This is a genomic window from Puniceicoccus vermicola, from assembly GCF_014230055.1.
GTDB lineage: Bacteria > Verrucomicrobiota > Verrucomicrobiia > Opitutales > Puniceicoccaceae > Puniceicoccus > Puniceicoccus vermicola.
Genome location: NZ_JACHVA010000143.1, coordinates 1 through 115,343, shown reverse-complemented (window position 1 = coordinate 115,343; position 115,343 = coordinate 1). Strand labels below are relative to the sequence as shown.

Annotated in this window: 86 protein-coding genes (1 of these 86 running past the window's edge); 42 read left to right on the top strand and 44 right to left on the bottom strand. The window is 54.2% G+C overall.

The window, feature by feature from the left end; genetic code table 11:
- From H5P30_RS21655 to H5P30_RS21640, 4 genes are all read left to right on the top strand, one after another.
- Positions 1 to 263 carry the 3' portion of a DEAD/DEAH box helicase gene (locus tag H5P30_RS21655; RefSeq protein WP_425504941.1) on the top strand. The gene continues 2,068 nt to the left of window position 1, outside the view, so only the last 263 of its 2,331 coding nucleotides appear in the window; the start codon falls outside the window, past its left edge; the stop codon is at positions 261 to 263.
- Positions 264 to 291: 28 nt separating this feature from the next.
- Positions 292 to 1,278 (top strand): hypothetical protein, encoded by a 987-nt coding sequence (locus H5P30_RS21650; RefSeq protein ID WP_185695007.1) that lies wholly within the window; start codon positions 292 to 294, stop codon positions 1,276 to 1,278.
- 229 nt (positions 1,279 to 1,507) lie between these two features.
- A complete protein-coding gene (locus H5P30_RS21645) occupies positions 1,508 to 2,254 on the top strand; it encodes a class I SAM-dependent methyltransferase (RefSeq protein WP_185695006.1) in 747 nt (248 codons plus the stop codon).
- A gap of 82 nt (positions 2,255 to 2,336) precedes the next feature.
- Positions 2,337 to 3,803 (top strand): ATP-binding protein, encoded by a 1,467-nt coding sequence (locus H5P30_RS21640; RefSeq protein WP_185695005.1) that lies wholly within the window; start codon positions 2,337 to 2,339, stop codon positions 3,801 to 3,803.
- A 24-nt stretch (positions 3,804 to 3,827) separates the two neighbouring features.
- Here H5P30_RS21640 and H5P30_RS21635 read toward each other — a convergent pair whose 3' ends face one another.
- A complete protein-coding gene (locus H5P30_RS21635; protein ID WP_185695004.1) occupies positions 3,828 to 4,223 on the bottom strand; it encodes an Hpt domain-containing protein in 396 nt (131 codons plus the stop codon).
- On the opposite strand from H5P30_RS21635, the gene H5P30_RS21630 reads away from it, so the two are divergent.
- The gene (locus tag H5P30_RS21630) at positions 4,206 to 4,421 is read left to right on the top strand and encodes a hypothetical protein (protein ID WP_185695003.1); all 216 of its coding nucleotides are present in this window, start codon (positions 4,206 to 4,208) and stop codon (positions 4,419 to 4,421) included. The two genes, H5P30_RS21635 and H5P30_RS21630, sit on opposite strands and share 18 nt — an antisense overlap.
- Positions 4,422 to 4,703: 282 nt before the next feature.
- Here H5P30_RS21630 and H5P30_RS21625 read toward each other — a convergent pair whose 3' ends face one another.
- The 9 genes from H5P30_RS21625 to H5P30_RS21585 form a co-directional block, all read right to left on the bottom strand.
- The gene (locus H5P30_RS21625) at positions 4,704 to 5,021 is read right to left on the bottom strand and encodes a hypothetical protein (protein ID WP_185695002.1); all 318 of its coding nucleotides are present in this window, start codon (positions 5,019 to 5,021) and stop codon (positions 4,704 to 4,706) included.
- A gap of 183 nt (positions 5,022 to 5,204) precedes the next feature.
- Positions 5,205 to 5,609 (bottom strand): hypothetical protein, encoded by a 405-nt coding sequence (locus tag H5P30_RS21620; RefSeq protein WP_185695001.1) that lies wholly within the window; start codon positions 5,607 to 5,609, stop codon positions 5,205 to 5,207.
- Between the two features lie 24 nt (positions 5,610 to 5,633).
- Positions 5,634 to 6,518, bottom strand: coding sequence for a succinate--CoA ligase subunit alpha (sucD, locus tag H5P30_RS21615; RefSeq protein WP_185695000.1), 885 nt, complete (start codon positions 6,516 to 6,518; stop codon positions 5,634 to 5,636).
- A 42-nt stretch (positions 6,519 to 6,560) separates the two neighbouring features.
- Positions 6,561 to 7,757: an ADP-forming succinate--CoA ligase subunit beta gene (gene sucC / locus H5P30_RS21610; RefSeq protein ID WP_185694999.1), complete on the bottom strand. Its 1,197-nt coding sequence runs from the start codon at positions 7,755 to 7,757 to the stop codon at positions 6,561 to 6,563.
- 17 nt (positions 7,758 to 7,774) lie between these two features.
- Entirely contained in the window at positions 7,775 to 8,503 is a 729-nt protein-coding gene (gene rph, locus H5P30_RS21605; protein ID WP_185694998.1) for a ribonuclease PH, read from the bottom strand.
- Between the two features lie 186 nt (positions 8,504 to 8,689).
- Positions 8,690 to 8,977, bottom strand: coding sequence for a type II toxin-antitoxin system RelE/ParE family toxin (locus H5P30_RS21600; RefSeq protein WP_221774437.1), 288 nt, complete (start codon positions 8,975 to 8,977; stop codon positions 8,690 to 8,692).
- Complete coding sequence (locus H5P30_RS21595) at positions 8,970 to 9,188, bottom strand: ParD-like family protein (protein WP_185694997.1); 219 nt, start codon at positions 9,186 to 9,188, stop codon at positions 8,970 to 8,972. Before H5P30_RS21595 ends, H5P30_RS21600 begins: the two co-directional genes overlap by 8 nt.
- A gap of 453 nt (positions 9,189 to 9,641) precedes the next feature.
- Positions 9,642 to 10,574, bottom strand: coding sequence for a hypothetical protein (locus H5P30_RS21590; protein WP_185694996.1), 933 nt, complete (start codon positions 10,572 to 10,574; stop codon positions 9,642 to 9,644).
- A gap of 295 nt (positions 10,575 to 10,869) precedes the next feature.
- Positions 10,870 to 11,712, bottom strand: coding sequence for a helix-turn-helix domain-containing protein (locus tag H5P30_RS21585; protein ID WP_185694995.1), 843 nt, complete (start codon positions 11,710 to 11,712; stop codon positions 10,870 to 10,872).
- Positions 11,713 to 11,787: 75 nt separating this feature from the next.
- Here H5P30_RS21585 and H5P30_RS21580 point away from each other — a divergent pair, with 75 nt between their 5' ends.
- Positions 11,788 to 14,811: an alpha-mannosidase gene (locus tag H5P30_RS21580; protein ID WP_185694994.1), complete on the top strand. Its 3,024-nt coding sequence runs from the start codon at positions 11,788 to 11,790 to the stop codon at positions 14,809 to 14,811.
- Between the two features lie 21 nt (positions 14,812 to 14,832).
- Here H5P30_RS21580 and H5P30_RS21575 read toward each other — a convergent pair whose 3' ends face one another.
- On the bottom strand, positions 14,833 to 15,390 hold the full coding sequence (locus tag H5P30_RS21575) for a lipocalin family protein (protein ID WP_185694993.1): 558 nt from the start codon (positions 15,388 to 15,390) through the stop codon (positions 14,833 to 14,835).
- An 878-nt stretch (positions 15,391 to 16,268) separates the two neighbouring features.
- Between H5P30_RS21575 and H5P30_RS21570 the strand changes: the two genes are divergently transcribed.
- The gene (locus H5P30_RS21570; RefSeq protein WP_185694992.1) at positions 16,269 to 17,186 is read left to right on the top strand and encodes a right-handed parallel beta-helix repeat-containing protein; all 918 of its coding nucleotides are present in this window, start codon (positions 16,269 to 16,271) and stop codon (positions 17,184 to 17,186) included.
- Positions 17,183 to 17,992 carry a sialate O-acetylesterase gene (locus H5P30_RS21565; protein WP_185694991.1) on the top strand — a complete coding sequence of 270 codons (810 nt, stop codon included), beginning with the start codon at positions 17,183 to 17,185 and terminating at the stop codon, positions 17,990 to 17,992. The genes H5P30_RS21570 and H5P30_RS21565 overlap by 4 nt, the downstream gene beginning before the upstream one ends.
- 308 nt (positions 17,993 to 18,300) lie before the next feature.
- On the opposite strand, the gene H5P30_RS21560 is transcribed toward H5P30_RS21565, so the two are convergent.
- Complete coding sequence (locus tag H5P30_RS21560) at positions 18,301 to 19,821, bottom strand: sulfatase family protein (RefSeq protein ID WP_185694990.1); 1,521 nt, start codon at positions 19,819 to 19,821, stop codon at positions 18,301 to 18,303.
- 6 nt (positions 19,822 to 19,827) lie between these two features.
- Positions 19,828 to 20,583, bottom strand: a complete 756-nt coding sequence (locus tag H5P30_RS21555) for a helix-turn-helix domain-containing protein (protein ID WP_185694989.1) — start codon at positions 20,581 to 20,583, stop codon at positions 19,828 to 19,830.
- A 557-nt stretch (positions 20,584 to 21,140) separates the two neighbouring features.
- On the opposite strand from H5P30_RS21555, the gene H5P30_RS21550 reads away from it, so the two are divergent.
- Together H5P30_RS21550 and H5P30_RS21545 are read left to right on the top strand one after the other, a co-directional pair.
- Complete coding sequence (locus tag H5P30_RS21550; RefSeq protein WP_185694988.1) at positions 21,141 to 21,320, top strand: hypothetical protein; 180 nt, start codon at positions 21,141 to 21,143, stop codon at positions 21,318 to 21,320.
- 53 nt (positions 21,321 to 21,373) lie between these two features.
- Positions 21,374 to 21,802: a DUF1318 domain-containing protein gene (locus H5P30_RS21545; RefSeq protein WP_185694987.1), complete on the top strand. Its 429-nt coding sequence runs from the start codon at positions 21,374 to 21,376 to the stop codon at positions 21,800 to 21,802.
- 51 nt (positions 21,803 to 21,853) lie between these two features.
- On the opposite strand, the gene H5P30_RS21540 is transcribed toward H5P30_RS21545, so the two are convergent.
- Complete coding sequence (locus H5P30_RS21540) at positions 21,854 to 22,675, bottom strand: GNAT family N-acetyltransferase (protein WP_221774436.1); 822 nt, start codon at positions 22,673 to 22,675, stop codon at positions 21,854 to 21,856.
- Between H5P30_RS21540 and H5P30_RS21535 the strand changes: the two genes are divergently transcribed.
- From H5P30_RS21535 to H5P30_RS21525, 3 genes are all read left to right on the top strand, one after another.
- The gene (locus H5P30_RS21535) at positions 22,647 to 24,656 is read left to right on the top strand and encodes an intermembrane phospholipid transport protein YdbH family protein (protein ID WP_221774435.1); all 2,010 of its coding nucleotides are present in this window, start codon (positions 22,647 to 22,649) and stop codon (positions 24,654 to 24,656) included. The genes H5P30_RS21540 and H5P30_RS21535 overlap by 29 nt on opposite strands.
- A gap of 89 nt (positions 24,657 to 24,745) precedes the next feature.
- The gene (locus H5P30_RS21530; protein WP_185694984.1) at positions 24,746 to 24,952 is read left to right on the top strand and encodes a hypothetical protein; all 207 of its coding nucleotides are present in this window, start codon (positions 24,746 to 24,748) and stop codon (positions 24,950 to 24,952) included.
- Positions 24,953 to 24,965: 13 nt separating this feature from the next.
- A complete protein-coding gene (locus tag H5P30_RS21525; RefSeq protein ID WP_185694983.1) occupies positions 24,966 to 25,352 on the top strand; it encodes a YdbL family probable chaperone protein in 387 nt (128 codons plus the stop codon).
- 635 nt (positions 25,353 to 25,987) lie between these two features.
- Here the strand turns inward: H5P30_RS21525 and eno are convergent.
- The 3 genes from eno to H5P30_RS21510 form a co-directional block, all read right to left on the bottom strand.
- On the bottom strand, positions 25,988 to 27,298 hold the full coding sequence (gene eno / locus H5P30_RS21520) for a phosphopyruvate hydratase (protein ID WP_185694982.1): 1,311 nt from the start codon (positions 27,296 to 27,298) through the stop codon (positions 25,988 to 25,990).
- A 112-nt stretch (positions 27,299 to 27,410) separates the two neighbouring features.
- Positions 27,411 to 28,493, bottom strand: a complete 1,083-nt coding sequence (locus tag H5P30_RS21515) for a rhomboid family intramembrane serine protease (RefSeq protein ID WP_185694981.1) — start codon at positions 28,491 to 28,493, stop codon at positions 27,411 to 27,413.
- A gap of 224 nt (positions 28,494 to 28,717) precedes the next feature.
- Positions 28,718 to 29,638 (bottom strand): LysR family transcriptional regulator, encoded by a 921-nt coding sequence (locus tag H5P30_RS21510; RefSeq protein ID WP_185694980.1) that lies wholly within the window; start codon positions 29,636 to 29,638, stop codon positions 28,718 to 28,720.
- Between the two features lie 209 nt (positions 29,639 to 29,847).
- On the opposite strand from H5P30_RS21510, the gene H5P30_RS21505 reads away from it, so the two are divergent.
- The 8 genes from H5P30_RS21505 (at position 29,848) to H5P30_RS21470 (ending at position 37,618) form a co-directional block, all read left to right on the top strand.
- Positions 29,848 to 30,930, top strand: a complete 1,083-nt coding sequence (locus tag H5P30_RS21505) for a CmpA/NrtA family ABC transporter substrate-binding protein (protein ID WP_185694979.1) — start codon at positions 29,848 to 29,850, stop codon at positions 30,928 to 30,930.
- 18 nt (positions 30,931 to 30,948) lie between these two features.
- Positions 30,949 to 32,211: an urea ABC transporter substrate-binding protein gene (urtA, locus tag H5P30_RS21500; RefSeq protein ID WP_185694978.1), complete on the top strand. Its 1,263-nt coding sequence runs from the start codon at positions 30,949 to 30,951 to the stop codon at positions 32,209 to 32,211.
- A gap of 103 nt (positions 32,212 to 32,314) precedes the next feature.
- A complete protein-coding gene (gene urtB, locus H5P30_RS21495) occupies positions 32,315 to 33,238 on the top strand; it encodes an urea ABC transporter permease subunit UrtB (RefSeq protein ID WP_185694977.1) in 924 nt (307 codons plus the stop codon).
- A 27-nt stretch (positions 33,239 to 33,265) separates the two neighbouring features.
- On the top strand, positions 33,266 to 34,453 hold the full coding sequence (gene urtC / locus H5P30_RS21490; protein WP_185694976.1) for an urea ABC transporter permease subunit UrtC: 1,188 nt from the start codon (positions 33,266 to 33,268) through the stop codon (positions 34,451 to 34,453).
- Complete coding sequence (gene urtD, locus H5P30_RS21485) at positions 34,443 to 35,189, top strand: urea ABC transporter ATP-binding protein UrtD (RefSeq protein WP_185694975.1); 747 nt, start codon at positions 34,443 to 34,445, stop codon at positions 35,187 to 35,189. Before urtC ends, urtD begins: the two co-directional genes overlap by 11 nt.
- Before the next feature lie 27 nt (positions 35,190 to 35,216).
- Positions 35,217 to 35,906, top strand: a complete 690-nt coding sequence (gene urtE, locus H5P30_RS21480) for an urea ABC transporter ATP-binding subunit UrtE (protein WP_185694974.1) — start codon at positions 35,217 to 35,219, stop codon at positions 35,904 to 35,906.
- A 52-nt stretch (positions 35,907 to 35,958) separates the two neighbouring features.
- Positions 35,959 to 37,185, top strand: a complete 1,227-nt coding sequence (gene fmdA / locus H5P30_RS21475) for a formamidase (protein WP_185694973.1) — start codon at positions 35,959 to 35,961, stop codon at positions 37,183 to 37,185.
- A gap of 220 nt (positions 37,186 to 37,405) precedes the next feature.
- Complete coding sequence (locus H5P30_RS21470; RefSeq protein WP_185694972.1) at positions 37,406 to 37,618, top strand: hypothetical protein; 213 nt, start codon at positions 37,406 to 37,408, stop codon at positions 37,616 to 37,618.
- A gap of 201 nt (positions 37,619 to 37,819) precedes the next feature.
- On the opposite strand, the gene H5P30_RS21465 is transcribed toward H5P30_RS21470, so the two are convergent.
- Together H5P30_RS21465 and H5P30_RS21460 are read right to left on the bottom strand one after the other, a co-directional pair.
- On the bottom strand, positions 37,820 to 38,059 hold the full coding sequence (locus H5P30_RS21465) for a hypothetical protein (protein WP_185694971.1): 240 nt from the start codon (positions 38,057 to 38,059) through the stop codon (positions 37,820 to 37,822).
- A 161-nt stretch (positions 38,060 to 38,220) separates the two neighbouring features.
- Positions 38,221 to 39,228, bottom strand: coding sequence for a M28 family peptidase (locus tag H5P30_RS21460; RefSeq protein ID WP_185694970.1), 1,008 nt, complete (start codon positions 39,226 to 39,228; stop codon positions 38,221 to 38,223).
- Positions 39,229 to 39,603: 375 nt separating this feature from the next.
- Here H5P30_RS21460 and H5P30_RS21455 point away from each other — a divergent pair, with 375 nt between their 5' ends.
- The 8 genes from H5P30_RS21455 (at position 39,604) to H5P30_RS21420 (ending at position 50,702) form a co-directional block, all read left to right on the top strand.
- Positions 39,604 to 41,100 carry a hybrid sensor histidine kinase/response regulator gene (locus H5P30_RS21455; RefSeq protein ID WP_185694969.1) on the top strand — a complete coding sequence of 499 codons (1,497 nt, stop codon included), beginning with the start codon at positions 39,604 to 39,606 and terminating at the stop codon, positions 41,098 to 41,100.
- Positions 41,101 to 41,312: 212 nt separating this feature from the next.
- Positions 41,313 to 42,902, top strand: coding sequence for a phosphoglycerate dehydrogenase (serA, locus tag H5P30_RS21450; protein ID WP_185694968.1), 1,590 nt, complete (start codon positions 41,313 to 41,315; stop codon positions 42,900 to 42,902).
- A gap of 13 nt (positions 42,903 to 42,915) precedes the next feature.
- Positions 42,916 to 43,527: a glycerol-3-phosphate 1-O-acyltransferase PlsY gene (gene plsY / locus H5P30_RS21445; protein WP_185694967.1), complete on the top strand. Its 612-nt coding sequence runs from the start codon at positions 42,916 to 42,918 to the stop codon at positions 43,525 to 43,527.
- A gap of 21 nt (positions 43,528 to 43,548) precedes the next feature.
- Positions 43,549 to 44,862, top strand: a complete 1,314-nt coding sequence (locus H5P30_RS21440) for a homoserine dehydrogenase (protein WP_185694966.1) — start codon at positions 43,549 to 43,551, stop codon at positions 44,860 to 44,862.
- A 24-nt stretch (positions 44,863 to 44,886) separates the two neighbouring features.
- A complete protein-coding gene (locus tag H5P30_RS21435) occupies positions 44,887 to 46,116 on the top strand; it encodes an aspartate kinase (protein ID WP_185694965.1) in 1,230 nt (409 codons plus the stop codon).
- A gap of 1,296 nt (positions 46,117 to 47,412) precedes the next feature.
- Positions 47,413 to 48,777 (top strand): threonine synthase, encoded by a 1,365-nt coding sequence (thrC, locus tag H5P30_RS21430; RefSeq protein WP_185694964.1) that lies wholly within the window; start codon positions 47,413 to 47,415, stop codon positions 48,775 to 48,777.
- Complete coding sequence (locus H5P30_RS21425; protein ID WP_185694963.1) at positions 48,774 to 49,535, top strand: glycosyltransferase; 762 nt, start codon at positions 48,774 to 48,776, stop codon at positions 49,533 to 49,535. The genes thrC and H5P30_RS21425 overlap by 4 nt, the downstream gene beginning before the upstream one ends.
- 57 nt (positions 49,536 to 49,592) lie before the next feature.
- Positions 49,593 to 50,702, top strand: a complete 1,110-nt coding sequence (locus tag H5P30_RS21420; RefSeq protein ID WP_185694962.1) for an LptF/LptG family permease — start codon at positions 49,593 to 49,595, stop codon at positions 50,700 to 50,702.
- Positions 50,703 to 51,106: 404 nt separating this feature from the next.
- On the opposite strand, the gene H5P30_RS21415 is transcribed toward H5P30_RS21420, so the two are convergent.
- The 14 genes from H5P30_RS21415 to H5P30_RS21350 all read right to left on the bottom strand — a co-directional run bounded on the left by H5P30_RS21415 (position 51,107) and on the right by H5P30_RS21350 (position 72,419).
- Entirely contained in the window at positions 51,107 to 51,898 is a 792-nt protein-coding gene (locus H5P30_RS21415; RefSeq protein WP_185694961.1) for an SDR family NAD(P)-dependent oxidoreductase, read from the bottom strand.
- 258 nt (positions 51,899 to 52,156) lie between these two features.
- Positions 52,157 to 54,433 carry a ribonuclease R family protein gene (locus tag H5P30_RS21410; protein WP_185694960.1) on the bottom strand — a complete coding sequence of 759 codons (2,277 nt, stop codon included), beginning with the start codon at positions 54,431 to 54,433 and terminating at the stop codon, positions 52,157 to 52,159.
- Between the two features lie 504 nt (positions 54,434 to 54,937).
- The gene (locus H5P30_RS21405) at positions 54,938 to 57,193 is read right to left on the bottom strand and encodes a vWA domain-containing protein (protein WP_185694959.1); all 2,256 of its coding nucleotides are present in this window, start codon (positions 57,191 to 57,193) and stop codon (positions 54,938 to 54,940) included.
- A gap of 15 nt (positions 57,194 to 57,208) precedes the next feature.
- Positions 57,209 to 57,871, bottom strand: coding sequence for a DUF4159 domain-containing protein (locus H5P30_RS21400; RefSeq protein WP_185694958.1), 663 nt, complete (start codon positions 57,869 to 57,871; stop codon positions 57,209 to 57,211).
- A gap of 47 nt (positions 57,872 to 57,918) precedes the next feature.
- Positions 57,919 to 60,420, bottom strand: coding sequence for a hypothetical protein (locus H5P30_RS21395; protein ID WP_185694957.1), 2,502 nt, complete (start codon positions 60,418 to 60,420; stop codon positions 57,919 to 57,921).
- On the bottom strand, positions 60,417 to 62,351 hold the full coding sequence (locus H5P30_RS21390) for a BatA domain-containing protein (protein ID WP_185694956.1): 1,935 nt from the start codon (positions 62,349 to 62,351) through the stop codon (positions 60,417 to 60,419). The genes H5P30_RS21395 and H5P30_RS21390 overlap by 4 nt, the downstream gene beginning before the upstream one ends.
- 2 nt (positions 62,352 to 62,353) lie before the next feature.
- Complete coding sequence (locus tag H5P30_RS21385; RefSeq protein ID WP_185694955.1) at positions 62,354 to 63,199, bottom strand: DUF58 domain-containing protein; 846 nt, start codon at positions 63,197 to 63,199, stop codon at positions 62,354 to 62,356.
- Positions 63,200 to 63,345: 146 nt separating this feature from the next.
- A complete protein-coding gene (locus tag H5P30_RS21380) occupies positions 63,346 to 64,377 on the bottom strand; it encodes an AAA family ATPase (RefSeq protein WP_185694954.1) in 1,032 nt (343 codons plus the stop codon).
- Between the two features lie 72 nt (positions 64,378 to 64,449).
- Entirely contained in the window at positions 64,450 to 67,026 is a 2,577-nt protein-coding gene (locus H5P30_RS21375; RefSeq protein WP_185694953.1) for a DUF3857 domain-containing protein, read from the bottom strand.
- A gap of 305 nt (positions 67,027 to 67,331) precedes the next feature.
- The gene (locus tag H5P30_RS21370) at positions 67,332 to 67,982 is read right to left on the bottom strand and encodes a SanA/YdcF family protein (RefSeq protein ID WP_221774434.1); all 651 of its coding nucleotides are present in this window, start codon (positions 67,980 to 67,982) and stop codon (positions 67,332 to 67,334) included.
- Positions 67,983 to 68,547: 565 nt separating this feature from the next.
- Entirely contained in the window at positions 68,548 to 69,003 is a 456-nt protein-coding gene (locus tag H5P30_RS21365) for a GNAT family N-acetyltransferase (protein WP_185694951.1), read from the bottom strand.
- Positions 69,004 to 69,375: 372 nt separating this feature from the next.
- On the bottom strand, positions 69,376 to 69,612 hold the full coding sequence (locus H5P30_RS21360; protein ID WP_185694950.1) for a hypothetical protein: 237 nt from the start codon (positions 69,610 to 69,612) through the stop codon (positions 69,376 to 69,378).
- Between the two features lie 375 nt (positions 69,613 to 69,987).
- Positions 69,988 to 71,520: an MFS transporter gene (locus H5P30_RS21355; protein ID WP_185694949.1), complete on the bottom strand. Its 1,533-nt coding sequence runs from the start codon at positions 71,518 to 71,520 to the stop codon at positions 69,988 to 69,990.
- A complete protein-coding gene (locus H5P30_RS21350; protein ID WP_185694948.1) occupies positions 71,517 to 72,419 on the bottom strand; it encodes an ATP-binding cassette domain-containing protein in 903 nt (300 codons plus the stop codon). Before H5P30_RS21350 ends, H5P30_RS21355 begins: the two co-directional genes overlap by 4 nt.
- A 191-nt stretch (positions 72,420 to 72,610) precedes the next feature.
- Between H5P30_RS21350 and H5P30_RS21345 the strand changes: the two genes are divergently transcribed.
- Both H5P30_RS21345 and H5P30_RS21340 read left to right on the top strand, forming a co-directional pair.
- Entirely contained in the window at positions 72,611 to 74,839 is a 2,229-nt protein-coding gene (locus tag H5P30_RS21345; RefSeq protein ID WP_185694947.1) for an NADP-dependent isocitrate dehydrogenase, read from the top strand.
- A gap of 796 nt (positions 74,840 to 75,635) precedes the next feature.
- Positions 75,636 to 76,223: an exopolysaccharide biosynthesis protein gene (locus tag H5P30_RS21340; protein ID WP_185694946.1), complete on the top strand. Its 588-nt coding sequence runs from the start codon at positions 75,636 to 75,638 to the stop codon at positions 76,221 to 76,223.
- 392 nt (positions 76,224 to 76,615) lie between these two features.
- Here H5P30_RS21340 and H5P30_RS21335 read toward each other — a convergent pair whose 3' ends face one another.
- The 3 genes from H5P30_RS21335 to H5P30_RS21325 all read right to left on the bottom strand — a co-directional run bounded on the left by H5P30_RS21335 (position 76,616) and on the right by H5P30_RS21325 (position 80,048).
- Positions 76,616 to 77,737, bottom strand: coding sequence for a Gfo/Idh/MocA family protein (locus tag H5P30_RS21335; RefSeq protein ID WP_185694945.1), 1,122 nt, complete (start codon positions 77,735 to 77,737; stop codon positions 76,616 to 76,618).
- Between the two features lie 4 nt (positions 77,738 to 77,741).
- On the bottom strand, positions 77,742 to 78,905 hold the full coding sequence (locus H5P30_RS21330; RefSeq protein WP_221774433.1) for a Gfo/Idh/MocA family protein: 1,164 nt from the start codon (positions 78,903 to 78,905) through the stop codon (positions 77,742 to 77,744).
- 108 nt (positions 78,906 to 79,013) lie between these two features.
- Positions 79,014 to 80,048 (bottom strand): sugar phosphate isomerase/epimerase family protein, encoded by a 1,035-nt coding sequence (locus H5P30_RS21325; protein ID WP_185694944.1) that lies wholly within the window; start codon positions 80,046 to 80,048, stop codon positions 79,014 to 79,016.
- A gap of 83 nt (positions 80,049 to 80,131) precedes the next feature.
- Here H5P30_RS21325 and H5P30_RS21320 point away from each other — a divergent pair, with 83 nt between their 5' ends.
- Positions 80,132 to 80,857, top strand: a complete 726-nt coding sequence (locus tag H5P30_RS21320) for a helix-turn-helix domain-containing protein (protein ID WP_185694943.1) — start codon at positions 80,132 to 80,134, stop codon at positions 80,855 to 80,857.
- 18 nt (positions 80,858 to 80,875) lie between these two features.
- Here the strand turns inward: H5P30_RS21320 and H5P30_RS21315 are convergent, their stop codons facing one another.
- The 6 genes from H5P30_RS21315 to H5P30_RS21290 all read right to left on the bottom strand — a co-directional run bounded on the left by H5P30_RS21315 (position 80,876) and on the right by H5P30_RS21290 (position 89,936).
- Positions 80,876 to 81,931 carry a ChaN family lipoprotein gene (locus tag H5P30_RS21315; RefSeq protein ID WP_185694942.1) on the bottom strand — a complete coding sequence of 352 codons (1,056 nt, stop codon included), beginning with the start codon at positions 81,929 to 81,931 and terminating at the stop codon, positions 80,876 to 80,878.
- Positions 81,932 to 82,057: 126 nt separating this feature from the next.
- The gene (locus H5P30_RS21310; RefSeq protein ID WP_185694941.1) at positions 82,058 to 83,743 is read right to left on the bottom strand and encodes an NAD-dependent malic enzyme; all 1,686 of its coding nucleotides are present in this window, start codon (positions 83,741 to 83,743) and stop codon (positions 82,058 to 82,060) included.
- A gap of 215 nt (positions 83,744 to 83,958) precedes the next feature.
- Positions 83,959 to 84,825 (bottom strand): MYG1 family protein, encoded by an 867-nt coding sequence (locus tag H5P30_RS21305; RefSeq protein WP_185694940.1) that lies wholly within the window; start codon positions 84,823 to 84,825, stop codon positions 83,959 to 83,961.
- 39 nt (positions 84,826 to 84,864) lie between these two features.
- Positions 84,865 to 85,611, bottom strand: a complete 747-nt coding sequence (locus H5P30_RS21300) for a helix-turn-helix transcriptional regulator (RefSeq protein WP_185694939.1) — start codon at positions 85,609 to 85,611, stop codon at positions 84,865 to 84,867.
- A 373-nt stretch (positions 85,612 to 85,984) separates the two neighbouring features.
- Positions 85,985 to 88,330, bottom strand: coding sequence for a glycoside hydrolase family 31 protein (locus tag H5P30_RS21295; protein WP_185694938.1), 2,346 nt, complete (start codon positions 88,328 to 88,330; stop codon positions 85,985 to 85,987).
- 778 nt (positions 88,331 to 89,108) lie between these two features.
- On the bottom strand, positions 89,109 to 89,936 hold the full coding sequence (locus H5P30_RS21290; protein WP_185694937.1) for a helix-turn-helix domain-containing protein: 828 nt from the start codon (positions 89,934 to 89,936) through the stop codon (positions 89,109 to 89,111).
- 85 nt (positions 89,937 to 90,021) lie between these two features.
- On the opposite strand from H5P30_RS21290, the gene H5P30_RS21285 reads away from it, so the two are divergent.
- The 5 genes from H5P30_RS21285 (at position 90,022) to H5P30_RS21265 (ending at position 100,578) form a co-directional block, all read left to right on the top strand.
- On the top strand, positions 90,022 to 92,892 hold the full coding sequence (locus H5P30_RS21285) for an FAD-dependent oxidoreductase (protein ID WP_185694936.1): 2,871 nt from the start codon (positions 90,022 to 90,024) through the stop codon (positions 92,890 to 92,892).
- A 102-nt stretch (positions 92,893 to 92,994) separates the two neighbouring features.
- The gene (locus H5P30_RS21280) at positions 92,995 to 94,302 is read left to right on the top strand and encodes a Gfo/Idh/MocA family protein (RefSeq protein WP_185694935.1); all 1,308 of its coding nucleotides are present in this window, start codon (positions 92,995 to 92,997) and stop codon (positions 94,300 to 94,302) included.
- Between the two features lie 9 nt (positions 94,303 to 94,311).
- On the top strand, positions 94,312 to 95,559 hold the full coding sequence (locus H5P30_RS21275; protein WP_185694934.1) for a tagaturonate epimerase family protein: 1,248 nt from the start codon (positions 94,312 to 94,314) through the stop codon (positions 95,557 to 95,559).
- Positions 95,560 to 96,022: 463 nt separating this feature from the next.
- Positions 96,023 to 99,871: a hypothetical protein gene (locus tag H5P30_RS21270; protein ID WP_185694933.1), complete on the top strand. Its 3,849-nt coding sequence runs from the start codon at positions 96,023 to 96,025 to the stop codon at positions 99,869 to 99,871.
- Positions 99,868 to 100,578 (top strand): hypothetical protein, encoded by a 711-nt coding sequence (locus H5P30_RS21265; protein WP_185694932.1) that lies wholly within the window; start codon positions 99,868 to 99,870, stop codon positions 100,576 to 100,578. Before H5P30_RS21270 ends, H5P30_RS21265 begins: the two co-directional genes overlap by 4 nt.
- An 11-nt stretch (positions 100,579 to 100,589) precedes the next feature.
- Here H5P30_RS21265 and H5P30_RS21260 read toward each other — a convergent pair whose 3' ends face one another.
- A complete protein-coding gene (locus H5P30_RS21260) occupies positions 100,590 to 102,629 on the bottom strand; it encodes a hypothetical protein (protein ID WP_185694931.1) in 2,040 nt (679 codons plus the stop codon).
- Between the two features lie 186 nt (positions 102,630 to 102,815).
- Between H5P30_RS21260 and H5P30_RS21255 the strand changes: the two genes are divergently transcribed.
- From H5P30_RS21255 to H5P30_RS21240, 4 genes are all read left to right on the top strand, one after another.
- Positions 102,816 to 106,919 (top strand): hypothetical protein, encoded by a 4,104-nt coding sequence (locus H5P30_RS21255; RefSeq protein WP_185694930.1) that lies wholly within the window; start codon positions 102,816 to 102,818, stop codon positions 106,917 to 106,919.
- Between the two features lie 196 nt (positions 106,920 to 107,115).
- Entirely contained in the window at positions 107,116 to 107,931 is an 816-nt protein-coding gene (locus H5P30_RS21250; protein ID WP_185694929.1) for a hypothetical protein, read from the top strand.
- Between the two features lie 93 nt (positions 107,932 to 108,024).
- Complete coding sequence (locus H5P30_RS21245; protein WP_185694928.1) at positions 108,025 to 111,708, top strand: FlgD immunoglobulin-like domain containing protein; 3,684 nt, start codon at positions 108,025 to 108,027, stop codon at positions 111,706 to 111,708.
- A 19-nt stretch (positions 111,709 to 111,727) separates the two neighbouring features.
- Positions 111,728 to 113,485 (top strand): NHL repeat-containing protein, encoded by a 1,758-nt coding sequence (locus tag H5P30_RS21240; protein ID WP_185694927.1) that lies wholly within the window; start codon positions 111,728 to 111,730, stop codon positions 113,483 to 113,485.
- 72 nt (positions 113,486 to 113,557) lie between these two features.
- Here the strand turns inward: H5P30_RS21240 and H5P30_RS21235 are convergent, their stop codons facing one another.
- Positions 113,558 to 114,709 carry a GntR family transcriptional regulator gene (locus H5P30_RS21235; protein ID WP_185694926.1) on the bottom strand — a complete coding sequence of 384 codons (1,152 nt, stop codon included), beginning with the start codon at positions 114,707 to 114,709 and terminating at the stop codon, positions 113,558 to 113,560.
- 232 nt (positions 114,710 to 114,941) lie between these two features.
- On the opposite strand from H5P30_RS21235, the gene H5P30_RS21230 reads away from it, so the two are divergent.
- On the top strand, positions 114,942 to 115,343 hold a 402-nt coding region (locus tag H5P30_RS21230; protein WP_185692431.1), incomplete at its 3' end, for a DUF4372 domain-containing protein.

The window sequence follows — 115,343 nt, the reverse complement described above, 5'->3', positions numbered from 1 at the left end:
TCCATTTTGACCGCTGGTGGAATCCTGCGATTGAAAATCAGGCCACCGACCGGGCTTTCCGAATTGGCCAAAAGCGCAACGTGCTGGTCCATAAGTTTATCACGCGGGGAACCCTTGAGGAAAAAATCGACCGGATGATCGAGGCGAAGCAGCAGACGGCCGACCAGATCCTCACCGGGGGGGCGGAAACGGCATTGACCGAGATGAGCGACTCCGAGCTTTTGGATTTCGTGAGCTTGTCGATTCCGGGAGCGACCGATTGAGATGGACTGGGACGACTACAGACCAAGGATGTCGATGGGAACCCTGCGGGATCGCGCTGCGGAAAAAGTGCGTGAGCTGAAAGAGGAGGGTCTCGATCCTCAACCGGTGACCGGGGTGAGTGCCCGGGGGAAGATTGCTAACAGCTTTTGGGGACACAGTTGGTGCCGCCATTTGGAGTTGCATTGCGACTACGAAAACCGTTTGCCGCGAGGACGGAGTTATGTGAGGAATGGGGCGGTTGTGCATCTCGATATCGATCCAGGCGAGGTGAATGCTCTGGTGATGGGATCGGAACTGTACGAATTGTCGATCCGTTTCGACCCTTTGAGTTCGCAGGTTTGGCAATCGATTTTGGAGAGCTGTCGTGGGCAAATTGGGTCGATGGTCGAGTTGTTACAGGGGAAGCTTTCGGACAAAGTGATGGAGCGGGTGACCGACCCGGGAAAGGGGCTATTCCCCCAGCCCGGGGAGATGCACTTCAATTGCAACTGCCTCGACTGGGCGGATATGTGCAAGCATGTGGCGGCAGTTCTCTATGGGATTGGAGCGCGTTTGGACGAGGAGCCCGAACTCCTGTTTCGTCTCCGCGGGGTCAATCATCAGGAGCTTCTGGAAAGTGGATGCGCGACGGAAAATCTCCTTGCCGGTTTGGGGAATCGTTCGCGGAGGACGCTGGACGTTGCGAAAATACGGGATGTTTTTGGGATCGAACCGGAAGGTTTTGAATCGCTGCAAGAGCTGCTGGCTGAGGGGAATCCCGGGAAATTGGACGATGGGTCGGCGGAGACCGAGGTCGAAATCGAGAAGGAACCGGAAGATCCGGATTCCTTCGATGGCGAGGCCATTCGTTCGTTGCGGGTATGGATTGGGCTCAACGAGAAGTCCTTTGCCGCTCAGTTGGGAATCTCGGCAAAGCAGTTGGCTGAATGGGAAGCGGCAGAAGGGGTGCTTCCTCTGAATGAAGAGCAGAAAGAGTTTCTGAAGGAGATCCAGAAAGAGAAAAGCGGCGAATGAGGACTGGTCCGCTCTGGTGCGGGTTCTCTCACGGAGAGCACTGAGAACACGAAGGTGATTCTCTGTGAGCTTTGTGCTCTTTGTGAGAGGAAAATGGATCGGTGAGTTTTTTCGTGGGTCTTCTTTCCTGAGTCAGTGAGGGACCTTGCAGAGGTTGCGAGGGATGGATCCCGTTCCCTCTGTAGCTTCCGTCTTGATCTTCTCGGTGGGGACGATTCCTTATCCTTCAATGAATAAGGGCGATGTTCGCAAGTTTTACAATCAGGAGGATGTGATCGATCACTATGCGCAAGCCGCATCGGATGTGGGGTTGTGGATTTCGGAAGAGAAGATCTTTCAACGGGTTTTCTCGACCGAAGACAGCATTCTCGAGCTCGGCTGTGGTGCCGGGAGGATCGCGATCGGGCTTTACGAGTTGGGATATACGAAGATTTTTGCCACCGATTACGCGCGAAAGATGGTGGGGCGGGCGAGGAGTGCCGCCGAGATTCTGGAGTATCCGATCCCTTTCGGGGTTCAGGATGCGACAGATTTGGATTTTGCCGACGAGATGTTCGACGGAGCAATTTTCGGCTTTAATGGGCTGATGCAGATTCCGGGCCGGGACGGTCGAAAGAAGGCGATGTCAGAGATCTTCCGGGTTCTCCGTCCGGGCTCTTGGTTTGTCTTCACCAGCCATGACCGCAATGCGTCAGAGCATCCCAGTTTCTGGAAGGCGGAAACCAAACGTTGGCGGGCCGGGACTCAGGATCCCGATTTGATCGATTTCGGTGACCGTATCGGAGCGACTCCTTGGGGAGACCTTTATATCCACGTGCCCGAGGCCAATATGATTCGGGCCGATTTAAAGGAGGTCGGATTTCGGATCGAGATCGATGTGCTCCGCTCGAAGTTGGCGGATGAGCCGCCGGGGGTGAAGGAGTTTTCGGACGAGTGCCGTTTCTGGGTTGCCCAGAAGCCAGAGGCGAAGGAATAGATTTACCCACTTTTCATCGACTGCTGAGTTCGATGACGTTTCCTCTCGTCTTCGCACCTTCCCCTCCCGTAGTACACCTCGAATGGAATGGTTCCGAAGTCCCCTGCTTCTCATCGCTTTCGTTTTATACGCTCTCTTGATGGTTTCCCTCTTGGCGATCTATTTTCGAGGGTCGTCCGATAAGAGTGAGGAGGGCTCCTCAACTGCGAATGCGGCGAAGAAGGGACCGCATCGAGCCTCCCGGTCTTCGGTGACGGAATCCTCGGAATCGGTCATCCTCGAGTCGGACTTCGAGGAGGGAGATCAGTCGTCGCGTTCCCGGGATTCTGGTCTGGATGAGTTGGTCCGGGAAGCGGAGAAATTGTTCTCCTCGGAGAAAGAGCCAATATTCGTGGCGGATGCCGGTTTGAACATATTTTACCGGAACCGGGCCGCTCGGAAGGTATTTGGAGATCATCGGGATTCGGGGGAGGAGCCCTTTGCCTCGGTTCTCGGCGCAAACGAAAAGGCCGTTTGGAAGCAGTTTGGCGATCAGGATTCTCCCACCATGGGGACGATTTCCTGTCTGCTCCCAAACGGGAAAAACGGTTCGGCCCAAGTCCGCTTGGCGGTGATGAACCGGATGCCCCGCGTCTACGCACTTCGCGTGACTGGATTGGAGGAGGAAAAACCGTCTTGGCTCAGTCGCAGCGCGAAAGGAACCGAATCGACTTCGCTGACCCGCGGAGCGCATCTCGATTTCCGTGAGGTGGATCCGGCTTCGGTCGAACTTTCCGCTGACCAGATGCTCGCGCCACTGAGGGAAATCGATGGCCTGCTGAAGAAGGTCAACGACAGTCAGCTGGCCGGAGATTCGGAAGGCAGCAAGCGGTCACTGCAACCTGCCCGGAATAAGTTGCGTCGATTGATCCGGCACATCGAAGAGATCGATTGGATGCTCCAAGTGACTGACGGACACCTGCATCAGCGTCCGGAGAATTTTCAAGCCTATGCCGTCCTCGCGGAGATGGCGGAGGCCGCCAACCGCCTGACGACTGGAGACGGTCCCCGTTTGAAGCTCGACCCGGAAGAGGCCCCCGCCGTGGAGCCCATCCTCTCCGGAGACCGTCGGATTTTCGAGAAAGTGCTGACGCAGCTCCTCACCTCTGCTTTTCGCGCGACGGGTTCGGGAGAGATCATTGCTTCCTTCCGCTCCGAGGCCTTGGAGAATCCAACGCAATCGGACGATTGGTATCTATTCGCCGGCGAGGGCGAATCGGGGAGCCAAGCGACTGCGGTCACGATTCGCATCGAGTTTCAGCGTCCGGAGGAGCCCTCCAGTGGCTCTGATCTGCCAGCGGTGGTGGAAACGCTCGGGGCTCAGATCCTTGATCCTCGGATGACCAAACGGCTCGATTTTGTGAAAAAGGGGAGAGATTCCGATCTCTTCGGGCTAACACTGGCGCGGGAACTGGTGGGCAAGCTGGACGGCGATTTGGCCTTCCAATCCGATGCCAGTGGTCGCAGTGAGTTTGTTTTGCGTCTACAATTTGAAAACGCGGGGGCCTAGGAACCGCCCAAGTCTCGGCGAACCTCAGGTAAGGAAGGGAGACGGATTCAGGGCAATCTCGGCAAGCATCTTCTCGAATCGCTTGGAGGCTTCCTGCAGTTCGCGTGTCTTTTCGTCGAGCTCGGGGAGCTTCTCTTCTGCGACTCCGCCCTCGGATTGTTGCTCTAACTGAAAAGAGAGTTCCTTCACTAAAGGGCTCCCAAAAGTGCGGGCGGCGGACTTCATGGAGTGGGCGGCGCGATTGAAGTCGCGCCAATTTTGGGCCTCCCTTGCCACTTCGAGGTTGGTAAATTGGTCCCTTAGGTCAGTCTGGCAATCGCCTAAAAGCTCGACGAAGATTTCTTCATCGCCAGAGCAAATCTCTAAAGCGAAGGTGCGTAAGTCGCTTTGAGAGAAAATGGGATGGCTGGAATTTTCCATTATTTTGACAATTTAGGTATTGCGACCCATTCGCTCAAGCGGGAATTTAATTTTATGGACGTACTTTTTCATCTTAATAACTGGTTTGGTCCAATCATGGCCGCAGGTCCTTTGTTCATCGGGGCGACAATCCTGATTGGCGAGAATCTCTACATCAAGAAGGTTCGCGAAATGCGCGCCGCCCGCCGCAGCCGTTAGAGCTGTCGGAGAATTCTGAGAGGAACGGCGAAAGCCGTTCCTACGCGGCAAGCTCGCCCTCAAAGTAGCGAGAGCTTTCCAGCTCTCGATCGCCGGACTGGTTCTCCGCGAGTCCGTAGGCCAACGAAACCGCTACCGCGCTTCCGCTACAGGAAACGGAGGTATTCGGAGAGGAACGGCGAGAGCCGTTTCTACGCGGCACGCCCGCACCCAAAGTAGCGAGAGCTTCCAGCTCTCGATCGCCGGACTGGTTCCCAGCAAGGCCGTAGGGCAACGAAATCGCTATCGCGCTTCCGCTACAGGAAACGGAGGATTCGGAGAGGAACGGCGAAAGCCGTTTCTACTCGGCACGCCCGCTCCCCAAAGTAGCGAGAGCTTCCAGCTCTCGATCGTCGGGCTGGTTCCCAGCAAGGCCGTAGCCGACGAAATCGCTATCGCGCTTCCGCTCCACAGAACGGAGGATTGGAGAGGAACGGCGAAAGCCGTTTCTACCCGGCAAGCTCGCACCCCCAAAGTAGCGAGAGCTTCCAGCTCTCGATCGTCGGGCTGGTTCCCAGCAAGGCCGTAGCCGACGAAATCGCTATCGCGCTTCCGCTCCACAGAACGGAGGATTGGAGAGGAACGGCGAGCCGTTTCTACGCGGCAATCTCGCCCTCAAAGTAGCGAGAGCTTCCAGCTCTCGATCGCCGGACAGGTTCCCCGCAAGGCCGTAGGCCAACGAAATCGCGATCGCGCTTCCGCTCCACGAAACGGAGGATTGGAGAAGAACGGCGAGAGCCGTTTCTACCCCGCTTTGGATCCGCTATGACGGTACCTCTCCGGCAGGAAGAGGACGAAACTCTGCGAGCAGAGAAGGGCGGTCAGGTAGAAGAAGATCCATTCCTCGAGAGGCACGCCGAGTGGCTGGAGAAGAAAGTGGGCGATCGGGGAGGAACTGGCGTCCACGGTTCCACTCAAAATGAGGGTGGGATCGAAATGCCAGATTCCGAAGTGGACGGCGATGACGTCGGTGAAGATCAGGTAGGTGCCGACCCAAAAGGGGGGCCAGAGGATCGCCCGTAAATTGGGCAAAAAAATCTTCCATCCGATCGCCAATTGGAGGCCCACTACGGGGGCCATCCAGGCGATCAGGTGGAAGATGTAGTAAAAAGGGTCCGGTAGCCAGCCCGCGTAGAGATCCGATTCCATCGGAAAAAGCGGGCGCGGTCCGAATCAGGAAGGTGTGTAGACCTTGAGGAGAGCGTCAGCCATGTCGGACGGAGTCGGAGCGACTTCGATTCCGGCATCCTTGAGGGCGGCAATCTTGCTCTCTGCGGTACCTTCGCCTCCGGAGACAATCGCTCCGGCATGGCCCATGCGACGCCCCGGAGGAGCGGTGGTGCCTGCGATGAAGGCGGCGACCGGCTTATTCATGTGTTCCTTCACGTAAGCGGCGGCTTCTTCTTCGGCGGTTCCCCCGATCTCGCCGATCATGATGACGGCTTCGGTGTCCGGATCTTCGTTGAAGAGCTTGAGTGCGTCGGTGTGGCTGGTGCCGTTGATCGGGTCACCCCCGATGCCGATGCAGGTGGATTGTCCTACGCCGCGCTGAGTCAATTGCCAGACCGCTTCGTAAGTCAGAGTCCCGGAGCGGGAGACGACGCCGACCTTGCCCGGTTTGTGGATGTAGCCGGGCATGATGCCGATCTTGCACTCTCCGGGAGTGATGATTCCCGGGCAGTTCGGGCCGATGAGGCGGGTCTTGGTGTTGTGGAAGTAGAGGCGGCGGCGCACTTCAGCCATGTCGCGGACCGGAATTCCTTCGGTGATGCAGATGACGAGATCGATCTCAGCGTCGATGGCTTCGAGGATCGAGTCGGCTGCGAAGGGAGGTGGCACGAAGATGACGGAGCAGTTCGCGCCGGTCTTGTCGACGGCGTCTGCCAAAGTGTCGAAAATCGGCACTTGGTCTTCAAACTTTTGGCCGCCCTTACCGGGAGTGACTCCGGCGACGATGTTGGTGCCGTAGGCTAGGCATTGTTGGGCGTGAAAGCCGCCGGCTTTACCGGTGATTCCCTGGACCACCACACGGGTGTCTTTGTTTACGAGGATACTCATGACGGGTTCTTTCTAAAATTTAGTTAGCAGTGGTGGTGGTTCTCAGGCTTCGCTCTTTTCCACGAGGCCGACGATCTTTTCGGCCGCTTCGGAGAGGGAGTCGGCGGTTTCGAGGGGGAGGTTGCTCTCGGCGAGCAGCTTCTTGCCCTCTTCGACGTTGGTTCCTTCGAGGCGGACGACGAGCGGCACCTTGAGTTCGATGTTCTTGGCCGCGCCAATGATCCCCCGGGCGATCACGTCACATTGCATGATTCCGCCGAAGATGTTGACGAGGATGCCCTTGACGTTCGGGTCGCTGGTGATGATGCGGAAGGCATTGGTCACCTGCTCCTCGGATGCACCCCCACCGACGTCGAGGAAGTTGGCCGGAGAGCCGCCGAAGTATTTGATGATGTCCATGGTCGCCATCGCGAGTCCGGCACCATTCACCATGCAGGCGATGTTTCCGTCGAGGGCGATGTAGTTCAAATTGAACTGGGAGGCTTCGGTTTCCTTCGGATCCTCTTCGTTGAGGTCGCGGAGCTGCTGAATTTCCGGGTGTTGGAAAACGGCGTTCTCATCGAAGGAGACTTTGGCGTCGAGGGCCTGGAGGTGATTGTCCTCGGTGACGATAAGGGGATTGATTTCCACCATCATCGCGTTCTTTTCCCAGTAGAGCTTGTAGAGCTGGGCGAGGAGTCGAGCCATTTCCTTGACGAGTCCACCCGTGAACCCGAGGGCAAACGCCACGCGGCGGGCTTGGTGGTGACGAAGGCCGAGTGTCGGCGGAACAAAAATGCGAACGATCTTCTCGGGAGTCTTCTCGGCGACTTCCTCAATATCCATGCCCCCTTCGGTCGAGGCCATGATCACGGTTTGGGCCGTTTTACGATCGAGGAGGATCGCGAGGTAGTATTCCTTTTTGATCTCGGAGGCCTCGGAGAAGTACACGGTCTGCACCTTGCGGCCAGCTTCCCCGGTCTGCTTGGTGATGAGGGTGTTGCCGAGCATGTGGCCGGCGAACTCGCGCGCTTCCTTCTGGTCTTTCGCGATCTTCACTCCCCCTTGGTAGCCGTCGGTGAAGTGACCTTTTCCGCGACCCCCCGCATGAATCTGGGCTTTGACGACGATTTTCTCACCACTGTCGAAGTGGTTGATCGCGGTCTCACACTCCCTCGTGTTTTGGGCGGCGTAGCCGCGCGGTGCTGGGATCTTGTATTCGGCGAAGAGGCGCTTGGCCTGGTATTCGTGGATGTTCATGGGTCAGTGAGTAGGAATTAAAGGGCCGCTTTTTGAAGTTCGGTGAGCTCGCCGATTCCCTTTTTGGCGAGGCCGAGCAGTTGGGTGAGCTGGTCATCGGAGAAGGTCGCTTCCTCTCCGGTTCCCTGGAGCTCGACGAATTGTCCGGATCCGGTCATCACGACGTTGAAATCGACTGAGGCGGCCAAGTCTTCCGGATAGTTGAGGTCGAGGACCGAGGTGTCGTAGAAGACGCCGACGCTTACAGCGGCGATCGAATCCTTAAAGGGGTTCTCGGTGAGGACGCCGTCCTTCATCAGGCGGCGCACGGCCATCTCGGCGGCGACATAAGCCCCGGTGATCGAGGCGGTGCGTGTGCCACCGTCGGCCTGAAGCACGTCGCAGTCGACCCAGAGGGTATGGCCGGGAAGCTTCTGGAGGTCGATCACGGCACGCAAGGAGCGTCCGATGAGGCGCTGGATCTCAATCCCGCGTCCGTCCTGTTTGCCACGGTTCACATCGCGCTGCTTGCGATCGTGAGTCGAGTAGGGGAGCATCGAGTACTCGGCGGATACCCAGCCTCCCTTGACTCCTTGGGCGTTCATCCAGCGAGGAACTTTTTTCTCAATGGTTGCCGCACAGATCACGCGGGTATTTCCAAAAGATACCAGAACGGATCCCGTAGCATTGGGAGCGATTCCCGGTTCAAAAGTTACGGGGCGAAGTTCGTCATTCTGTCGGCCATCGGGCCTGGGCAGGTCGGTCATCTAATTAGGTTTAGGCCGGGGCGGCGGGGCATGGCAAGCTTCAAGGGGGGAGGAAGGGCAAGGTGGGCCCGGAATAGTCGAGTGCCAGATGTGTGATTCGGGCAGGGAGAATCGTGGAGGGTAAGTGGCCAAGCCGGGGATCAAGTACAACTATGACAAGCAATTTCGGCCGGCATACTCGTAGGATTAGGCCTTCCGGTAGTTTTTCAGGTCACGATAAAAGTTTTCATGGCTGCCCAATGTCAGTAGATTGATCTCTTCTTCGTCGTAGGTGTAGGAAAGAAGAATCAACTGCTTCCTGACCTTGAACTTGTGGACGAAAACACCTGCCAGGTCTCCGGCCTTTTCTTCTCCGATATCTGGATTCTTCAGGATGTCTAGAACTGCGTTATCAAGCTCTTTCTTTTCCTGTCTCTTTAATTTTTTTGCCTTTCGACCGAATGCCGCAGAAGCGTAAACGATTCGATTAACCAAAGGTATACTCCTCCTTTTGGCCTTTTTTCATTTCTTCCATCGCCAAGAGAGTTTCTTTTATAAAACTGAACGGAAGGTCAGGATTCTCCTCTGCCGCTTTGCCAATGGTGGCCCAATATTCGACTTGGGAGGTCATTGACCGATGCTCGACTTTCGACCGGGTTTTGGCTTCGTCGGCAAGATGGTCTGAAATTCGAACGACTGTGCTCATGGGTAGAGAATGTAGCAAAATGAAGCACATTGTCAACTGTCCCGTCGGCAGACTTGAGTGGCACTGGTTTAAGAGATTGTATGGAATGGGAATCACCCCACCCCCGACATAGTCGGGGTAGTCGGGGGTCCCCCCTTTTACTCGTAGGAGGGGAGTCAGAAAATTACAGAAAGACTCTTCCCCTGTGGCAGGGGAGGGGGATCCCACGGACGCGGGATGGAGGGGGTTCTCTTCAATAGTTCCTAATATCAAAATCTCCCTTCTAAAACCCTTAAACTAGTGCCATTCCCGGCAGACTTCGAGGGTGGTGCCGGAGTGATGGGGATCAATCACAAGGCTGGCGGTTCATGGTCCTGTTGGTCTTTTCGGGATGGTTGTCGGGTTGCCTGGGCCGTCTGAATATGGCTTTTGTCGGTTTTCGACCAGCCCGAAAGGGAAAACTGTTTTCTTTCTCTATTGTATCCGAATCTTCCCGATTCCTGAGCGACTGGGAGTATAAGTTTCGTCACCGCGTTCAATTTCAAGGAATTTGCCTTCAGTGTATAGAATTACAACCTCACCGTCTGCGGCGATGGTTCGACTATCCCCCGGTCTGAGAGCAAATTGCCCAAGAGTTTCATCATTGGCCGAATCCTTCACCCGGATATAGGTTGATCCATCGGTTGCCCGGAGAATAATCTCTCGGGAAAGTGGAACATCGGCGGATCCGCTTGAATTTGGTCCGATGTTTTCGGCTGATTGTTTTATCTCGTCCGTTTTAGCTGAATCGGCTAAAGAACCGGACCAATAATGGGGATCATTGGTATTCCGATCATAAAGGCGAATCTTCTCAGTGTCCGACTTTTTCTCAATGAAACTGATCGTTGCTTCAACTACATAGGGGTCACCTTCCCGAAAATAGGAAGCCAGAACATACTCGTAGTTTAATGCCGGATATTCTGGTATGCATGGTCGAGAGTCTGTGATCAATCCATCCTCCTCGACCCAAGGCAAAGTAGAGAACTTATCAGTATACCAAAGGATTCGTGTTCCTTCTGTCGCCTTGCAGTTCGAAATCCAGATTTTCATTTTTTTTTCGTTCAGCCGGTTCGGATCTGGATGGTTGCCGACTCTAAATGGCGAATTCGAGAAGAACATCGCGATTTTCTTTGATGGTTTATCTGAGATGAATGTAGTGACTTCTTTTTTTTCTCCGTTTGGAAAAGTCGAAATCTCGAAAACAACATAAGCTAACACAGGCTTCTCAAACGTGAAATTCCAATTTCCGCCTTGTATTTCAAGTTCATGCATCAATTGCTCCATGGTGATTGGAGATTCTACAGCGCGATTGTGCGCGTGGGCTTGGCAGTAAACAGCTAGCAAAAGGAGTATTGTGATGTGCTTCATTTTCTTTCCATATCAGTGTTTATCTCTCGAACTGAGATTGAGTTAAATCAGTTCCGATTTCAGATCTGAAGATATTCGTTTTTACGGTTTTTTGGGCTCTTTTTGTTTTGTAAATGTCTGGAGGGGAATCGGATAAAGTATTTTGGGGTCTATTTTTGAGAACACGGACCTGCTCCGAAAGCAAGCTTGATCCTCCGGCAAGTCCACGGCCCTGCAAGTTTCTCCATCGCCAACGAGTGGAATCTTCGGGGGTTGATTCGATGCGGCGGGGAGCGTCGCGCTCGACTTACTGGCCCTACGAAATCTGGGGAATCCCAAATTTGAGACGGTACTTTCGCGGGGTGGTCTGGTGGGTGGTTTTGAAGACCTTGTAGAAATGACCGAGATTTTCGAAGCCACACTCTTCGGCGATATCGACGATCTCTTTTTGGGAGGTCTCCAGTTGCATGGAGGCCCATTTGATCCGAGCCCGGTTGACGATCTCCCGCGGGCTGATGTTTAGACATTTACGACAAGCCCGGCTGACGTGTTCGTGGCTGCGTCCGGCCATACGGACGAACTCCGGGACTCCTCCGACAAAGTTCGGCCAGATCTCAATCTTCCGGACGGCTTGGGTCAGCCATTCGGGAGTGGCGGCGGGATGAGTGGTTTCCCGGTCGCGATTGTCGAGGAGGGCGAGGACTCCGTGCAGATAGGCGGCCGCATTGGTTTCGTTCCAGTGGCCGGCAGCCAAGTCGTTACCCATCTGACGGAGGCGTTCGCGGTCATCGACGCTCAAGTAATATTCGCGCTTGGCGATCGGTGTATGATCAAAGAAGCATATCCGATCGGGGAAGAAGTTCGTGCGGATTTTTTCCCAGAGAGGCGAGGGGAAGGCGAAGTTGATCAGCCGGATGCGGTCGTCCTGTTCCCAGGCGGAGAAGCCGTGTTGGTCATCCGCGCGAATGAGGGCAAAGTAGCCGGTTTCCATGAGCCTGGGCTCTCCGTTTAAAAGGTGGCAGCCGCGCCCGCTCTCAATCCAGAAGAATTCGTGATAATCCTGAGCATGCACTTTGGGGGAGGGAATGTAGCTATAGTTGTAGGCTTCGTAGGTGCAGGCGTAGGGTTGGGGCCAGTCGAAGGTCGAGAGCGTGTGCATCAAGTCAGCGTAAGAAATTGTCGGGTTACCGCAAGAACCGAGAGCGATGCTTCTGCTATACTCCTTTCTACTATTATGCTTCCCAATCATCATCTTCCGCAACTGACCCCCAACCGAATCAACGCGGCTCTCAATCGCCTACAATCGAGCATCTGGACGGATTCGCGTCCGGTCTCGGTTGAGGCTTCCGAGCCGAGCCCGAGTCAGGTGCCACTGGCCAAAGGCAAGACCTTGGATCGCCAGCCAGTGAGTCATTGCTCTTTCTGGGGCAAATTATTTGACCAGCGATGGAGCCGGGTCTTCCTCCCGGAGGCGGCAGACGACAATACTTGGCTCCACTGGAAAGATCAGGCAGAGGCGACGCTTTACGTTGAGGATCAACCGTATTTTGGCTTCAACGTTGCCCACCGCCATTGCCGTTTGCCTGAGGGGACGAGTGAGGTCTGGGTCCAATCGAGCTGCATCCAGAGTGCGATCTGGCATCCGGAGGCGAACGGGATGGAAGAGAAGGGGAGCTACTTTGAGAGCGCTACCGTCCGGCGTCGGAACGACGAAGTGTGGAATGCCTACCACGACCTCAAGTGCATCTTCGACTTGTTCATTGATCAGCGGCACCGGGAGAATCCTCAGGTCTCGACCGAATTGATCGGGGCCGGATTGCAGCCGCCGATGGATAAATTTACTCCTTCGCTGCGGAAAATGCTCCGAGGTATGGAGGATGCCGTGAACGCTCTCGATCGGGAAGGGGTTGCCGCCTTGCGGGAATCACTGGCGGGGCTCTATCAAAGCCTCCGGGTCGACAAGACTTTTGCCCGTTGTGTTCTGACCGGACACGCCCACCTGGATCTCGTCTGGATCTGGCCTGAGCGCATGGGAGAATTGAAAGCGGTGAACATCTTTTCGACCGTCGACCGCTTGATGGAAGAGTATCCGGAATACCGATTCGCCTACAGCCAGCCTGCCAGCTACGAGGCGGTGGCGAAGCGGGAGCCCGGCCTGTACGACCGCGTGTTGCAGCGAATCGGTTCCAAACAATGGGAAGCGACCGGGGCGATGTACGTGGAGTCCGACACAACCATGGCCTGCGGAGAAGCGTTGGCCCGCAGCTTTGTTCTCGGACAGAAGGGGTTCGAGGCCATCAATGGACAGCTCTCGAAGCTGACCTGGCTCCCGGATGTCTTCGGCTATGCGGCCTGCCTGCCCTTGATCATGAAGCAGACCGGGGTGAATTACTTCTTCACGACGAAGATGACTTGGAATGCGATCAACCGTTTTCCCTATAGCAGTTTTGTCTGGAAGGGGCACGATGGTTCGGAGGTGCTCGCCCACGTGACTCAGGAGTCCGGCTACGTCACGCACATGACGATCGACAACGTGAAGGCTCCGATGAATGCGAATCAGCAGGCCGATATCCACGACGAATACCTGCTCCCGACCGGGTATGGCGACGGAGGCGGTGGACCTACGGACGAGATGCTCGAGCGGGCGCGTCGACTCGGTTCGCTGCCGGGAATGCCGTCGATCGAATGGGATCAGCCGGAGGCCTTTTTCGATCGCTTGAATGCGGTGAAGGATGAGCTGCCAGTTCACCAGGGCGAATGCTATCTCGAGTATCACCGCGGAACCTACACCACGCACGGGAATTTGAAAGAGAGCTTCCGGAATCTCGAGCGGGCCTTGCAGGTTGCCGAATCGGTTTCCTCCCTGACTGGAAAGCATTGGGAGATGGAGCACGCTTGGAAGCGTTTGGTCTTCTCTCAGTTTCACGACTACATTCCCGGGAGTTCGGTCTGGGATGTGTATCTGGAAGGGTTGCCGGAGCTCGATGAGAACGCGGCCACGCAGAGGGCAGAAGCTGCTCAAGCGTTGGAAGGTGAAGGCGACTTGGCCATCTTCAACCCGCATGCAGTTCCCGTGCGCAAGTGGATCACGCCGGAAGGTGCGAAGGAGGCCACTTATGTTGAACTGCCAGCTCTGAGCGGATCTGCGCTGGCCGGGGTGGCCGTTGAACAGCCGGAAGAGGTGCGTGTCGAAGGTTCATTGGTCTCAAATGGTTTGGTATCCTTCCAGTTGAACCAGTCCGGATGGATTGATTCGCTCGTTTGGGAAGGGGTGGAAGTGCCACTGTCCGAACCCATCGGACAATTGGTCCTCTATCCGGACCATGCGGCGAACTTCGACGCCTGGGATATTGATCGCCACGTCTTGTCCTTGGGGGAGGTCTGCGCGGCCGATGCGACGGTGACTCCGGTTCAGGAAGGATCGCACCGCGGCGGGTTCGCCGTGAAACGTAAGATCGGCGAATCGAGTGAAGCGACGGTTACCTTCCTCCTCGAAGCGGGGAGTCCGCTAGTCAATGTCTCGATCGATCTGGACTGGCACGAGTCGGAGTCTCTGCTAAAGATTCTTTTCCCGACGCAATACGCGGCGATGAATGCTCGATTTGGCATTCCTTACGGGAGCGTTCTCCGTCCTCAGTTGGCCAACGGGATGGTTGCCGAGGCCATGTGGGAGGTTCCTTTCAATCGTCACCTTTCGATATTCGATGAGGGGGAGAGTGAGGGGATGTTCCTCGTATCCGAGGCGAAGTACGGGGCTTCGGTCCGGAACGGATGCGTTGGGGTGAGCCTCGTGCGGAGTCCGAAAGTGACCGGCTTTGATGGACACGCTCATGCGTGGCCCCCTCATCTGACCCGACTGGAGATCGAATCGCCTTTCAGCGATCAAGGATCTCACCGGATTGCTCTGGCAATCGGGCGCTATGATGCCGGGTTGCCGCGTGAGCGTCAGCCGGCCTCCGTGGCGGATACCCATTTTACCGAGCCGTTGATCTACCGGGGTGAGTCGGTCGAATCGCCTCTGATGTCCTTGGAGGGTGGAGACTCGCTGGTTCCTTGCTGGGTCAAGCCCGCCGGGGAAGGATCTTGGATTTTACGCCTACACGAAGTAGCCGGCCGTCGGGGTTCGGTTGAGGTTCAAGTCGCAGAGGGTTGGACCGTCGAACAAACCGAGATCGGGGAAAAGTCGGTGGAAAGCGTCGAGAGTTTCGTCAAGTTCTCACCCTATGAGGTGGTCAGTCTGCGTTTCCGTAAGAGCTAAAGGGCTTCCGATGGGATGGTCCTAGAGTGGGCGGTTGTTGAGGATTAATTTGTCGGTATCGAACCCTAGTTGAGAGGCGTAATCGATGTATTGCCTCAACTGCTCGTCGGGGATTTGCGGTTCGCGTGCGAGGAGCCAGAGCGTTTTCCGATTCGGCGATCCCACCAGAGCCACGGAGTAGTCCGATTCGAGTTTAAAAATCCAGTAGTTCCCGAAATCTGGCGAAGAGCCAAAAATCTTGGCGAAGAAGTTATCGATCGTGACCTCCAGTCTAGTGTTTTCGGAACCGGGGACGGGCACCGCGTGTCCGGTGACGCTACGGGTCGATCCGTCCGGGGCGATTGCGGTATTGACGAGTGCGATTGTCCCGTTGTCGTTTAACGAGTACTCTGCAGTGGCGCGCTCGTCTTCGTCTTGAAAGAATACGGGTAGGCGGGCGACCTCATGCCAAAGTCCAGTGTAGCGATCCAATTCTACAGCTTTGACCGTCGGTGGCGGATTATTCGGAAGGGATTGGCAAGATGACAAGAGAACCAGACCGAGGAGGAGGAAGGGTGAGTTGCGGAGGAAGTGATTCATGATAATCGTGACTCTAGTGGATCGCCTATGCAGAAAGCAAATTACGTGTAATCGCTTTAGAGCGCTCGAACCTTCTGCTTCCGAATTGGCCCAAAACTCCTGACTCTGGCCGCGGGGGGTAGATTACGGGATAAGACGAGGGGGGAGAGGATCGCCGCGAGGAGGTGCAGAATGCACAAAAGGGAAGGTCGGAGAGTCGTTTGGATTTTTGGGGGGGGTATCTGAGGGTCCGTTGCCGATGCGAGCCGAACGACTGAAGTCGATCGGGAACAGTGGGAGTGAGGTTCCTCTCTCGTTCTCGCATGACTTTAGTCGTGCGATTGCTGCGCGCTTTATGCTCTCTCTCGCGAGGCAGGGATGATTGAGGCGGCGCGGTGAGATTGTTCAGCTCGGATGAGGTTGGTAGCCGATGCGAGCCGAACGACTAAAGTCGATCGGGAACGGTGGGATTGAGGTTTCTCTTCCGTTCTCGCATGACTTTAGTCGTGCGATTGCTGCGTACTTTTTGCTCTCGCGTGGCTGGGATGATTGAGGCGGCGCGGTGAGATTGTTCAGCTCGGATGAGGTTGGTAGCCGATGCGAGCCGAACGACTAAAGTCGATCGGGAACGGTGGGATTGAGGTTTCTCTTCCGTTCTCGCATGACTTTAGTCGTGCGATTGCTGCGTAGTTTTTGCTCTCGCGAGGCGTTCGAAGCATACCTTTAGACTTATTGATACCGGAGGTTTCGTTTTTGAGAATGTGACGGTATACAGTGCGCCGGCTCAGGCGTTCAATGAGATGACAGGCCCCGGCGGGAATCAATATGTTGACTGTCGTGTTTTGCCTAAGGGAAATCGGATGATGAGCGTGAATGCGGATGCATTCTTTAGCAAAAGGATGCGACAAGGGCCCGAGGTGCGAGGCTGCCGTTTCGAAAAGATGGATGATGATGGAGGCAATATCGGGAGCACCAACCTGAGGGTGCTTAGTCATCCTTCTCACAATACCATCCTGATGGATTTGAAAAACAATCATCTGGTTGAAGTCGGCGACCGATTTCAAATCACCGATGGTGCAACCGGGGTGGTGACGCAAACCACGCGGGTCAGTTCCGCCAGGATCGTCAAATGGAGAGATCGGTATGCTCTGGAGGTGACGATGGATGATCCGTTGGAGATTTCGCACACCGTCGATAGTTTGAGTGCGTCCTCTGATTACGGACCGCCGGTCAAATCGAAGGGTGCTGTTACCGAATCATCCGTGCCGGATCTGGCCTTGGATCTTGATACGATCTGTGAAGGTCTGGTGATCGAGGATTGCCATATCATTGATTCTCGGGTGCGGGGATTCAGGCTGTACACGAAAGGAGCGAAGATCCTGAACAACCATTTCGAAAATTTGGCGAAGCCAGGAATTACGCTCGGGCAGTCGCTGAGCTGGTTTGAAGGTCCTTCGGCGGTCGATATTTTGATTGAGGGGAATACCTTTTCACGGGTCAGATCGACCAATATCTACATAGGCGATTTCTCTGTCGCGATCGGGCCGTTGAGTGTTGTGGATAATCACAATATCCGGATTACTGGAAACCGTTTCCAAGATTATGGTGGGCCTTTCGCAGATGGTCCGAAATATCTGGAAGCTCTGTTGTCGACAGCGATCATTGTCAGAAACGCGAGTGATGTTTTGATCGAGAATAATGAGTTTTTTCCTTCTGATATGGCTCCGTCGCTCGACCCTGTTATCGTCGATTCGTCATCGACATCTTCAATTACCCTGAACGGAAACTTGTTCGAAGGAGACACATGGGACTTATGAAAAGAGGAGTGAGTAGTTGGTTGAGTCGGTGCCTGCTACTGGCGATCTTCGCCCAAGGGGCGAGTTTCGCAGACGCGGGCTCGGGGGAAGCGCCGGATATTCCATCGGAGATGCAGCTATTTCTCTTGGTCGGCCAGTCCAATATGGCTGGGCGGGGGAAGGTAACTCCTGAGGACCGTATTCCTGATCCCCAGATTTTCGTTCTCGATAAGAATGACGATTGGGTGAACGAGGGAGAGCCAATTCATTTCGATAAGAGCTTCGCGGGAGTTGGTCTCGGATTCACTTTTGCGAAGCAGGTGGCGGAGGAGAATCCGAAAACGTCGGTGGGCTTGATTCCGTGCGCGGTGGGCGGTACGCCGATCCGCCGTTGGATGCCGGGACAGGATCTGTTCGAGGAAGCGGTTCGACGAACGAAAATTGCCATGGAGCGGGGTGAACTGAAAGCCATCTTGTGGCATCAGGGAGAAAGCGAGTGCGGGAGTGCTTCTGCAGCAAAGGCTTATGGCCAAAACCTTGCTGTGGTCGCAAATGCCTTTCGAGAGGCATTGGATGCTCCCGATGTTCCTTTCATCGCTGGAGAACTGGGCCCCTTCATTTACCCGGATGACCCAGTGCGTTCAGCCAATGCCAGTCTTATCAATGAAGGAATCAGATCCATCCCCGAACGGATTGAGGAGGCAGGTGTTGTGAGTTCGGAGGGGCTATCGGACAGGGGAGATCAACTGCATTTCGACGCAGACTCCCAGAAGGAGTTCGGTGGCCGTTATTTCGCGACCTACAAGGATATCATCGAAACCGAGTAGTGCGTTTGCTTGATCTGCTACGACATTTTTCATCTGCCTATTGGGCAGAGTAGCCTTGGAAAGCATCTTCTCCTCTCCACTTCAAAGAACTGAATGAAGCCGGTCCCAGTGTTGGGTAGAGCCACTCAGGATAGACTACCTTACATGCTGCGCTGCCTCTCAGTCGGCTTCGAAGAATTGACCGGGGATTCGAATCGGCGGTTCGGGAGGCTGGACCCCGGTGAAAAAAAGAGGGAGGACCATTTCAGTCCTCCCTCTCGAAATTAAGTTGGGGCTGCAAATTCCCCTGATACCTTAGCAGTCAGTAATTAGAAGACTTTTTTGTTGGAAAAGTGTTCCAGCTGATCGGCGTATTTCTCCCGGAGTTGATCCGCGCCTTCTTTGCGACCTGTTTCTTCGAGGTAGTTCATGTAGACCTCGAATCCCTCGCATTTGGGCTGGCCGTAGGTGAGGGAGGCGTGGAAGGGGCCGCCTTCGCGAACGACGGTCCAGAGGGGATCGACGACATCGCTGGAGTTGAGGGCCATTTGTTGCATCTGGGCATCGTGCCAGCGGGAGAGGCGCCATTGTCCTTCACGGCAGAGCTCGGGGTGATCTTCGGCGAGGTTATTTTGCTCGTGTGGATCGGCCTCGAGGTCGTGCAGCATCTCCTGCGGAAAGAGGTGGAAGCCGTCATGATAGGTGCGAGTGTAGAGCCATTGACCCCAGCGAACCGAGCGCTGACAGACGTGGCAGCATTGGCTGATGGTCACCTCTTCGCGGCCGACATCGGAACCTTCGGTAATCGCCGGAGCATAGGATTCACCATCCCAAATTTCCTGTTTCTTTCCCCCGAGGAGATCCATCAGGGTCGGAGCGAGGTCGAGGTTGTAGTGGAACTTGCTGTTGCGAATCCCTTGGGCTCCACCGGGATACTTGATGATGAGGGGAACGCGGCAGGTGATGTCATCGGCAGTGCCGTGTTCGCCGTAGAGTCCCCATTCGCCGAGGTTTTCCCCATGGTCGGCAGAGATGACGATCATGGTTTCGTCGTAGACGCCCGCTGATTTGAGGTCGGAAACGATTTTTCCAATCTGGTCATCGACGTAGCGCACGCCCATGTCGTAGCCATCAATCATGCGGCGAACCGAAGCTCGATCGGTGACTTTGCCGGGGTGTTTGGGAAACTTTGGATCTTCATTCCCATGATACATCCCTACCTCGTGGGAACCGTGAGGGCCGACTCTTTGGTTGTTCTTTTCAATGACTTCGTCGGTCAACCAGTCGGGGAGAGGGTCGTCTTTGAAGGGATTCTCGTAATCTGAGGGGGTGCGGTAGGGCGTGTGTGGGTCCCAGTAGTTGATGTGTAGATACCAGTTGTCCTTGCTGGAGTTGTCACTCATCCATTTGTCGACGACCGGTTGGACGACCTCGGCGGACTCCATTCCTCCCATGCCGGTATTGTGGATTTCGTTGAAGCCAGCGTAGAAATGCCAAGCAGCGTGGCGTTGCCCAAAGGGGCTGATCATCGCGGTGTGATAGCCGCACTTTTGCAGCTGTCCACCGAGCCCCTGAAAGTCGAAGTGGTCGCGGAATCCACGGGTGGGCCCTTCGGTTTTCGGTTGAGCGGCTGATCCTCCGTGGCCGACGACACCGGTCTGGATCCCAAAGCGACCGGAATAAAAAGCGGTGCGGGATGGCAGGCACGGCGCATCCGGGGTGTAGCAGCGGTCGAAGACGACGCCTTCGTTGGCAATCTGGTCGATGTTGGGGCTGGTGTTGCGATGGTAGCCGTAGCAGCCGAGGTGGTCGGGGCGTTGGCTGTCGATGTCGATGTAGAGGATTCTCATGGGTGCTTATCCGTTGAGGGTTTTTGTCAGTTGTTGAAGAAGGAGAGAGGGGTCGGGCAGATCGCTGAACCGATAGGCTTGGGCGAGGGCAAGGACTCCGATGAAGGTGTGGGTTTGTTCGTCGATCGCAGCAGCTGCGAATCGGCGGACTCCATTGGTGTTGAAGGCCTCATCATAGGCGACGCTTTCAGTTCGCGCTTTCTCGGTAAGGGCTCGGATCTGTTGAGCGGAAATTGTTTCTCTTTCTCCATTGCGGACATAGAGAGAACTCTGACGGACTGGTTTGGCCTCCTTGGCGAAGGCATGGCCCAGGCGGGCGACGGCCTCGAATTCCGATTCCCAGTCCCGGAGGAATCCGGGTCCTGCTTTCACGCAGAGCTCAGAGTGAGGGAGTTCCTGATAGATCAGTTTCATGCCCGCTTCGGTCGGCTCGTACCATTCGGCCGAGCATTGAGTTTCGGCACTCAATTCCGGCATCTTTCGATGGATCTGACGACGAAGAGCTTCGGAGTCGTTGGCGAGTGGTTGGAGGGTCCAAAGAGGCTCGTACAGCTTGTCGGCGTTGCGGCGGACGGTCCCGGTTTTTTCCAGAGTGTCGAGGAGACGGAAGACGGAGGCTTTGGGAAGGTTTAATCGGGATGAAAGGTTCTCGAGAGAGGCGGGGGAGTCTTCGCCCAGCATACGCAGCACCGCCAGGCCCCGGCTCAGGGCTGGGGCCGGGGTCTCGCACTCTGCAAAAGAAAGAGAATCACCTAGTTTCATATATAAAACTAGTTTTAAATATGAAAAGTAACGGCGCAAGGAATTTCTGGAATGGGAATAAACTCCTTTCTGAGGAGAGGAGGGAAACTGGAAAATGGGAGCTGCGATGGACGTTGCGCAGCCGCGGAGCTTCGGCTCTTGTTGGGGGAATGCGATTGTGCGTGACGCACTCAGGAAGCTTTCCGTAGGGGTGCAGCTTTAGCTGCCCCTATTGCGTCTGCACGGTCGGGACCCCTGGAGGGCCTTTCCTAATCGCAGGACCGCGCAGCTAAAGCTGAGCGGCTACCTTTCGTAGGGGAGTAGCTTTAGCTGCCCCCATCACGTCTGCTCGGTCGGAACCCTGTAGGCCTTCCGCAATCGCAGGACCGCGCAGCTAAAGCTGAGCGGCTACTTTTCGTAGGGGAGTAGCTTTAGCTGCCCCCATCACGTCTGCTCGGTCGGACCCCTGGAGGGCCTTTCGTAACCGCGGGACCGCGCAGCTAAAGCTGAGCGGCTACTTTTTGAGAGCGAGCTTCGATCTTGCTGTGTATGGGGGGATCACCTTTTTTGGTTCTACCATGAAAATAGTTCTCATCGGCTCGATTGCATGTTTCTCGCTTTTTCTTTCCGGCTGCAGTTCTTCGGGCCCGAATTATCCGGCTGCCCCCGGAACGATGGGGAAAAACAACTCGGTGGATCGGAACGTCGATAGTTTTTATTCGGAAATGGGCAAAATGTCCGACGGTTCCGGCGACTGAAGCTCCCAAAAGGGAGATTGATTCTTTGGAAGTAAGGGCAATAATTTAAGATCATGATTAAACACCGACCTCTGCTTCTTATCCTTTTGATCCCCGCAATTTTGAGTGGAAGTGCCGCTTTGGCGGACAACGAAACGACTGATTTGGACGATACCGTAATGCAGGGATCGGGAGCTCCTGACCTGAGCACGCTGAAGAATCAGCTGATGGAACGTGAGGACCAGATTAATGAGCTTATGGACCAAGGATTGGTCGGGATTACCAATGAAGGCCTCTACTCGATCCGAGGGGATATCTCTCCCATGCAGTCGAAGCACGTTCAGGAGCAAAACGATGATCTGAAGGCCTACTATGATATCGTCGCCAAGGAAAAGGGTGAAGACGTTGAAAAGGTTCAGAAAAGTTCGGCTGCGCAAATGATCAAGGATGCCGGACCTCAAGTCTGGGTTCAGGACGAAGAAGGCGACTGGTTTCAGAAGTAACTCTTTGGCAGTTTTTGCCAAGGGTCGAAGCGTTCTTTTTCGACCGTCCAGTTATCCCAGTTCAAAGCTGGTGACTCCATAGATTCCTTCCAAGGAAACGGAAGGCTCTTGGCCTCGGTACATGCGAGCCGTTTCGAAGACCGGTCGCATCTTGTAGCGCTGGGCCAGGTCGGTGGCTTCGGTATTGGGCTCGGGAGTATCGAGAAAAATCGTTTCTCCGGTCGGGATTTCGTTTTGCAGCGCTTGGAAGAGCGTTTCGGCGATAGCTGGGGTGTCGGCGAAAAGGGGGCCAAATTTCCAGCCCTCCGCGCACTGTCTGAGTGTGCTGTATCCGCGGAGGGTCTGCCCATCCAGAAAGGCTCGGCTTAATCCGTGTTCCTCACCGATCCAGCTCTGGAGGAATTCCGAACGATCGGCGGGAAAATAGCGGCGATCATAGGTGCACAGGGTTTCGAAGGGAATCTGCGAAATGGGAACGATGCGGGAGTCTGCGGGGGCGAAGTTTTGTGAGGTCCCTTGTTGCCGGATATTGCGATAGGCGATCTGAAATCCGGACTTGCGGTAGTTGTCCTGTTGATCGACGACACCGTCGAGGCCGATGGTTCTTCCGGCCAAGTGGTCCATCGCTCTATTCCAGATGGCCAAGCCATAACCCTGTGCGCGGAAGTCGGGATGGACGATGTAGAATCCGAGAAATCCGAAATTTTTACCGGACCGGACCGCGGAGATAACGGCGACGGGTTCGTGATCGACTTCACCAATCCAAAATCCTTCGGGATCCGCGGCGTGGAATGTCTGGGCATCGTCGAGGCCTGGATTCCATCCTTCGCGGTCAGCCCACTCAATGGCGAGGGGGACTTCGGATGAAGACATCGGGCGAATCGTCATCGTCGGGGAACTCATGGAGCAAGGGTGGCCTCGGCTGGCGATTTTGACGAGCGTTTGTTCGCAGGATTTCGGTGGCCCCAGCCTTGCCCCGGTGAGCATGGGGCGATTGGATGAGTCATCTTGGATGAAACGGTTTTTTCTCATCGCCTTCGCTTCCCTCGTCGTGATTGTTCTCGCGGCGTGGTTCAGCCTTCCCTCGGTGATTGAGATGGCGGTGAGGTTTGGATTCCAGAAAGCGGGTTTTTCTGATCCCGAGATTCGTGGGATTGGAGTCACTCTGACCTCCAGCTCTGTGGAAGGGGTGACAGCGGATTGGCCGGATGGTTCGGTCGGCATAGAAGAGGCGGAGGTCCGATACCGCATTCCTCGATTGATCCGGGGTTCCGCAGATTCGGTTCGGTTGTCAGGGGTATCCATCGAATACGCTCCGTCGAAAGATCGGGAGGAAGAGGAAACCAAAGAGGAGGAATCGGTCGAGGAGGAAGGAGCTTTTCGCAAATTTGCGATGCCTTCGATTCCGAGTATACCCCTTTCGAGGTTTTGGCTCGAATCGTTCCGTTTCAAGTGGGAGGAGCGGGAGCCAGTCCTTGCGAATCTGGGGGCACTTTTCGAGGAGCATCGTCTGGAAGCTTATGCTGCAGTGCCGAATCGGGATACGATGCTCGGTTTGGTCGGAAAAGTGGGGGGAAATCGGATGCGTGCGGCGTCGGGCTATTTGTCGGTGGAAGATCCGATGGCTTGGATCCGCTGGGCCTTTGCTGGATCTGCCGTTTCCGACGTTCTACATCTGGAAAGTTTCGGGCTGCGGGCTGCAGCTCAGTGGACAAAGGACCCGTCTCGATTCGATTTTCCGGTGCTCAACGTGGAGGCGAAGCTGAAGAACCTGAAGGCTGGAGCTGGCGACAGGGAGGTTGAGGCGCCGGAGATCATCCTCGAGGCAGAAGCCATTCCGGGTGCTGACCGGGTCGATCTCTTTTATGGAGTCTCTGGACTGCCTGCGGGACTCGCGGTGCACGGAATCCAGTCATTGCGCTTCGATCCGATCCTATCCGGTGACGGATGGCTGGGCATCGGGCCAATTCGCGGGGAGTCGGTTTCACTTCCTTTCAGTCTCGGGGGGGACCTCTCGGTTTTGCGAATCGGGGGAGAGCTCGGGGCACTCTTTCATGGAACCGGTCCGGTGGATGCCCCAGTTGTCCGAGGTTTCGTTCGAGTTGCTGGGGGACAATTGGGGATTCAGGACACTCCAGTGATTTTGGATGGTTTTCGGGGATGGCTCGGTCTCGAGTTGCTTCCGGATTTGGCCACTTTGGGAATGCAGACCTTGGAGTGGGATCGAGTGGAGTATGACCGCTTTCGATCGGGGCCCGGGCGAATTGACTGGAGTCTTTCGCCGGAAAAGGTTCTCCAAGTTGACCGTTTCGAATGGAAGTTACTGGGAGGTGAACTCTCTTTGGATGAACCGTCTAGCCTCAACCTGACCGATCCAGGCCGGGATTTTGATGCCTCGCTTCATCTGCGGGGAATCGATCTGGATGAGGTCGTTCGGGTCGCCCGCCTCGACGAGGTGGAAGCAACTGGACGAATGAGTGGACGAGTGAGGGTTGCTGCGAAAGAAGGCAAACTGATTGCGCTCGAGGCCGGTCTTGATCTCGATAGCAGTCAAGAGGCTACAATCCGATTTAAAGACCCGGAGTGGGTGGCCGAGGCCTTGGGAGGAGGAGCGGGAAACTCAGATGTCCTCACCCGGGCGGTAAGCGATCTTCGGTTGAAGTCCCTTCACGTCGAAGTGTTCTTTTTGAGAAAAGGGGCGAAAAATACTTTTATTGAAATATCAGGAAGCTCGCGGGCTCCGGATATTCAGGCTCCATCGATCAACCTCGATTTCAATTTCCAGATTCCTTTCGAAAAAGTCTTCCGTTTAGTTCTTTTGGGAAAGCAGATTTCTCTTTCCGCAGGGGGGTGATTGGGAGCTGCGGATAGTCTGGCGAATCGGAGCATCTCGAAAATGGCTATCCACTTGAATCAATCCAATTTCTCGCCTAGCCTGATTCCATGCCCAAAGTGCTCTTTCTCTGGTCTCTCCCTTTTTTGCCTCTTTTGCTGGCCTCATGCACGACTCACCATGAGATAACGCACCGAGTCGAGCCGGTTCACATCATCGTCGATGTGAATGTCCAAGTGGAGGAACAGCTGAACAGCTTCTTTGACGACCTCGACTCTCAATCGAAAACTGTGATCACCGAAGATTCTTCTTCCTAAATCGTATCCATTTATGAAATCGAAGACCCTCATTCCTAGTATCTCTCTATTTCTTTTCGCGCTCTTGGTAGCTGTTCCCTCGCTACAGGCGGCCGATCTCGACCAAATTCGGGAGCGAATGGAGGAGCGCCTCCCGACAATTGACAGCCTGAAGGAGCAAGGCCTTCTTGGGGTGACCAATGATGGACTTCTTTCAGTTCGTGGGTCGATCTCGACTGAGGAGGATAAGATGGTCAAGGCCGAGAATAAGGACCGGATGACCGTTTACCAAGAGATCGCCAAGCAGACGGGCCAGCCCGTGGATAAGGTGCAAAAGCAGAGGGCTGCGCAATTGGCCAAGACCTCCGCTCCTGGGGTGTGGCTTCAGGATGCAAAAGGGAAGTGGTATCGGAAGCAGTAGCTGCGCCCCAGTGTTCCCGATTGACTTCAGTCATTCGGGTGAGCGGGATTGGATTGAATTGTGTTCCGAGAGTTTCGCGCGGCGCGGTGTAGATTACGGATATTTGTCTCTTTTCTGGCCGGAGAAATCGCACGACAGCATTCGACAGGCTCATGCCGGGAAAGTCGTGCGCGAATGGTGGCCGCCCAAAGTAGCGAGAGCTTCCATGCTTCGCAGGACACGTCCAGCTCTAGATTCGTGGCACTGGTTGGAATCCTGTGGAACGCTTAGTCAGTCCGCAGCTTCAGCTGCACCTCGGCCTCGGGCCGAAAGAGGTGGGGCATTGGCACCTCTCTTTGAAGTGGGAGCGGAATGGCGAGAGCCATTTCGTTGGGGGGTGTGAAGTCTCTGGGAGTCATCTGCGAACCCTTAGAAACGGTTATCACCGTGCCTCTACGATTGAGGAAGGGCAAAAGTTCGTTGAGGTGGGAGTGCCAATGCGCCTCTGGCCGGAGAAATCGCGCGACTGCATTCGACAGGCTCATGCCGGGAAAGTCCTGCGCCGAACGGAGGGCGACTTGCTCCCGGTATGTAACCAAAAAAAAGGCGGCTCTCCGAAGAGAGCCGCCTGAAAGTGTAAGAATCGATCGTGGCGATTACAGCTTGCCGCCGTAGATCGCGTGGGAGCCGAGTTCTTCTTCGATGCGGAGGAGCTGGTTGTATTTGGCAACCCGGTCTGTCCGGCAGAGAGAACCGGTCTTGATCTGTCCGGCGTTGGTGGCCACGGCGATGTCAGCAATCGTGGTGTCTTCGGTTTCACCGGAACGGTGAGAGATGACAGACGTGTAGCCAGCTTCGCGGGCCATTTCAATCGCGTCGAGGGTTTCGGTCAGGGAACCGATTTGGTTCACCTTCACGAGAATCGAGTTGGCGACGCCGAGATCGATGCCCTTCTTGAGGAACTTGGTGTTGGTTACGAAGAGATCGTCTCCGACGAGCTGAGTCGTGGCGCCGAGTTCGTCGGTGAGAGTCTTCCAACCACTCCAGTCGTTTTCGTCGCAACCGTCCTCAATGGAGAGGATGGGGTAGCGTTTCTGGAGGTCTTGGTAGAAGGCGACCATTTCCTTGGCGTTCTTCTTGGACCCGTCGCTCTTGCCGAAGACATACTTCTTCTTCTTGGCGTCGTAGAATTCCGAAGAGGCGACGTCGAGGGCGATGAAGACTTCTTTGCCGAGCTTGTAGCCAGCGCCCTTTACGGCCGCAGCAATCGCTTCAAGAGCGGCTTCGTTGGAAGCAAGCTTCGGTGCGAATCCGCCTTCGTCTCCGATTCCGGTGCTGAGGCCTTGAGCCTTGAGGACCGTCTTCAGTTCGTGGAAGATTTCGCAACCCATGCGCAAGGCTTCGCGGAAAGTTTCCGCACCCTTCGGCATGATCATGAATTCCTGGATGTCGATCGGAGCGTCGGAGTGAGATCCGCCGTTCATGATGTTCATCATCGGAACGGGAAGAACCTTGGCGTTCGGTCCGCCGATGTACTTATAAAGAGGAACTCCGAGAGTTTCGGCTGCGGCCTTGGCCACTGCGAGGGAGACCCCGAGGATGGCGTTGGCGCCGAGCTTGCTCTTGGTGGCCGTCCCGTCGAGGTCGAGCATCATCTTGTCGATGCCAACCTGGTCGCAGGCGTCCTGTCCAAAAAGCTCAGGAGCGATAATTTCGTGGACGTTATCGACCGCTTTGGTCACTCCCTTGCCGCCGTAGCGTTTTTTCGGGCTGAAGCCTTTCGGGAAATCCTTGGAGGAGAGTGCGCCGTCACGAAGCTCGAGGGCTTCGTTTTCACCGGTGCTAGCACCCGAAGGTACAGCAGCGCGGCCAACGACACCGGACTCAAGCTCGACGTCTACTTCAACGGTAGGATTCCCGCGGGAATCGATAATTTCGCGTGCGCGAATGTCGGTAATGGTGGTCATAACCTATTGTAATATGGTGATTCTCGAAACAGTAGCGTTTCGATTGAAACGTCTCAGGAAGGCGGGAATGGGTCAAGACTGAACGGGGCGTAACCTGTGCGAGAGTGCGTCTCTATTGGTGCTTCTTGCGACGGAGGGACTCCAGGGGGGATTGCGCATTTCTTGGGGTCATCTCTTTGGGGAAGACCCACCAGAGGATAACTCCAGCTATCGCTCCGCCGAGGTGGCCGGCTCCCGATATATTCGTGTTCCCGTGAAACTGTAGGTAGGCATAGAAAAATTGCATAAGGATCCAGATCCCGAAGAGCCAGATGGCTCGGACCTTTAAGAATGAATTTTCCTGGAAAATGCCGAACCAACGGCTTCGGCGAACGAGGAGAGAAATTCGGGCATGGGGAAAGCTGAGTCCGTAGAAGGCGATGATGCCGGAGATTCCTCCACTGGCCCCGATGCAGGGCACAGTGGATTCCGGATTGATGAGGATGTGGGTAATGTCACCGAAGAGTGTCGCGAGGAGTAGCAGGATCACGAAGCGGGCAGGGCCGAGGAGGTGCTCGACGTTGTCGCCAAAGGTAGTGAGGAAATAGAGGTTGATGATGAGGTGAAAGATTCCCGCGTGGAGGAAAAAGGAACTAATTAGGGTAATTCCTCCTCCTCGTGACCATTCGGCAGGGATCAGACCCGACTCTTGGAATGAGTTGGGATGGGCGAACGCATAGAGGCTGGCAATCAAGATGAGGAAGAAGGTACTCCAGGTCGCGAAGGCGAACCGGGAGTGGGTCGGCTGATCCTCTTCGATCGGGAGTCCGGCTAGGGCGGGGATCCACTGCCATACTTTTTCTGGAGATTCTTGCTCGGAAGGCTCGAGATTATGAATCTCTCGGAGTTCTTCGATGCGCTGGACGGGCACCTTCTCCCGGAGCGCATCGGAAATGTTGAAGTCTTTGAGCGTTTTCTCGGGTGCGGCTTTGGCCTTTCGGGGGAGGTCTCCCCATTCCTCTTGGTCGATCCAGATGAACTGACAGTTTTCGCAAACGTCGAGAATGCGATCTCCCTTCGGGGTTTCGAAGAGAACCTCTTCCATGTGATTGTCGCATCCGGGGCACTGGCGGACTCGGGGGAGGTCGTTTTGGCGGGTTCGCTGCCAAAGCCGATTGAGATCCTCGCGCGGAATTGACTTTCTCAATACTGGCATAAGCGCCGTGGTTCCCGCGCATTGCCGGCAACGCCAAATGAGCCCATCTTCGGTTTTTATCCGATTGAGGGAGATGTGGCAGTCAGGGCACTCGAGCATGAGTCAAAGATTAGTGAGCAGCGGAGCAATTCGGCGAATCGAAAATGCTGCGGCCTTCCAAGAATTGAGCTCTCAGAAATTCTTTTGGACGCTCTTCAGAGGAAAATCTTTCGAGATTAGGTCCCTTAGTGGAGCATATCGATGAAGAGACTCTGGGCTACGCTCTTGGCGAGGCCGGTGAAGATGCTCTCCACGAAGTTGAGTTCCTTGTTCTTGGGGTGGGCTACGATCCAGTGACGTTTGAGTTGGCGCCTTCCTAGAGGAAAGGTCCGAAGGGTTCCGGCTTTCTCTTCCTTCTTTACGACCCACTTCGGCAGGATGCCGATGCCGATGTTGAGTTCGACGAGTTTCTTGATGACTTCCTCGTTTGAAATCTCGATGAAAGGGGTGAGGGTGGTGTTGTAGTTGCGAAAGTATTCGTCGACGAGGTCGTAGGTATACCCTTGGCTGTCGGGGACAATGACCCGCTCCACATTGATCTTGGAAAGGTCTGATTTCCCTGCCTGAGCCCAGGGGTGAAGGGGATTCACAATAAACTGGAGAGTGTCGGTCCCAATCGGAACGGAGTTGTTTCCGAGAGCAAGGCTTCTGGAGGGGTAAATGGCGATGTCGACTTTGTTCTCTTCAACCGCATTGACCATCTGGTAGCTCGTCCCCTGCGTGATCTGAATGTTTACGTTGGGAAAACTTTCCTTCAATTCGCGAAGGGCGACGGGAATGATGTATTGGCAAGCGGCCGACGTTGCTCCGATACGGAGAATCTTTTGACCGAATTCGGACCATTCGCTCACGAGCGAACGCACACTGGTCAGGTTTCCGAGCAAGTCGTCGGCATGGGCCATCAGACGTTGCCCCGCGTAGGTTAACGAGATTTTGCGCGTGTCTCGGTCAAAGAGCCTACAGCCTAGGTCTTCTTCCAACCGTTTTAAGGAATGGCTGACCGCCGACGTCGTCAGGTTCAGGTTTTTCGCAGCCTTTCGGATACTTCTTACGTTCGCGATTTCCAAGAAGTTCAATAATTGGCGCGCATCCAATGGATCATGCATAAAGGGCCTTGAGCAATTACCTTGCCCAAGGGTGATTTTTCGGAAGTTTCGCCGGATTCTTTGGAGGGCATAATCGCCCGTATCTAGCTATATTGCTGAGGGTGATGATTTGGATTATCAAATCTGATGAGATGAATTGTTGAATAATTTGATGCCTTAATCTCGGCCAAAATCATCATTTTGGAGATTGGCATGCTAAAGGTTTTGGCATGGCAACCAGGTCTCAAAACCGTGTGGAAAAGATTCGCACCTTTTCCATCGGCTCCTCAAATCGAGGGCTGAATATTGGTTTTGTTCCGATGACGGATTGTGCTCCGCTAATAGCCGCCAAAGAACTGGGTCTTTTTGAGCGGACGGGGTTGGAAGTGAATCTCTCTCGGGAAGCTGGCTGGGCTACGGTGCGAGAGCGTATGCGTCACAGGGAATTGGATGCATCACATGCTCACGCGAGTATGATTTTCGAGTTGGGTTGTGGGTTGGGACTCGACAGTGTCCCCTGTCTGACGGGATTGGTGCTCTCTCATAATGGCAGTGCCATTTCCTTTTCCCATGAACTGTGGGAATTGGGCGTGCGCGATGCACGGAGCTTGAAGCGGGTCGTGGAGGAGTTTCGGGGGCGCAGAAAGTTTCGTTTCGGAGTTGTCCTTAAATTCTCGACACAGAATTACCTCCTCCGTTCTTGGCTTCGAGACGGCGGCGTCGATCCGGATAAGGATGTTCAGTTGGTCGTCGTCCCTCCACCTCAAGTCTTTCCCTGTATGATGAAGGGTCATATCGACGGCTATTGTGCAGGCGAGCCCTGGAGCTCGATTGGCTTGATCGAAGGTTCCTGCTGGTGTGCCGCACTCACCGACGAAGTGGAACGGATGCATCCTGAAAAGGTTTTGCTCGTGCATCAGGAATTGGCGAGAGACCGTCATGATGAGCACATCGCTTTGATTTCTGCCCTCATCGAGGCTGCGGAGTATTGTGACAAGCCCATCAATCGGGCGGACCTCGCTTCGATGCTGGCAGCTCCGAATTACTTCGACGTGAGCAAGGACGCGCTTCTGAACGCGCTGCAAGGTCCCTTTCAGCGAGGAATGGGGGAGCAGTCGAGCGCTTTGGACGCAATTGTGTTCCGGAGAAATAATGCGAGCCAGCCCACCGAGGCGAAGGCTCGCTGGGTTTTGAGTGAGATCAATCGCAATGGTCTCACCGAAACGCCGCTTGATCTGACCCAGGACGAGATTAGGAGCTTCTTTCGAATGGATTTTTACGAGGAGGCGGAACGAATTTTAGCCGCCGCATAACCAAGACAAAAGTAGAACATGAAAAAAACAAAAGTAAGAGATAACCTAAAGCGAAAGCTCTTCTACCTGTGCGGAATCTGCGCGGTAGGAGTCGGCAGCATGTATGCCAATGAAGAATACCCAACCGATGAGGTCAACACCACCGGATTGGCAGTGACCGACGATACGGTTACCGTAGGACAGTTACACTCCATCTCCGGGACGATGGCCATCAGTGAAACCGGGTCCGTCGAAGCCGAACGTCTAGCGATCAAGCAGATCAACGAGCTGGGGGGCGTTCTGGGACGACAGATTGTTGTGGTTCAGGAAGACGGTGCGAGTGATTGGCCGACCTTCGCGGAGAAGGCGAAAAAGCTGATTGTCGACGATAAAGTTGCCTGTGTTTTCGGCTGCTGGACTTCTGCTTCGCGGAAGGCGGTTTTGCCGATTTTCGAGAGTGAAAACAATATGCTCTATTATCCGACTTTCTACGAAGGCCTCGAAGCCTCGAAGAACGTTGTTTATACGGGACAGGAAGCGACTCAACAGATCATCTGGGGCCTCGATTGGGCTTACGATAATCTCGGTGCACGCACCTTCTACCTGGTAGGATCGGACTACATCTGGCCGAGAACTTCCAACAAGATCGCCCGGAACCACATCGAGCGTTACCTGAAAAAGAAGGATCCATCCTGTAAGGTTGTCGGGGAAGACTATTATCCTCTCGGGCACACCAACTTCCGCTCGCTCATCAATAAAATCCGGCTCAAAAAGCCCGACTTGATCTACAGCATCGTTGTCGGGGGCAGTAACGTTGCTTGGTATAAGCAACTGAAGGCCGCAGGAATCACCTCGGACAAGTATAACCTCCTGACCATCTCAACGACCGAAGACGAATTGCTCGGAATCGGTGGCGAGAATGCGGAAGGGTTCTATACCTGCATGAAGTATTTCCAGTCGCTGGGTAATGAGAACAACATCGAGTTCGTCGAATCCTTTAAGGATGAGTGGGGCGAAGACTCGGTGATTGGAGACGTTACGCAGGCCGCTTATCTTGGGCCATGGCTCTGGAAAGCTGCGGTCGAAAAAGCCGGTAGCTTCGACATCGACAAGATTCACGAGGCTCACGGTGGAATCGAATTCCCAGACGCTCCAGAAGGCTACGTCCGTATTCACGACGAGAACCAGCACCTCTGGAGTCGTGCCAAAATGGGCAAGATCTTGAAAAACGGTCAGATCGAAGTCGTTGCGGTCTCCGAAGAGCTGATCGAACCAAATCCATTCCCAGAAGGTTACCAGTGATCCTGGGCTAATCGGTCCTGTTTGAAATTATAAACATGGTTGTGCGCCGTTGCTCATTCGGCGCGGCGCACAACCTCTTTTTCACGAATCCAACACCATAATTATGGGAGATTATACAGCACAGGAAATTTGGTCGATTGTGGTCATGCAGTCGTTCAGCGGAGTGAGTTTGCTCTGCATCTTCGCCCTGATGGGCATGGGCCTCTACATCATCTTCGGGCAAATGGGAGTCATCAACATGGCGCATGCCGAGTTTCTCGTGTTGGGCTCCTACACGATGTGCCTCTTTTCGAAGTTCATTACTTCGAGTGTGCCGGCGCTCACCGATTACTACGTCTTTCTCGTCATTCCACTCGCCTTTGCGGTCGCATTTATCGTCGGCTATATTGTGGAGTGGCTTCTCATCAGCCGTCTTTATACGAGACCGCTGGACACTCTTCTCGCGACATGGGGGCTCAGCCTCGTCATGCAGCAGAGCTACCGGACCTTTTTCGGGGCCCGCGAAATGAGTGCAACTTTGCCGGAGTGGCTCCTCGGAGCTTGGATGCCTACCGACACGATCTTTATTCCGATCAGTGGAATCGTTCTACTGGTCCTGACCATCTGCCTAACCGTAGGGCTTGTCATTTACACAAAGAAGACCCGAATGGGACTGCGAATGAGGGCGACGACCCAGAACCGGGAAATGACCGGAGCACTGGGGATCAATTCCAAAATGACCGACCGCGTCACCTTCGGCATCGCCTGCGGGATCTCGGGAATCGCCGGAGCCTTCTTTACGACGATCGCCTCCACCTCGCCGTCGGCGGGAACCGACTACATTGTCGATTCGTTCCTGGTGCTGGTTGTCGGGGGGCTGGGCAGTCTCTTCGGGTTGTTCATCTCGGCGGGATTCATCGCTCTTCTCTCGTCCATTCTAGAATTTTTCATGTCGGGTTCGATCGCCAAAGTGTGGGTCTACATCATCATTTTCGCGATTTTGATGAAGTTCACCAAAGGCCTTTTCTCCGACAAGACACGCCACTAGGCCAACCATTCAACGCACAGTTCGAATATGGAAACGAATTACACTGCTAAAAAAGGGTTCAAGGCCTTTTATTCTCGATTGTTCACCAACCGCGAAGGTCTCATCGGATTTATCATTCTAGCCGCTGTTCTTCTGGTGGTGCTTCCGATGGTGATGGGAGCCTTCCGGTTGAATATGACGGGCAAGTATCTCTCTTACGCATTCGCCGCGGTTGGCCTCGTTCTCTGTTGGGGGCAGGCCGGGATTCTTAGCCTCGGGCAGGGGATGTTCTTCGGTGTGGGGGGATATTGCATGGCGATGTTTCTCAAGCTCGAAGCCTCGAGTCCGGAGTTCACCTCAATCCAGACCACACCGGGCATTCCCGATTTCATGGACTGGAATCAGGTCACGGAACTCCCTTGGTTCTGGTATCCTTTTAAGAGTTTTCCACTAACACTGGCTCTGATTTTGATCCTGCCGGTTCTTCTCTCGTTCATCATGAGTGTCTTCTACTTCAAGGGACGGGTGAGCGGAGTGGTCTTCGCCATTCTTACCCAGTCGATGGTCGCCTGTATGTGGTATTTTATCGTCGGCAATCAGGGATATTTTGGGGGAATCAATGGGATTACCGATCTGAAGACTCTCGCTGGATGGGATATCCGAACGCCGGAGGCCCAGACGACACTGTACTTCGTTTGTGCGATTCTCCTTCTTCTTTGCATCCTCGGATCGCGATACGTTCTCTCGACACGACTCGGAAGAGTTTTGGTGGCCCAGCGGGACAAGGAGGCGCGGGTCCGGTTCTCGGGGTATAATATTACTGCCTTTCGGGTCTTCATCTTCTGCTTCGCCAGTGTGATTACCTCCATCGGGGGAGCACTTTTTACCCTGCAGGTCGGATTCATGTCACCCAATTTGATCGGGGTAGTTCCTTCCATTGATATGGTGATTTTCACTGCGGTTGGAGGAAGATTGAGCCTATTTGGAGCCGTCTACGGAACCCTCTTGGTCAATGGGGTGCAGACCGTATTTTCCGAGGCCTATCCGACCATTTGGTTGTTCTTCTACGGAGGTATCTTCATCGCAATTGTCCTTTTCCTTCCGAAGGGTTTGGCAGGACTCTATGGGGATGTCCTGAAGCCACTCTTCTTGAAGTGTATTGGGAAGAAATCGGATACCCGGAAAAAACTAGAAAGTATATCGGAGACCGAAAAAGGAGGCCAAAATGTCGAGTAATACAGATTTTCTCTTAGCGATCGAAAACCTGACCGTCAGTTTCGACGGGTTCAAGGCGGTGGACGATCTAACCCTCTATGTCGATAAGGGCGAACTGCGGGTCATTATCGGGCCGAATGGGGCCGGGAAAACAACGGTTCTCGATTTGATCAGCGGCAAGACGAAGGCGAGTGCCGGGAGCATTAAATACAACAACATCGAGCTAACCCGAATGAGAGAGCACCAGATCGTGCGCGCTGGAGTCATTCGCAAGTTTCAGACTCCGTCGATCTACGACAATCTGACGGTCTTCGAAAATCTGGAGATCTCCTATCCTTGGGGACGCACCGTCTGGGGATCTCTCAGTTTCAATCGAACGGAGGAAGTGGTTGAGCGAATTAAGGAGGTCGCCGGTGAGGTGTTTCTCGGGGACATGCTCGACATTCCGGGAGAGATGCTGAGCCACGGGCAAAAGCAATGGCTCGAGATCGGCATGCTTCTCATCCAAAATACGGAATTGATCATGCTCGACGAGCCAGTGGCCGGGATGACTCCGAAAGAGCGGGATGCCACCGCGGCTTTGCTCAAGAAGATCTCGAAGAAACAGTCAGTGATCATCATTGAGCACGACATGGACTTCGTCGAGAAGATCGCTTCGCGGGTCACGGTGCTGCATCTGGGGAAGATCATTAAAGAGGGCACCATGACCGAAGTGCGGAACGACCCGCGGGTGCAAGAGGTTTATCTCGGGCACTGATTATACCAATTATTCAACGGAGAAACTATGTTTTACGTAAAAGACTTAAAAGTTAGCTACGGGGAAAGTCAGGTAATCGGAGGCCTGGATCTCGAACTCGGAGAGGGCGAGATTCTTGCGGTCATGGGTCGCAACGGAATGGGGAAGACCACGCTCTTCAAATCCATTATCGGATTGTTGTCGCAGACGTCTGGCAGCATCGAGCTGGAAGGCACCGAATTGATCGGGATGCCGAGTTATAAGCGGGTTCGCAACGGGTTGGCCTACGTCCCCCAGGGGCGGATGATATACCCGAAGATGACGGTCACGGACAACATCCGAGCCGGCATGGATGTCTCCAAGCTGAAAAAGATTCCTCCTTACATCTACGAACTCTTTCCGGTGCTCAAAGATATGGGCAAGCGAATGGGAGGGAATCTCTCAGGTGGGCAACAACAACAGTTGGCGATTGCCCGGGCCCTGGTCACTCAGCCCAAGGTGTTGCTTCTGGACGAGCCGACAGAGGGAATTCAGCCATCGATCATCAAAGAGATGGCGCGAACCCTGAAGCGGGTTCGCGATGAGCAGGGAATCTCCATCCTCGTAGCTGAACAGGTGCTCTCCTTTACCTTGGACGCCTGTGACCGGTTTCTGGTGATGGAGGGCGGCGCTATCGTTCATTCCACGCCTCGCGAAAGCGTGGATGAGGAGGGGATCAAGAAGTTCCTCTCCGTGTAGATGTCATTTGTAGGGAAATACAAGTTCTAACCAAAAAAAGATAAGGGAAAACATGAAAAATACACTGATCAAAGTAGACCTCAATACACCTCCGGAGGAACAGGATGTTCTTCACAATCGCTGGCACCCTGACATTCCTATGGTGGCCATGGTGAATCCGGGAGATGAATTTCGGGTCGAATGTATGGACTGGACGGGTGGACAGATTCAAAACGATGATGACGCTACCGATATTAAGGACGTTGACCTGACCAAGGTGCACTATCTCAGTGGTCCGATTGGGGTCAAAGGCGCGGAACCCGGCGACTTGCTGGTCGTCGATATCCTCGATGTTGGCGTTCGCGACGAATCCGATTGGGGATTTACCGGACTGTTTGCCAAGGAGAATGGAGGCGGATTCCTAACCGATCACTATCCCGATGCGCGCAAGGCTTGCTGGGATTTTCACGGAATTAAAACGTCATCCCGCCATATCCCGAATGTCGAGTTCGCCGGGATCATGCACCCTGGTTTGATTGGGTGCCTGCCTTCTCGCGAGCTTCTGGACGAGTGGAATAAGCGTGAAAAGGAACTTTTTGACACGGACCCGGACCGGGTGCCTGCACTCTGCACGCTGCCTTACGCCGATACCGCTCACATGGGTCGGATGTCAGGTGACGAAGCGGCGATGGCTGCCAAAGAGGCTGCGCGAACCGTTCCTCCCCGGGAACACGGCGGGAACTGTGACATCAAGAACCTGACCAAGGGTTCGAAGGTCTACTTCCCCGTCTACGTGAAGGACGGAGGCCTCTCCATGGGGGACATCCACTTCTCGCAAGGTGACGGAGAAATTACTTTCTGCGGTGCCATCGAAATGGCGGGATATCTCGATATTCGCGTCAGCCTGATCAAGCAGGGCGTGAAGAAGTATGGTGTGATCAACCCGATCTTTGAGCCCAGCCCAACGGAACCACGCTACAGCGACTACCTGATTTTCGAAGGGATCTCGGTCGATGAGACCACCGGTAAGCAGGGTTATCTGGACGTGCACACGGCCTACCGCCGCGCCTGCCTGAATGCGATCGAATACATGAAGAAGTTTGGGTATACCGGAGAACAGGCCTACGCGATCCTCGGAACGGCTCCAGTCGAGGGGCACATTAGCGGGATCGTCGATATTCCGAACGCGTGTGCGACTCTCTTCCTGCCGACCGAGATCTTCGACTTCGACATCAAGCCGAATGCCGACGGTCCGAAGAATTCCGTCACGACGGAGACCGACTTGGCCAAAGCCAAATAGTCGTTGTTCTGAAAATTAACGAGTGGCAGGGCGGCTTCTCCAATTGGGGAGGCCGCCTCCCTCCCACTCACAACCGGAGAGTTTAGGAGACGAACTGATGCAGCTATTTGAATACAATTGCAAGGAACATGGATTGTTTGAGTTGATGCGGCCCTTGGGCTTGCGGAAGCACCCTGGGCCCTGTCCAGAATGCGGAAAGCTTTCGCCGAGAGCTTTTTCCATGCCCACCGTGAAACACATGGATCCGACGAAGAAGAAGGCGATCGAGCGTAATTTGCAGAGCCAGCATGAACCGCACGCCTGCAGCACCGGTTGCTGTGAACACCATCACCTTCCTCCGAGCCATCACAAGCACCTTGCCTTTCTGAACCAGCGCCGTCGACAGGAGTCGTACAACGGTCCCCGTTCTTGGGTGATCGAGCACGGGATTTAGGTTAAAGCACGGCATTTTCGTGATGAAGCTGCTTCCGGTCTATTCCGGAGGCGGCTTTTTTGTAGGGGAGGAGCTTCAGCTGCCCCCATCGCGTTCTTTTCTGCCGCCCCTCGTGGGAAGAGTTTTCGCGTGCGCAGGACCGCGCAGCTGAAGCTGAGCGGTTGCTTTCTGCTCCTACGCATGTCTCCGTAGAAGTAGGGTTCACGGCCGAGGCTCAAGGACCGGCGGCTTCAGCCGCCGATTTGTAGGAGAGGGCGACTCATTTTGAAGGTTACGGGAGTTTTGTCGCGATGTGAGGGGGGCGGGCATTCTGATGCCGCGCAGCTGAAGCTGAGCAGCTACTTTCTGCTCCGATGCATTGCCTCCGTAGAGGTAGGGTTCACGGCCCGAGGTCCAAGGGGCGGCGGCTTTAGCCGCCGATTCGTAGGCGAGGCGACTCATTTTGGCGGTTACGGGAGTTCTTGTTGCGATGTGAGGGGGCGGCGATTCTGATGCCACGCAGCTGAAGCTGAGCGGCTACTTTCTGCTCCGATGCATTGCCTCCGTAGAGGTAGGGTTCACGGCTCAAGCCCAAGGACCGGCGGCTTCAGCCGCCGATTCGATTATTCCCCTTCAGCGGGAATCGACTGCTCGGCCCATTCGAGGGTTTGCAGGCTTTCGAAGAGGCCAACGACAACTTTCGCCATTCGGGTGTAGTCAAGGGTTTCGGGGGTGTCGCTTTCCTCGTGGTAATTGGGGTTTCGGTAGAAGGCGGTGTCCGAGATCATGATGGCGTCATACCCGAAGCGCCAGTAATTCCGGTGATCGGAATAGTCTATGCCGGGCAGGGCCTCGGGGGCATTCAGTGAGTAGACGGGCAGGTCGGTAGTTCCTTTCATTCCGTTTTTGATCTGCCGGGTGAATTCTCTTTGGGAGAGTTTTCCGATGACGCCGATAAAATTGCCCGTGTCGGGATACATCAGCTTGAGGGCGGCGGTCGGGTAGGCTTGAGACCCCGGCTCATCCGAAAAGTAGCCGATCATTTCCAGTGCGATCATTCCGCGCACCTCCACTCCAGCTTCGAAAAGGGCTTCCGCGTGATGATAGCTTCCCATGTCTTCGGTGCCGAAGAAGGGAGGCTCTTCCAGGGTGTAGGCAACCAGTTCGAGGTTCCGATTTTGAAGAGGAGAATCGCCGATCAGATAGGCGAGCTCGATCAAACCGGCGACGCCGCTGGCGTTGTCGTCTGCTCCTGGGGTGCGATGGTTGGAATCATAGTGGGCTCCGATCACCATCCTTTCTCCGGTGTCCGGCCCAAATTTTCCAATGACATTGCGGTACACCCGGCCTCCGACCTCGAAATCCTGGAAATGCACCGCCGCCCCGGCTTCCCGAAAATGATCGGCGATGTAGTTGGCCGCCCGGTCGAGATTTTCGATTTCCTGAAAGTTCCGGGGATAGAAGGTCTCGGAAAGGGTCCTGACGTGTTTTTCCAGTGTCAGGGGAGATATCTCGACGCTCGTCGGTTCGCTGTGGCTTAAAGTGGGTTGCGCGATCGCGACCCAAAGACCGGCGAGAGGCAGAACGAGGAGGACGAAAACAAGGAGGGGGATCCTTTTCAGGGGGGACATGATTGGAAGTCTAAGAGGAAAAACATCCGGAAGGCTACTGCATTAGCCAACGCGATCGGTAGGGTGAGTAGGGCGCGAATGGTATCAGTTGAGAGGTCTTTGGGCTCCCAGGAAACCTCTCCGGCTCCTCCGCCATTTTGGATCGGCAGGGCTTTGAAGTATTGGACTTTAGACTCGGAGTCTGCTCTCCAGCGGTAGTCTCGTAGCGCCAGTCCTCCTCATGAACAGTCGACCTGAGGCGATGCTCGTGTCTGTTGGCGCTTGACTTTCGGAGCAGGAATGTAAAAATTTTTACATCTCACTCTTTCTTTTTGGATATCGTCCAGCGATTTCGTATCCAAACAATCTGGAGAGAACTCTCTCTACATGGCGCTCATGAAATCTAGAGAACCAAAAATTGCCCTTTCCCCAGGACGGATCGCTGCGATTTATGTGGCCGTAGGGATTCTTTGGATCTTGGTAACTTCGTTTTTGGTGTCCGGCTACAGCGACGCGACTGAAGATTTGTTACTCTACGAGATTGGGAAGGACCTTTTCTTTGTCTTGGCTTCCGGGTTTCTTCTATGGTTCCTCTGCCACAATTGGGAGAAGCAAGTGGTCCAGGCCGCGTTGGAAGGGTCCAGGGCGATGAAGGAGCTCGATGAGGCTCGCCGGGAAGCGGAAAGTGCGAATCGCGTGAAAAGTGATTTTCTTGCCGTCATGAGCCACGAACTCCGCACTCCCTTAAACCCGATCATGGGTTACACGTCCCTTCTCTTGGAGGAGGTGGAGGATCCGTCACTGCAGGATCCATTGAGGGATATCATGAATTCCTCGCGCCGCATGCTCCATTTGATCGATGATTTGCTCTTCTTCAGCTATTTCAATGAGCACCAGAGGGTCGAAGGGGTGGAGGTTTTCGAATTGCTTCCTTTGGTGGAAAAATCCGTGTCCGAAACCCGCCGGACGTTTCCGAATGGAGTGGTTGTTGTCGAGAACGGTTTCGGGGATTTCGCAAAAGTGGGTGCCGAGGATGTCTTCGAGGATCACCCCGAACTTCTGGAGCGAGTTCTGCACGAACTGCTCTCCAACGGTGTAAAATTCGGGGAGGGGAAGCCCGTTTATCTACGGCTCGGAGCGAAGGAAAAAGAAGGCAGCTGCCCTCTGATTCGATTCGAAGTGGAGGATTCCGGTATTGGAATGCCTCAGGAATTCATCGACAAAATTTACGATCCTTTCTCTCAGGCGGATACGTCTCAAACTCGGCGATATCAGGGGGTGGGGCTTGGTCTTTCGATTTGTCGGAAAATCGCTGATTTCCTCGAGGCCGAACTTGAGGGACGGAGTTTTCCGGGAGAGGGAGCGAAGTTTTCTTTCCAGTTTTTGCTCCCCCGTGTGGAGATTCAGGAGAAGCGGAAGTCGGTTAAGCAACGGGTTGAAGAATCATCGTTTACGGATTCCGAAAAAGATCGTCTGAACCGGGTCGAAGGGGAGGCGATTGACTCTCGCTCGCCCTGTGCCCTTGTCGTGGAGGATGATCCTCTGAACGCGCGCCTTGCCCGTAAAGAACTCGAACTTTTTGGTTTCGAGGTCGAGGTCGCCTCTGACGGAGAGGAAGCTGTGGAAAAATGCGAGCTTCGTGTTTTCGATTTGATTCTTATGGATATTTGCTTGCCGAGGATGAACGGCTTTGAGGCGAGTGAAGCCATTCTTGGCAAGGATGGGAAGAACGCGGGGACCCCCATTTTTGCACTGACGGCTCTCGTCGAAGAAGAAGCGAGGTTACGGTGTAAGGAAATCGGTATGCAGGGGTTCGTTTCGAAACCGGTTCGAATGGAGGATTTGCGCTCTGTGTTGGCGATTGCCGGATTCAGGGAGTTGGCGAAAGAATAAAAAGGAGATCGCCGCTGGGGCCGGTAAAGCTCGATTCCCTTTGCGAATCGGTGGGTTGGGGATCGAATGCAGAGGTGGAGGCGCATCCCGTTCGCCTGCGTCTGTAAGAGTTTTTGATCGATTGAGGTGGCGTGGATGGATTCCGCGTCGGAGCGAAGGTTTCTTTGCGGGGTTGCAATCCGGCCCGCGGGAGTCTACCGCTTATCAGCTTCATGAAAATTCTCGTAGCTGACAAAATCTCTCCCACTGGTGTCGAGTTCCTGCGTGAGCAGCCGGACTGCGAAGTCATTGAGGCGTATGGTAGTTCTCCAGAAAAGATTCTCGAGCTCGTTTCCGATGTCGACGGCATCGCGGTTCGCTCGGAGACAAAGGTGACGGCTGAGGTCATCGCCGCAGCTCCAAAGCTGAAGGTCGTCGGGCGCGCGGGTGTCGGTGTGGACAACATTGATATCGAAGCTGCCACAGACCGCGGAATTATCGTCATGAACACCCCTGCCGGGAACACGATTGCGACGGCAGAGCTTACTTTTACCCACATCCTCGCCGGGACCCGCCCAATCGCACAGGCGGATCGTTCGATGAAGGAAGGCCGCTGGGACCGCAAGATCCTCACCGGTTCGGAACTCATGGGCAAGACCCTCGGCGTCTGCGGAATGGGCCGTATCGGAGCCGAAGTTTCCAAGCGTGCTCTCGCTTTTGGAATGACGGTCTTGGCTTTTGATCCATTCCTGACCCAGAGCCGCGCTCAAGCGCTCGGCGTAGAAATGGTTTCTTTCGAAAATCTCTGCGAGCGGGCCGATTACATCACCGTGCACATGCCTTTGACGGAAGAGACGAAGCACATGATTGATGCGGATGCCATCGCCCGCATGAAGGACGGCGTCCGCCTCTTCAACTGCGCACGCGGCGGGATCATCGAGCAGCAAGCTCTGATCGAAGGACTCAAGAGCGGCAAGGTCGCTGCGGCGGGTCTCGACGTCTACGAAGGAGAGCCTCTCGACAAGGATAGTGAGTTGCGCAAGATCGATTCCCTCGTCCTGACCCCTCACCTCGGGGCATCGACGAAGGAGGCCCAAGAGAATGTGGGCATCGAAATTGCCGAGAACATGTTCAAGGCCCTCACCGGCGGAACGGTTCTCAACGCCATCAACATGCCGACCGTCGATCCACGCGATCTCAAGATGCTCGCACCTTACCTCGACCTTGGGGAAAAGCTCGGCACCTTCGTTCAGCAGCTCAGCAGCGGTACGGTCGAAAAGCTCAAGATCACTTATTACGGCAAGATCGTAGATCTCGACGCGCTTCCGCTTTCCCGTGCCATCCAGCGCGGATATTTGCAGAAAATCAGCGGTGAGGCGATCAACGACGTGAACGCACCAAAGAAGATCGCCAGCCTTGGAGTTGAGGTCGATGTGATCAAGAGCAACAAGGACTGCGGATACACCGAGTTGATCGAAGTTGAAGCGATCGAAGACAACGGCAAGACCCGTTCTGCCTGTGGCACTCTCTTCGGCCTCGGCCAAGAGCCCCGCATCGTCGCCATCGACGGTCACGGCCTCGAAATCAACACCTCGGGCACGCTTCTGGTTCTCAAGAACAAAGACGTTCCCGGCATCGTGGGCTTCATCGGCACTTCTCTCGACAAGGATGGCGTGAACATCGCCAACCTCTCGCTGAGCCGCGACCAGGGAATGGGCTACGCGATCAGTGTCTACGAGCTGGACACCGCTCCTTCGGAAGCGACCCAGAAGGCGATTACCGATCACGGCGGAATCGAGAAGTTTAAGATAATCCAGCTCTGACGCAGGGTTCCGGATGGTCCTTTCCGTTTCACTCTGCGCTCTCCTGGGGTACCTGATCGGTTCCCTCTCGTTCGCGGTGTGGATCGCGAAATCGCGGGGCGTTGACATCCTCAAAGAGGGGAGCGGAAATCCCGGCGCGACGAACGTCAAACGGGTCTTGGGAAAGAAGGCGGGCAATACCGTTTTCTTCCTGGATTTCCTGAAGGGCTGCGTCGCGGTCGGGCTTGGACTCTGGATTGTCGGCGATCCCGGTGGTATCGCTGGAGCGGTGGGAGCCGTCCTCGGGCACAGTGCTTCGATCTTTATCCGCTTTCGCGGGGGGAAGGGCGTGGCTGTTACGATGGGGGCGCTCTTGGTTCTGATGCCGATCACTCTCCTGACTGGGTTAGTGATCTGGGTCATCACCTTCAAGGTGAGTCGCTACGTTTCGCTGGCTTCGATCCTCTTCGCGATCAGTTTACCGGTGACGGCCTTGATCCTCAATCAGATCTGGGGGCTGGTATCTCAACCTTTAGTCATCTTCGCCGCCCTGATTGCCGTCTTGATTGTCGTTCGCCATCGTTCCAACCTAGTCCGTTTGATCAATGGCCAAGAGCATAAGTTTACAGGTAAGTCCTCTCAGTAGGGAGAAAACGCGGGAAATCCGATGAGCGAATCACAAGAAAAAATTCGTATAGGCATGCTCGGCTTCGGCACAGTCGGTCAGGGCGTATGGAAGCATCTGCAATCGCGGGGAGAAGAACTCGCGATGGAGACCGGGAGCGAGTTTGAGATTGCCGGCATCGTCGTGCGCAGCCTTGACCGAAAGCGGGATGTCGACGTCCCGGCGGAATTGCTGACCGATGATCCCACCGCGCTTCTAGAGGATCCCTCGGTGTCGATTATTTGCGAACTCGCTGGTGGCACTACCGATGTCCTCAAGTGGACGCGCAAAGCACTCACCGCGGGAAAATCCGTGGTCACCGCCAACAAGGCGCTGATTTGCGATCACGGTGAGGAGTTGATGGAGTTGGCCGCCGAGCACGGGGGCCGCCTCTTCTTCGAAGCCAGCGTCGCCGGTGGCATCCCTGTCATCAAGGGCCTGCGCGAAGGGTTGGTGGTCAATCGCTTTGACCGGATTTACGGGATCCTCAACGGCACCTCGAACTACATCCTCACCCGGATGGAGCGCGAGCAGCTCTCGTTTGAGCCCGTCCTCGACGCCGCTCGGGCTCTCGGATACGTCGAAGCCGATGAATCCCTCGATCTCGATGGTGGAGACGCCGCCCACAAGACCGTCATCCTCGCTTGGCTCGCCCACCGCAAGTGGGTGCCGACCGACAAAATGCTTATTGAGGGCATTCGAAAGGTGACGCTGGGTGATATGCATTTTGCCCGCGAGTTGGGTTACCGGATCAAACTGATCGCCTCGATTCAACGATTGGGAGACCACGGACGTTTGGCCCTCGCTGTCCGTCCGACGCTGGTTCCGCTCGACTCTTTGATGGCTGATGTCAGTGAAGCCTTCAACGCCGTTCGCCTCGAGGGTGACGTGGCCGGACCGACGGTGTTGATTGGAAAGGGCGCGGGTCAGGATCCGACCGCGAGCGCCGTGATTGCCGATTTGGTGGATGCTGGACGCGCCTATCTCAGTGACACGCATCCGCGTTCGCGTTCTCCACGGGCTGGGGACGCCTCGGAACTGGCGGAGATGGAGGACATCTCGCAGGAGTATTACATCCGCCTGACCGTGGCCGATCGTTCGGGAGTCCTCGCGGAAGTCGCCGGGGCTTTTTCGAAGTGTGGGATCAGCATCGCGACCGTGATCCAGCGCGATCATGAAGGAGACGATACCGCATCGCTCGTCCTCGCCACTCACGTTTGCTCGGAGGCGTCGTTGCGCGCGGCCCTCAACATCCTTGGCGGTGAAGAATCCGTTCTGGGTGATTTTCTTGTCTGCCCGATTCTCGATCCGGAGTAGGCCTTAATCTTTGATTTCCAGGAAATGGCTAGAATTGTTCAGAAATTTGGAGGGACCTCCGTCGGCGATGTGGAGCGCATCCGCAAAGTCGCCGATCGGGTCCGCCGCACCCGGGATGAGGGGCACGAGGTCGTGGTCGTTGTATCGGCGCGTTCCGGTGTTACCAACGAATTGATTTCCCGTGCCAAAGCTCTCAACCCCAACCCGAACGAGCGGGAGATGGATCTTCTCCTCGCCGTGGGGGAACAAGAGACGATCGCCCTCACGACCATGGCGTTGCATTCGTTGGGGATTCCCGCGGTCTCCCGCACGGGTGCCCAAGCTGGTATTCTCACCGATCCCGCTCATACCCGTGCCCGGATTTTGGAGATTTCCGGAGGAGATATCGATCAGCAGCTGAAGAATGGCAGCGTTGTCATCGTTGCCGGCTTCCAAGGTGCGAACGTCGATGGGCAGACCACCACTCTCGGCCGGGGTGGGTCGGACCTCAGCGCGATCGCCATCGCAGCGGCCCTCAATGCTGATCTTTGTCAGATTTATACCGACGTCGAAGGCGTCTTCACCGCGGATCCCCGTATCGTCCCCGATGCTCGCAAGCTCGATGAAATCGCCTACGAGGAGATGCTTGAGCTTGCCAGCAGTGGTTCTAAGGTCATGCAGACCCGCGCCGTCAAATTCGCCCAGAAATATGGAGTCCGCTTTGAAGTGCGCTCCAGCTTTAACGACAAACCCGGAACGATTGTGAAAGAAGAAGTTGTTTCCATGGAAGACGTCGCCGTCAGTGGCGTCGCTCTCGACCGCAACCAAGTTAAGATTGTCATCAGCGACATTCCCGATCGTCCGGGGACCGCCGCACGCATCTTCCAGGCCCTGTCGGAAGAAGGGGTCCTGGTCGACATGATCGTTCAGAACCTCGGCCGCGAGGGTCGGGCCAACCTGACCTTCACCGTCCCGGAAGATGACGCCTTCCGGGCCGAGAACGCCGTGAAGGCCCTCAAGGAGGATTTTCCCGAGGCGCAAATCTCGACCTATGATCGCATCGCCAAACTCTCGGCGGTCGGCGTAGGCATGCGCTCGCACACCGGGGTGGCTGGCAAGCTCTTCCGCGCTCTCGCCGAGAAGAAGATCAACGTGCAGATGATCAGCACCTCGGAGATCAAGATCTCGGTCGTCATCGGCATCGAAGATGCTGAGGAAGCCGTGCGCACTCTCCATGCGGCCTTTGGTTTGGCGGAAGACTCGTCGAAAGAGTGAGGCGCTTCCGCCCGTGGAAATGATGGTCTCTCCGGAAATCCAACCTCACCAATTCCTCCCTTGCTCGCAGGGGAGGGGGACCGCCGTCAAGCGGTGGAGGGGTGTGCCGCAGGCACGCAGCTTTTCGGGTGCAGATCGATCGGCCAATCTATTCGAAACGGGAGAGACCTCCCCACCCGCGGAAGCGGGTCCCCCTCCTCCTACGAGTAGGAGGGGAGTCGAATGGTCCAGATTTTCCTCTAGTAAAACTCCTCCCTTGCTTGCAGGGGAGGGGGACCGCTGCCAGGCGGTGGAGGGGTGTGCCGCAGGCACGCGAATTTTCAGGTTTGTATCGATCGGCCAATCTTTTCGAAACGGGGGGACCTCCCCACCCGCTGACGCGGGTCCCCCCCTCCTACGAGAAGGAGGGGAGTCGGATAGCCCAGATCTTCCTCTAGTAAGACTTCTCCCTTGCTTGCAGGGGAGGGGGACCGCCGCCAGGTGGTGGAGGGGTGTGCCGCAGGCACGCAGCTTTTCGGGTGCAGATCGATCGGCCAATCTATTCGAAACGGGAGAGACCTCCCCACCCGCTGACGCGGGTCCCCCCCTCCTACGAGTAGGAGGGGAGTCAGATACTCCAGAATCAGCGTCACCCAAATTCCTCCCTTGCTTGCAGAGGAGGGGGACCGCCGCCAGGCGGTGGAGGGGTGTGCCGCAGGCACGCGCATTTTCGGGTCCAGATCGATCGGCCAATCTATTCGAAACGGGAGAGACCTCCCCACGCGCTGAAGCGGGTCCCCCCCTCCTACGAGTAGGAGGGGAGTCAGATACTCCAGAATCAGCGTCACCCAAATTCCTCCCTTGCTTGCAGGGGAGGGGGACCGCCGCCAGGCGGTGGAGGGGTGTGCCGCAGGCACGCGTATTTTCGGGTGCAGATCGATCGTCCAATCTATTCGAAACGGGGAAGACCTCCCCACCCGCTGACGCGGGTCCCCCCCTCCTACGAGTAGGAGGGGAGTCAGATACTCCAGAATCACCATCACCCCAATTCCTCCCTTGCTTGCAGGGGAGGGGGACCGCCGTCAGGCGGTGGAGGGGGGCGCCGCAGGCACGCGCATTTTCGGGTCCAGATCGATCGTCCAATCTTTTCGAAACGGGAGAGACCTCCCCAACCGCTGACGCGACTCCCTCACTCCTACGAGTAGGAAAGGAGTTTCGAGATATTTCTTTCTCTCTTGTGAGAAATGGTTTGGAGCGGAATGGCGAGAGCCATTTCGATATCCCTCAGACAAGCCATCCAAATCCGAGGAATCTACGATGAAATTTGTTTCCACTCGCGGCGGCGTTGAGCCGGTCAGTTTTCAGAAAGCGGTTTCTACCGGTCTTGCCCCGGACGGGGGACTTTTCGTTCCGGAAAAGCTGCCCGATCTCGCAACGGAGATTTCTTCGTGGGAAGGGTTGTCCTATCCGGAACTTTGCATCCGTCTCTTTTCTCATTTTGCGACGGACACCGATTCCGCGGAATTGCGGGAGACGGTGGAGAATGCCTACGCCTCCTTCGACGATCCGGAGACGGCACCCCTGCGTCGGCTTGGTGAGGGGCTGTCGGTTTTGGAGTTGTTCCACGGGCCGACCTTGGCTTTCAAGGATTTTGCCCTGCAGTGGCTTGGGGAACTCTACGAGAAGCAAATCGCCCGCGACAGTCGTTCGATTGCGGTTCTCGGGGCCACCTCGGGCGATACCGGAGCCGCTGCGATTCATGGTCTTCTCGGAAAAGAGGGGGTGTCGATCTTCATCCTATATCCAGACGGTCGAGTCTCTCCGCTTCAGGAGAGGCAGATGACTTGCACTGAGGCTGAAAACGTCTTCCCCCTCGCCATTCAGGGCAGTTTTGATGACGCGCAAAAGTCCCTCAAGGAAGTCTTTGGGGATCAGGATTTCCGGGCCGAGTGTGGGTTGTCTGCCGTGAATTCGATCAATCTCGCGCGGATTCTTGCCCAGTGCGCCTACTACATTTATGCGGCGTTGAAGATTCCGGCTGAACGTCGGGAGAAAATCCGCTTCGTCGTGCCTACCGGCAACTTTGGCAACGTCCTCGCCGGTTGGATGGCTTATCGCATGGGGATGCCGGCGTCCGGATTTGTCGTGGCGACGAACCAGAACGACATTCTCCATCGCTTCTTTTCCACCGGGCGGTATGAGGTTGGCGATGTTCGGCCCAGTCTGGCCCCGTCGATGGACATCCAGGTCGCCTCCAATTTTGAGCGTTTTCTCTACTACCGGGTTGATGGCGATTCGTCCAAGGTGTCCTCCTGGATGAAGGAGTTCGCTTCTTCGGGGCGGGTCGAGCTGCCCGCACCGGAAGGATGGGGGTTCACGAGCACGGCGACCGATGACGGAGAGATCGAGGGGATTATCCGCTCAGTCCACCAGGAATTTGACTACGTGGTCGATCCGCACACCGCTTGCGGCTTTTCCTGGGATCGGCGTGAGGGCGAGGAGACGATCATTCTCTCCACGGCTCATCCCGCCAAATTCCCCGAGACCATCGAGAAGGCGACCGGATTGGTCGTCACCCATCCCTCATTGGAGGAATTAAAGGCTAAAAAAATTGTAAAGTTTCCGATTGAGGCAACGTCTACTAATATTCAGGATTTCATTCGCTCCCATCTACCATCGTGAAAACTATTAAAGCATCGGTTTGTATCCTCACCAAGAACGAGGAAGAGAATTTGCCGAAATGCTTGGCCCCGTTGGCCGATTTTGAAGAAGTCATCGTTTATGACTCCGGGAGCACGGATAAAACGGTGGAGATTGCCCGAAAACACGGCGCGACGGTTATCGAAGGTGACTGGGAAGGATTCGGGACCACCCGCAAGAAGCTCTTTGAAGCTGCCACCCAGCCATGGATCTTTTGGCTCGATGCGGACGAGATCGCTCCAGACGATCTCATCGGAGAGATTCGCAATTGTGTGGAGGCCGATCCGAAAACGAATGGTTATCGCATCAATCGGACCACGTGGATCGGTCGGAAGCGGTTTCGCCATGGGAACTGGTATCCCGATTGGAATTTGCGTTTCTTTCGCCGGACCGAGTGGACGATGGAGGAGAGAGACGTTCACGAATCAGTGAAGGTCGTCGGGATCGAGGGTGATTTTCTCACCCGACTGGAGCATTACAGCTACAGGAATTGGGCAGAACGTAAGACCCGTTCACAGCGTTATTCGAAGTTGTGGGCTTCTCAGGCTTTCCGGGATGGGATGCGGGCGACTTATTTCGATCAGGTCGGTCATGCTTGGGGGTGTTTCCTGAAAGGCTTTATTTTAAAGCTCGGATTCCTTGATGGCATCGGCGGCTTCCGCTTAGCTCTTTCTAATAGCGCCGAGGTGTCTGATAAGTATCGACGTCTGAGAAAGGCATGGGATAAGTTCGGCGGCTGAAGACGGAATGAGTCTTGGTTCATCGACAGAAGTAGATTTTAGAGCGAGAGTTGCCTGATGGGGAAGCTCCATCGCTATCTTTTGGTGGAGGTCGCTCTCTTCATCTTGGGTGCCGTCGGCGTCTTTATTTTTGTCTTCCTCACCGGTAATGCCGTCCGCGGCGCCATCGGAATGTTGGTCGAGGGCCAGATCACGCTCCGGCTTTTCTTTCAGATCATTTGGCTCATGATTCCCTTTGTGGCGGTCTACGCGCTTCCTCTGGGATTCCTTGCAGGCATTCTGCTCGCACTGGGTCGTTTTTCGTCGACCCGAGAGATTTTGGCGATGAAGGCCAGCGGTATGAGTGTTTGGTCGATTGCTCGCCCCGTCTTCCTCGTTGCCCTGATTGGATGCGTTTTTTCGGCTTGGTTCAATAATGAGTTGGGGCCCAAAAATAAGGGTGCTTACCGCGATAAGCTGGCCAACAGCTTGGAGGAAGATCCTTTGCGCTTCTTCAAAGCGGGGGAGTTTATCAGCGATTTTCCCGGCTTTATCATCTATGTCCGCGAGAGGGTGAATGATGAGATGAGAGGCTTCAAGGTCTGGCAGATCGACGACGAGGGGAGGGTCGAGCGCTACGCCGAGGCCAATGATGCGCATATCGAATTTCTCCGTGAGGAGTCCACGATTCTCCTCACAATGCTCAATGGCAGCACGGAGGTGCGTGAACCGAATCCGCTTTATGATACGACTCCCGGGATTAGCGGAGTCGGATCCTTTGCCGAGTTTCGAGTGCGCCTTGAGCTGGACCGGATCCTCGATCGCGGTTCCAAGTTTACCCAGAAACCGTCCTACCTGACCTTTCGCGAGTTGCGGAAGCGTGTCGCAGAGGACCCTGAGAACTCGCTGAAATACCGGGTGCAGATTCAGCAGAATTTTGCGATGTCGGTTTCCATTTTTGCCCTCGTCATCGTCGCGGTTCCTCTCGGAATCCGCGTCGGTCGCAAGGAAACCCTGACCAACCTGGGAGTCGCTCTCGGACTGGCTTTATTGTATTATTTCCTATTGACCATCGCCACCTGGTTTATGGACATGCCGGTCCTAGCCCCAGAGCTCCTCATCTGGATCCCCAATCTCCTCTACTTCGGGATCGGCATCTGGCTCATGAACCGCGCCAATCGTCACTAAAGGCAGAGGGACAGAGAATATCGAATGGCCAGCGCCCAGTGGCAACGACCTCTTTTCTCAGGAGCGCCACCAGAAGAAACCAAAAGTATCACAGGCTGCCAGCCTGTGTCTCGAATGGAACTAGTTTAAGGGTTTTAGCGGGGAAATTTTGATATTGGCGACTTTTGAAGAGGAACCCCTCCACCGTCTGGCGACGGTCCCCCTCCCCTGTAGCAGGGGAGGAGTCTTTCTGTAATTTTCTGACTCCTTCCTACGAGTAGGAGGGGGGGACCCCCGACTATGTCGGGGGTGGGGAGGTTCCCATTCCATACAACCTCTTAAACTAGTGCCATTCGCCTGTGTCCCCGCGCATCTCCAGCAAAATAAATCCGACCACCGACCACCGACCACCGACCAACCGCCAACTAGAAAGCGCTGTTTACGATGCCGCCTTCGGCCCGAATCGGAGCTCCGGTCGTCGCCGAGGAGAGTGGACTCGCCATATAGGCGACAGTGCTGGCGATTTCTTCGGGCGAAGTAAACCGTTGGATAAGGGAAGAGGGGCGGGCGCTATCGAAGAATTCCGATTCCACTTCTTCCACCGATTTCCCGGAGGATTGCGCCTGCTTTTCGAGCATTTCGCTAACTCCTCGGGACTTTGTTGGTCCGGGCAGCACACTATTCACGGTGATTCCCGTGCCTTTGAGGCTCTCGGCTAATCCGCGCGCGGCGGCGATCTGGGCTGATTTGGTGACGCCGTAGTGGATCATCTCCTGAGGAATGTTCATCCCACTCTCGCTGGAGATGAAGATGATGCGGCCCCAATTCTGGGATTGCATCCGCGGAAGGTAGAGGCGGGTGAGACGGATGCCGCTGAGGACATTGACGTCGAAGAAATGTTTCCAATCCTCATCGGGCGTTTCGAGAAATGGCTTGGGCTCGAAGATACCAAGATTGTTGATCAAGATGTCGACTTCTGGATAAGTAGATTGGAGAGATTCCGCGACTTCCGGTTGGGAAAGATCACCGGCGAAACCGAAGACATCACCTTTGGCGGACTGAGAAATTTCATCGGTTGCCGCCTCGACATCGGCGGGCTTGCGTCCGTTGACGATTACATTGGCACCTTCCTTGCCGAGAGTCTGTGCGATCGAGAATCCGATACCAGCGGTGCTTCCAGTGACGAGTGCTAACTTGTTCTTCAGCTTAAGGTTCATGCCGGAATTTATTCGCGGGATCTGGATTTGTCCAATAGTTCGATCATTTCGGAACGACGAGGCCAGATTCGAAAAGACCGAGGAACCTGGAACTGAATAGGAAAGGATGCATTAGGTGGCCACAGGGCGGCACAAGGATTCGCAAGGTAGTGCGGGTTGGCCCAACCCGCGTCTTTTCGGAATGGAAATCAGAGTGGGTAGATTGAATCGAAACTTGGGTGCGCCATGAGGCCATGGCGCGCTACCTTGGCGATCCTTTTACTCTGCGAGGGCGAAGTCGATCTGGCGCTTGAAGCGGTCGACCCGTTCGGTGACGACGGGAATCGTCTGGCCGAGGCGATAGACGCGTCCCTTTCGCTTGCCGACCAGCTTTGTGCCGTCGGGGGAGAGATTGTAGTGGTCGTCGCGCAAAGTTGAAATGTGGACGAGCCCAAAGGCCAGGGACTGGGAGAGCTCGATGAACATCCCGTGATTCTTGACGTCGGTAATGACGGCGTCGAAGACGGTTTTCTTGCCCGATTTGGCCATCTCCCGTTCGAAGTATTCGAGGAGCTTCACCTTCACCGACTCACGCTCGGCGTCAGTGCTGTTGCGCTCGGTGATCGAGAGATGTTCGCCGATCGACTCCAGTTTGGCTTGGGTATAGACGATCCCGAGGTTCTCGGGGGCACTGTCGATACCTCGTTTCAGGAGAAGGTTTTCAAAGACCCGGTGGACGATGAGGTCCGAATAGCGGCGGATCGGCGAAGTGAAGTGAGTATAGTCGTTCTTGGAGAGTCCGTAGTGACCATCCGGCGAGGCCCGGTAGCAGGCCTGCTTGAGGCTACGCAGGAATTGGATGCGCAGGGTGTAGGCCTGTGGGTGATTGTTGATGGCATTGAGCATCTTGGTGATTTCGCGACGACGCGAAAGATCGCCAACGGTGATGCCAACGGTGGCCAGGTATTCGCGGAATTCATCCAATTTCTCCGCGTCGGGTTCGTCGTGGACGCGGTAGATGCAGGGAATGTTGAGGCGTTTGATTTCCTTCGCAACCGCTTCGTTCGCAGCCAGCATGAATTCCTCAATGAGTTGGTGGCTTTCGTCGTTGTGGATGCTTTCGATTCGATCGGCGGCGCCAGTCTCGTCGACGAAGATTTTGACCTCCGGCATGTCGAGATCGAGGCTGCCGTCCTTCATACGCCCCTTACGCATCTTCTCGGCGAAGGACCAGAGCTTGCGGACAGTCTTGCGGAGATCCTGTAGCTCGGCGTTCTTGAGGCTCTTGAGATCTCGCCCGATGGAGCCCGTTTGATGCTTCGGCGGAAGCGGAGCGTTGCGGATCTGTTCCAGATCGCTCTCGGTCATCATCGCATAGGCCTGACGGTAAGTGAGGCGCTTGTTGCTGCGGATGACGGTGTTGGCAAACTGCCAGGCCACGAGCCGGGCTTGCGGTGTGAAATCGAGGAAGACCGCTTTGGTCAGACGGTCTTCGTCCTCGACCAGACTGCAGATGCCGTTCGAAAGTTTGTGCGGGAGCATCGGGATGACGGTCCCGGTCAGGTAGGTGGAGTTCCCGCGTTTGGACGCTTCGATATCGAGGGGCGACCCTGGCTTGACGTAGGCATTGACGTCGGCGATGTGGACTCCGACCCGCCAGTTGCCGTCGTCGAGTTTCTCGAGGGAGATGGCGTCGTCGAAATCCTTCGCGTCGTCCGGGTCGATGGTCAGGGTCATCAGATCCCGGCAGTCGAGGCGACCCTCGGCGGCTTTGGCCGAAACTTTATCGGGCACATTCTCCACCTGACGCATGACCTCCTCGGGAAAATCCGGGTCCAGATCAAACTTGTGGAGGATGGCCTTGTACTCGGCCATCGGCTCATGGGTGCGTCCCAGGACTTCTACGATCTCGCCCTCGGGGTTCATGTGACGCTGCGTCCACTCAAAGAGTTTGACGATGACTTTGTCGCCGACGCGGGCTTTCGGGGTTCCTTCGGTGCCGGGGCTCGGGACGATGATGTCCTGAATGATCCGGGGATCGTCGGGAATGACGTAAAATGCGTGGCGTGCTTTCTTTAAAGTCCCGGGCAGGCTGGTCCGGGCGCGCTCAAGGATGCGAATCACGCGGCCCGTTTTGTTGATTGGGTTGCCCGTATCCTTGGGTTTGCGCCCCTTGCCGTGACGTCCGCGGCGCGGGCGGTCCGAATCGAGGCGGGCCACGACGCGATCGCCGTGCATGGCGAGGCCCGTATCGTCCGAGCGAATGGCAACCGGTTCTGGGGAGGCCTGATAGGTCTTGGTGTCCGGGCGCACCGTCGCTTTTCCGGTTTGACGAAAATAGATGATCCCCGTGACGAGATCCGCGTCCTTGGGCAGACAGAGGCGATCGCGCTTCAAGCGGACGATCAAGCCCTTGGTCTGCATCTCATCGAGCTCGGCGAGGAACTTGTCCTGTTCGCCTTTGGCAATCTTGAGCGCGGTGACGAGGTCGTCGGGAGTCGTGGGGGTAAATTCGGCACCCAACATGTGGGTGATAGTCTTTTCCTGAAAAATCATGTGTTCTTTTTGATAGAGGTAGTCGCTCTCGCAAGGAGAGACTCAGTGTAAACCTACCGGGCCAATTTCGAATTGGCGAGAGCCGTTTCGGCGAGGATTTGAAGGATTCTCCCAAAAAGGACGCGATCTTTACAAACGTTTCTTCCGTGATCCTCAAATCGGACTCCCTAGAGCGAAACTTATAGCGTCTCATAGCCTCGGAGCGAACGCAAGAGAGCGATTTTTCGTTGAGGTGAAGGCAAGCAAAGACCGAAATCGAAAAATCCCACACGCAATCTGCGGGATTCACAGTCGACGGCGCGCGAGAAAGGAATCATCGCCCTCCCAGTGGGGCACGGCTTCAGCCTTGCCCAAGCACAACGGCAATAGATCCCTCCAACCGAAGTCGATCCCTACCGCAATCGTTTTCTATTTTTTATCATGGCTATGGAAAATCTCCGAGGTGAACTTAGGTAGCATAGGTAGGGTAGAGGCGTATCCATCCCGTTTAAAAATATGGTCGGCTCACAGCAACTTCCAATAGCGCCGCAGGCTTAGTTCAAAAAGATAGAATGCAGTGGCGAGTAAGAATAACGGCCAGATGCTCCAAAGGGGGATTCGCCTTTCATCCAGAATCGTCGGACCGTCATCTGTCCGGTTCATCCATCCGGGCTTGCTTCCGATTTCCAGCATGTCGCCGCCAGTGGCGGATGCGAGGCTCCGTAATAAGTGGTAATCAACGTTCTCGTGAGCTCGATCCGGTTTGGGCACAGCGGGTGGGCCTACGGTGATGAACTGGCGTGTTTTCGTGTCCGCGGTGCTTGCGGAAATTGTCCACTCGCCGGGTGTTTTCGGGGTCCAAGAAATTTCGCGGACGTCCGGATTATCTTTTTCTAAGGGGGTAAGTATAAAATCCTCCTGCTCGGGACTAGTTGCGACGACTTCTAAGGAATCGTCCATGTCCGGCCCGGCATTCAGTTTTAGATTTATCGGTTCGCCCACGGGTACCTCTACTGGGAGTCGCACGAAATGTAAGGCATCGGAGCCCATGCCAGCACCGGCGACGGTATGCAGCAGTTGTTGCCAAAATTGTTCGGGTGCTTTCGAATCGCTGGGCTCGGCCAATTTCCAACGCCAGAGGGAATCCGTGGCTAGGACCGCTGTATGGCCTGTGCCGAAACGTTGGATGGCGAGCAAGATGCCGCTTCGCCCCGCTGAGTCCTTCTCACTGGGATCTTGGGCGAGAATATCCGCGCCCGCCTTGGCTCGGAAGATTGGGGCTGCCGTGAAAAAGCAGGGGATGACTTGTTCCTCCCTATCCTCATTGCCAAAAATATAAGCATACCGAGAACTCTCGACTATTGAAAAGGGGTGCAGCTGGATCGCTTTTCCGCCTCCTGTTTGACGAAGCTGACGCATTTGATTTCGCAGTGTGTCGCCTCCATTCGGAGGCGGCTCAGCATCTTCCAGGAATACGGGCAGAATCGATTCAAGCGTTGATCGCCTGAGTGCTTCTGCCTGGTCGGCGTCGGATAGTAAAAGCAGGAGGCCCCCGCCTTGGCGGACATACTCTTGAAGCGCTTTCTGGCGGGCGGGGGTCAATTGACGGGAGGGAACTTGAGAGAGTAATACCACATCGAAACCAGCTAGAGCCTGCGATTGTTCCGGCAGTTCATCCACCTCGTCCTGTCCGGAGATCACGGTCATCTCATCAGTCGGCTTAAAGACAGAGGTCAACTCAATGCTCGGCTCACGGGCAAAGATGTCTTTTGTGAAGCGGAAACCCCAGTCGGGGGTGCCCTGATAATAAAGTACACGAGTCGACCGCTGACTCCCCACGGAGACAATCCGGCGGAAGGTTTTCGACTCTCTGTCGTCCCCGACCGTCAGCGTGAGCACTCGCTCACCAGGTTGCCCGCTTGTGACGGTTGCGGACAACGGCAGCAGGTTGTAGCCGGACGCTAGAGACAGCTCCGCGGTCATCACAGTTTGATCATCGACCTGGAGCGTGATAGGCAGACTCCTGTTTCTCTGGAGTCGTGCTTCAATCACCCATCGAACCGGAAAAGCCGTGTCGCGCAGCACTTCTTCCGGCGAGTCGAATTCGCGGAGGGTTAGCATTTTCTCTTCTGCAATACGGTTCTCTCCGGTGATGAATGATATCGGGACGGTGCTCTGGAAAATGGAGTTCAACGCTTCGTCCTGTTGAGAATCGTTGGTGTCCAGACCATCGGTGATCACGAAGATCGCCTCTGGCTTTTCTGTATCCATTATGGATTGCAACGCTTTGAGCAGCTGGGTGTCGTCTGGACCGGGTATTTGTTCGGGATAGAGTTCGCTTCGGGGCGCGTTCCGAAGGTCGGAGTCGAAATGGTAAGTAATTATCTCGCCAAAGCGGTCAATCGCCTGATTCGCGAAGGTGCGCCAAGTGCGGACTGCGTCGTCAAGTCGCGTCCGTCCGCGGTTGTCCGCGATGGTCATGCTGGCGGAATGATCGATGAGAAGGATTGCTTTCGGCGATTCATTCTCCGCGAGGTAGGTCCGATCCACCCGTGTTGGATTGGCCAAGCAGAAGAAAAGTGTTGCGAGCGTGAGAAGGCGCAGGGTCGACAGCGTCCATCGACGCTGAAGCGAAAGCTGGCGGAGGGCGTTTCGGTAGGACCACCAGACGACAATCAAGCTGCCGATAAAAGCGAGACATAGAAGGGAAAAGGCGAGGAGCACCGGTATACCCGCCAGAGGACCTCCAAATTCCCAAGTAAATGTTTCGACCGTATCCATGTCCGCGTGACTCTTCTATTGGGTCATCGCCCAGACATAGATGTTGACCATCATCTGGCTGCAGAGCACATCATGCCCCGGCATAGTCTGAAGGCCTGCCCATCCACATTTCAATCCACTGACGCTGACAAGCGCGACGGGAGCATCCTCGAAATAGATGGCGTAGAAACCGTGTTTCTCCCACTCGGGATCGTAAACGCTGTTCATATAGGAGTGTGGTGCCCCGCCTTCGATTTTGAAGAATATCCTGAAGATAATGTGATCCCGGGGAAGCGCTCTTGCGGTAGCGCCGGGCAGTATTTCCTGCACCTTCGCGATCTGATCGACGACAAAAGCGTCGGGGTCTTCTGTGACTTCGGGATTGATGCACGAATCCATCACGATGAATCCTCCCCGTAGCAGATATTCCCGTAAATTTTCGAGTTGCTTGGGTTTCGTCACGGTGTGAATGCCCTCCGAATACAAGAATGGATAGCGGATTAATTGATCGAGATGATCAATGTCTGCGGCCACCCAGGTGGACTCAATATCGAGATTCGTATGGTCGTGAATAAAATTTACGATGGTCGGTTCTGCTGAAGAGTGGCGATTCCAATGTCTGTAGTCTGTTTTCAAACGGGCCCAGGAGACTTCGCCAGCGCGCGGTTCGAGTGTGTCCTGTGCCTGCAGGGTCGTCATTGACGGCGTTAGACAGATAAAAGCGAAAAGTAAAAAGAGCGTTCGCATCATTCGGAGTCTGTTGAGGTTTCGGATAAGCGTTCAAAGTATGCGGAGACCGCGTCGCGATAGGCCTCGGGCGCGGCGCCTGCGGTGTCTATCCGGATGATAGAATCACGCGTCATGCCCGAAATTCCTTTGTTGAGCATTGCGATAAGTGACTCGACCGGGGGCCTAATGTTGTCCCAGCTAACTCCTTGGGCACCGCGGTCTCCAGTGCCAAGATCTTGCCAAAGCGTTTCGGAGGCATTCTCAGCTGTCGGCGATCGGAGTAGTAGGCGGGCCATCTGGGCAGCCGTGAGAAGATCACCGATTGCTTCATCCACTGCCACAGGGTGTTCTGCACTCGGTATTGTCTGCGATAATCGGTCTAAATTGGCAGCCGAGCGTTCCAAGAGATTGCGGGTCATCGTCAAGGCTTCTCGCCTGTCCTCAATGGTGAAAAGCGCTTTAGCCGTATCGTCGGACAACGAGGTTAGGATCGCCGACGGATCTTGGGGGGAGTCCAGATTGGTAATCCCGGTATCCATTTGTTCAGCCAGTTTTGCGAGCAAGAGCGCGAATTCTTCTGAGCCGAATTGCTGCTGCCGCAAAGCTTCTTGACGCAAAGCTTCTCTGGCTTGAGCAATTGCCTGTGCACTTCTGAGATTTTTGTTTTCGCCAGTGGTGTCGCTCCCATTGTCGCCTCCCGAAGAAGTTGGCTGTTCGCCTCGTCCGGAATCGTCGGAGGCCCGCTGTTTGCTGGGATCGCTCTGATTCGCCAGATTCGACTCGTTCTGCGACGATTCTTTAGGTGAGGATTCGCGTTCGTTTTGAGGTGAACTTGATTGCTCGCGTGCCGCATCGTTCAGCTCACGTTGGGTCTCGGCGAGTAGGTCCCGGGCTTTCGTCTGCGCTTCAATGTGCATTTTTTGAATGGCCTCATTTAGACTATTCAAAACACGTGTAGCGGGTTCCCGGGTTGCGCCTGGATCCCCGGCCTCGAGTTGTTCCAGACTTTCTTTCGCGGAATCGGAACCAGTCTGCATAGCTGCTTTGATCTCGGGTGACATACCGGAGTTTTGGATCATACTCTCCAATTCTTGAGCAATGTCCTCTTGCTTCTCCGCAACTTCCTTGGAATTTGCCTCATCGAATTCCTCGATGAGCGTCTCTTGCTCTTGAGCGAGCTGCTCCAGTTGGCCCGCCGAGGTTTCCTCGCGCGGGGGCAGGTGGTATTTTTCTGAATCCGCGAAGGGATCTTTCACCTCAGGAGGCGAGGGCGAGCCTGAGCCTTTCGACTCGATGATTAGCTTGCGAATATGCTTCTCGATTTCGGTGAGTTTGCCGAGTGCCTGTCCCTGAGGTGGGAGGGCCGAAGTATTTTTCCTCGCGGTAATAGACTCCGCGGCTTCGTCCATAAGTGGTCTGGACTGGGACAGTAGGTCTACAATTACCGCGGAGGCACCTTCTGCGGTGAGAAAGTCAATCGCTTCGATCGTCTTCTCTACGAGGCTCGCTTGTTCCAAGGCAACCTTCCTGTTTTCGTCCGGCCACACGTCATTTTCACGATCCGCATGCGCCAGGAGAAAGTTTTGTTTATACAGGGTTAGTTGGGCCAGTTTGAGTTCTCTCATCAGGTTGGAAGCATCTTCCAAAGGTCCGCCGCCACCTGCTGATTGAACGCGTTCGACGTCACTGCGAAAGGGCCGAATCTGCACGAATTGTAAATCGGATACCGTCGGCATCAACTCTTTCTCAAAGATGCGTTGGCCCTTGAGAAAATAAGTCACCATGTCGTAGGGGCCGAGTTCATACAGATCTAGATAGACATCGATCTCCAACTCAGAGCTACCAGGTTCAGACAGATTCGTTTCAATGGATAAGTGCTCTTGTTCCTGCCCGTTGACAGCGACCACCAGTTCCAGGTTTTCGAGACCCGAACTCGACGTTGCGTTTGCGGTAAGGGGGAGCACCTCCAGCGATGTGGCGGATGTCTCCGCTTCGGGAGATATCCATTCGATCTTCGCCGTGGGTTCGGGGACGGCAGCTGTAGGCAGTTCGTCTATTTCGGGCACGGGTTGAAAGGAGGGGATCGTGACCGCCCAGCCAATGAGAAATCCCAGGTTGGAGATCAGGAGTAAGGCAAGGGCGAACATCGCCCATGCAGCCACAGCAGGAGCCTTTTTGAGGTCGGAATAGCGGCTTTGGGTTTCTTGTCGCTGCGCCACTGCCATCGGCGAAGTCTGAGAGGAAAGCTCCGCCGCAGCTTCAAAGCGATTTTTGGCATTCAGTTGTGCGTCTAATCGACGTGCTGTCTCGTTCTCGTTGGGGCGGATGCAGGTGTAGGCGAGCCAGGCTCCCAACAGGCTCACGGTCACTGCAGCCAGCCAAAGCAGGAGCGGGAGAAAACCCGACGGTGAGACTAAAAATGCTGCCAAGGCCAACACCAGTCCAGTAATGAGAAGCCATAAAGGAAGGCGGAGACGCCGCTGGAGGCTCGCAGTACGCAAATGTTCAAGGGGATTCATCGGGCGGTTTGGTTGGAGAGACGAACTTCGGCGACGATCAGGACGATGGCTAAGGCGAGTGCCCACCACGCGAATGTCGAAGACTCGGAAGTGGATAGAAGTTGTGCTTGATTTTGGGGGCTCGACTCGCGGTCTTGCAGTCGGGCAAAGTCGGATGTAGTCACCCAAGGGCGGAGATCCGATTCTTGTGTGGGGACATTGACCGCATAGAATAACCGTTCGCCGTTTTCGCCTCGAAATTGGAAAACCCCCGGTGTCGTCAGTTGAATGTGTCCTCCGACTGTAGTGGAGTGGCCTGAATCCGGACCTGCCATAGCTTGCCATTGACCTGCCGATGAAAGTTGAAGGACGCTACCAGTGCTTAGATTTTCCGCTGTTTCTTCCTGACCAGATAACCAGCTGGCCAACCCGTGAACCAGAGGAAGAAAGGAGGCACTGCGGACAAGGGTGCTGCTACTCCCGGCCTCAAATCCGGCGATTACCACAGTGCCGCCCAAGATGTTTGCTTCTGCTAAAGCGACGGTCCGGTCTGGCCAACGTGCGATTGGCCAGACCTGCTCGGGGGAAAGGCTTTGGCCTTCCTCGAAGCGGAGTTGAAGGAGAGGGGTGATATCACTATCGACAAAAGGTATCATTGAGGGATGCGCGAGATCCCAGTCCCGCAAGCTGAGGGGGCGGTCTGTGCCGGAGGCTGAAGTTTCCACCGGAGCGGTATCGATGCCATGGCTTCGCAACCACTCTTTCTGAGAGGTCCCTCCGTCGTAAAACATGATCGCTCGTCCCCCTCGGGAGAGGAAGCGATCAAGCTTGGCCAATTCAGCTCCTTGGAAAGCCGATTCGCCGCGCAAAACAGCCGTGTTCTCGTTCGGCCATTCGTCCTCGGGCCAGTCGACTACTTGCATAGGGCGTTGGTTGGTGCGAGATCCGGCATCAATAGCGATCGCCAGGTAGTCAACGTTCTCATTCGCTGGAGTCAGCTGCAGGTCGATCTGTTGCTTGCGCAGCACGGTGTAAATGGAGTTGTCGGCGGGCAAGTCGTCCGAATCAATACTGGCCTCCAGCCAATTTGGATCGCTGTCCTCTGGCAAGTTGAAGGCGACGCGGGCCGCTTGCCCAGGCATCAATTGGAGGGTTTGGGTCTCGAAGACCTCGCCGTCGACTCGGAGGGTCACGGTGTGTGCTGCTTCCGTAACTGCGTAGGGCATGATCGATACCACCGCGGACCGGTCTTTGTTGCTTTCCAGCACTTCGATCTTTGTGAGTGCAATTTGTGAGACGGGAGACTTCGGCGTAGGCGGAAGAGTAAGCTGGATCCCGGCTGGTAGAGGTTGGTCAAAGTCAACTTCCTGCCAGGCGAGCTCTTGGTGGTCTCCGAGCAAAACGAGACGTCGTTCCCGGGCTGGGCTCTCCCGGAGTCGCTCGGCTGCTAATCGGATCGCGGATCGGTATCCGCCGTTCTCATATCCGGGTTTCTGATTCCTGAGCTCCGCTCTCACCGTGGATAATGGCGAGCCGAACGGCACCGCCCATTGGGGGCGCTCCTGTGCGAGCAGAATTCCGGCGTTCGCATCGGACCGCAGGTCGTCGACCTGCTTCAGTGCCCATTCGGTCAACTCGCGCTGACGATCCGTCGTTTGCATGCTGAAGGAGTGGTCGACCACGACCACGACGGCCTGGCCGCTACCGGGGTGAGTCTGGTTGAAGAGGGGTCGAGCGAAGGCGAGGCCGAGTAGCAGCAGTGCGAGACATCGCAATGCGAGTACCAGCCAACGAAGGACTTTGTGGCGGCGACTTTCCCGCTGTGCCGCAGGGCGGAGGAATCGCAAAGTGGGAAAGGGGATGATCCGCCGCGGTTTAGGGCGCAGGAAGTGCAATGCGATGGGGACGCCGCACGCCGCCAGTCCGGCTAGTATAAATAGTGGGGCGATCACGGCTATAGGCGACGGGCCAGGTAAAGCGAGAGCGCCTCCATTGGCGACTGGTCGGTGCGTAGTGTAATCAGCTCGAAGCCGGCGTCGACGAATTCGCGACGCAGTTCCCCTTGAAAGGCCCGAAAATGCTGGAGATAGCTTTCGCGAATTTCTTCCGGGGAAAGTGCGATCATCTGCCCCTGCTCCAGATCCATAAACTGACCGGGTTCCTCCAAATCGAATTCGATCTCGGCGGGGTCGAGTACTTGGAGGCCGATCACGTCATGACCATCAAAGCGGAGGCGGTTTAGAACTCGGAGGAGATGTTCGGGCTCTTCGTAAAAGTCACTGGCGATGACGACTAGGGACCGCTGTTTCAGTAGCTCGCTGAGTCGCCCGAGATTGCGGGCAAATGCAGAATCAGGGCTGGCCTCGATGGCGTCGAGTCTCTGGCAGGTTTCATAGAATCGACTGGGTCGGGCCGAGGCCGGTAGGTAATGATCAATGTCATCCGATATAATCGCGAGTCCGCTAGCATCTCCCTGGCGTTTAATGAGTAAGGAGAGTGCGGCTAGGCAGGTGCGCGCATAGTCGAGTTTGGTCATGAGAGGCTCGCGACTCTGGTAGGCCAGAGAGGCGCTGCAATCGAGCACCAGGCAAGCATTCAGCTGTGTTTCATCTTCGTAGACCTTTATGGACAAGCGGTTGGTGCGGCCGTAGAGACGCCAGTCTATGGCGCGAAATTCGTCGCCGGTCTGGTAGGCGCGATATTCGGAAAAATCAACGCTGTGTCCGGTGAGAGGGCTGCGATGTTTGCCACTGATAAAACCTTCGACCAGATACCGGGCGCGCAGGGCAAGGGTTGGCAATTGCCCGAGTAATCCAATGTCGATGGGGTTGACTTTGGGCAGTCGGGATCGTTGTGGCGCGTGCTTGGACGTTTTGCCGGGCGAGTGCCGAAGGACTTCGCTCGACCGCGGCTCGGCAGGGGATCTCGACTGAAATACCGACTCCATCAATTGATATGGCGGATGAGGTCTGCGATCAAGTCGTTCACCTTTCGGCCCTCGGCTTCAGCATGGAAGTTGGTCAATAGGCGGTGGCGCAAAACGAGAGGAGCCGCCTCGATAATGTCTTCCTTGGCGACATTGAATCGGCCATCGAGCATGGCGATAACTTTTCCAGCCAATGCGAGGTTTTGCGAAGCTCGCGGGCCAGCACCCCATTGTAAGTAGCGGCGAATGAAGTCGGGCGAGTCCGGATGATCCGGGCGCGTGGCTTGCACGAGGTGGACTACGTAGTCAGCTACCGAACGCGGAACCGGAATTTGGCGCACTGCGTGTTGGAGAGCGAGGATGCGATCAGCATCGAGCAGCTTGCTGAGGGTGGCGTTCCGATCCACCGTGGTCGAGAGGAGGATCTCGACTTCCTCTTCATGGGAGGGATAATCGATCGTGAGGTTGAACATGAAGCGATCGAGTTGGGCTTCCGGTAGAGTGTAAGTGCCTTCTTGTTCAACAGGGTTTTGGGTGGCGAGAACGAAGAACGGGGCCTGAAGCTGATGAGTGTGTCCAGCTACGGTGATATGTTTTTCCTGCATCGCCTCAAGGAGCGCAGCCTGAGTTTTGGGGGGCGTGCGGTTGATCTCGTCGGCCAACAGAAGTTGGATAAACAGGGGACCCTTGGCGAAACGGAAGTAGCGCTTGCCATCGTCTCCCTCTTCGAGAATTTCGGAGCCCGTAATGTCACCCGGCATGAGGTCGGGCGTAAATTGAATGCGCTGAAAGTCGAGGTCGAGGATATCGGCCAAGCTTTGCACGAGAAGAGTTTTCGCGAGGCCCGGGACACCAATCATGAGGCAGTGCCCGCGTGCCATCAGAGCAATAAAAAGATGCCGGATCGCATCGCGCTGACCGATGATACGCTTGCCGAGTTCGTTGCAGATTTGATGGTAAAGCTCGGGTGCGTTTCGCAGTAACTCTATGTCGCGTTCATTGAGGGAGGCGTCCGTTTCGGATGCAGGTTCGGATAATTGCGATTGTGACATGGATAATAGTAGTGATGCCTGCTTCAGGCTGACTTGTGTGAATATAGTTTTTCTGAGAGCACGGTTCTATATTCAGATGAGTGCGAAATCATAATTGAGCTGCTGCCACCATTCCCTGAAAGCCTTCCGAACCGCTGGATACGCTTCCGAAGGAATGACGGGTTCGCGGATTTCAATGACGGCGGAGCGAAGGATCTCGTCCTGATTTGAGCGGCTCCAAATGATGCGGCAATCAATATAGTCGGAACCTACTGTATTTCGAAAATCGTCCGGCAGGGACTCTGCCGGGGGCGCAGGCATCGTGATCACTTGCGTATACTGAGTGGGTGCTTCACCAAGCTGGAGCGGGCGGTCGCGGACAGGAGAGAGAAAAGCGTCCCGCCAAGGAATACTGGGCTGGGGAAGAGTTCCGTCGGCGAGGGAGACTTGGGCACGAATGATCGCCGGATCGGTATGGTCTTCTTCGAGGATGGAGACGGTCTGAATCTCAAATTGGCTGGAAGGATTTAAAGCCTTGATCCACGCCCGTAGAATGTAATTTCGCTGTTGGGGAGATTTTCCGCTGATCTGACGCTGGAGAGCGTTGTCGAGGACGCGGTTGTAGATCGCCGACCAACGGCCTTCGTCTGGGGTCAATGTCCAAGTTTCCAGCTTCTTTATACGGGAGTCCGGTTGAGCGAGACGGAATCTTCCCTCGCCGGATTGATCGATGATCAGCGCTTGGCGGCCAGCATTGCCCGGGGCGAGTTCTCCGTAAGAGGTCGTTCTTTCAGTAGCGTCGAGCCAGAGCCCGCCGGGGTGCTTCTCGGTCGGCTCAACGTAGGCAATCGCATGATTGAACTGCCAGCCCGGGAATTCAGGTTCCGTGAATGAAAAGCGATTGATCAGGGCGATTTGTGCCGGGATGTCCATCTCTCGAAGGAGAGCCGTGAGCAAGTTGGCCTTATCTTTGCAGTCGCCGTATCCCTGCGCCAGCACTTGGCCGGGAGTGCGTGGCCGAAAGGCCTGAACGCCGATTTCAATGGCGGTGTAACGCATTGCGGACACATATTCGTAGGCGGCCCGTATGCGGTCTTCTTGGTCGGGTTGATCCGCGGCGATGGATTCGGCAAGCGCAACCACCTCAGGGCTCGCCTCAAAGGCTCCTTCCGAGATGCGGGAGAACCAGTCTGTAAACTGCTCCCAGGAGGGGATGGAAGAGACGCCCAGCCATCCGGCCCACTCCCTCGGGTCAGGATCGTAGGGGAGCGGTTCGTAGGCGGGTAGAGGGTTCATTTGCCAAGTGTATTTCCTGCTTTGCTCGTCTTCGATTTTCGTCGGTGCGGTGTCGAGATTGGCCAGGTGAAAGTGGAATGCTTCGTCCGCGGGTAGGTTGAGGGTGATTTCGCTGGATAGGATGGGGAGACCGAGTTGGAGGGGAATCTCGGTGTAATAGGCGGGGATATCCTGTCGAGCCCTTGAATCCGTTACGAATTCGACTTCAACCAGAGAGCCTGGTTCCACTCCGGGAAAATAGAGCTGGTTGATCGAGGATTGGTTGGAATTATCGTCGGTTTCGGGGAATCTCCCCATCACACGCGAACGGCCATCTGGCAGAATTAACCGAGCTGACTCGATGCGAGACATCTGCACCGGTGGATTCATTGGTAATTGGTAGTTCGCCCACTGATCAAAGGAGTCCTCATTGGCGAGGTAGACCCGTAAGCGCTCACGCCGGGTCGCTTGATAGCTCGGTGTGACGGTAAGCTCGATTTCTCGACGCAATATCAGGCCGGAAAAATGGGCAGGGTTGGGAGCCTTTTTCGCCTCGGCGATCAACGCTCGTGTTTCTTCACTCGCCGGCAGTTCGGTAAACCGCTCCTCCTTATTGGATTTCGGGATTTCGATTTCCGAGGCCAATAATTCGGAAAACGCTTCTATGGCCGGAGTCGTCTGCCCGGCTTCGGCCTGCAAATCTGAAACGCCGAAGGGTGGCTGCAAGAACTCTCCCGACTGCGGATCGTAAAGACGGCTTTCTTCGGTGCGGGCGAGACGATGGCTCTCATAATAGTCCTGAGTGCGTTCGGCCGCGCGAGCCGTCAACAAGGGGATATCCGCCTGCGGCGAATCCTCCAATGCTTCGACTAGATAGGCAGTGAAACGAGGTAAATTGCGTTCCGCGGCGCTGGAGGTCGCTGTGATTCCCCACGCGGGAAGAGCCTCGAAATGGGGCAAAAAGCCACCACTTCGATCAAAACCGAGCAGGACGACAGGGCGCAGACTAGGATATTTAAGGAGTGCCTCTCGTAGATCAGTGGCTTTCAAGCGTGGGCCCCGAACTTGAAATAGTGGTTCATTGTCGCGGCCCAATCCGCCATGCCCCAGTAAAACGAGCCAAAATTCGTCGCCGGGCACCGTGTGGCTGAGCTGTTCATCCAGTGCATCCAGAATACTCTGCCTCGTCACCCCGGTGATGAGCACGCGTATCTGATCTTCGGGAATACCGCGTTCTTTGAGAGCTTCCGCCGTGCGTCCGGCCAATTCTTTATGCTGTTCAGCGATTCGATTGTCACCGGAAAGCCCCACGACGATCAGCGCCCCGGAATTCGAATAAGCCAGTGGTGGTAAACTGATCAAAGCGAGAAGGACTACGCGAATAATAGTTACCATGGGAGAGGATCGAATCAGAGCTCGTTCAGCTAAATTAGGCTAGGAAGGGAGGGTGCAGGATGAATTTGAGTCGATCTTGCTCCCATTTTAGAAAGCCAGTTCGCTCGTTGGCAAGTTAGAACTTGGGGCAGCTGAGAATCAAGATCGAACGGAAAAGGGAGCAACACATTCCGGTCTAAAATAGCGGATTTTTCTCGATCGAGGTCGTATGGATTCTTCAGGTCTACCCTCAAGAGTACTCTCTTGCTCGGACGGGAGGTGCTTCCATGGGAAGTGGAGGGGGGTGCTGCGTATGGGCCGACTGGTCATGTATTCTGGATTTCGATTCTCTCGCCTAAAAACCGGGGTTCTCTGCCGAAAACCCAAATATCTAGAACTGTTTTTACTCTGGCCAACTTCTCTCTGATCTTCGTCTTGATCGAATGCCTCATCACGACTTCCTTCGCGTTGATCCCATGGATCGTCAGTCCTTTGCTACGACCGATGAACACGGCTCTGCGATTGTGGAACTCCTGAGAGACGACAACAAACTCGTCTTGTCCAAAAATCTCTTTCGCTCTGACAACCGAGTCGAGTGTGCTGAATCCCGCATAGTCGCAGAAAATACGCTCCTGGGGCACTCCGAGCTCAACGAGCGCCTCTTTCATCGCGGTTGACTCGTCGTAGTCGACACTGTGATTGTCACCACTGACTATCAATGTATGGATTTTGCCGGATCTGTAGAGTTCATGGGCCATCTCGATCCTGTATCTGAAGAACAAGTTCTCTCTGCCATCGCTCAAAACCGGAGAGCAACCTAGGACCAATGCAGTATCGCAGTTCGGCAAATCCGTTACTTCGCTATGAACGTAACCGTCACTTCGGCCGGAAACAATCGCCTCGGCTGCCAGAATGGCGATCAAGCTCAAAACTGTCGCGGTTAGAACAGCGATCTTTGCCAATGTCTTTTTGTTCATTTTCGACATGACGTCGCCAGGCAGCAATTTCCAGAACGTGAAGCTTGTCGGGGATTGGCTGCACTGGCCTTGTTCGAATCTATTTTCTGATGAATAAAATCAACATCCGAATGATCGATGATGTCCGACGGGAAGGTCAAAAAAGTCCCATTAACGTGATGTAACTCATACCATCCGTCTTTCTTCTTCACGAGGGAATCGATCCCATCTGAAAAAATCCACAGATCAGGTTCGGTTTTGCCAAAACCGATACCTCTCTCCTCTATAGCTAGACACATTTTCTCATGGGGGAAGAGTATGTATCTAACCAGAGAATACAAAAATCCGTATGATAACAATAGAGAGACAATCAATGGAAATATGGCCCACCAAGATCCCATGGTGAGGACAAAGACCCATACTGCGGCGAGAGATAATCCGACCAAACCGAGAGGGAGGCGACAGAGGACAGAGCCGACTCTCTGGGAGCGTGGTCTCTCAAAATGATATGTCGTTCTCTCCTGGGTCATCTCTATTTCGAACGTCGAGGGGAGTTCAGACCTTAGCCGTTATCTCCATCGGCGAGCTATGTGTTTATCTTTCTTGTCATCTGGATTGAAGATTTAAACCCCAATTTTTCGTAGAGGTCGCCACTTAATCGAGATGCGTCTAGATTTACTGTCGAAATGTTTGATGCTTCAAACCATCCCCAGAGCATTTCGATCATAGATCTCGCGACTCCTTTTCTTCTGAAGTTGGGAAGGACGTAGACGTCCATTAGGTAGCCATAGTTCGGTTGTTTGAAGGAAGCCTGAAGGAACTCATCTTTCCGTATCAATCCTCCTGCGCATCCAATGATTGAGTTGTCGCTTTCGGACACAACATGAATGCATACTTTGTTTTCATATTCACTTGTGTAGAAATTTATAGTTTTTGAGAGGAAATTATCGGTTAGCTGCCCGGTGGTGCCTATTTCATCAAACATTCGAAAGCGAAGGTCTGCGATTGATGGTAAATCTTGAACTGTAGCAAAGCGGTTCATTTCTTCTTACGTTACATCAAGAGGCGGCATGGGGGGTGACGGAGGCGCGAATGGAGTTGTCCACAATCGACTTGTTCGTGGTAGTTGGCTTCGGTGCTCATGAAACTTTCTAAAATAGAAGGAAGAGGAAGATCCAGCATAGCTGGAGACCGCTTATTTTCGCTGATCTACGCTTATATATTTCTCTCTTTCTGTTCCGTCGGAGCGGATAAGCGCACATAAGCGGCGAAAATCTACAGTGAAGGAGTTTCTCTTTTTCGAAGCTTCCTGAACGTGGAGACCAGACAACGAGCCCACAAGGCTCAGGAGTCCGATTGATTTTTAGGGTGTGCGGGCGAGTTATCGGGTTGTCCTGCTCCGACTGGTTTATCCTTACTTTCGTTCAAATTCATAAGCCTCCATTCTGTGCATTCTCTTTTGGGCTATAACTGCGCCAGTAGCTGATGTAACTGTCACAACAATTCCTAGGGTCGAAATCATTTCCATCATCGTTTCTTCGATGTGGATAGAATTCAAAGAGCCTATTTCGCCCAGCATCGTCCATACAATCAGAAATGCGACCGGAGAAATAGCGAAGCAGATGCAAAGATTTCTAATCTTCTTAATCATTCCATTTTTGATGAACTAGTGATTATGGGATTTTGACATATTATCTTGGGAAATTAGCAGATCAATGAATTTTGTTCGGAAATTGGATCGGCGATAATTACATATCGTCTTTTCTGTTGGGTATATGTAGACTTACAATTGATGTCAGAGTCCCCGTTGTAGTCGTGGTAAGGACTTGGATGGGCTACCATTGTGGGCGACACGGTGTCCGGGGCGTCGGCCGGAGTCACTGCGGACTGTCAGACCTTCCTGCTCGGCGGAGAGGATTACATTCACGGGAAACTTGGCGTCAGGAGAATCCCGACGCCGAGTTTCGAAGTTTTGGCCGCCTGAATTTTTCCTGAGGGCTAACGGGTTTAGGCTTGGAGATTTGGGTCAATTCGGAGGAAGGGAAAGATCGTCGCCCTGAAAGCTCTGGCTTGTCCTTTTGAGAAGAACTCGCTTGTAGATGACCAATTCGCACTCGTTTGCATTTACGCCTGTCGGCAAGTCTACTTCGATACGGGTTTCGTAGGAATCGGACAGGGAAGAACTGATGCCGTTCATGGTGAAGGGAACCGGCTCGGGCTGGTCTGGCATGGCCAGGGCGAAAGAATAGATCCCGCGAAGGCCTTCCGAGTACGCACTGAACTCTTTCGGCTCGAAAATGGGGGAGGGCAGGTAGGCGGAGATCTGGACCTCTAGATGGTTGGCATTCTCGTCGAAGGACGAGATCAGGAGGCGGTTGCCGTTGTTCGCGAAACCTTGGTCGGGACGCACTGAGATCCTCCCGACTTCCTGTGCCGAGAAGTAGCTGATTTCGACCGAGAGATAGGCTTGTAAACCGGAAACGGGAAAGGTGTCGAGGCGCTCTCGGTTGATCGAAAAGGCTTCGATGAGAAACTGATTTGAGGGTGCCAATGGCTGGCCACTGATCTTTTGAGAGGTCCTTGTCCTCGGCTGCTGATCACCATAGAAGAGATTGCGGTTCTCCTCCGTCCTCAGTTCTAAGTTACGCGTCTGGATCCACGCGTTTTCGGGGAGGCCGGAGGTATTCGATTCGAGAACGAAGGCATATCGTTCCGAAGTTGCGTCATTGGAATGCTGCGTGCCGATCTTTTGGATCCCAATGATCTTAGCCTGAAATGTCTCGGTGCCGGTTCCAGCAACTTGCTGAGGGCGGTCCTGAGGGTCGTTTGAGGGGGTGAGCACCAATGCACCGATTCCCCCAACTGCCAGAAATACCCAGGCGGTTTTTCTTCGCCGGGATTTGTAGTAGAATGCGAGGATTGCGATTCCGGCCACAAACCAGAACGAGGTCTGGAAAAGCGCAACGGTATGCGTCGGGGTGTCAGACGGAAGTTGTGGCAGGGCCTGGAAAAAATCTTCAATGATCGAGTCGTCGGGGATGATGGCTCCGGCCAGGAAGCCCACAATCATCAGCCCGATGTAGAAGAGGACCAGAAAGGCCAGGAGCCAGGGCAGAGACTTGGTCTGGGCTCCCAGAAAGACGAGGCTGATCCATGAAACGAAGAGGGTGAAGAAACCGGCGAGGACAAATGGAACTCTGGATGCCCCTTGGTTGAGGAGGAGGACCAGCGCATCCGAGCTCGTAAAGATCCCGAGTATGATGGCGACAAAGAATAGCTTCGCCGCGAGGATCTGCAAACGGGGCATCGGTCGCCCGAGCCAGTAGGCGTCCGGATCGACGAGGTTTTCTTTTTGCGTGACCAACGCGAAGAGAAAGAAGGGAAGCAGGGCTTGGCCAAAACCGGAAAATGTTCCTAGAGCCTCGTTGAGGTCGCTCTCAACCAGACCGGCAGTAGTCCCGTGGAGGTAGACGTTCACGGCCCCGAGGACGAGTGCGAAGATCCAACCCCAGCGGTAGAGCCGAAGGTCTTTGCGGAGAATATTTAGAGAGGCGCTCATGACAGGGGGAGGGAATGCGCGGTGAGGATTTGACGGAGATTCATCGGCTCGAAGCGGATCTGCACTCCTGAAATTGCGTCGATTTTCTGGGCGAAGTCGTCATTGTAGGTGGCAACGAAGTGCTCCGTGGATTCGCCGGCCAAATTGGGCATCGGAGCGATCTGCTTCGCGATTTCCGGAGGAAGGTCGCCGAGCTTGCCTTTTTCGATGGAGGCGAATCGGTGTCTTTGGAGGTAGCCCGCCATCGGTTCATTCACCTTAAGCTGCCCTCGATTGAGGAGGGATATGCGGGAGGCGGCCACTTCGACCTCTTCCACATCGTGGGTCGTAATCACGATGGTCAGGCCATGATCCTGAGAAAGTTTTTGCAGGAGATTGCCGAGTTGGGCGCGGGTTTCGACATCCAGACCGCTGAAGGGCTCATCCATGAGGACGACCTTGGGGCGGGCTGGCAGAACACTGGCCACCGCCACCTTCATCCGTTGGCCACGGGAGAGATGCTTGATCTTCTGCTGGAGAGGGAGACCAAAGCCGGCGAGAAGCCGCTCCTCCATTTCCGTATCCCATTCTTGGTAGAAGGAGGCGCAGTAACGGATGAATGCCGAGACGGTCATCCAGGTCGGTAATTTTTGGCCCTCGGCGATGTATCCCACCTCGTCGAAGTCCTGGCCGTCGAGGGCGCGAGAGGATTTTCCGAGGAGAAGGGCCTGGCCACTCGTGGCGCGATAAATGTTGAGCAGCAGTCGGAAGGTCGTCGATTTCCCCGAACCGTTTGCCCCGAGGAGGGCCACGACTTCTCTGGGGAATATATCAAGGTCGACATGATCGACTGCGGTGACCGTGCGGAATCGCTTGGTCAATTGACGCAGGGATAGGGAAGGGGGCGAGGTCGTTTCCACAGTGGAGAAGAAGGGTGGAAGTCTTGCTCCGATACAACGATTTTCCGAAGAATTGAAGAAATTGGGCGGAGAATCCTCCGTTTTCCGGGGTATCATCTCTTCTGAAATCATGGCTGTGTTACGATAAAATCTGCTGATAGAGTAGAAAAGCCCTTCCAAACTCATCGATTTACGCCTAGGAAGAGAACCGTATGTCCGATCAGCCTACCATTATCTACACGAAGACCGACGAAGCGCCGGCCTTGGCGACGTATTCCCTCCTCCCGATTATTCAGGCATTTGTGAAGCCCTGCGGGATCAAGTTGGAAACGCGTGACATTTCTCTCGCCGGGCGAATTATCGCCCTTTTTCCGGACTATTTGCCGGATAATTTGAAGATCGGCGATCACTTGGCCGAATTGGGAGCTTGGACTCAGGACCCGGCGGCCAACATCGTGAAGCTCCCGAACATCAGTGCCTCGGTGCCGCAACTGCGGGTCGCGATCGAGGAGCTGCAGAAAAAGGGATACCCGCTGCCGGATTACCCGGTCGATCCCCAGAACGACAAGGAGAAGGAAATTCGCGTCCGCTACGACAAGGTCAAGGGGAGTGCGGTGAATCCGGTCTTGCGCGAAGGGAATTCGGACCGCCGCGCACCAAAAGCCGTCAAAGAATACGCCCGCAAGTATCCTCATTCCATGGGAGAATGGTCGGAGGATTCGAAGACGACCGTCGCGACCATGGGCCAGGGTGATTTCTTCGCGAACGAGAAGTCGTTCACGACCGACGGCCCGGTCACGGTCAAAATGGAGTTTGTCGGAGACGATGGTTCCACTCAGGTTCTCAAGGAAGCGACTCCGCTGAAGGCAGGGGAAATCCTCGACGGCACCTGCATGAGCAAGGCGGCTCTAGTCGAGTTCCTCGAGGAGCAGATTGCCAAGGCGAAGGAAGACGACGTCTTGTTCTCGCTCCATCTCAAGGCGACGATGATGAAGGTCTCGGATCCGCTCATCTTCGGCCACGCAGTCCAGGTTTATTTCCGCGACCTCATCGAGAAGCACGCCGACACGTTGGCCGAGCTCGATGTCGATTTTAACAACGGGTTTGGCGACCTGGTTGCCAAGATCCAAAAGCTTCCGGAAGACAAGAAGGCTGAGATCGAAGCCGATATCCAAGCGGCCTACGAGAACGGTCCGGATCTGGCCCAAGTTAACTCGCACAAGGGGATCACCAACCTCCACGTTCCGAGTGACGTCATTGTCGATGCCTCGATGCCGGCCATGATCCGCGTCGGTGGGAAAATGTGGAATGCCAAAGATGAGACTCAGGACACCCTTGCGGTAATTCCCGATAGCTCCTACGCCGGCATTTACCAGGCCGTGGTCGACTTCTGCAAAAAGAACGGTGCCTTCGACCCCAAGACCATGGGGACCGTCCCAAACGTCGGGCTCATGGCTCAGAAGGCGGAGGAATACGGTTCGCACGACAAGACCTTTGAAGCGCCCGGCAAGGGATCGATCCGCGTCGTTGACGAAGCGGGTGTGGTCCTCTTCGAGCACCAAGTGGAAGAAGGTGACATCTGGCGCGCCTGCCAGACCAAGGACGACCCGATTCGCGATTGGGTGAAGCTGGCGGTCACGCGTGCACGCGACAGCGAAACGCCGGCCATCTTCTGGCTCGACGAAACCCGCGCTCACGACGCGCAGATTCTCCTCAAGGTCAAAGAATACTTGAAGGATCACGACACGGAAGGTCTCGACATTCGCATCCTTCCTCCGTTCGAAGCCTGCACGGTTTCTCTCGCACGGGCCTTCAAGGGCGAGGACACGATTTCGGTGACCGGAAACGTTCTCCGCGATTACCTGACCGACCTTTTCCCGATTTTGGAACTCGGCACGAGCGCCAAGATGCTCTCCATCGTTCCTCTGATGAAAGGGGGAGGCCTTTTCGAGACCGGTGCTGGAGGTTCCGCTCCCAAGCACGTCCAACAGTTTGTGAAGGAGAACTACCTCCGCTGGGATTCTCTCGGGGAATTCCTTGCGTTGGCCGTCTCTCTTGAGCATCTGGCCAAGGTATTCGACAAGCCAAAGGCCAAGATTCTTGGCAAGACCCTCGATGCGGCTACAGGCTCCTTCCTGGAGAACGACAAGTCTCCGACGCGCCGCATTGGCGGAATCGATAACCGTGGGAGCCACTTCTACCTCGCCCTCTATTGGGCCCAGGAGTTGGCGGAGCAGAACGAAGATTCGGAGCTGAAGGCCATTTTCGCACCGATCGCCGAGAAGCTCAGTGCTGAGGAATCGAAGATCGTCGAAGAACTCATTGCCGCCCAGGGCAAGCCTGCCGACATCGGGGGCTACTACCACTTCGATGAGAAGAAGGTAAGTGAAGCCATGCGCCCCAGCGCAACCCTGAATCAGATTCTCGCCAGCATCGGTTGATCGAATTTAAAGAGATCCGAGGAAATGCCTCGGAGAACCAAAAGGGGGACAGTGAATGTCCCTCTTTTTTTGTCTGGGTGCCGACCGTTTTCCCGAATCTGCGGGATGCACGGTCCAATTTTGGATGTATCTTCGGAGTTGCGGTGGGAAACCCACCGCAACGTGAAAGTAGCGTGAGCTTCCAGCTCTCGCACGTAGGAGCGGCATCTGGTAAGCAAAGCTGAATTCAGGGAAGGTCTTTATTTCCGTACTGTTTTCCCGCAGGCGAGGAAAAACGGACTCTGGCTCTTCTACGCCTCACTGACGCAACCGTTTCCTGAAGCAGCACGGTCCGATTTTGGATGTGTCTTCGGAGTTGCGGCGGGAAACCCGCCGCAACATGAAAGTAGCGTGAGCTTCCAGCTCTCGCCCGTAGGAGCGGCATCTGCAGACCAAGGCTTGAACCCGGGATGTTTAGAGTTCCGTCGTGCAGCCCGCAGGCGAGGAAAAACGGACTCTGCCTCACCAACGCCTTACTGACGCAACCGTTTTCCCGCACCTGCGGGATACACGGTACGATTTTGATGTGTCTTCGGAGTTGCGGTCGGAAACCCGCCGCATCGTGAAAGTAGCGTGAGCTTCCAGCTCTCGCACGTAGGAGCGGCTCCAGTTCGTCCTCCCGGTTTGCCCTCGGGCCCAACCATCTTGGTGCGGTGGTTTCGTGCCTCGATTTCGCAAGTTCGAGTGCCTACGACTTTCGGAGTAGGGGGGCTCGGTTGATCTTCAAGACGGGAAGCTTTTCTGTGAGGGTAATATTATGGACTCTCAATCTAAAACCGACATCCAAGACATCCTTCAACGCCTCCGTGAAAAAGGGGAAGAGAAGGAGGAAATGTCGGTCCGGGATATGATTGAAACGACGGGTTCTCGTTCCTTTGGGCCGCTATTACTCTTGGCGGGATTGATTGCGATTTCTCCTCTCAGCGGGATTCCGGGAGTTCCTTCGACGGTTGCTTTGATCGTGATTGTCTCAGCGGGACAGATGCTCGTGGGGCGAGATCACTTTTGGCTGCCGGACTGGATTCTACGAAAGAAAATCGCCGGGAATAAAATTCGGAAAGGGATGGAGATGCTCATGCGCCCCGCTGGATTTGTGGACCGATTCATGCGTCCCCGGATGCGGGTTCTCACCCGAGGAGTGGGAGCCGGATTTGTAGCGGTGTTTTGTATTCTCGTCGCGGCGACGATGCCGCCTTTGGAACCACTCCCTTTCCTCGCCTCAACTGCTGGGATTGTCCTGACGCTGATGGGGATGTCCCTGACCACGCAAGATGGTTTGGTGGCCCTCATCGGCATCATTGCCGCGCCACTGATTGGGTTTGGCGTTTATTCTTTGCTGAGCTAGTAGAGCGTCAGTGAAACTCTGCGAAGGTATCGAGTTCGGTCCCGTGCATCTCGCTGGCGAGGGGAAACCGATCTTGCCTCAACTCCGCCTCACTGGCGCAACCGTTTTCCCGCGCCTGCGGGGTACACGGTACGAGTTTAGATGTGCCTTCGGGGGTTCAAAGGGAGACCCGCCGAAACGTGAAAGTAGCGTGAGCTTCCAGCTCTCGCCCGTTAGAGCGGCATCTCGATACCTTCTCCCGCCGAAGCCCATCGCACGCCTGCATTCGACGAGCTCACGCTGGAAAAGACATACGAGAAAGAAGGAGGTTCCCGATCGACTTTAGTCGTTCGGCCGAATTGGCTTCGAATCTCGATCGGCGGAGGACTGCGATACCCCGGGGGAGATATTCCCTACGACTCGTCCAGCAGTCCCTCGACCAATCCCTCCGGGAGGGCCTTCGGCCTCTCGGGACGACTGCTGATGGTGACGGCTTGCTGCGAGTCCGATGATTTCTCAAAGGCGTGCATGACTTCCAGAACGTGGGTGGCGACATCACCGTTGGCGCGGTAGGGTCGATCGGTGCGGATCGCGTAGGCCATGTCAGCGGCTCCGATGCTTCGCATATTACTGTCGTAGCCAAAGGTGAGTTCGACGTCCTTCCACTCTTTCTCCTCGTAATCCAGAAGGTATTGCTGAACCGGTCCTCCAAAGGTGTTTGGATCTGGGACCTTAAGGGAACCTTTCGTCCCATAGAGTTCGATTGGAGAATGACCGTGCTTGGGTACATCGAAGGAGAAAACGGCGGTGATGACCGCGCCGGAAACAAACTCAAGGATGGCTGAGCAGTGGGTTGAAACTTCGACTGGAAGTTCTTCGCCATTGTGTTCTTTACAGGTGGCAATGCGAGTCTCGAAGGCCTTTGAGGTATGAGCCTGAACACTGGCCACGGGGCCGATCAGGTTAATGAGAGCCGTCAGGTAGTAGGGCGCCATGTCCAGAACAGGGCCTCCTCCCTTCAAATAGTAGAATCCGGGGTTGGGATGCCAGGACTCAGGGCCACGGCCCATCATGAAGGCGGTTCCGCTAACGATACGACCGAGGGCGCCGGAATCGATAATTTGGCGACAGGTCTGGATGCCTCCTCCGAGGAAGGTGTCGGGCGCGGAGCCGACGAGAAGGTCTTTTTCCTTAGCCAAGGCCAGCAGCTCTTGTGCGTCTTCCAGATCGACGGTGATTGGCTTTTCGCAATAACTGTGTTTGCCGGCTTCGAGGATCTTTCGCGAGACTTCTGCGTGAGCTGCGGGGATCGTCAGGTTGATGACGAGCTCGATTTCGGGATGGGCAAGAAGTTCGTCTACGCTCATCGCCTCGCAGCCATTAGCTTTCGCCTGAGCTTGAGAAACGGCGGGATTAAGGTCTGCGCAGCCGACGACTTTGAGGATCTCAAAGGTTTTGGCGCCGTCGAAGTAGGCTTGTGAAATTTTTCCGCACCCGATGATGCCGAGTCCGACTGGTTTGAGGGATGTTGTCATGGGATTACAGAGGAAGTTTCGTCCAAGCCGCGTTGTTGGAGGAGCTTTCGACAACTGCTTGAATGAAGGCCATGCCGCGGACCCCATCGGAGACGGTGGGATAATCGCTCGCATAAGGCGGAGCCTCGGTGCCGAGGAGATCGGAAGCGATATCGGCCGCAAAATTACGATAGAGGTTGGCGAAGGCTTCGAGGTATCCCTCGGGGTGGCCCGGCGGGATTCGTGCGTGATCAGTAGATGACGAATCCAAGTAGTCGTTCCCGGTGCGCTGGATTTGCGTGGGCTCGCCCAAGCGGTGTACTAGGAGGGTGTTCGGCTCCATTTGGTGCCACTCAAGTCCTCCTTTTTCACCGTAGACGCGAATGGTGAGGGAATTCTCTTCACCTACCGATACTTGTGAGGCGTAGAGGATGCCTTTGGCGCCACCTGCAAACCGGAGGAGAACCGAGCCGTCATCGTCGAGCATGCGACCGTCGACGAATCGGGTGAGGTCGGCTGCGAGTTCCTCAATCTGCAGTCCTGAAATATATTCGGCAAGGTTCTCTGCGTGGGTGCCAATGTCGCCGATGCATCCAGCGGCGCCAGACTTCTCGGGATCAGTTCGCCAAGAGGCTTGCTTGTTGTTCTCTTTCTCGACGGGAGTGGCGAGCCAACCTTGTGGATACTCGACGACCACTTTGCGGATGGTTCCGAGCTCTCCGTTGCGGACCAAAGCTCTGGCCTGTTTGACCATCGGGTATCCGGTGTAGTTATGGGTCAGACCATATTTTAGACCTGTCTTCTCAACCAGAGCCGCGAGCTCTTGTGCCTCTGCCAAATTCAGAGTTGCCGGTTTGTCGGAGAGAACGTGGAAGCCAGCTTCCAGAGCGGCTTTGGCCACGGGGAAATGGACGTGGTTGGGGGTGACGATGGCGACGAAGTCCATACGCTCTCCTTCCGGGAGCGACTTTTCTGCGGTCATCATGGTTGCGTAGTCGCTGTAGCAGCGGTCCTCTGGGAGGAATAAGTCTTTGCCGGAGGCCTTGGAGCGGTCGGAGTCGGAGGAGAAGGCCCCACAGACGAGTTCAACTTGGCCGTCAATATTTGCGGCGATGCGGTGAACGGCACCGATAAAGGCACCATGGCCACCGCCAACCATACCCATGCGAATTTTGCGTGGTTGTGTCATTGGATTCTAGGAAGAAGTTAAGAGGTTTGGAAGTTCAGAGGTTTAGAGGTTGGGAGGTTTGGAAGTTGGCTGGGGAGGGCGTTTCTTGCTGTCCAGTTGTTGGCAGAGTTACTGGTTGCTCTTATCAAAAGCAGCGTCGAACGCCAGCTTGTTGGGCTCAAAGTCGATCTTTCGGACAAAAGCAGCGGCTTCGGTGCCGCCGTGAACGCGGTCCATACGGCCGTCTTCCCATTCCACGGAAAGGGGGCCAGCGTATTGGATATCGTTCAGTGCCACGATGATGTCTTCGAACTGGACGTCTCCATGACCCAGCGAGCGGAAGTCCCAGTAGCGTCGCGGATCGGTGAATTCGGTATGTCCTCCAAAAACTCCGACAGAGCCGTCGCCATGACCCCACCAGACGTCTTTCATGTGGGCGTGGTAGATGCGGTCGGAGAATTTGCGGATAAACTGAACGTAGTCGACTCCCTGATAGGCGAGGTGACTGGGGTCGTAGTTGAACCCGAAACGTTTGTGCTGATTGACCGCGGCAAGGGCCCGTTCGGAAGAAGCGGTGTCGAAGGCAATTTCAGTCGGGTGGACCTCAAGGGCGAAGTTGACATCGACTTCTTCGAAGACATTGAGGATGGGAAGCCAGCGTTTGGCAAAGTCCTCGTAGCCCTTGTTGAGATATTCCTGCGAAGTCGGGGGGAAGGCGTAGAGAGCGGCCCAGATCGAGGATCCGGTGAAGCCGTTCACGACCGGGTGAATCACCGTCTCGTCCGGTCGTGCATCGAAGAATTTGCGAGCGGCCCGAGCGGTGTCTTTCATCGCTTCCGCAGCCCGTTGGCGGACGCCTTCAGGATCGCCGTCTCCCCAGATCTTGTCGGAGAGAATCGCTTTATGACGGTCGTCGATGGGATCACAGATCGCCTGCCCGACGAGGTGATTGGAAATGGCGTGACAGGTCAGCCCGTGCTCTTGAAGCTTTTTCCACAGATTGGGGATGTAGGACTCATCCTCAAGCGCCTGATCGACGTCGAAGTGGTCGCCCCAGCAGGCGAGTTCGACGCCATCGTATCCCATCTCTTTGACGAGTGGAAATAGTTCATCCTGAGGAAGGTCGGCCCATTGACCGGTGAAGAGGGTAACTGCTCGGCTCATGAAGGTACGTTACCAGAGTGCTCTGGGTTTGACAATGCCCAGACTCTTCCAAAATTGTGCAGAATTCGTCAGTTCAAAGAGTGATGTCCAAACCGTTCAAGAATCCATCCGTCGACTTGGCCGCTTTCGCGGATCGTCCGCTTTGGGATCTCATGGAGGATCTGATGTTTTGGGTGAAGGATGTGCAAGGGCGGTTTGTCTGGTGCAATTTGGCTTTGGCGGAGTCGGCGCGTTTGTCCCGGGAAGAGGTCTTGGGCACTTTGGACAGTGATCTTTATTTCAACGAGCTGGCCATGGTTTACATGGAAGACGATGCTTCGCTGATCCGTGGGGGGCCTCCGATCGTCAACAAGCCTGAGTTGGTCATGGCATCTACCGGAGTTGTCGGTTGGAACATGACCAGCAAGTATCCGATTCTGTCGGCCGAAGGTGAAGTCATTGGGACTTATGGAATGAGTCGACCGGTTGACCATTCGGTCGATCTTCCTGCTGATTATGCAGATTTAGCGGATCTCGTAACTTTCGCTCATCGAGAATTGAAGAATGGAATTTCAGTCGAAGACCTGACGCTTCGCGCGGGGTTGTCCCGCTCCTCTCTGGAGCGCTATCTACGCCGTCATCTGCGAATCACTCCCCGAGAACTTTTGCAACGGATTCGCACGAATCACGCCCGGCACCTTTTGCAGGCCAGCACCCTAAAGATCGGAGAGATCGCGCTTGAATGCGGCTATGAAAGTTTCTCCGCCTTCTCGCGCGCCTTCAAGCAGCGCTTTGGCTCTTCTCCCGGTCAGTTTCGGGAAAGGCGGTGATACCCGAGAGGCTGGATCTCACTCTTGCAGTTCAGTGACTTGAAGGTAATCGGCTTTGGGTTGCTGGAGGAAGCGGAGATCTTCGTGGGTGATGGAGATGTCTCGGGACATGGCAGCCTCCTCCTCGGAGAGCACGAGTTCTCCGCTTTCAGTCATGAGAACGATTCGATCCTTCTTTTCTGGCAGACGGGAGCGAACTCGAGAAACTGTCCCGAGCCCATATTGGATATGGCCCGAACCAGCGATGACCAAAGCCGTCCTGTTCTGGTTTCCCGGTTGGCTGAGGAAGGCTGCGAGCGTGGACGCCATTTTTTCATCCCGGGCCACTTGCGCTTCGAAAATGCGGTCGAGGACGCTTTCATCCATGCTGGCGTGAACCATGAGCAGCATGTTGAGCAGCTGGCGGTATTGTGGATCGTCAAAGTTGAGGGTCTCGGGAAGTTCGTTGCGCTCCTCTTGGGAGAGTGATTCGAGACCTTGGCGACCGATCTTGCGGATGGTCTCGGCACGGGCGTTCAAGGCGAGCACGGGCACATCGTTTTTCTGGGCCAGTTCGAGTAGAGCGCGATAGTCCTCAAAATTACTCCATCGATTGGACCAATTCATGGCCTCTGCGAGTTCGTTGAAGTCGAATTCTCCGTCGTTGAAACGATCGACGAGAGGCTGCTGAAACTGCTCGATGGGTTCCAATGCGAGGACAGCTTGGCCCTTCTTCTTTTCGATCAATCCGGAGAGGATCCGTGTTTGCCAGTAGTGGTGGCGGTCCAGGGTGTGAATCTCTCCGGTGTAGATGATATCGACAGTCGAGAGATCGTTCATGACCTCCAAGAAGCGAACGGGTTCAGCGCGATAGAGGTCGATCCAGAAACTCAGGGGACTGGGTTCTGGAAAGAGCTTTTCCGCAGAGGATTGAGGTGAATCTGCTTCCGTTTCGGAGAGGGCCTTGGATGTGACGGCCCCGAGAGTTAGGCCGACCAGAAGGCTCCCGAGGAAGGAAGCTCGCAAGGTGCGGACTGCGAGGAGCGTTCTGGCGAGGCCGCAGTTTTTTGCCTTGGGTAGAGGAGAAGAGTCCATGGGTTTAATTTGAGACAAAGTCTCAATAATGTCCAGGTCCTTTCACTCATCTCCGGATTCGGCCGGTTCCTCCTCGTCAAACAAGGCGTGAGAGCCGGAGTGCTTGTGGTCCGGCTGCCCGAGGCCTTATTCCTCGCAAAAGTAGTCTCGATACTCGGGCTCGAACATTTGCTCCTGAATAAAGGTCTCCACGTCCTCGGGCTTTGGCACTTGTGCGAGACCGAGATCCCAAGCCTCTTCGGCAACGGCGATGGCGATGTCGAGGGAAACGCGGCGGATTCCTTTGAGGTTGGGATAGACTCGTCCACAGGCGAGGTCGCTGTCCTGAACGGCTTCAGCGAGGGCCTCGGCCGCGGCGAGGAACATCGAATGGGTCACCCGTGTGGAACCGCAGGCCAAAGCTCCGAGACCGACGCCAGGGAAGATATAAACGTTGTTCCCTTGGCCGGGTTCGAAGGTCTGCCCGTCATAGGTCACCGGACTGAAGGGGCTTCCGCTGGCAAAGACAGCTTTTCCTCGGCTCCATTTGTAGGCTTCTTCCGCGGTGCACTCCGCGCTGCTGGTCGGATTGGAGAGGGCGAAGATCACGGGTCGTTCGTTTGACGCGCACATGGCTTCGACGACATCTTGATTGAAGGCGCCTCCCACTCCCGCGACGCCGATGAGGGTCGTTGGTTTGAGGTGTTTGACCGCGCTCAACAGGTCGGGAAGATGTTCTCCCTCGTGGGCAAAGGGTTTCTTGTGGTCGGGGAGCTTGTCGCCGCGATCGCGGACGAGGAGGCCCTTGGAATCGACAAACCAGCATTGGCGCCGGGCGGCTTCCCGATCGATGCCGTGGCTTTCCAGCGCGCTGACAAACAGTTCCGCGATGCCAGTTCCGGCTTCGCCGGCTCCGAGGAAGAGAAGCTTTTCTTTCTCGATCGGGGCGCCAGTCAGGCGGGCCGAGGCAATGATTCCGGCAAGAGCAACAGCGGCCGTTCCCTGGATATCGTCATTGAAGCAGCAAATACGGTCACGATTTTTTTCGAGGAGGTGGAAGGCGTTTGCGTTGCCGAAATCTTCAAACTGAAGAAGACATCCGGGGAAGACCTTTCGGACGGCATTTACGAACTCTTCCATAAAGTCGTTGTAGACATCCCCCCGGGTTCTCTCGTGATTCATCCCGATATACATCGGATCCCCCCGAAGACGCTCACTGTTGGTGCCGACATCGATGGTGATGGGGAGGCAATAATACGGGTGGACTCCAGCGCAGGTGGTGTAGAGGGCAAGTTTTCCAATCGGGATACCCATGCCGAGTGCGCCGAGATCCCCGAGACCGAGGATGCGTTCGCCGTCGGTCACCACGATCAGTCGCACACCGCGCCGGGGCCAGTTGCGGAGGACGGATTCGATTTTCCCTTTGTCTTCGATGGTGATCCAAAGACCGCGGGGGCTTCGGAAAATCCCGCTGTATTCGAGGCAGGCTTCTCCGACCGTCGGCGTGTAAATGATTGGCATCATTTCCTCGAGATGGTCGAGGAGCAGACGGTAGAAGAGAGTCTCGTTGCGGTGCTGCAGTGAAACGAGGAAGATATATTTTTCCAGTGGGCTTGTTTTGCCCCGGAACTGGGCCAAGGAACGCTCCAGCTGTTCCTCCATGGAAAAGATGCGCGGGGGAAGGAGCCCGCGGAGTCCGAGGGCATCCTGCTCGGCTTTGGTGAACGAGGTGCCTTTGTTCAATAACGGCTGGTCCATCAGCGCCGGCCCGGAGGGCAGATCGTAGAGGCCGATGGGAGAGAGGGTCTTGGATGTGTTGCCCAGATTCTTCATGTTGCTGCTTCTAAGGAAATAAAACTCCGACCCGAGTCGCAATTGCTTCCTGCCCCAGGCCCAAAGCTATAGGGGAGAGAATCAGGGCATGGTCTTCAACCTAATTTCCGTATTTGCGCGAAAAGTTCACACATCCTGCGGAGACGGGGACCTATTCCCACCGATCGCTCCTATTCCCGATCGGCGAGGCTTGGTCCCGCGCCTTTCGTTTCGGATCAGGAGATCCAGGCTGCGGAGACAAGCTCCTTTAGGCGTTCTACAGAATCGGCTGAACTCTTGGCGATGAATCCACGAGCATGCGCGAAGTGCACGTCGGGCTCGCTTTCGATTTGAGTGAAATCGAGTCGGGGGTCGTCACTGAATCGGCGCAGACCGTAACCAGTGCCACGGCTATCCGGATAGATCATGGCCAGGACCTCGTTTTCGAGACCTTGCTGCTGGACGTAGCGGAAAAGCCCGACGGCTGGATCATCCGGCAGAGGATCGGTGCGGGGCATGAAGAGGGCCTTGAAGGATTCCTCGCTCCCTTCGATGGTCCAAAATTCCGCGTGCTGATCGACGAAGGTCAAGCGGGTGCGAAGGCCGGAGATGTATTCGATCATGTCCTGGCCGATCATGCGCATCAATTCCCAGATGGGCTCTCCGGGTTGGTGTTCGGTGCAACTGGCGAAGCGACGAAGGATTCCGGAATCAACTGGGGAGTTTAGCTTGGCGAGGGTGTCCCGGTCTGTGCCGAGCCACTCGGCGGTATCCTTGAGGCCGCGACAATCGAACCATTCAACGACTTCGAGCCAGTCGCAGAATTTCTGGGCATCCTCGTAGAGGTCCAGTTTTTGGAGGACGAGAGAAAGGGCGCACGTCGGGACGTGATCTCGTGGAAACTGGTGGTGATCGAAATTGCAGAGCTCAGGGTCATGTTGGTGCCCGATGTCGACGACGGCGATCGTAGGATCGGCGAGATTCTCTGGAGTTGGATCCCTGCGGGAAATGGGGACCGGATTCTCAGCGAGGAGCGCGGCGCAGGCGAGGAACTCATCTTTGTGAGCACCACCCGGGTGCGTGACAATGGCTCGAATAGACATAGCGTTTAGTGCGTCGGTCTCGCGGGGCGATGGCAAGTGCTATTCTTTCTGCAATGGCAACTCGCGTCCGGCCCGCAGGTCGCGGGGGGTGCACTGGAAATGGTTCTTGAAGGCGCGGGAGAAAGCGCTCTGATCCTGAAATCCGCATTGCTCGGCAATGTGGGCGAGGGGAAGCGTCGTCTCGGTTAGAAGCTGCATGGCCCGTTGGTAGCGGAGTTGGTCGAAGACCTCCTTCGGCGAAGCTTGTAGGGTTTTGTGAAACAAGCGGCGCAGGTTGGCGGGTGAGCTGTGGCAGGCGCGAGCGATTTCGGGGAGACCGGGGTTGGTCTGCATGTTTTCGTTGTAGAGGGAGAGCGCGCTCTGGACCTGATCCCGGATGCGGTTCTCCGGTTCCTCGGGATGCTGGATCGTCAGGGACTCGTAGGCCAAGTGACTGATCTGGAGCAGGGCGTGTTCGTAGCAGAGAAGCATGCCCGGAGCCGGTTTCCTCCAGTAGCGGTCTACTCCCCTGGCCAGTTCTTCCATCTGGACGCATTCTGCGGCGGACAAATGAATCGCCGTGCAGGGAGACTTTCCGAGTCGCAAGCGGAGAGTTTCGGGAATCAGCCGGAAGTGGAAAACGACGATCACCGCTTCTTCGCCGGGAATTCCCGTCCAACCGTGGGAGGATCCAGGGGGAGAGACCCAGAGAGTTCGAGCCTTGGTTTCCGTAGCTGGTCCGGATGCCGGCACCCAGGCGATGCGCCCGTGGACCACCGCCTGAAACTCCCAGAAACGGCGCTTCATTGAATGCGTCGGTTCTTCAAAGTAACGGCGCTTTCCATGGCTGAAGTACGCAAGCATTTGCCTAGATTCTGGACCTGATTGATTTTGTCAAATGTTGCTGTGCAAACGGACGAGAGCTGGAAGTTCTCGCTACTTTGGTTGGGCTAGACTCGATGTCGGGTTTGCTCTGAGCAGGCAATCCCGTTCCCGACCGACTTTAGTCGCTCGGTCGAATCGGCTTCCGATCATGAGCAATGCGGGGTGGTGCCGATTCGGCGAGGTTGCAGCCTCGTTCGACGGCTCGTTTTTCGCCGTGAATCGCATGTCCAAAGCACGCGAGGACGAAATGGCACCCGCAGGAGGAATCAAACCATGCGAAAACGGTGGATGGCCCCTATGCCCAGGTCTTCCAAGAACCCGCGGTCAAGGGAACGCCTTGCGGATCGGCGGGATTCAGCTCTTTTCCGTTGAGGGTGACCGATTCGATGGAGGACTCAGTGGTGAAGGTGAAGTCGCCTTCTCCGTATCCGGTCTTCGGATAATGGACCGTGAAGGTCAGGGAGGAGTCTTGGCGGGTCGCTTTCACCAGTGCGATCGAGCGTTTGCCCTTTTGGTAGGCGAAGCTGTGGCCATCGTCGAAAACGTAGCGGGTCTCGGCTTCGCCATCTTCGGAGAGGAATATCTGGAAGTCGGCTTTCTCGGCGTAGAAACCGGATTCCGCAAGCCCGATCCGGGCCAAGGGGAGGATGCATCTGTCGTGAACGTAGATCGGCGTGTCCTCCAGAGTCGCCTGAACGGTTTGCTTTTGATTGCCGGAGATCCACTCGCCAGCGGTGCAGTCGAACCAGAATCGTTCTCCGGGAAGAATCACATCGCGTTCCGTTTGGCCTTCTTCAACGAAGGGGGCTTGGAGGATTGAGTCGCCGACGAGGAATTGGTCCTGCACTTTCTCCAAGGGCAGTTCGGGGGTGCTGGCGAAATTGTAGAAAAGCGGGCGGAGGATGGCTTCACCCAATTCTTCCTGGGCGGCGAAGAGTTGATACAGGTAGGGGCGGAGCCGATACCGGAGGCGGATGTAGCGCCGGGTTACTTCCAAGGTCTCCTCGTCGAAGGCCCATGGCTCTTGCGATCGGTTCCCCTTCATGCAGTGATTGCGGAAGATCGGGAAGAGGAATCCGGCTTTGAACCAGTCGCGGATCAGTTCCGGCCAAGTGTCTCCTCCGAAGCCAGCGGCGTCGGGACCGTTGAAGGGGATTCCGGAGAGAGCCAGGTTTAGCGTCGTCGGGATGCTGGATTTCAGGTGGTGGTAATTGCTGAAATTGTCTCCGGTCCAGATTGCCGTGTAGCGTCCGGATCCGGTGAAGCCGGAGCGGGAAAGGAGGAAGGGGCGTTGGTCGGGAAAGGCTTTGAGAAACCCTTCGCGGCTGGCCCGGGCCATCCCCAAGGCGTATTGGTTGTGGAAGCTGCTGTGGGATTTTGTCCCCTTGTTGAAAAGCATGTGCGCGTTCTCGACCGCTCCCGTGGCCGGGTCGTTCATGTCGAGCCAGGCCCCGTGGACTCCTTTCGCGACAAAGTTGGCCACTTCATTGGCCCACCAGTCACAACCTTCCGGGATGGAGAAATCGGGGAAGGCAGTCTGACCCGGCCAAACGAGCCCGATGTATTCAAGGCCCTGAGGGTTGAGGCAGAAGGCTCCGTGCTCGCGACCGCGTTGGTACACGCCGTAGTCCGGATCTCTCTTTACACCAGGGTCGATGATCGGGACAACCTTTCGTCCTCGACGATCCAAGGTTTTCAGAGTCTCCGCGAAATTGGAAAAATTGTCGGGCTCGGTGGTGAAGACGCGATAGCCCCGCATGTATTCGATGTCGAGCCAGAGGCCATCTACGGGAATCTCATGCTCGCTAAACTTGCGGTCGAGTTCCATGAGGTCGGCTTCCGACTCGTAGCCCCAGCGGCACTGTTGATATCCAAGAGACCAAGCGGGAGGCAGGGGAGTCGTTCCCATGAGTTTCTGGACCTTACGGGTCAGTTCGGGAAGGGACGGACCCAGAATCAAGATGAGGTTGGGCTGTCCTTCTTCCGATCCCAGATAAAACCGTTCGGATTCTCCTTTTACCTCCATTTGTCCGGCCACGGACTCCGTCGACTTTGTGGAAATGAAGCTGCTGAACGGATTGTCGAGAAGAAGACCGATGTACTGGCTGCCGCGTTTTACGATGAGGTAGGGGATGGAAAGGTAGGCCGGGTCTACGGGCGGGTTCCCATCCACAAATGAATTCGGATGAAAATCAGCCCAGACATCGGTGTTCCAAAATTTCACTTTCTTCCCGGTGTGCTCGAGGCTGCTCCACTTTTCTCCCATGCCGTAGTAGCAGTCGCTGTCCTCGCGGAGAAACTCGAACATCGAGGCCTCACCGCATTGTCCAAAGAATCGGCCTGCTCCCGAGCTGAGAAGATTCTGTCCTCCAACGGTTTCCAGAGAGAGCTGGCCGTGCCGAGTCAGGGTGATCCTGGCGGTTTCGCTTTCCAATCCCTCCACGGCAGTCGGAAGCTGAAGATCCGACTGCGACTCCTGGGTTTCCCAACCCGCTCCGGTCACTTTGATTTGGAAAACATCGTCCTCAAAGGCCTTCAGTTGGAGCTCATAGGGCCCTTGCGAGGTCTCGATGGAGCGGCCTTCGTCGACTTTGGAAATAAATTCAAAGTTGTACGGAAACGGATACTTGTGGAAATGCATGGATTGGGTTCTTGAGAGGGTCCGGCATGCTTGCGGCTCCGAGCAGGCTGGAGACGCAGGTGCATGCATTTTCCTATTCAATGGCCACAGGAGAGAGGCAGGTCGAGAATTTATCCTGGATTCTCAGATTCCTTGAAAGTGAGGCCCGAATGAACCCTGGATGGGATTGATAAAATGGGACTCGATGAAGGGAGGGTGAAGAGCCTGGTTCATTCCTGAAGAAGGATGGAGATGATTGGTGTCGATGGATGTGCAGCGGCGGCGCTTTTTATCCCGTACCACAGGCTGCCAGCCTGTGCTGCGGATCGAGAGCTGGAAGTTCTCGCTACTTTGGTTTCCCGTTCTCGAATGGCTTAAGCCGTGCGATTTCTACGCGAAGGCAAAGCCTGCGTTAACCCCCGTTGTCAGTGGTAGAAGGCGCTTTTGATCCCGTACCACAGGCTGCCAGCCTGTGCTGCGGATCGAGAGCTGGAAGCTCTCGCTACTTTGGTTCCCCGTTCTCGAATGGCTTGAGCCGTGCGATTTCTACGCGAAGGCAAAGCCTCCGTTCACCCCCCGTTGTCAGAGATAGAAGGCGCATATTTTCCCGTACCACAGGCTGCCAGCCTGTGCAACGGATCGAGAGCTGGAAGCTCTCGCTACTTTGGTTTCCCGTTTTCGAATGGCTTGAGCTGTGCGATTTCTACGCGAAGGCAAAGCCTGCGTTCGCCCCCGTTGACTTCGATCTTCCTCGTGGTGAGCATTACCTTGCATGCATGCTTCCCTTCGAGTTGAGAACCTAGACCGTTTGTTGTTCTCGCCACTTTCTGGGGGAAGATCCGGTTTTGTTTCGAAACCATTTCGTAAAATGGGAGGCATCGTAGAAGCCCAACCGGGCGGCGATCTCCTTTACGGAGAGCTTGCGCTGGAGAATATCATCCTCGGCGCTCTTGAGGCATTGGGCCTCGCGCCATTGTTGGGGAGTGAGGCCTAGATTCGCCTTAAAGATTCGGATGAGCTGGGCTTTCGAAAGACCAACTTCAGAAGATAATTGGGCGTAGTCGAGAGGAGCGATTGAGGCAGGGCCTCCGATCGCCCTGAGAATAGCAAAGATTCTTGCATCTGTTTTCGAGAGAGGAATGTTCTCGGATTCCTCTCGTAATCGATGCCAATGGCTCAGCCATTCGAATAGAGCGGCTTTTCGTTTGCACGCATCTGAATGTTTGGAGGGCGATGATTTGAGTTTTGAGGATTGTTGGTCCTCAATGAGCTTTTCGGACGCTTCAAGCAGTGCTTTACTCGCGCTCCCATCATAGACGCGTGGTTCTCGGAGGGGCGGAATGAAGGGGATGCCTTGCCAATCGACCCGGAAACGAATCGAAAGGAGTTTGGCATCCGGGGAGAAGTCATGACTGCGGGTGGTCAGGGGATCGATGATCACCCAGTCGCCCGTGCTCGCCCGGATGATCCGGTCCTGACTGCGCACCGAAACATGGCCTTTGCGTAAAAACCAGGTGACGTAAGCCGTTCCGGTATGATTTCTCTGAAGAAGGTACGGTTCTGGCACTCGATCGTCGTAGGTCATCCCAATCGAGTATTGGGGTTCTGCGCTTCCTAGTTGGGCCATGATGCGCAAAATATACCAGAAAATGTCTTGATTGTATAGGCCTCCTTGATTGGCTCTCCGCGGTAAATTCGTTCCAATAGGGATCATGATTCAAGTCCCCTCTCTTCCTGCTTCAGAAATTCCCGTTGTCGCGGACGTGGATGTGTTAATTGTCGGTGGTACGTCTCAGGCCGTTGCGTTTGCATTGAAGCTGAAAAGTGAAGGGCAGAGCGTCTTTCTGCTGGCGCCGCGCTCTTATCTGGGAGAGGACATTTGTGGAGCCTATCGTTTTTGGCCGGAAGGTCCCCGGGAAGACCCTTTGGCAAAAGAAGTGTTTGGAGAGGGCCCAACGCCTCCGACCCCGATGCACGTGAAACTGACTCTCGAGCAGAGTCTGGTTAACAAAAAAATACCATTTCTGCTCAACAGTTACTCTGCGGGAGTTCTTTGGAGTGAGAGCGGACGCGTCGCCGGAGCTGTCATCGCGAATCGCTCGGGGCACCAAGCTGTGCGCGCGAATGTTGTCGTCGATGCGACCATGGAAGCGATGCTGCTTCGCCAAGCGGGTTGTGACGCGGTGTGGAAGCCGCAAGGGAAGGACAGGATTGATTTCGTAACTCTTTGCGAAGGGGAAGGAGAGGCGGCCGCGAGTGAGCGATTGCTGGAAGAGCTTCCGGGCTATGCAGATTCCGATTTTCAGATTTCTGCACGACGTTATGAAGTGGAGGTCGATTATGGGGATGGCTCCCCGGAGGCCTGTGGACGTGCGCTGAGCGAGGTTGTCGAACGTTGCTGGGTGCAGTCGGAGTATCGTCATCAAACCCTTTTGACGCCTCGCCATAGCAAGCCGGAAACCTTTCCGGTCCTGCGGGATCTCTGGGTCGAAGAGGGGCTGCTGAGCCTTTCGGAGTCGGGCCAGGTTTCGCAGGGGAAGGAAAGTGTCTTTGCGAATCCTTTGACGGGAATGGCGGTTGCCGCGGATCTAGCGAAAGAGCTGTCTCAGTTAAGGGTGGAGCCGGTGGGCGACGAGAGGATCGTGGCTTCTTGTGCCGGAAGCAAACCGTTGGAGAGGGGTGTGGTTTCGACTCTTCGGGATGCACTGCGCCCGGGAGCCTCGGCGAAGGATACGGTTGCTTGGAATCCGGAGGAGCTTCCGGTTCTGGGCAAGTTTGATGTCGTCGTTGCCGGAGGAGGCACCGGAGGGGCGCCTGCAGCGATTGCGGCTGGGCGGGCTGGAGCTTCGACGCTGGTGATTGAGGCAACTTCGGGCCTGGGAGGGGTCGGCACGATGGGTCAGATCTCTCGCTACTGGTGTGGGAACCGGGTCGGGTTTACTTCGGAAATTGACCGGGGAGTGAAAAATCTGGAATGGAAGGAAGAGCTTCAGCAGGACCCAGAGGGATGGTCGGTCGCGGCCAAATGTTCGTGGTATCATCGGAATGGTGTCGAGGCAGGATGTATCTATTGGTTTAATACGGCTTGCGTTGGGACGATTGTCGATGGGGACCGAGTGGTCGGACTGATTGTAGCCGGACCTTATGGTTATGGAGTGGTTTCGGTCGGTTGTGTTGTCGATTCAACCGGATGCTCTGATATCCCGGCCGCGGCGGGTGCGCCTACGGCTGTGATCGGCAAGGAGCATGTTGCGGTCCAGGGCACGGGCTTGGCCGGAGTTCGTCCCGGAAGGGATTATCACAATTCGGATCACAGTTTTTCAGATGACACGGATGTGGTCGATGCCACTTCATTCTTTGTGAGTTCGAAGCTGAAGTTCCGTGGCGACTTTGATTGCGGTGAATTGGTGGACTCCCGGGAGCGGAGACAGATCATTGGTGATTTCCGCATGACTCCGGTGGATGTTCTTTTTGGGCGCCGTTTCCCGGATACCGTTTGTGTCGCTACCTCCAATTTTGACTCTCACGGCTTCACGGTAGATCCGGTTTTTATGATCATTCCTCCGGACAAAAAGGAAGCCCTTTGGGCGGATATTCCCTTGGGGTGTATGTTGCCGAAAGGATTGGACGGAGTTTTGGTGACGGGGCTGGGAATGAGTGCCCATCGCGACACTCTCCCTGTCATCCGGATGCAGGCCGATGTGCAAAATCAAGGATACGCTGCCGGGCAGATTGCGGCTCGTTCGGCGATGGAAGGGGTGCCGGTTCGCGAGGTGGATTTAAAAGATGTGCAGAAGCATTTGATCGACATCGGAAATCTTCCCGAGCGGGTCCTTGCGGATGAGGATAATTTCCCCGTCACCGATGCGGTTTTGGAAAAAGCGGTGAATGAGGATTGGGACAACCTCGCCGGCGTATCGTTGATGCTCCATGAGGGCGAGCGCAGTTTGCCTTTTGTCCGGGATGCTTATCGCTCGGTTCAAACGAACGATTCGTCCCGTTCTCTTCGTTATGCGCAAATCTTGGCGATGCTGGGAGATGACAGCGGAGAACGGGAGCTTACCGAGGAAATCTCAAAACGGGACTGGGATGCCGGATGGCAGTTTCAAGGAATGCATCAATTCGGAATGAATATGTCCGAGCTGGACTCCCTTTTGGTCTGTCTGGGGAGTGTCGGGGGTGAAGATGCCTGGGATTGTCTGCTGGAGAAGATCGAAACTCTTCCTGAAGACGCCGAGTTTTCTCACATTCGTGCTCTGGCCATGGCTTGCGAGTCCCTCTATCCCAGGCACCCGAATTCGAAAGCATCTTCGGCTCTGGCCGAGGTGCTGGAGCGTCCCAATTATCGAGGCTATGCTCACAAGGATCAGCAGTCGGCTCAGGATGCGTTAAGCGAAGACATCAATGAAAACCAAGTGAGAAACTTGGCGCTACGGGAGCTGCACCTTGCCCGGGCTGTTTATCGTTGTGGCGATCTTGGAGGGCTCGGAAAAGAGATCTTGGAGGAATATCGGGGAGACTTTCGCGGGCACTTCGCCCGTCACGCGTCGGCGGTTCTGGCATCGGATAGGGTGCTGAGTTAGAGAGGGGAGGCCTCAATCGGGGCGGGTTCTTGATTGAAAATGTCAAAAACCTGAGCGGAGGAGACATAGACGGGGATTCCGAATCCCGGCATAATGATCTCTATGAACGAAACTCCCCGCAAACGATTTGCCATTGTTGGCCTAGGTGGCCGCTCCAGCCTCTTTTCTGAAGCACTTCTCAAAGACTATAAGGATACCTCCGAGCTGGTCGCGCTCTGCGATACCAACCAGACCCGGATGGATTTTCACAATGCCTCCTTCGCGAAGAAGTATGAGGCAGGTCCTTTTCCGACTTATGCGGCAGCGGACTTTGATCGCATGGTTGCTGAGAAAAAGCCCGACGTCGTCATCGTGACGACGATGGACCGCACTCACCACAAGTATATCATCCGTGCGATGGAGCTCGGATGCGATGCGATCTCCGAGAAGCCAATGACCACGGACGAGAACAAGTGTCAGGAGATTCTCGACGCAGTGGAACGCACGGGCCAGAAATTGAAGGTGACCTTCAATTATCGGTACGCTCCCTCACGCACCAAGGTGAAGGAGCTGATCTCCAACGGGACGATCGGTGACATCACTTCCGTTCACTTTGAATGGCTTCTCGATACGAAACACGGTGCAGACTATTTCCGTCGCTGGCACCGTGATAAACTCAATTCCGGTGGACTCATGGTCCACAAATCGACTCACCACTTCGATTTGGTAAACTGGTGGCTCGGTTCTTCTCCCGAAACCGTTTACGGGATGGGGAAACTCGCCTTCTATGGGAAGGAGAACGCCGAAAAACGCGGCGTGGAGAAGTTTTACTACCGCGGGACCAACGACCCGAACGCGAAAGACGATCCTTTCGCGCTGGACCTGAATTCGGACGAAACGCTGAAGGGCCTATATTTGAACGCCGAGAAGGAAGACGGTTACCTCCGGGACCAGTCGGTGTTCAGCAGCGGGATCAACATCGAGGATACGATGAATGTTCTCGTTCGTTATAAGAGCGGGACCCAGATGTCCTATTCGCTCACAGCCTATTCCCCATGGGAGGGGCTGCGGATTGCCTTCAACGGAACAAAGGGCCGAATCGAGTTGGAGGAAGTCGAAAAGTCGTACGTGAACACCGGCGGAGGAACAAGCGGAGAAGGCGAGGCCTCGAGCCGGACCCTGTTGGTGCGCCCACTCTGGGAGAAACCGTATGAGGTGGAGTTGGAAGAAGGCGAAGGCTCCCACGGAGGAGGCGACGTCGTCATGCTCCGCGACATCTTTGGCGATGGGAAGCAGGAGGACCCATTCCGTCGGGCTGCGAGTCACGTCGATGGCGCGCAATCCATCCTCACCGGAATTGCCGCGAACAAGTCTTTCGCGACCGGCCTCCCGATTACCGTTGCCGACCTCCTCAAAATCCCTTCTGAGTAAAGAAACCCTATGAAAACGATTGAACCCTACACTTTTGGAATGGGTGACCGCTTCGGTCACCAAGGCGAAGCCCAGTTGAAAGCCGTTCTCCAGGCTCGCGAGTCTGGAATCGAAGTCTTTCCGACCTGGAACAAATCCTACCGGGAGCACAGTATTGTCGGAACCGAACCGCAGAGTCTGCGGGACGAGGCCGATGCCGCGGTGAAGGCCCTGAAGTGGGAGGAGAGCTACTATGTCGACGCTGACCACATCCGCATGGAGACTGTAGGGGACTTCCTGGCGGGCAGTAACTTCTTTACCTTGGACGTTGCGGACTATGTCGGGGAGACCCCCGATGAGGCCAAACTTGAGAAATGGCTCGATTCTCTCGATCCCTATTACGGCACGTTGTCCATCGAAGGCTTGAAGGAACCGCTTTTGCTCAGCAGGGAAGCTGCCAGTGAAGCCGGGAAACAATACTTCTCGGCGATTGCCAAGGCTGGCGAACTCTACCGCCACATTGAGTCCCAAAAGTCGGACTCTCCCTTCGTCACGGAAGTGTCGATTGATGAGACGGACCAACCGCAGGGCCCTGCCGATATCTTCTACCTTCTCTCCATGATGGCCGGGGAAAAGATTCCGGTGCAAACCGTGGCGCCCAAATTCACGGGCCGTTTCAACAAGGGAGTCGATTATGTTGGCGACCTGGCTCAGTTCGAAACCGAATTTCATGCCGATCTTTGCATCATCGCTTTTGCCGTGAGGACCTTCGGTCTTCCCGAAACCCTCAAGATCAGTGTTCACTCCGGTAGTGATAAGTTCTCCCTTTATCCAATCATCAACCGGCTCATCAAAAAGCACGGTGCAGGCCTTCACGTGAAGACTGCTGGAACCACCTGGTTGGAAGAAGTGATCGGTCTCGCACGCGCTGGTGGCGAAGGCTTGGCCATTGCCAAAGAGATCTATGCGGGTGGGATTGAGAACTTTGAAGCGCTCACGGCTCCGTACAGTACCGTCATCGACATCGACACCGCAAAACTCCCGTCGGTGGACGAAGTCAACGGCTGGACCTCTGAGCAATTCGTAGCCGCACTTGAGCACGATCTCTCGAATTCCGACTACAACCTGCACCTGCGCCAATTGATTCACGTAGCCTTTAAAGTCGCTGCGAAAATGGGCGATCGCTATACGGATGCTCTTAAGGCCAATGCGGAAGTCATCGGTGCCGGCGTGACGAAGAATCTCTTCGAACGCCACATGGTGCCGATCTTGGGATAGGGGTAGTCGTTCCCCTATCACGGTGTTATCAGGAATCGGAACCCACCAAAGAGCAATGGTGCCCCTCAATAAGGGGTCCGGGGGACGTGTCGTGCTCTGATCTGGCAGAGAGGTCAGGTCTGGCTGTGTCATGATTTGGGGTTGGTAGATAAAGGCCCTTCAAAATGCTCCTGGATATTGCTCCCTTTGTCGCAAATCGGGAACCCGAGCTCTGCCTATACATTAAGTATACGGGGGGTCTAGAAATGGATTATTCAGGAGTCCTAGCCTTTTTCTGTGTTGCCATAAGGTTCTTATTGTTAAGGCGATAGGGTTCTTTGTCCCAGGATCTTTTGTCTGGGTTTATGCCTAAGACTGGTCTTTTCAAAGCGTCAATTGAAGTTGATTGAAAGGAACAAGGCGACGTAGGTTAACAGTGTTCGATCATTCATCCCGTTGCGAAGTGATCCGAATCAAACCTCCCATGTATCCCAAATCTCTTCAGGTGAAATCTCCTATTTCTGCCAGTCTGGGCTTCGAAAGACGCTTTGCAGACAGGGGGAGCTCGGCGCAAAGGGAATGCTCTAAGGTGAGGCATCAGCGAGACGGTTTTGCATTGATCATCTCGTTAGGATTGATGGCCTTCACCGTTCTCCTCCTCGTCTTGATTTCTTCGTCAATTGCGGTTGAAGGGCAGGGGCTGAATCAGGAGTCCAAAGTTATTCTCGCCCGCCAAGACGCGTTTCTCGGAATGACGATCGCGACCGGACAACTGCAAAAATTCGCCGGTCCTGACCAGCGGGTGACGACGACGGCAGACTTGGTGGCAACGATGGAGGTCGATGGGGATGCGACGCCTGATCCTCTTTACTCAACGACCCCAAGGATCGATGTCAGTGACGGTGCGCGGTACTGGACTGCGGTTTGGGGCAATGACCATCGTGATATTGGTTACGACATCGCACCGGATGAAATGCCGAGACTGAATGGCAATGTGAGGGGGATGTCGCCAGTTTTGTTGAATTGGTTGGTGAGCGGAAATGGTAACGCGGGTTTTAGCTTCGACGGACGAAAAGGAGGGGTAAACTCAGGAAACAATCCGAGTTTTACTCCAGGAGACGGGATCAATCTGGCCGATCCAGGTAATCCGTCTGTTAATGGTAGACCTGCGGTGACTTTGGTGGGTCCCGCTTCGGTAGATGCCACTGTGGCAAATCCTGAGAGTTATGTGGTTGCTCCTTTGGAGGAGATCGTCAGTGCGTCTACTGGTAATATAAATGGGCGCTTCGCTTGGTGGGTTGGTGATGAAGGAGTGAAAGCGAGAGTGAATCTTCAGAATGGATACCAAAAAACAGGTGTGTTTGATGATGAGATTTACAGTTTCTTAGTTTCCCAGAGGTCTGGGGTTGAGTTTATCGAAGGTCAAACACCGGGGAGGATGTTGCTCAATATATATGATTTTGAGAATGGTGGAATTACTCGTATTGATGAATTGAATCAACTTCCCTTTGCCGCCACGAGCGCGGGTGACGCTGCTGAACTTCAGGCGGTATCAAACGTTCGGTTTCATGATCTCACAGCTTCGAGCTTTGGGGTATTGTCTGACTCTTATGCCGGCGGATTAAAAAAAGACCTCACTGCGGATGTTGCCGATGAAAGCTCGGATTTTGAATATCGACCGCGAGATGATGAGCCTATTTTTACACCCGTTTCGACTTCAGAAGAAAACTTGCCTACGTGGGGACATTTTAGGAGCTGGGCAAGAACTCATCCTGGTGTTGACGGACAATTACTGCCTAGTGTCCCATCGGACGAGGATGCGGGTATTGCTCCTGTGCTGACTTTTGCGACTTTAGGTCTTGATGTCCGGGTGGTAGATGAAATTCTTGAAGTCGATATTTTTCCGATTGCCACCTTGTTCAACCCTTATCCTTACCCTATTAAGGCGACGGACTATGAAGTTGGTTTTCGCTTCACTGAGGATTCTCTGTTTGAGGTGAGAACTGCAAAGGAAGATTCTAGCGCAGATCCAGAGGATCTGATTCAGGGGTTTGCTACAGATGCGGTAATCGACTGGGGGAAATTTGAAGTAAGGTCCGGAGATGAGAGAGGTACTGAAAGTAACTTCATATATTTTTCGATTGATGGCATGGAAATTCCGCCTGGAGAAGCTCACATCTATTATCTCGATCCAAGCCATAACGAAGCCGTTTATTCCGAGGGAATGACGTTGACACGATCTCCCGCAGGGCAGGATGCGACTCCTTTATATTACTGCAAGATGCCAGGAGCAGTTGCAATGGATCCGACGGACGACTTCTATATTCAAGTTGTCGGTGGAGATGCGAAATGGGGGAATAGTTATAGGCTAGGGGTTCCCAAGGCAGATGTGGTTCTCGCTCTCGCTGGCGGCATCGAGAATGGCAGAGACTTTCTCCAGCACGCCGAGACGATCAAGGCTGCTCCCTACGCAGAGCATCCGGGCGATCAATTTGTCGTGCATCTCGGCGAAGGCGACACTTACATTGATTATGATGATAAGGGAAAACCTGTCGAAAAGAAGGAGCAACTCGATCCCGGCCATGTGAAGCATAAGTATGGTGAGAGGATTGAGTACGGAAATGCTTGGGAGGGATTGACGACAGGACCTCGGTCCGCATTTCGTTACGGAAGCGCAGGGGAACAAAGAGGTGGGCGGTATAGCTCTTGTTACGTGGTTGGATTGCCCTTTGTTTCAAGGGTATGGATGAGGCATGGAAATCATAGAGCACCGACAGGGGCATTGACGAATGTCGAAATAAATACGACAAACTACAACGCAGTATTGGCTGGTGGTAACATCTCTTACGGCTTTGTGATAGCAAATCGGGTTGACGGGTCTTATGGAGACGTAAATTTGTATCCAGCGTCGAATGAATACGCAATGAGTATGACCAGTTCTCCAGATGGCCATAAGCCGAAGGCTCGAAAGGGAATTTATTTTGATATTCTTAAAGATTCTTTGAGACTTCTTTCTTTGGGGCAATTACAACACGTTCCTTTCTCGCGGTACACGTTTTATACGACATACCCTTTTGGGAATTCTTATGCAGAATATCGAACTCCGAGAACAACAAACTATTTGAAAGATGCAGTTCCTAGGCCGGGAAAATCATCCGACGATACATTATATGATCTTTCATACCATTTAAATCGGGCGATGTGGGATAGATACTTTTTTTCGACGGTTCCGGAAAATTTCTCTCAAGTCGAATTGGAAAGAAGGGATCCTTTTCCCAATTCAAGAATGGTTCCCTATCAAAGTGCCTCTTCGTCAGGATTAGATGTCGAGGATATTCGGTTTACTGGGGCCAGTAAAGGTGCGTATGATAAAGCAGCTTCAAATCTTTTGAATGCCGGATCATTCAATATTAATTCAACCTCCGAGCAAGCATGGAGAGCTGTATTATCTGGGACTTATGGGGTGCCTACCAATTCTGACTATGCAGAGACAGAGGATAATGTTGGACAGATCATTCCATTCCCTCGGATTTCTTCCAGTCTTAATGTTCAGTCAGAAGGAGATTCTCCGTATCTTTCTTATGATGAGACAATGATTCTAAATACTAATATCAATTCTGTTTTCGGGAATCAGATGTATCTCGGAAATCGAGGGCTGTATCTTCAGGATGTAAACAATACTACGAATGATCGTGTGGAAAATTTAGTAGAAGAATTGGCCCGACAAGTTGTCGATGAAGTTCGGCAGCGAGGTCCTTTTCTATCCTTATCTGACTTTGTTAATCGTTCTATGACCGGATCGGATCATGTTCTCGGAATAAAAGGTGCTCTTCAAGAAGCTATTGATAGTATGGAATTTTCTCAGGCAAATCCGTACCAAGCATGGCGGGATGTTGCGGGATCCGTTTTGGATGATCGTGCGAACACATATAACGGCAATCCGGCATACGATTATGATTTGGAGCAGTATCTCGGAGGATCTTTGGATGTCATATCCGGCAGCCCGGAAAAATCTTCTTTTCGTTTTCAGTTCGCCGGTTCTCCGAAATATCTGACACAGGCGGATATATTGTCAACAATTGGACCTTCTCTCTCGGCACGGACAGATACATTTCGAATTCGAGCATATGGAGCATCTACGAACTCGATGGAAGGGGAATTAGATGCCGAGGCGTGGTGCGAGTTAGTGCTACAACGGGTTCCGAAATTTGTTAGCGACTCGGATGCACCGGAGACGGCTCTTGATGATGCAAATTTGTCGTTTGTGAGTCGGGTTTTTGGGCGCCGATTTCAGGTGGTATCGTTTCGTTGGTTGAATCGCTCAGAGATATGATGAGAACATATTATTTTATCTCTATTTTTTTCTTTTTCTATCAGAGTGGAATGCTGGTAGTTCGTGCTCAAGATGTTGCTTCTAGAGAATTTCGGGTTGTAACTAGTGCATCGACGATCACGAATTCTCTGAAATATGATTTTGCTGGAGAGCAGAAAACCATTCGAGTCGGGAGATCTCTTTCATCCCCGTTCCCTCTGCCTGATGGTGATTTAGAGATTTATCGCGAGGTATTTGTCGAAGGAGAAGACGAGCCTATTCGTGAAATTGTTGCAGAGGTCCAGGTTCCGGAATCTCTTAGTAACGTGATTCTTTTCGTGCTAAAAGACGGTAGGGGTGGATATCGAGTATACCCGTTCGATGATGATTATGATATTCATAAATCCGGATATCTGAGGTTGTTCAATATGTCTCATCTTTCTGCGGCAATCAATCTGAATAAAACGGTTGTTGTCGTGGATCCCGGTGACTTTGAAGTAATTCCTTTTAGCAGTGGTCCGACGATGGTGAAAGTCGCTATTCAGGGGGGGCGAGATTGGAAGATTATTTTTAATAGAGGGAGCATTGCTCGTCCAGGTATGCGTGCGTATATATTTGTGTTCGATTTTGAAAAAGATACCTATTATAACGTAGATATTCCTCCTGCTCCTGCGTTGGTTCGGATGTATTCAGAGAAGGTGCCGGAATACATTTTGGATGAAGGTTGAGATTTTCAATTTTACTGTGATCTCCATCCTGGTCCGGAGCTTCCAATGTCTTTCTCTTTGAAGTTTGAGGCGATGACCCATGGAGCATTGGGATCCCAATTAACTTTAAGTGAGCGATACGGGAAACGCAATGTTTCGGGGATGTATGGGGATCCCAGGAATGCTAACTCTCTCCCCGGCATCCCATCGGCTTTCCAGACTGGCTTCTCGATACGAAGACCATTGATTTTTGCGTAAGCGACATGCCCGCTGTCCACGGCGTAATCGAACTCGATGCGCGTTTCACTGTTTTGATAGCAAACCGTTCGGTAACCGAATGTCCAGTAATCCAGGCATTGTGCGGCTATTTGGCGTTCACGGAATTCCTCATAGGATTCTTCGTTGCTGCGAGCGATATTGAAGACAAAACCGTTCAGCGTTCTTTCGAGTTCGGCCTGACTGAATCGGCGAGCGGTTCCGTTATAGTTTTCCATGGATATAACTAGGTAATTGTCCATGGACTCAACTTTAAGTTCGGCTGCACCGCCCCAGTCAGATGGGTTTAATGCCCGTATGGCGTAGCGGACGGGACCATCTTCGATAAAGACGAATTTTCCTTTGTGTTCCAAATTATCAACACGTCCGAAGTGCGCGGGGATCAATACACATAGGCGCATGCGTTGGATTTCTGTATCCTTTAGAAGTAATGATGGGCGCGCTAACGTCAGGACCGTTCGCTTGTTCTGAATGGTATGGATGGCACCGTGAAAAGGAAGGCTATGATCGGGATCTCTTGGGGCTTCTTCATTAACCAAATAGTGAGAATAAGCTACGCGGACATCATCGCGTGCATGGGCAGGAACATTTTTCCTGTATGTTAAGTAAAATGCTTCAGTCTGAAGTTGTGTCCAGCTATCTGCGTCTGCGCTACCCAGTGAGAACTCTTCTTCCTGGTAATGTGTGATGAGTATTTCGTTGGCATGGCGCTCTCCGCTGCCACCACGTTCGGCGGTCGCGGAGAAATGGAAGGGATATGTCCGATTTCGAGCCCAAGCCAAGAGGTGAGGCGGGGGGAGCAGTTTGCTGCTGCTGACCCACGATAGCCTTCCGAGTGATTCTGGGGCAAAGCCATGCGCGTGTAATAGGCGTATGGGCCTTGTTTGAAATTCTTCAATCGGGTTTGGCGCGACGTACTCATCGAGAGAAAGCCACAATAGAAAGCCTAAGGTGTTTAGGTGTCCGGTGGAATCATTGTGGGCAGCACGTGAGAATGGACCTCCCATTAGCCCTGATGGGCGATGAAAGTGAGCTAGTATTTCTGCCCAAATGCGCTCGCAGCAGCCCGTCGCAAGCTCCTTAGCTTTCGCGGAACGGGCTTTCTGAGCGATAACGCTCAGGTTCATCAGTGTGAACGGGGTATAAGTTGGACTATTGTATTCGCTGATTAGTCCACGCCTGGAAAGTATGGATGCGAGTTGTTCCAGATTCCATAGGCCGTGTTCAAGTGCATCGTTGTCCTGAAAGTATTCTCCGCCAAGGATAAGTCCGAGTGTGGCCTTGGCTGGCATGTTATCATTAAATCCATGAAATTGGTAATCGGCTTGCCTGTTGCCTTTGTAGGTGCGTAAGCCGTTCTTTGCCCAAGTGGCTACTTTTTTACGGACGCCTTCAGACAGTTTCTCTCCATGGATGGCTAGCATCTGCATGGCATGATTTGTGACAAAAATGTCGAACAGATCAAAGTCGCCATTGTTGGTGATACTCTCGGCGGAGGGGGGCGTGTTGTGCGAATAAAATCTAGCTTTATCCATGATGGCATTGCCCAGACTTACGTCCTCGCCAGAACCATTCATTAATCCCATGCAGAGCCAGAATACAAGTCGGGTATATGTCGGTGGTATTGCTTGTGGAGGGTTTATCCATTCCCCGTTTTCCTGGATGCGGACGGGATGTATCCAGTGCCCGTTTCGGTCAAACCACTCGTGGCAGAAGTCACTGACTAGTTGTTGGGTGGCATTCCGCCTGAGGGAAAGTTCATCGTGATGTTTCGTCGACTGTGCCGCTGTTTTCATTTCGATCGAAGTTTTTTTTAGTGGATGGAGACTGTCAAATATATTATATAATATAATAGGCTTCGGGTTTATGCGAGCTAATACGTCGGGTTCCATGATGATTCGTGGACGTCTTGGATCTTGTGGTACTTTTGGAGGGTCGTTTTTTATCTTGAATTATATAATATATATAGTAGTCCGTACTTCATGAGCACAGTTACCCCCTTGATTGAATGCCTGCTGAGGTCGTGTTTCGTTCTCTTTGGCTCACTTTTTCTGGCAGTACTTTTCATGTGGCCTGGGATTGGAGTCGGGCAGGAGGTTTCTGGGAATATGCTGGGGGCTCAGAGTCAGAACAGTGGTTTGACTGCGGTTCCAGCACCTGGGGTAGTGATTATTGACGGGGACCTTGAAGAGTGGGACTTGAGTGGTCGTATCTGGAGTTTCGCAGATTACTCACTTCGGGATGAGTACTCGGTTGAAACGGCCGCCATGTGGGATGCGGATTATTTCTATCTAGGTTTACGTTGGAGGGATCTGGTGCCGTTGGATAATGATAACGATCCGGCCTTTAGTGCGAGTGATGGTTGGCGGGGCGATGCTTTACAAATGAGGGTAAAGACCGATCAGGTCTTGTGGATGACAGCTTGGCAATATGCAGGCAAAGCGACTTCAAATATGGTTAAGGATGTGTGGAACAATCCTTTGAATTCCCGTGATGGTACTGAATCCACGCAGTACTTTGGTAAGCCGGGCGAGGTGGACCTGGGTGACGGCATTCAGATGGCCTATCGTCATCAGGATTATGGTTATACGCAGGAAATTCGCCTTCCCTGGCGCGTGCTCTACGAGAAATTGCCCGATGTTAAGGCCGGAATGGTCTTTAAAATGGGATATGAGTTTTTATGGGGGAAATCTAATGGTAAAGGGGCGCCTATGCACCGCTATGCTGATAATATGCAGCCCGGAGCGACGTCCCGGGAGTTTTTCTGGACGTCTTCAGAGGTCTGGGGGGATGTTGTGCTTTCTGCGGAAGGAAATGTCCCGCTGCGAACGTACGGGCTGGACACTCGTAAGGTTGAGTATCCTATAAAAATCGATTTCGAGATTCCCCTTCAAGCGAATCGTTTTACGATAGTGATTGAGGATGCGATGGGCAAGCGTGTGCGGAACTTGTATGCCGATTGTGATCCAGCTGATTTCGCGGATTCAGTCACTCAAGACAAATATCAACTACAAGTTAGTTGGGATGGTTGTGATGACGCTGGAAGCATTGTCGAACCTGGTGTATATCAGGTCAGAGGACTCTGGCATGAGGGGCTTGATGCGCTGTTTGATATGACCTTTTATAATCCGGGAACTCCGAGCTGGGCGACTCGTGATGGGACGGGGAGCTGGGGCTCGGATCATTATCCGCCTCGGGGAATCGTCGCCGCAGGTGATCGGATGGTGGTTTCCTGGGATTTTGCTGAGGGTGGAAGTGGGCTGATTGGGTTAGGGCCCGATGGACGTAAAATGTGGGGGGATGTGCGTGGCTCCTTAGTGACTGCAGGGAATGGGAAGTATGTGTATTCAATTATGGCTGATTGGCAAAGTAGCGGTAATCTCGGCAGATTTATGGCTGCTGATGGCAGCTATGCTCCTTTTGAGTTGAATGGTGAGCAGCGCCCGTTTGCATTGGCACTAACCGATATCATACCCGAAGCGCCACAGGCCAGTGGTTTTCTCGGTGTCGACCAGAGAAAGGATGGGGATGGCTTTGTCCGCTCAATGGCAGCCAACAAACAATATTTGGCTATGGGCTTGGAAGATCAGCGATTGGCCTTACTGGATGCAGACACTGCTGAATTATTGAAAATTTTTCCCTTGGATGGGATTCCTGTCTCTTTGGCTTTTGCATCGGATGAATTCCTCTATGTTGTTGCTGATGGAAAGCTATCTCGACTGGACTTGAGCACGGGGAAAGTCGTTGCCGTCTCGACACCGGAGCTTGGGTGGGGCGAGGCGATTTCAGTCAATGCTGAGGGGCACATTGCGGTAATGGACGTCGGGGAAGATTATCAGGTGAAAGTTTATTCTCCCAATGGTGATTTGCTGTCGACTATCGGACAACTTGGGGGGCGCCCTGAGCGTGGTATATTTGAGGCGAATGGGCTCAGTCATGTTTCCTCAATTGCGTATGACTCGAAAGGACGGATTTGGGTCGTGGAAAATTGGAACTATCCTCGGCGAGTTTGCGTATGGAGCCCTGACGGTATACGGATTAAAGACTATGTCGGAAACACGGCGTATTCGGGAGCCGGTAGTTATTTGCATTCCGATGACCCCACGCTTGCATATGCAGGTCCTGTTGAGATGAAGCTTAACCGTGGTAGCGGGGATTATGAGGTGACTAGGGTTTTATGGAAATCCGATGATAAACGGGATGACGAGCCTCTGAGTTTTGATGTGGACCCTCTCTCGAACGTTTTGGCCTCAAGATTTCAAAGCGATGCTAGTGGCCGGACGCGCGAATATATGTTTAGGCAGCCTACGTACAACCACCATACGGAGCTACCAGCGGTTCTGTTTATGGAGGATTCATTTGATTCCTGGCGTCCCGTTGCTGCTGTTGGTTTGGTTGGGCATATCTCCGGTAAAATGGATTTGAAGGGGAGGGAGATTTTGGAGGTTCCCCAAGGGGATTTTGCAGATTTGAGTGCCTGGGATGGATTCTTCTGGAATGACGATAATGAAGATGGTCGTGTGCAGCGTTCGGAATGTGCGATCATTCCTTCTGGAAAGCCATCCCCTGTCGGCTCGCGCTATTCCGGTGAGCCTCCAGTTGTTGCGGTTAGCGCCCAGTGGAACAATACTATAGATCCTCAGGATCTGTCCTGGATGGCGTGTGGTATATTTAAAATGAACCCCGTGAGCTTTACGGAAAAAGGGGCACCTGTTTATGGCCCCGAAGGCGTGGAGCAACTGTTGGATTTGGATTCTTTACTGCCTGCTGAATACAAAGGGGTCCTTGTCCCCATCGCTACGAAGCAGAATGAGTTTTTGATTGCGATTCAAACGATGAGTGGGGCGTTGCGTCAGGATATGGCCTTCATCGGTGTCGGCTCGAAAAGTAAAGAGATTGTCTGGTCCTATCCGAACGACTACCCCGGTGTTCATGCTTCACATAAAGCGCCTATGCCTGCTCCAGGGCAGTTGATCGGCCCTCTAAAAAGTATGGGCACTGTCTTTGTGGATGATGAGATCGGGGAAGTGATTGGTCTCCGTGGTAATTTGGGACAGGACTTTTTCTTCACTACTGACGGGTTGTATGTTGGATCTTTATTTCGTGATGCCCGCTTTCCCCGTCCATCGATGCCTGCTACTGAAGAGGAGTTGAGGGGAAAGTCGTTAGCTTCGTTCAGTGAGGGCGGGGAGCCATTTTCAGGGTGGATCGGTAAGCAGTCCGACGGGATAATTCGGATGACCACGTCGATTGCCCGGCAGGCGGCACTGGTCGTAGAGGTGACTGGGCTCGATTCGGTAAGACGGTTTTCAGTCGGTGATATTGAAGTGACTGCAATGGAGTTGAGAGATTGTCTTTCCGTGCTTGAGAAGGAGGCGGAGGAGGCCGCTAATACAAGTGAGCATTTCTATCTCGTCAAGCGGATGGAGCCGGGGTTCGCCTGGGATCGGGTGGGCTCATGGGAAGGGAGTGAGCGTGTTGAAGCGTCGAAAATGGGATCGCCGGAAGCAGCCAGCTTTCAACTCGCACATGATGGCAGTCATTTGTTTCTCTGTGCGGAGGTAACAGATTCCTCTCCGATGATGAACAACGGCAAGGATGCTCTTCGGCTTTTTAAATCAGGTGATGCCATCGACCTGCAACTAGGTGAACTCGGTGCAGGGCGTCGAAATCCAGAGGAGGGGGACCATCGTTTGCTCATATCATTCTTCCAGAATAGACCGGTCGCTGTATTGATGCGACCCGTCGATAAAGAAGCTTCAGTTCAGCATGCGAAGACTTATGCATCACCGGTTCTTTCCCGCAGTTTTGATCGTGTGGAAATACTGGATAGTGTTCGACTGAAGACTCAGGAAACCACTGATGGATATGTGCTGATGGCAGCTATTCCTTTCTCCGATCTTAATATCGATCCGAAATCCGGGGCACGACTTGGTGCAGACTTGGGTTTTGTCTCGTCCGATGCTTCAGGTAGCTTTAACATCGCCCGAACTTACTGGTCAAATCAGGATACAGGACTGGTCAATGATGAACCAAGCGAATCCTGGTTCTCTCCCGACGGATGGGGTGTAATCGAGTTGGAGTAATTTCAATATCTGTAGCCAAACGGTTCAAAAGCTTGCTGTTTTTTCTTGAAATATATAATATAATTAATAAGATGCATGCTAATTACTCTATTTTCAGAATATAGGAATGTCCGAGTAGTCTGCGAAAACCCTCTTTAAGTCTAATCGTAAGCGCTCATCCCTTCAGAAATCAGCCTTAACCTCATCTACAAAAAATATGAACAAAAAAAATATGCTCCGAAGTCTTACCGCATCTCTCCTTTGCCTTTCGGCGGTTTCACCCGCGACTGCAGCTTTGCCTCTAATCTCGGAAGGGGACGCCATTCTTTTTTCCGATGATTTTAATGACAATAGTTCTGGCTGGACTAACATTAGCGTTGTTAACGGAACGGGGGTGGCGACTTCTGGCACAGGTGAGATCGACGCTTCAGCATGGTCGCCTGCCGCTCCGGGAGACAATTCGGAGGTGGCTTCTACTTTAGTTCTTCCAGAGAGTGTTAATGTTCTCGATGGAGATATATCAGTCTATTTTCGTGTGAGTGCATTTGATGTTAGTGTGATTGAAGTCAACAAGTTCAGTGTGAGATTTTCAGAATCAACTGGAGATCGACTATTTGGCACGACCCAACGTCCAATGGCGGCTCAGGTGAGTAGTCTGGACTACCGCAACTCGTCTGGGGGATTTGTGACCTCAAATCTTAGTTCTGAGGCCCCGATGGTTTCGGAAGAGTATATGGACATGAAGCTTTCGTTATCGCTGAATGGTGAAAGTGTTGATGATGGAGCAACCATTCAAATGTATTATTTCGATACTACTTCCAGCGATTACGTAAGTTTGGTGATGGTTTCATCTGGGGTGGATTTGAATACCGGGATCTTCAACAAGCTATATATTAATTCGAGGAATGGGGCGGATGGTGCAGTTAGTTTTGATTCCATCGTGGTCGCGCAAGCGATTCCTGAAGTGAGTTCATTCGCGCTCATCGCTGCCATGGTCGCCTTAAGCATCCTGGGTGTTCGTCGTCGCAGTTAAGGAATGCTAACTCACAATTTTGAGTTTTATAGGACCGGGGTCTATTTGCGGAACTTAGTCTTCGGGTAGCTCGGTTTGACCATGAGGTTTTTGTTGAAAAGATACTCACTCGCATGTGTCTTCGCCGCCTTCATTCCGGCAGAGATGCTGGCTTCATCCATCTACTTGCCGCTTTCGACGGGGGCGACGCCAGAGGTTGCTTATGCGGTTGAGCCACTGACAGATCGGCTTGAGGTAAAAGTCCGTGTAGAGCCGCTGGTGGATGGTTTCCCTGCTCCGAAGCTTAGCTTGGGGGTGGCAGCCCAGGAGGATGCCTTACTGGAGAGCGAAAAGGATGCTGCGGTCAAGCAGACAGGAGACGGAAAATGGGAATATGTTTTTAAACTGCCTGTATCATTATTGGGAGCAAAGCCAGCCGAGTCGGTTTTTCATTGGGCAATGTCGGTTGATTGGCTCTCCCCATCGGGCGAGTCTGCCCTACGGCAAAATTACTTTGTGCCGTCTGACTGGGCATCTTTTAGAGATATTCGAAGTGGCAAGGCTCAGTGGGATTTTTTTAGTACGCCTGCTTTTCTGCATGATCAGGATCTGAACGCCCAGCGTATTCGCTTCACTTTTATGCAAGCGATGAAGGGAAAGGCTTCGATTGTGATCGAAGATGAAAATGGAGATCGTGTGCGTAATCTGGTCTCCGGATTGGACTTTGACGCGGGTGCGCACGAAATCGTTTGGGATGGGTTGGATGAAAAAGGTAGTTTAGTTCCCTTTGGAACGTATAGCTGGCGGGCTATTTCACATCCAGGAATCACTCCAGAGTATTTGATGCATTTCTACATTCCTGGTCATGAGCCCTGGGCGCATCACAACTGGCTGGCCGATCACAGCAATCCCACTAGTGCGGCGTCCTATGGGAAGCATATCGTGCTTGGTGCGCCGGTAGCGGAGTCTGGTAACAATATCGTTCTGACGGATCTTGATGGTAACAAGCTGTGTGGTGTTAACCTTTCGTCGTTTATCGGGCTGGGGCACGTGTTTCTAGCTTTGGGACCTGATCGTATATACGCTTTCACGGAAGGCAGTCCGCATTACAATGGGATCCGTAAAAATGAAGAAGGTATCCCATCTGTCTATGGTGACCTTTCCCTTGTCTCCTGGGACTACACCGGCAAGCAACAGCGGTATGGTGGGGCAAACGGTGAGCACCTGGTACGGACATACTATCGACCTATGGACGATCCGGCGGTCTCTGTCCGGACTCGTAATAAAGTCCTTTTGCTGGATAACTTGCGCGGGGCGGTGTGGTTTGACGGGAAGCTGTATATCTCTCTTCACGACGAGAATAAAATCGCTATCTTTGATGCGGCGACTAGACAGGAACTGGGAGCGATTGCCGTTCCTTCACCGGGTCCTATCGCCACAAACGGAGACGCTATTTATATTTTAGGTGATAACGATCGGGGGCTCTACCGGATCAATCAACCGGGAGTCGGAGCTCAGGCAGATAGACTATTTACGGTGCATCTGAGTGAGCCATTACCAAACAAAAAGCGGGATGGCTCAACCTGGCCGGTGGCGGCCGGATTGGCCGTCAATTCACTGGGAGAGGTTTGCCTCAGTGACAATGGGGTCGATCAAAACCTCAAGCTGTATGCTGAGGACGGGACGAATCTCCGCGAGATTGGTCCCCGTGGCGGGCGAGATCCCAGTGGCCCATGGGTCGCGGATGCGATTTTACGTCCTCATGGAATTGTCTATGACACGATGGATCGGCTTTGGTTGACGGAGAACCTGGCCACACCCAAGCGCGTTAGTCTGTGGGATACAAATTCAGGTAAGGTTTTGGATCAAGTTTTCGGTCCGCCTCCTTACGGTGGTACGGGGGCATGTTTTGATCCTGAAGACGCTACGCATTGGCTGGGAGGAGGTTCGTCCTGGCGTTTGGATTTTGAGAATAAAACAGCAGATATCGTGTCGGTTTTGAATCCCGACTTGGCTGATGAACGCTTGCAGTTGATCTACGAGAGTGGTCGGACGTTTTTATTAGCCAAAGGGCGTACGCTACGAGTTTACGAGGTCAGCAAAGATGGGAGTGCGAGACTGTGGGCCACATTAGGCTCTCTTCAGGATTATGAGATCAAGGAGCCACGCTGGAGTGTGCCTGAGGTATTTACGCGTCACCCGGCCTTGCGAGAAGAACTCAATGACTTTACCCGCGTTCTTGGCGAGCATGGTGATCTGAGGAATAGTGCGAAAATGAGCCCGAAGGCCGCACGCTTTACAGTGCTTTGGGTCGATTCAAATGCAGATGGAAAAATTGACGTGGACGAGCTGCAGGTCTCTAAGCCTACAGATCCCCAGTTGATCATACCATACTGGACCGCCCGACAGCGTGACCTGAATCTGGACTTTCTTGTAAAGGATGATCGTGCTGGCTGGTTACGCGGTGCACTTCTGCTGAACGGATTTTTACCTACCGGTGCTCCGAAATGGAATCTTGAGGAGGCATACTCCAATGCTGTCCCCGTGAAGGATTTTGTACAGGAGGCAGCGATTCAGTCTACAATGACTGACCGCGCAGGTCGGTTGCTCGTAAATACGTCACCCATGTCCGCCATCGCCCCCAATGGTGATGTCCTGTGGAGCCTGAAAAATGCTTGGTGTGGGGTACATGGTTCTCAGAATGCTCCCTTGCCTGTGCCAGGGGTGATGCAGGGAAATCTTGGCTTTATCGGTAGTGCACCGTTTGACGATCAAGGCGACATAACAGTTCTCAACGGCAATCATGGTCGGTTTCACATACTTACTACCGACGGTATTTATTTGGATGACTTCTTTGAGGACATCCGGGTGGCGCTTTCGAATAGCCCCTACAAGGTTGGTGGTGAGGCTTTTGGTGGTTATTTCGCCAAGGATATGGAAACCGGACGCTTTCTGCTCCAGGCGGGGAAGGGGGGATATCGTATTTACCAAATGCACGGACTCGACCAGCTTATACGTTCCAGTGGCGATCTATTCGTTTCGGAGTCTCAGATTGTCGCTGCACAGAAGTTGATCGAAGCCGATGCTGCTCAAGCGACGAACCGCAAGAGTACCTCTTTTCATTCAGTTCCCTCTGATGTTGATTTGGGAGATCATCCGGGACAATGGCCTGGGGGATGGTCAGCCGTTTGGGGTGATTCTACACGCACTTTCCCATATGTTCGGGTCAAGATTGTTCGCCAAGGGGATGACCTCTTACTGGGATATGATGTGAAAGATCCAAGCCCTTGGCTGAACCAGGGCACTGCCACAAACCTTTTGTTTAAAACGGGAGATGCCGTGGACTTTCAGTTTTCCACTGATCCATCTGCAAATAGTGCTCGCCGGGATCCTGTCCCTGGAGACAAGCGTCTGCTAATTGCCAATTATCAGGATGAACCAGTAGCTGTATTGTATGATTTTAAAGTACCCGGAACGAGGGATCCGGTGCTTTTCAACAGTCCGTGGCGTTCGACACGGGTGGACAGGGTGGAGGCGATTCCGCAGGCTCATATATCGGTCAAGAAGGCTTCAGGTGGTTATCGACTGATCGCCCGGATTCCATTGGCCGACTTAGGACTGCTGAAAGGCCTGGGCGAACCCTTTTTGGCGGATTTTGGTGTCATTTACGGAGACCCCGAAGGTCATAGTAATGTACTTCGAAGTTACTGGTCCAATACTGCCACGGGCTTAGTCAACGACGTGCCTGGCGAAACTCAGATCAATCCCAGCCTGTGGGGGACGCTTCGATCAGAATGATTCAAATTTTATAGCAATTATGTTTTCCCTCCGCCAAATCGTAGCAGTACTGATCGCTTGTCATAGTGCACTTGCTCTTCCTTCTGTTACCATCAGCAGTCACGGCATTTTGGGTAACTCGGGGCATTCCGGGCAAACGCAGGTTCGATTCGGCGTGGGCGAAGATCGGCCCCAAAATAGTTTGTATGGACTGGGACTGGATGGGGAAGGCTTCCTTTGGAATTTCGCCGGGCCGTTTACGATTAATCGCTATGCTCAGGATGGGCGTATGATGGCGACTTTTCATCTGCCGAAAGAGATGGGAACCGGCCCCAAATCGATCACTGTGGTCGATGATCGCGTGATCATTCTTGCGAATCAGCAGCTCTGGATGTTGCCGATCGCTTCTGCATCTGGGGCCGCTCCTGAACGTATCGCTTTGGATATCAAGGTTGAAGCTATATCCCTTTCGCCTGTGGGCAGAAAACTCGCTTTGATCGGAGACGATCGGGATTTGTTTGTTTGGGATGCTCATACCGGTGACGTGACGCACTATCTACCGCTTCCTTTAAAATATGATGGTCAAGTGGTTCGTGGGGATACGATTTTACTGTTGCCGGATGGTGGACTTCTTGTTGATGGCCAACTGCGGGTTGATCCTGACGGGGGGCTGACTATGATTGAAGGTATGCCCACGCGGTTTACGCAGTGGGTAAACGGGAGTGTTTACAGTTATACCTGGCACATGAGCATTCACCGCCTTCAGGCAGATGGGACACCACACCCGGGAGTGGTTTATGGTGGTAAGTCTGGAGCTTTTCTCGGACGTTTGCATGAAGACGGTGAAGTCGATATGCCCAGCGGTCTTGTTCATTTGGGCGGTGCGCGATACGCTGTGACAAGTGATATCGGCGTGATTCATTTGTTGCTTTGGGATCCGCAGAAGCGTTTCTTTACAGCAACACGCCGAATCGGAGCCATTTACCGGGAATCTGGGTTGGGAGTGGACCGCCAAGGGCGTGTTTGGTGGAACACTGGATACTGGGATTGGAGTGACGGGCCAGCTCACACTCTACGTAATACCACATACACAACGGAGGCTGATGGTTGGCAACTCGTCTTCAATTCCAGTGATGCGATGTCAGGCTTGAGTTATCGACGTAATGCGCCGATTCTTCTTTTAGGACCGGTAGACTTTGATCGCGAACGCTTCGACGCCGGGGTGTCTAGATATAGTCTTCCCAGCCATGTAACGGGGGCTGCTTTGCTGGAGCAGTCCGGTGAGGAAACGGTCGCTGTCGTGGACGCGAAGGGACTCGGGGCTCTTTTGCCCATTAATAATATTGGAGGGCTTCGTTCAGCTCCGAGACCTTTTCGACTCCAGTTAAAAATAGCAGCACACTCCATTACGAGCTTGGCAGTGACATCGGATGGTTCCCTGTTTGCGGCCGATGGTGACGAGTTGATCGGGTTAAAGCGTGAGGGAGATGTTTTTTATGAGACCAGTCGAAGTGACCGCTGGCTTGGAAGTGGTGGGGATTGCTTTGGGGCGGGGATATATATTGCCTCAGATGGTCAGAATTTATGGGTTTCAGATCCGGTGAATCAGCGTATCGTGCTCTTGGAAGTTTTGCCCGATGGCAATCTCTCGAAATTAGGCGTTTTCTCCGGGGATCCCATGATCGGTCATCTGAGTGAGCCTCGACGTATCGCTGCTAGTGGGGGGCGAGCAGTGGTCATGGACAGTGGAAACCAGCGGCTGGTTAAGCTGCAAGTTCATCGTATGGCAGAGGATTGAAGATATGCTTCAAATTAACTCAGACTGTTCGAGTCCGCCCAGTTTACTCTGGCAGTGACTCAGGCTAGGGAGTCAAGTCGCCTTCAGATTACGCCTTGTTCGGGTCACTGGGGGGGATTTGATTGTTCTGGGGGTGAAGCTGATTGGCACATCGACTACATCAACGACTTCCCCTTTGAGTTGCTTCTTTAGATGAGCCCAGCTTTCCTCCAATAGTCTTCCAACGCTAACAACGGCCCAGTCTATGGGAAGTGGACAGTGGAAATAGACCTTGTCGTTGCTATGCATGACTAGGTTTACGTCTTCTGGAATTTTCACTTGATGCTTCAAAATCGACATGATAACGCCCTTGCCGATACTATCAGGGTGGATCACGATTCCATCCGGCCGCTCCGACTGGCTCCATATCGCATCAAATGCCAGGTATCCGACTTCTTCGAAGTCGTGGGAACCGCCTTCGAATCTTTTTACCCAAGTAGGTTTTATGGCCAACTCAAATTTACGAGCAAGACGCTCAACCTCATCAAACTCAGGAAAGCCGTAGCTACAAATAAGACCTACACGTTTGCATCCGCGCTTATGCAAGCGCCGGAAACTCTTTTCTAGGAAATGATTATCGAAGGCTAGGCGGTATGGTCCTGCTCCAACTGCTCCTGTCATTAGGACCTTGGGGGCGCGAAGGTTTACCAACCAACTCACGTTAGTTGGATTTAATAATGACCCAATTACGGCATTTACACTACACGCCTTGATTGCGTCTATCAGGGGCTTCCAAGGCTCTGTCTGCTGCTCGGGCTTTCTTGTATCTATAAATAGGTGAACTTGAATGCCCTTAACCTCAAAAAACTCACGAGCAGCTAGATAAAATCCCTGATAAAAGGAAGCGGAGTTTACGGTCCAGAAATGTGCGCCAAAGTAAAAGCCGATCGACCGCATCTGCGGTGTATCCTGAGCAACAAATGTACCCGATCGCTGTCGACGAATTAGTAAGCCTTCATTTACCAGTGGTGTCAGCGCCGTCTGCACCGTATAGTAGTTGGTTCCCCAGTGTTCGGCTAAATGTGGCAATGTAGGAAGGCGCGTTCCCGGTAATAGTCTTCTGGATAAGATGAGATCACGTATTTTCTGAGTGATGCTTAGGTAGGCTACCTCGTTGCTCTGGATTTGAAAATCCAGCTCTTCTGGAAACTCCACAGAATTCTTAGCCGTTTTTTTCTTGGGCATCCAGTTAAAGAATCTACTCTTATTATCTTTGACAACAAATTATACTCTGTGGTTACCAAGCCGTTGTGTCGGATATATGAACACCGGAGTAATTACCTAGAATCACTGGTGTCCAGTTAAGGACGATTCGAGAGTTCGTATCTTGTTCACAACGAGTGCTTAATGGATAAAAAGGCATGTGACGCATTTGAACGTGCTGGCCGACCGTGGTCGAGTTCATTCTCAATAAGGGATGAACTCCGGACGCCTGATTTTCACCCAGATCACCGATCTCATCCATCGCGAACAGTTCAACCGCTGCATGTTGCTGCACCCGATGCCAAGGGCGAGTAAAAGTATGACCGCTCGCGACCAGTTTCTCGCCATGGCCTTCGCCCAGATGACCTTCAGGGAGAGTCTGCGCGATATCGAAGCGTGCCTGGACGGTTGCGCTCATTGCTACGCGATGGGTATTCGCGGGAAGATCGTCCGGACCAATCTCGCCTACGCGAACGAGAATCGGGATTGGCGCGTCTACGAAGCTCTCGGCCAAATACTGATTCGCAAAGCCCGCCGATTGTATGTCGAAGATTCCAACGGATTGGACATCGAGGAGATGGTTTACGCGCTCGATGCCTCGACCATCGACTTGTGC

What these genes read in the sequence shown, in the direction of transcription:
- H5P30_RS21265 (WP_185694932.1), top strand. Translation starts at nt 99,868, where the DNA reads ATGATGAGAACATATTATTTTATCTCTATTTTTTTCTTTTTCTATCAG.
- H5P30_RS21325 (WP_185694944.1), bottom strand. Translation starts at nt 80,048, where the DNA reads ATGAGCCGAGCAGTTACCCTCTTCACCGGTCAATGGGCCGACCTTCCT.
- H5P30_RS21260 (WP_185694931.1), bottom strand. Translation starts at nt 102,629, where the DNA reads ATGAAAACAGCGGCACAGTCGACGAAACATCACGATGAACTTTCCCTC.
- H5P30_RS21355 (WP_185694949.1), bottom strand. Translation starts at nt 71,520, where the DNA reads ATGAGCGCCTCTCTAAATATTCTCCGCAAAGACCTTCGGCTCTACCGC.
- H5P30_RS21235 (WP_185694926.1), bottom strand. Translation starts at nt 114,709, where the DNA reads ATGCCCAAGAAAAAAACGGCTAAGAATTCTGTGGAGTTTCCAGAAGAG.
- H5P30_RS21565 (WP_185694991.1), top strand. Translation starts at nt 17,183, where the DNA reads ATGAAAAGAGGAGTGAGTAGTTGGTTGAGTCGGTGCCTGCTACTGGCG.
- H5P30_RS21510 (WP_185694980.1), bottom strand. Translation starts at nt 29,638, where the DNA reads ATGCATGATCCATTGGATGCGCGCCAATTATTGAACTTCTTGGAAATC.
- H5P30_RS21535 (WP_221774435.1), top strand. Translation starts at nt 22,647, where the DNA reads ATGGCGAGGGGGACTTCGGATGAAGACATCGGGCGAATCGTCATCGTC.
- sucD (WP_185695000.1), bottom strand. Translation starts at nt 6,518, where the DNA reads ATGAGTATCCTCGTAAACAAAGACACCCGTGTGGTGGTCCAGGGAATC.
- urtA (WP_185694978.1), top strand. Translation starts at nt 30,949, where the DNA reads ATGAAAAAAACAAAAGTAAGAGATAACCTAAAGCGAAAGCTCTTCTAC.
- H5P30_RS21255 (WP_185694930.1), top strand. Translation starts at nt 102,816, where the DNA reads ATGAGCACAGTTACCCCCTTGATTGAATGCCTGCTGAGGTCGTGTTTC.
- H5P30_RS21630 (WP_185695003.1), top strand. Translation starts at nt 4,206, where the DNA reads ATGGCTGGAATTTTCCATTATTTTGACAATTTAGGTATTGCGACCCAT.
- H5P30_RS21410 (WP_185694960.1), bottom strand. Translation starts at nt 54,433, where the DNA reads ATGATTTTTCAGGAAAAGACTATCACCCACATGTTGGGTGCCGAATTT.
- H5P30_RS21375 (WP_185694953.1), bottom strand. Translation starts at nt 67,026, where the DNA reads ATGGTAACTATTATTCGCGTAGTCCTTCTCGCTTTGATCAGTTTACCA.
- H5P30_RS21505 (WP_185694979.1), top strand. Translation starts at nt 29,848, where the DNA reads ATGGCAACCAGGTCTCAAAACCGTGTGGAAAAGATTCGCACCTTTTCC.
- H5P30_RS21540 (WP_221774436.1), bottom strand. Translation starts at nt 22,675, where the DNA reads ATGTCTTCATCCGAAGTCCCCCTCGCCATTGAGTGGGCTGACCGCGAA.
- H5P30_RS21645 (WP_185695006.1), top strand. Translation starts at nt 1,508, where the DNA reads ATGAATAAGGGCGATGTTCGCAAGTTTTACAATCAGGAGGATGTGATC.
- H5P30_RS21300 (WP_185694939.1), bottom strand. Translation starts at nt 85,611, where the DNA reads ATGAAGCGCCGTTTCTGGGAGTTTCAGGCGGTGGTCCACGGGCGCATC.
- H5P30_RS21590 (WP_185694996.1), bottom strand. Translation starts at nt 10,574, where the DNA reads ATGAAGCACATCACAATACTCCTTTTGCTAGCTGTTTACTGCCAAGCC.
- sucC (WP_185694999.1), bottom strand. Translation starts at nt 7,757, where the DNA reads ATGAACATCCACGAATACCAGGCCAAGCGCCTCTTCGCCGAATACAAG.
- H5P30_RS21455 (WP_185694969.1), top strand. Translation starts at nt 39,604, where the DNA reads ATGAAATCTAGAGAACCAAAAATTGCCCTTTCCCCAGGACGGATCGCT.
- H5P30_RS21335 (WP_185694945.1), bottom strand. Translation starts at nt 77,737, where the DNA reads ATGACAACATCCCTCAAACCAGTCGGACTCGGCATCATCGGGTGCGGA.
- H5P30_RS21270 (WP_185694933.1), top strand. Translation starts at nt 96,023, where the DNA reads ATGTATCCCAAATCTCTTCAGGTGAAATCTCCTATTTCTGCCAGTCTG.
- H5P30_RS21580 (WP_185694994.1), top strand. Translation starts at nt 11,788, where the DNA reads ATGCTTCCCAATCATCATCTTCCGCAACTGACCCCCAACCGAATCAAC.
- fmdA (WP_185694973.1), top strand. Translation starts at nt 35,959, where the DNA reads ATGAAAAATACACTGATCAAAGTAGACCTCAATACACCTCCGGAGGAA.
- H5P30_RS21345 (WP_185694947.1), top strand. Translation starts at nt 72,611, where the DNA reads ATGTCCGATCAGCCTACCATTATCTACACGAAGACCGACGAAGCGCCG.
- urtD (WP_185694975.1), top strand. Translation starts at nt 34,443, where the DNA reads ATGTCGAGTAATACAGATTTTCTCTTAGCGATCGAAAACCTGACCGTC.
- H5P30_RS21290 (WP_185694937.1), bottom strand. Translation starts at nt 89,936, where the DNA reads ATGGCCCAACTAGGAAGCGCAGAACCCCAATACTCGATTGGGATGACC.
- H5P30_RS21530 (WP_185694984.1), top strand. Translation starts at nt 24,746, where the DNA reads ATGCCCAAAGTGCTCTTTCTCTGGTCTCTCCCTTTTTTGCCTCTTTTG.
- plsY (WP_185694967.1), top strand. Translation starts at nt 42,916, where the DNA reads ATGGTCCTTTCCGTTTCACTCTGCGCTCTCCTGGGGTACCTGATCGGT.
- H5P30_RS21370 (WP_221774434.1), bottom strand. Translation starts at nt 67,982, where the DNA reads ATGAACAAAAAGACATTGGCAAAGATCGCTGTTCTAACCGCGACAGTT.
- urtC (WP_185694976.1), top strand. Translation starts at nt 33,266, where the DNA reads ATGGAAACGAATTACACTGCTAAAAAAGGGTTCAAGGCCTTTTATTCT.
- H5P30_RS21560 (WP_185694990.1), bottom strand. Translation starts at nt 19,821, where the DNA reads ATGAGAATCCTCTACATCGACATCGACAGCCAACGCCCCGACCACCTC.
- H5P30_RS21620 (WP_185695001.1), bottom strand. Translation starts at nt 5,609, where the DNA reads ATGGAATCGGATCTCTACGCGGGCTGGCTACCGGACCCTTTTTACTAC.
- H5P30_RS21420 (WP_185694962.1), top strand. Translation starts at nt 49,593, where the DNA reads ATGGGGAAGCTCCATCGCTATCTTTTGGTGGAGGTCGCTCTCTTCATC.
- H5P30_RS21250 (WP_185694929.1), top strand. Translation starts at nt 107,116, where the DNA reads ATGAACAAAAAAAATATGCTCCGAAGTCTTACCGCATCTCTCCTTTGC.
- H5P30_RS21460 (WP_185694970.1), bottom strand. Translation starts at nt 39,228, where the DNA reads ATGTCCCCCCTGAAAAGGATCCCCCTCCTTGTTTTCGTCCTCCTCGTT.
- H5P30_RS21395 (WP_185694957.1), bottom strand. Translation starts at nt 60,420, where the DNA reads ATGAATCCCCTTGAACATTTGCGTACTGCGAGCCTCCAGCGGCGTCTC.
- H5P30_RS21515 (WP_185694981.1), bottom strand. Translation starts at nt 28,493, where the DNA reads ATGCCAGTATTGAGAAAGTCAATTCCGCGCGAGGATCTCAATCGGCTT.
- H5P30_RS21525 (WP_185694983.1), top strand. Translation starts at nt 24,966, where the DNA reads ATGAAATCGAAGACCCTCATTCCTAGTATCTCTCTATTTCTTTTCGCG.
- serA (WP_185694968.1), top strand. Translation starts at nt 41,313, where the DNA reads ATGAAAATTCTCGTAGCTGACAAAATCTCTCCCACTGGTGTCGAGTTC.
- rph (WP_185694998.1), bottom strand. Translation starts at nt 8,503, where the DNA reads ATGACCGACCTGCCCAGGCCCGATGGCCGACAGAATGACGAACTTCGC.
- H5P30_RS21285 (WP_185694936.1), top strand. Translation starts at nt 90,022, where the DNA reads ATGATTCAAGTCCCCTCTCTTCCTGCTTCAGAAATTCCCGTTGTCGCG.
- H5P30_RS21295 (WP_185694938.1), bottom strand. Translation starts at nt 88,330, where the DNA reads ATGCATTTCCACAAGTATCCGTTTCCGTACAACTTTGAATTTATTTCC.
- H5P30_RS21240 (WP_185694927.1), top strand. Translation starts at nt 111,728, where the DNA reads ATGTTTTCCCTCCGCCAAATCGTAGCAGTACTGATCGCTTGTCATAGT.
- H5P30_RS21635 (WP_185695004.1), bottom strand. Translation starts at nt 4,223, where the DNA reads ATGGAAAATTCCAGCCATCCCATTTTCTCTCAAAGCGACTTACGCACC.
- H5P30_RS21465 (WP_185694971.1), bottom strand. Translation starts at nt 38,059, where the DNA reads ATGAGTCGCCTCGCCTACGAATCGGCGGCTAAAGCCGCCGCCCCTTGG.
- H5P30_RS21470 (WP_185694972.1), top strand. Translation starts at nt 37,406, where the DNA reads ATGCCCACCGTGAAACACATGGATCCGACGAAGAAGAAGGCGATCGAG.
- H5P30_RS21415 (WP_185694961.1), bottom strand. Translation starts at nt 51,898, where the DNA reads ATGAACCTTAAGCTGAAGAACAAGTTAGCACTCGTCACTGGAAGCACC.
- H5P30_RS21360 (WP_185694950.1), bottom strand. Translation starts at nt 69,612, where the DNA reads ATGATTAAGAAGATTAGAAATCTTTGCATCTGCTTCGCTATTTCTCCG.
- H5P30_RS21650 (WP_185695007.1), top strand. Translation starts at nt 292, where the DNA reads ATGTCGATGGGAACCCTGCGGGATCGCGCTGCGGAAAAAGTGCGTGAG.
- H5P30_RS21440 (WP_185694966.1), top strand. Translation starts at nt 43,549, where the DNA reads ATGAGCGAATCACAAGAAAAAATTCGTATAGGCATGCTCGGCTTCGGC.
- H5P30_RS21575 (WP_185694993.1), bottom strand. Translation starts at nt 15,390, where the DNA reads ATGAATCACTTCCTCCGCAACTCACCCTTCCTCCTCCTCGGTCTGGTT.
- H5P30_RS21640 (WP_185695005.1), top strand. Translation starts at nt 2,337, where the DNA reads ATGGAATGGTTCCGAAGTCCCCTGCTTCTCATCGCTTTCGTTTTATAC.
- H5P30_RS21340 (WP_185694946.1), top strand. Translation starts at nt 75,636, where the DNA reads ATGGACTCTCAATCTAAAACCGACATCCAAGACATCCTTCAACGCCTC.
- H5P30_RS21365 (WP_185694951.1), bottom strand. Translation starts at nt 69,003, where the DNA reads ATGAACCGCTTTGCTACAGTTCAAGATTTACCATCAATCGCAGACCTT.
- H5P30_RS21570 (WP_185694992.1), top strand. Translation starts at nt 16,269, where the DNA reads ATGCGACAAGGGCCCGAGGTGCGAGGCTGCCGTTTCGAAAAGATGGAT.
- H5P30_RS21305 (WP_185694940.1), bottom strand. Translation starts at nt 84,825, where the DNA reads ATGTCTATTCGAGCCATTGTCACGCACCCGGGTGGTGCTCACAAAGAT.
- H5P30_RS21280 (WP_185694935.1), top strand. Translation starts at nt 92,995, where the DNA reads ATGAACGAAACTCCCCGCAAACGATTTGCCATTGTTGGCCTAGGTGGC.
- eno (WP_185694982.1), bottom strand. Translation starts at nt 27,298, where the DNA reads ATGACCACCATTACCGACATTCGCGCACGCGAAATTATCGATTCCCGC.
- H5P30_RS21435 (WP_185694965.1), top strand. Translation starts at nt 44,887, where the DNA reads ATGGCTAGAATTGTTCAGAAATTTGGAGGGACCTCCGTCGGCGATGTG.
- H5P30_RS21585 (WP_185694995.1), bottom strand. Translation starts at nt 11,712, where the DNA reads ATGCACACGCTCTCGACCTTCGACTGGCCCCAACCCTACGCCTGCACC.
- H5P30_RS21275 (WP_185694934.1), top strand. Translation starts at nt 94,312, where the DNA reads ATGAAAACGATTGAACCCTACACTTTTGGAATGGGTGACCGCTTCGGT.
- H5P30_RS21405 (WP_185694959.1), bottom strand. Translation starts at nt 57,193, where the DNA reads ATGGATACGGTCGAAACATTTACTTGGGAATTTGGAGGTCCTCTGGCG.
- H5P30_RS21380 (WP_185694954.1), bottom strand. Translation starts at nt 64,377, where the DNA reads ATGTCACAATCGCAATTATCCGAACCTGCATCCGAAACGGACGCCTCC.
- H5P30_RS21595 (WP_185694997.1), bottom strand. Translation starts at nt 9,188, where the DNA reads ATGAGCACAGTCGTTCGAATTTCAGACCATCTTGCCGACGAAGCCAAA.
- H5P30_RS21550 (WP_185694988.1), top strand. Translation starts at nt 21,141, where the DNA reads ATGAAAATAGTTCTCATCGGCTCGATTGCATGTTTCTCGCTTTTTCTT.
- H5P30_RS21315 (WP_185694942.1), bottom strand. Translation starts at nt 81,931, where the DNA reads ATGGACTCTTCTCCTCTACCCAAGGCAAAAAACTGCGGCCTCGCCAGA.
- urtE (WP_185694974.1), top strand. Translation starts at nt 35,217, where the DNA reads ATGTTTTACGTAAAAGACTTAAAAGTTAGCTACGGGGAAAGTCAGGTA.
- H5P30_RS21310 (WP_185694941.1), bottom strand. Translation starts at nt 83,743, where the DNA reads ATGAAGAATCTGGGCAACACATCCAAGACCCTCTCTCCCATCGGCCTC.
- H5P30_RS21555 (WP_185694989.1), bottom strand. Translation starts at nt 20,583, where the DNA reads ATGAAACTAGGTGATTCTCTTTCTTTTGCAGAGTGCGAGACCCCGGCC.
- H5P30_RS21330 (WP_221774433.1), bottom strand. Translation starts at nt 78,905, where the DNA reads ATGACACAACCACGCAAAATTCGCATGGGTATGGTTGGCGGTGGCCAT.
- H5P30_RS21545 (WP_185694987.1), top strand. Translation starts at nt 21,374, where the DNA reads ATGATTAAACACCGACCTCTGCTTCTTATCCTTTTGATCCCCGCAATT.
- thrC (WP_185694964.1), top strand. Translation starts at nt 47,413, where the DNA reads ATGAAATTTGTTTCCACTCGCGGCGGCGTTGAGCCGGTCAGTTTTCAG.
- H5P30_RS21400 (WP_185694958.1), bottom strand. Translation starts at nt 57,871, where the DNA reads ATGACGACCCTGCAGGCACAGGACACACTCGAACCGCGCGCTGGCGAA.
- H5P30_RS21320 (WP_185694943.1), top strand. Translation starts at nt 80,132, where the DNA reads ATGTCCAAACCGTTCAAGAATCCATCCGTCGACTTGGCCGCTTTCGCG.
- urtB (WP_185694977.1), top strand. Translation starts at nt 32,315, where the DNA reads ATGGGAGATTATACAGCACAGGAAATTTGGTCGATTGTGGTCATGCAG.